Raw genomic sequence first — 110,125 nt, 5'->3', positions numbered from 1 at the left:
ATCTTTTTGGATAAAAGAATCGTCTATAAAAAAAATACAATGTATTGGTGACCAATACATTGTATTTTATATTACTGTCGGGGCGACAGGATTCGAACCTGCGACCGCCTGTTCCCAAAACAGGAGCGCTACCGGGCTGCGCTACACCCCGCTTGCAGTTCATTGTTGAATTGCGAGTGCAAAGGTAAGATATATTTTTTTATTCGCAAAATATTTTAAACAATTATTTCATAAAGTGCACACGAACGCATGAATCATAAGGAATTTTGCGCTTGTTAGCGTCATTAATGTGACAATTCTGAGAATGAACGTTCCCGACACATTGTTAGTTAATAGGACTCATACACTCTGCAATCAATCTCTGTAAACGAAAACAGGGAAAGCATGATCTACTTTCCCTGTTATTATTTAGGTGCAAAATTGCTACTTCTTGATGATACCTTGGTCCACAAACACCTTTTTCAACGCCTGAACACCCCGCTCTACTTGCTCTTCAGTATGCGTGGCCATCAACGCAAAACGAACCAATGTGTCTTGCGGCGCACAAGCTGGTGGTATCACTGGGTTGATGAACACACCGTTGTCAAAAGCCAACTTGGTCACCATAAAGGTCTTATCAATATCTCTCACATACAGCGGAATAATCGGACTTTCCGTTTCACCAATCTCAAAACCCTCTTCCTTAAAGCGTTTCAAGGCATAGCGAGTGACCTTCCAAAGATGCTCTATCCGCTCAGGTTCCTCCTGAATGATACGCAGGGCTTCGCGTGCAGCAGCCGTTGCGGCAGGCGTGTCAGACGCACTGAATATATAGGTGCGACAGGTATGGCGCAGATAGTTGATGGTGTCGCTGTCTGATGCGATGAAGCCACCAATGGAAGCCAAACTCTTTGAGAAGGTTCCCATGATGAGGTCAACCTCGTGGGTCAATCCAAAATGATCACAGACGCCACGACCTTGACGGCCAAAGACTCCCAATCCGTGCGCCTCATCAACCATGATGGAACAATTATACTTGCGTTTCAATTCAACAATAGCGGGCAAATTGGCCAAATCTCCTTCCATAGAGAATACTCCATCCACCACTATCAGCTTCACAGCATCGTAAGGAAGCTTTTGCAACAACCGCTCCAAGTCGGCCATGTCGTTGTGTTTATATCGCAGTTGTGTAGCGAACGACAAGCGACGTCCATCCACAATGCTGGCATGGTCACGGTCATCACAGAGGATGTAGTCGTTGCGACCCACCACCATAGCCAACACTCCTTGGTTGACAGAGAACCCCGTAGGGAAACACAGTGTTTCATCTTTTCCCACGAAGGTGGCCAATTCTTTCTCCAATTGTACATGCAGGTCAAGCGTTCCATTGAGGAATCGGCTTCCTGCACAGCCCGACCCATATTTGTCCAAGGCCGCCTTAGCCGCACTGATGACGCGCTCATCCCCTGTCAATCCCGTGTAAGCGTTAGAGCCAAACATCAACACTCGATGCCCGCCCATCTCTACTTCCGTTCCTTGTTTACTGGTTATTTCCCTGAAATATGGATACACGCCAGCATCCATGTATTTCTGAGGATCTCGATAATTCTTGTATCTTTCTTGTAATTGTCCCATTATATTTAAATAGGTGTCCTACCAAAATTGAATAACATAGGCTGCAAAGATATAAAATAAATAACATAAATTGTTCTTTTCGCAACTAAAAACATCAAATTTGAGTTTTTTATTAGATATAAATGGATATATTACTGGAATTGTTGTACATTTGCGAATCATGTTCGCATGAAGGAAAAAGTCTTTTGGAACAACAGCCTTAAAATAACAGACAACGCACAAGATGAAGAAGATAAGATTCATCATGAACCCCATATCGGGAATCAGTAACAAGGACGGCATACCCAAATTGATTGACACAACGCTCGACCATGAGCAGTTTGAGTACGAAATCATCACGACCAATCATGCTGGTCACGCCTCTGAATTGGCTACAGAAGCCAAAGAGTCACATGTAGACATTGTGGTAGCAGTGGGCGGTGACGGCACCATCAATGAGGTGGCGCGCGCCATTGTGCATTCAGACACGGCACTGGGCATCATCCCTTGCGGATCGGGTAATGGTCTGGCGCGCCACATGCTCATTCCCATGAGTATCAAGAAGTCCATCGAAATCATCAACAAATGCATCATCCACGAATTCGACTACGGCATCATCAACGGCTACCCCTTCTTCTGCACCTGCGGCATGGGATTCGATGCCTACGTCAGTCAGAAGTTCGCTGAGTGCGGAAAGCGTGGTCCCATCACTTATGTTCAGAAGGTGTTGGAAGAAGGACTCAAATACAAACCAGAGACTTACGAAATCACCACCGAGAATGGTGTGAGCAAATACAAGGCCTTTCTCATATCTTGCGCCAACGCATCGCAATATGGCAACAACGCTTTCATAGCACCACAGGCATCGATGAGTGACGGACTGATGGATGTAATCATCATGGAACCCTTCGACATCATCGAGGCTCCACAAATCAGCATCGACATGTTCAACAAAACGCTGGATAAAAATTCCAAGATTAAAACTTTCACTTCAAAGAAACTACACATACACCGCAGCAAGCCAGGGGTGATTCACTATGACGGCGATCCCGTGATGACGGGCAGGGACATTGATATCGAACTGGTGGAAAAAGGTATCAAAATCATCATCAACCCCGATGCCGACAGGAGTCAGCGAAAGCCCAATGCCATCCAGAGCGCCGCTGCCGAGCTGTTCAACGAAATCAACGTGGTGCGTGAAGACATCTCCAAACAGACGCGCCACATACAGGCCTTGAGCAGAGTATTGCAGAATAAACTAAAATTCTGATGGCTATATGCGGCCGCTACCACGGTCACATGGTCGTAATGTCATCTATCCAAAACGGCATCAACCCGCAGATTGATGCCGTTTTTGTTTCCAGTAGACAAAGTATGGCATGCGCCTTCTTTCCGTTACAGTCTTTCTTTACAAATAAAAATTGTGCATTAATTTCGCATACCATTCAGACATTTCTCCCGCATCGTCAAACAGTGTCAGCGTCTGTTCATCCAGCTTTTCGGGACGACGCTTCACCCATGCCATCAAACAGCGTTTAGGCGATTTGCGGGCTACCGTCTTTATCAAATGTTTCTTTCGAAGATAAAGTCCCGCAATCACCGCTGTTGCACTGAATTGATCAACCGATTCCACCGGCAACACCACACTCATTTCGCCCCCATTGGTAAGCAGTCGGTAGGCCGATTGACACAATGTTTTATAGGGAAGCGTGTCACTATGCCGAGCCATGGAACGCTTCGCATCCGGACTACGAAGACCTTCTACAAAGTAAGGTGGATTAGAAACAATACTGTCAAATTGTTTTACCGTTTCAAACCGCTGCAAAGCTACCTCCCGAACCCTTACCCTATCGGCAAATGGAGAAGCCTCAACATTGACTTCTGCCTGCCGACAGGCATCATGGTCTATCTCCAGAGCCTCAACAAAGGAAGCAGCATACCGCTGCGCCATCATCAAAGCAATCAGTCCGGTACCCGTCCCGACATCAAGAATGCGCCGACCACCCTTAGCCCAAGCACCCAGCAACACGCCATCCGTGCCCACCTTCATGGCGCACTGGTCTTGCCGGATGGTAAACTGTTTGAACTGAAACCACTCGTTACTCATGCTGCAAATTTACAAAAAAAAGATGAAAAAGAGAAGTTCTCGTGATTGGAAATCATCGTCGAATATTCAACAGCCCACCATTCTTATAACACACTGATTATCAACAATCTGCAGACATATTCCAAACTCATTGACTTTGGCGTCCAAACCCATTGACTTTGATGCCTAATCTCTTTGACTTTGGGCGGCAAACTCAATGCTATTGAAAAGTTCATGTTATGCGCTTGATTTAACACCCTCAAACTCATCATCAAATCAAGATGGTAAGGGCTACCGCTAACGACTTGGCATGATATTTGCCTTTTACCACATATTGTACATGAGTAATATAAAATGTGGCGGCGCAAAGGCCCTCATGTCAATAAAAAGTAGTAACTTTGCACACCGATAACGAAAAGACAAATATGAGTAAAAAGAACAATCCATCTATCCAGATGATTGCCGATTTCGAAGGAGACATCTCAAATCTCTTTCATGTAGAAACAGAAGGCGACGTGCCCATCTTGGCAACACGCAACATGGTGATGTTTCCCGGCGTGCTCTGCCCTATTCTCATTGGTCGCGAAAACAGCCTGAAACTGATTGAAAAAGCCAAGAAAGCCCCCAATACCATATTCGCCATATTCTGCCAAAGAGATGCAGATGTGGAAGAACCGCATCAAAAAGATTTGTACGCATACGGTGTATACGCCCGACTGGTGCGCGTGCTGGAAATGCCGGGACACGGACAGAACGTCACGGCCATCATTCAAGCGATGGGACGCTGCAAGTTGGAAAAGGTCACCAAGACCAAACCTTTCTTGCAGGGATTGACGACCATTGCCCCAGAGGTGCTGCCCGAGCCGAACGATGAGGAATACCAAACGGCCGCAGAGGACTTTCGCAAGCAAACCATCGAGTACATCAAAGAGAACGATGATATCGCCGACGAGGCACAATTTGCCTTGAACAATATTCAGAACAACATTCTGAGCATCAACTACATGTGCACCAACCTGCCCTTCACCAACGAGGACAAGATGAGCATGTTGGAGGCCAACTCGATGAACGAGCGCATCATGATTTCGCTGAAAGTGCTGAACAAGGAGATGCAGCTGCTTGAACTGAAGAAGCAGATTCGCACGAAAACGCGCGAAGATTTGGACGAACAGCAGCGCGAATACTTCCTGCAACAGCAAATCAAGAACATCAAAGAGGAACTGGGCAACGGCGAGGGTTCGCCCGAACGCCGTGATTTGGAAGCGAAAGCCAAGAAGAAAAAATGGACGACCGAGGTGCGGGACACCTTTTACAAAGAGCTGGAGAAGCTGGAGATGTACAATCCACAAAGTCCGGAGTACAGCGTACAGCTGAATTACCTGCAAACCATGGTCAACCTTCCCTGGGGAGAATACACGGCCGACAATCTCAACCTGCAGCGCGCCCAGCGCACTTTGGACCGTGACCACTATGGCATGGAAAAGGTGAAGGAGCGCATTCTGGAATACATGGCCGTGCTGCAATTGCGCGGTAACCTCAAGTCGCCCATCCTGTGTCTGTACGGACCACCGGGCGTGGGCAAGACCAGTCTGGGCAAGAGCATCGCCTCGGCCATGAAACGCAAGTATGTGCGTATCTCGTTAGGAGGCGTTCACGACGAATCGGAGATACGCGGACACCGCCGAACGTATATCGGTGCCATGCCCGGCCGTATCATTAAGAGCTTGCAGAAGGCGGGTTCTTCCAACCCAGTGTTCATCCTCGATGAGATCGACAAGGTGACGCAGAACACCATCAACGGCGACCCTTCCTCGGCATTGCTTGAGGTTTTGGATCCCGAACAGAACAACGCCTTCCACGACAACTACCTGGATGTAGACTATGACTTGTCGCATGTGATGTTCATCGCCACGGCCAACGACCTCAACACCATTCCTCGTCCCTTGCTGGATCGTATGGAGATTATCGAGGTGAGCGGCTACATCACAGAAGAAAAGATTGAGATAGCCAAGCGACATCTGGTGCCAAGGGAACTCAAGAACACCGGACTGGACACCAACGAGCCCAAAATCAAGTTCAACAAGACATCACTGGAGAAGATTATCGAGCAATATACCCGCGAAAGTGGCGTACGACAGCTGGAGAAGCAAGTGAACAAGGCACTGCGGAAGATGGCTTTCAACAAGGCCATGGACGGTGAGCTGACCTACACAGACATCACGCCCGAGAAGCTGGAGTCGCTGCTTGGTAAGCCGCCTTTCTACCGCGACATCTACCAGGGCAACGACTATGCCGGCGTGGTGACGGGCTTGGCTTGGACCAGTGTGGGCGGAGAAATTCTCTTCATCGAAACCTCGCTGAGCAAAGGAAAGGCCGGCAAGCTCACTTTGACGGGCAACCTGGGCGACGTAATGAAAGAGTCGGCCGTGATTGCGCTTGAATATGTCAAGGCGCATGTAGACGCTCTGGGCATCGACTACCGCTTGTTTGAGCAGTGGAACATACACATCCACGTGCCGGAAGGAGCCACACCGAAGGACGGTCCGTCGGCGGGAATCACCATCGCCACATCCATTGCCTCGGCGCTCACACAGCGCAAGGTGCGCAAAAACACGGCCATGACGGGTGAAATCACCCTCCGTGGAAAGGTTCTGCCCGTGGGTGGCATCAAGGAGAAGATACTGGCGGCCAAGCGCGCGGGTATCACCGACATCGTGATGTGCAAGGAGAACAAGAAAGATATTGATGAGATTCCGGAGAAATACCGCAAAGGTGTAGAATTTCACTATGTGGAAAACGTGCAGCAGGTATGGGACTTTGCCCTGACCAACGAGCGCGTGGAGCATCCTGTGGACCTGACTATCCAGGAAGTTCCCGACAAGACCGCCAGCGATCCGCACACCGTTCTGCTGTAAAGAGAGGGTAACATGACATTTGAACTGCAACATACAGACCCATCATCGGATGCACGGGCAGGCCTGATTACCACGGCGCACGGGCAGATTAAGACACCTATCTTCATGCCAGTGGGTACGGCCGGAACGGTAAAAGCGGTGCATTTCAGAGAATTGAAAGAGCAAATCAATGCGCAAATCATTCTGGGCAACACATATCACCTGTACCTTCGACCGGGACTGGACATACTGAAGGCCGCAGGAGGACTACACAAGTTCAATGGCTGGGATCGCCCCATCCTGACCGACTCGGGAGGGTTTCAAGTGTTCTCGCTCACCGGTATCCGCAAACTCCGTGAGGAAGGTTGCGAATTTAGGTCGCACATTGATGGCTCCAAGCATTTCTTTTCGCCCGAAAGCGTGATGGACACCGAGCGCATCATCGGCGCCGACATCATGATGGCGTTTGACGAATGCCCGCCCGGCGACTGTGACTACCAATACGCCAAGACAAGTTTGGCCATGACACACCGCTGGCTGGATCGCTGCATCAAGCGGTTCAACGAGACCCAACCGCTGTATGGTTACGACCAATGTCTGTTTCCCATCGTGCAGGGAGCTGCGTACAAGGATCTTCGGGAGGAATCGGCAAAGTACATTGCCGACAAGGGAGCTGACGGCAACGCTATCGGTGGCCTGGCCGTTGGCGAACCCACGGAGGTGATGTACGAGATGATTGAGGTAGTGAACGCCATTCTGCCCAAAGACAAGCCACGCTACCTCATGGGCGTGGGCACGCCACAGAACATCCTTGAAGGCATCGAGCGAGGCGTCGACATGTTCGACTGCGTGATGCCTACCCGCAACGGACGCAACGCCATGCTGTTTACCTACGAGGGCACCATGAACATGCGCAACAAGAAATGGGAAAACGATTTCACCCCCATTGACCCTAACGGATGCGACACCGACCAGCTTTGTACCAAGGCCTACCTGCACCATTTGTTCAAAGCACAGGAGTATTTGGCACTGCAGATAGCGTCCATCCACAATCTGGCTTTTTATCTTAGGTTGGTGACCGATGCGCGCCAGCACATCCAGCAAGGTGACTTCTGCACATGGAAGCGGGGCATCATCGAGCAGTTAGGACGAAGAATTTAAGACGAGATGAAGAGTTTCAAGACCCGCAGACAACACCGGCGACTGCTCAAGGCAGGCAGATGGATGAGACGGCACTTTGCATGGCTCATCACATGGATGGCATGGCTGGGCGGAAAACTGAGCTTTTTGCGCATTCTGAACCCAAACAAGTACATCCGAAGGATAGACTGGTACATCATCAGGAAATTCATTGGAACGTACATCTACTCTATCGCGCTGATTATTGCCATCGCCATCGTGTTCGACTTCAACGAGAACTTGTCAAAGTTTACCGAATACCATGCGCCGGCAAGAGCCATCATCTTCGACTATTATGCCAACTTCATCCCGTACTACTCCAACCTGTTCAGTCCGCTGTTTGTGTTCATTGCGGTGATCTTCTTCACCTCCAAACTGGCTGGCAACTCGGAGATTATCGCCATGTTGGCATCGGGTATCTCGTTCAAACGACTGATGCGGCCCTACATGCTCTCGTGCGTGCTCATCGCATCACTGTCTTATTACCTCAGTGCTTACGTGATTCCGCACGGCACCGTGATACGGCAGAACTTTGAGAGTCTGTACCGAAACAGCAAGAAACAAACGGCTGCCGACAACGTTCAGCTGCAAGTGGCCAAGGGGGTGATTGCCTACATCCAGCACTACGATGACAAGACCAAGCACGGATATGGCTTCTCACTGGACAAGTTTGAGAACAAGAAGCTGGTGAGCCACATGACGGCGATGGAGATTCAGTACGACACCATCGCCGACTCCAAGTATCACTGGAACGTCACCGGATGGAAGATCAGGCAGCTGAGGGGTCTGCGCGAGCACATCACCAGCGGAGCCGCCCTTGACACCCTCATCCAGATGGAGCCAACAGACTTGGTGTACTCTAAGGGACAGCAAGAGACGTTCACCAGCGCGGAGCTTAAAGACTACATCTCCAAGCAGGTGGACCGCGGATCGGGCAACGTAGTGCAGTATCAAGTGGAGTACCACAAGCGCATCGCCTCATCGTTTGCGTCGTTCATCCTCACCATCATCGGCCTGTCACTGTCGGCCAGGAAACGCAAAGGAGGCATGGGACTGTACCTCGGTCTGGGACTGGCACTGAGCTCTTTGTACATCATGCTGCAAACCGTTTCGGCCACCTTCGCCATCAACGCCAATGCACCTCCCATCTTGGCTGCGTGGATACCGAACATTATTTTTGCCATGGTGGCCTACTTCTGTTATCGCAAGGCACCGAATTGATGAGGGTAAAAGTGAGTGATCGATAACACGACATGAGCCCTTGGCACGGCGAATCTACACAAAGAAAATAACCGTCTTGCATTCACCAAGAATCATGTGAATGACAAAGGACAAATTGAAAATCAGAAAAAATGAAGTTTGAAGAATTAGAATTAAACAATAATGTATTAGACGCATTATACGACATGCGCTTTGACACTTGCACACCCGTACAAGAAAAGTGTATCCCCGAAATACTCAAAGGACGTGACGTGCTGGGTGTGGCACAGACCGGAACCGGAAAGACGGCGGCTTATTTGCTACCCATCATGAGCAAGATAGACAGTGGCAATTACCCAGAAGACGCCATCAACTGCCTCATCATGTCACCAACGCGCGAACTAGCCCAGCAAATAGACCAGGCCATGCAAGGCTTTGGCTATTATCTGCAAGGCGTAAGCAGCGTGGCCGTGTATGGCGGAAACGATGGAAACCGGTACGACCAGGAACTGAAGAGCCTCCGCATGGGTGCCGACGTGGTGATTGCAACGCCGGGTCGCTTCATCAGTCACATGAGTTTGGGCAACGTAGACCTGAGCAAAGTGAGCTTCTTCGTGTTGGATGAGGCCGACCGCATGCTGGACATGGGCTTTTCAGAAGATATCATGACCATTGCCAAGGGCTTGCCGAAAACATGCCAGACCATTATGTTCTCGGCAACAATGCCTGACAAGATTAACGAGCTGGCAAGGACATTGCTTAAAAATCCCGTTGAGGTGAAACTGGCGGTGAGCAAACCAGCCGAGAAAATCAAACAGACCGCATACGTATGTCACGAGACTCAGAAGCTGGGCATCATCAAGAATATCTTCAAACAAGGTGACTTGAAGCGCGTGATCATCTTCTGTGGAGCCAAACAAAAGGTGAAGCAAGTGAGCCAAGCGCTGCAACGCATGAAAATCAACTGTGGCGAGATGCACTCCGACTTGGACCAGGCTCAGCGCGACGAGGTGATGTTTCAATTCAAGAGTGGACAGATTGACGTGCTTGTAGCCACGGATATTTTGTCAAGAGGCATTGACATCGACGACATTGCCATGGTCATCAATTACGACGTACCTCACGACGCGGAAGACTATGTGCACCGCATTGGCCGTACAGCTCGTGCAGACCGTGACGGAGCAGCTATCACGCTGGTTAGCAAAGACGACATCTACTACTTCCAACAGATAGAAAAGTTCCTTGAAAAAGAGGTGGAAAAGGTTGAACTGCCTAAAGAACTGGGCGAGGCACCTGAGTATACAGCCGATGGAAAACCACAGCGCAAACGCGCCTCAGCGAAATCGGTTCGCAGGAAAGACCGTGACCAAACGGCTCACAAGCACAAGCCGCGCCGCAATAAAAACGAGCAACGCCCCAAGGAGGTGGATGCCAAAAGTGAGCAAACAAACGAAAAGCAAGCGCAAGAACGCAGTAAGACGTCAGAAAACCAGCCAGCAAAAAATCGCCAAAAGAGCAACAAGCGCAACAACAATAGTCGTAAACAGCAAAACAACACTGACGGAGCTGGAACACAACGCAACAAGCAACGCAATGACAAACGACAAGCGAGCGACAACAAAACAGGCGACAAACAGGTGCAATCGCAAGCCAATACGAAGAATAAGCGTCGCAGAAAACCAAACAACAACCGTAATACGCAGCGCGAAGACTCACACGAAGGAAGAAGAAAGTTTGAGCCGGCAAAGACCGAGAACAAACCCGAGAGCGGCCTGTCTGCCATCATCAGGAAACCACTGAAATGGCTCAAGTCGCTCGGAAAGAAATAACCGAATGGATGACACCCAAGAGATTCCATCCCTCAAACCATCTATTGTGACGAAGAACAGAGGATGATGAAGATGAGAGGAAAATGTATCAAGCAGACATTCTCCTCTCATTGTTTATCATCATTGATGGAAAAGGATTCGTTAGCTAACTTGTGTTCACCGCGCATTCCGCGTTATCGGAAACGTTTTGTTCAACTTTCTAAGTTGGTCGTCGCGCCAATGAGGCGACAAGCATTCGTTGGTTTGCAACATGTAGAGTAATCAAACCGAATATGTTAAATATATTGATTGAACAAAACTATTCACTTTATTATTTGTTTTAAACACTTAATTTACTTATATTTGCACAATAAAAAATAATACTATTAATATACCAAGGAAAAACAAAAGATTTTATTATATATTAAAACCAAGATAACTATATATATTAATAATATAACATTAATATATAAATATTTTTATTATCTTGAACAACTATTGCTAACGAATAAACAGTTAAAATTTAATCCTTAAATCAGATTATTAAAAATGAAAACAAACATTCTATTAAAAAACAAGAGATTACTTTCAGTAGGTATCATTTTGCTACTTGCAAGTACACTCACATCTTGCGCATCACCAGATCCTTCAAACAACAAGAATGACAGAAACATTAGTTTCAAAACCAAGCCATTTGAACGCGAAAAGAACGTATTTCACCATGCTGTACCTCAGCACATGGTCCTTATATATAGTGGTGGCGCTCATCGGCCTTTCCTATGGGATGCTGAACATTTTGACCCTTACCTGGCCGGCAAGGTTGATGGCAAAGAAAAGTGGCTATTCGATGGATTTTTATTTTTAGAAATATTGGACGGCCATGGGCGTGGATTTGCTTCCGGGTATCAGAAAAAAGCAGCGAGGAAAGAAGAATGGGAGAAGTTGTTGAGTGGCTATTTTAAGAAAGGTAATGCCATTGCGGCGTTGAACGAACAGGCAAAGGCAGTCAAAAAACGAATAGGAGCAAGCAAGGCAGGAAAACGGAAAGTAGTGTTGGTCATTCCAGAACCCATCCCTAACCAAACTGATTGGGGTGAGATTAATGGTAAGAAAATGGTCTTCACGGACCAAAACGATCGTTTGTCTGCGTGCAAGTGGTACATTGATCGCGCAGAGCAGTTGTTTAGGGACAGCCACTTAACCGAATTGGAATTGGTTGGGTTTTATTGGCTAGCTGAGGAGGCAACCAATACACGCCACCTGGTGAATCAAGTATCTGAATACCTTGACAAAAAAGGATATGACTTTTATTGGATACCTTACTTTTATGCTGATGGGTATAATGAATGGCAACACCTGGGATTCAACGTACCCTATTATCAGCCAAACTATTTCTTCGACGAAAAACACCCTTACAGTAGGTTACAAGAAACTTGTGACAGAGCGGCCAAATACGGCATGAACCTTGAAGTGGAGTTTGATGATAGAGCGTTGGCTTCCCAAAACAATTGGGGCTATCGTTTAAGAGACTATCTGGATGTATTTGAGAAAAATGGTGCGTTTAATTCTTTGAAAATCGCCTACTATCAAGGGAATGACACCTTTTACAAATTAGCCAAGTCGGATCAGCCAGCAGACCAAACGCTATATAAGCGACTGGTGAAACTCATTGCAAAGTAATTATCGATATCATGGCACAAGAGAATAGCATGTCTTGAGGATAATCGATTAAGAAAAGTGAAAATATCTTTGTACCTTATTTATATTTTATATTAGATACACTTAAATTTATTATCTATGGAAACAAACCGAACCTTCTTTTTGAAAAAAAGCGCCATGCACATGTTACGTGCACTGAGTTGCTTCTTGTTTCTGCTCTGTAGTATAGAAGCATCGGCCCAAACAACGGTCAGAGGTGTGGTAACCGACGCAAACGGCGAGTACCTCATCGGGGTCCAAGTACAGGAGAAAGGAGCGAAACAAGGTGTAAGTACAGATGCAAACGGAAAATTCAACATTGCTGTGTCCAATCGAAATGCTGTACTGACATTTCGCTATGTGGGATACAAAAACCATTCGGTAACTCTTAATGGCAAAACGAATGTTAACGTGATGCTTGAAGAGGATGCCAAAGCATTGGACGAAGTAGTTGTTGTAGGCTATGGTTCTCAGAAGAAACAACACGTGACAGGGTCTGTTGCACAAGTGAATGCGGATGAGATCTTAAAGGCACCATCAGGCAATGTATCAAGCATGCTTGTTGGACGAATGCCAGGGTTGGTGGCTACACAAAAGTCGGGACAACCTGGTGCAGATGGGTCCAACTTGCTAATTCGTGGCGTAAGCACACTGGGCACTGCAGCACCAATGGTCATTGTAGACGATGTTCAGCGAAGCTTTAACAATCTTGACCCAAACGAAATTGAAAGTATTACCATCCTGAAAGACGCATCTTCCGCAGCTGTCTACGGTATGCAAGCAGCTGGTGGCGTAATTCTCGTGAAAACCAAACGTGGCTCCATACAACGCCCTCGGATTACATATTCAGGGAAATTATTATACAGCCAGAACACCAATTACCCTAAATTCCTGAACGGTCCAGACTTTATCAAATGGTTTAACAAAGCACTTGAGATGGATGGCAAAGAACCTTTGTTCACAGAAGAGGTGTACAACAAGGTCTTGAATGGAGATCCGGAAGGCAAATACGCCAATACCGATTGGTTCTCTGAATTAATGAAGAACGGTGCCACCACAACCCATCACAACATATCCGTGAATGGTGGTAACGAGACAGCCAAGTATTTTGTTTCACTGGGCTACTTCGACCAAGGCGGCATCGTAGACAAGTTTTCTTTCAAAAGATATAACCTACGCTCTAATTTGGACATCTCATTAGGCATGGGATTCAAGTTAGGACTAGATTTAGGGGCTCGCCAAGAGCGGCGTAACTCAGGATTCTTCTCTATGACGAACCAGTCCTGGAATAACCCCATCAGTTTGGCTCAACGTATGATGCCTATTGTTCCTACGACTTATAAAGGCATGCCTACCGCAGCGAACATTAATTCAAGTGCCAAATATAATCCCATCGCTTTCAACAACCAAACAGGATACGACAATTCTGTCATGAACGCTCTTACGACGACGGCGACATTATCGTGGGACGTACCTTTTGTAAAAGGGTTGAATTTGAAGCTGAAAGCTTCTTACGACAAAGATTACACGACGTCTAAGTCGTGGGCTGAAATTGTTGAGCTGAACAGCTATGATCCTTTCACAGAGAAATATAGTGTCATTATCTGTGATCACGGAATAAACAAAGACGATGTGGCACGATTGCGTAACAGATCTTCGCAGGAGAGTCGACTAACATTACAGCCCTCCATCAGTTACCACCGCAGCTTTGATAAACATGATATTTCTGGCTTGTTACTGTATGAGCAGTCTTCTTATGAAACTGAAACATTCGGTGCGGGCGTACAAGGTTTTGACTTGACATCACTACATGAATTAAGTCTCGGTAAAGACATCATAGAGAAAAAAAAGGACAAGGCCATCTACGGTGGAAGTTATATCTTTAACCGAGCTGGATTTGTTGGCCGTATCAACTATGCATATAACGGCAAATACCTGCTTGAATTAGCTGCACGCTACGACGGATCTGTTCGCTTCCCAAAAGAAAACAGATGGGGCTTCTTCCCAGCAGCATCTTTTGGATGGAGAATGTCAGAGGAGTCATTCTTCGAACCGCTCAAGGGCTTTGTTGAGAACTTGAAGATTAGAGGCTCTGTAGGAGTGCTTGGTAATGACCGAATTGGTGACTTTAAGTACTTGAATCTCATGGTCCCAACTCCGCCTACGCTCTACGTTGGCGATAGAGAGTACATCTCTATTTACTCGAAAGGTAACGTAAACCGAAACATTACATGGGAGAAAACGGGAACCTACAATATTGGTTTCGACCTGTTGTTGAACAAGGGAATTTTTGGAATGGAATTTGACTATTTCTATAAACTTACAAACGATATTTTGATTTCCAGTGGTGGCATCTATCCTCCTTCATTGGGAGGCAACTTCCCCAGCATAATTAATGGTGGCAAAGTGAGCAACAGAGGCTTTGAGCTTGTGTTGACTCATCAAAACAACATTGATCAATTCCACTATAACCTCAGAGGTAATGTGAGTTGGTCAAGAAACAAAATTTTGCGAATGAACGAAAGCCCTAATCTTCCAGACTATCAAAGACGCACGGGAAGAAAAATGGGTGAGAAAATGGGATTTATCACTGAGGGTTTGTATCAAAATGAAGAGGATATCATCAACTCGCCTACACTGAGTCACTTAGGCAAAGGCCAAATCCGTCCTGGCGACATTCAATATAGAGACTTAAATCATGACGGGAAAATAAATAAGCTTCAGGACTATACGTTCATTGGTAACAGCAATCTCCCTGAACTGTTTTACGGTTTGAGCATTGGAGCGTCCTGGAAAGGATTCGACTTCTCCATGTTGTTCCAAGGAGCAGCCATTACAGATGTTTTCTTGAGCGGAGTATATGAAAATGGACACGTTGACGCTACTATTTTCACCCGACCATTCCACGGTTTGGGTAACTCACCCTATTTCTTGATTGAAAATAGTTGGACGCCAGAAAATCGTAATGCCGAATTTACCCGTTTGTCTACCAATGCTGCCGAAATGGGCAACTGCAACGGATGGGCTTCTGACTGGTGGATAAGAAATGGCAGTTATCTTCGACTGAAGAATATCCAATTAGGATATACGCTGAAAAACAGTTTCATTCACCGAATCGGCTTAGACAATATTCGTCTTACGCTCACAGGAGGAAACCTGTTTACATGGTCAGAATTGACGAAATACAACATTGACCCAGAGACTCCTGAAATAACCAATGGTTATTATCCCCAACAGCGTACATACGAGTTTGGCATCAATTTCACATTCTAATATATTATTCCAAGACTATGAAAACTATTAACAATATCTTGACAATCTTGGTATCCGTATTCATTTTATCTAGTTGCTCTGATTTTTTAGAACCTAAACCAAGATCACAATATACCGAGATGGATGCCTGGAGTTCCGTAGAAAACACCTATCTATATCTTAATGGCTTTTACAAGCCCATTTACGAATACGGACCTTATGGCGAAAAGTATGCAGGAGTAAGTCTTACTGACGGTTTTTCTGACATTCTTCGCTATAGTGCAAATGTCATGGGAGGCTCCGGAGGTGATGTCAACAAGGTGGTCTACACCGGAGGTATCAGTCCACAAGGCAATCCCCTAAGTGATTATACATACGAATATAACCGCATCAGGCGCATCAACGAATTTTTGTACGGATTAAAGACTTATGCAAAATACGGTGACCAGGAGAAATTAAAGATGGAGGCACAGGCACGTTTCTTTAGGGCATATCTTTATTTCATGTTGGTAAGAGGGCATGGCAGCGTTGTAATCCGCGACTACATTGACGGGCCCAATGAGGCATTCAAGGAAAGAAGTCCCGAATCCACATGCTGGGATTTCATTGAAAGCGACCTTGATTTTGCCGCAGAGAACTTGCCCGACATCTGGCCCAAAAAGGATTTAGGACGCATCACAAAGGGTGCTGTTTATGGATTCAAGTCGCGTGCCATGCTGTATGCCAAGCGCTGGGAGAAGGCTGCTGAAGCTGCTGCAAAAGTAGTGGCAAAAGAGGGAGATCTATATGACCTTATGCCGAATTATGCAGATGTATTTAACCAACCAGACTTTTGTAAGGAAACCGTTTTAGGCTATCGTTTCCATGGTCAGATAACGCATTTAGCGCTTTTTGATAAGCAATATAGTCCGAAAGGTGACTTCCCTGAATCTAACACGGATGGTAAGTGCCTGGCTGTTCCAACACAAGAGCTTGTAGATTCCTATCGAATGGCTGACGGAAGCAGTTTCAATTGGAACAACTCAACACATGCCGCCAACCCATATAAGAACAGGGAGCCTCGATTTTATGCTTCCATTCTATACAATGGTGCTACCTGGAAAGGAAGAACCATAGAAACGTTCGTGGGAGGAACTGATGGGTTTGAGGAATTTGGTATCAAGCCATACCCAAACACCACTACGACTGGCTACTATATACGCAAATTGCTTAATGAAAACGTCAAGGACATGACCGTCAAGGGCACTACCTGCTGGAACGAAGTACGCTATGCAGAAGTACTGTTGAACCAATCTGAAGCACTCAACGAGATGGGTAAGACCACTGAAGCTCTTATACCATTGAACAAAGTAAGAAGTAGGGCAAAGCTGCCTGCTGTTTCATCTACGGGTCAAGAGATTCTGCGGAACATTATTCGCGAAGAGCGGAAAATAGAACTTGCTTTTGAAGGCCAACGTTATTGGGACTTGAGACGCTGGAACATGGCACTTGACGTCTTAGGAGGAAAACGCATGCACGGCATGAAGATAACCAAGCAAACAGACGGAACCTTCAATTACCAGATAGTTGACTGCGATGGTAAAGATAGGCATTTTGAAGAAAGATATTATCAATTCCCAATACCGGCATCGGAAATCCAAAATAATCCGAAATGCAAGCAAATAGATAAATGGTAAACTTAATCAAGCAGAACAATGAAAACAATAGATAAAATTACGGTGTCAGTTCTTGGCCTACTGCTCATGTTTTCGTGCCAAGAAGCAGATACATTGGTACCCACAACGAGCAATGACATTAGTGGCATAACGATTATGCTACCAGATGGCACAAAATCAGATTTCACCGTTGCTCCGGATGCCAATAACATGATCAACCTCGAAATGGACGGAAGCATCAAGACTGACATGAAAAAAATCAGAATGTCAGTAAACGTTCCCAACAATGCAATTGTAGAATCAAGTATACCACTTGGGCAATACATGGATTTTACAAAACCTGTGAGCTTTGATGTTATTGCAGCCAATGGGGACAAGAAAACATATACAATTACTCTGAAAGTGGTTCCATCTCTCATCCAAGTAGATGAGCTGTGGAGAAAGACTGCATCTCAACTGAATTTCGTTAAGCACAATAACGGCGGCTTGGCCATCAGTGGAGATTATTTGGTCATTCACGAACGTACAAAGTTTGACTATTACAATCTGAAAGACGGAACAAAGGCAGGCACTTTGTCTATGGAGGGGGTTGACTGGAACACACTTACCCGCACCGTACCCTTGTTTATTGCAAACGACGATGCAGGAAACATTGTCTCAACCAACTTCTACACGTCCGGAGGCATACCTGAAGGAGGCACCAGCACGATACACATGTTTTGGTGGGAGGGTGTAAACGCCAAACCCAAACTGCTGTTTTCGTATGATGTTAACTTAGATGAATTTGCTGGAAACAAAGACGTAGGAAGAAAATTCTACGTCAGAGGCAACATCAAGGAGCATGCATTCTTGTACATGGGTGTTTCGTTCCAGAACGTTTTCCTCAGATGGGAAATCAAAAACGGGAAGCCAGTATCGCAACAACCTGAAAAGATACAATACGACCCAGGTTACCAAATGGGCATAATGCCTCAAATCGTGCCGATAGAGCTTGGTGAAAATAGCAACTATTTCATTTCACGCTACGATGAAGGAAAAGCAAAGGTGGCTATCACGTACATGAACGGCCATACCAACAAACCTCTTTATTCCTCGTCACATCATGTGCAAGGTATTTTCCACCAATGGCTTGGCGGAGGAACTGCATTCGATTACGTCGATTTGATGGGAGCAAAATACATGTTTTACATCGAAGGAAATACAGATAACTGGATGAGAGAGATTTATAATGTTCGGTCGGTGATAAAAGATCCTGCTGGTACCACCACCGAAACACAGAAGCTCGCACATACGCGCAAATGGAATGGATGGCTTGAGTTCCCGCTTGATCCCGCATTCGGTTCCAACGGCAACACCACAGCAGATGTCGTCACACAAATCGCACCCGACAAGAAGTCTGTCATCGTAGCCTTCCTCTATACAAACGGAGGCGTAATGGTGTGGAAAGTAAGTTTGATGTAGCAAACGTTTAAAAAGATTGGAGATGCTTCAACTAGCCCGTTGAAAATGCTTAGAAGAAGTAAAAAAGCATGGCAGTGCTTTCAAGTATATAGAAAACCTGCAAGTAAGTAATTACTGCCCTGCAAAAACATTCTCAACTGATTAGAAAAATCATTCCAAGCATCTCCCTTCGATTCCTGCTCAAGTTGAGCACACGATAAGTAAAAATCGGCTGTATGGTCTCAAGACCACACAGCCGATTTTCTTTAATCATTTGATGTTTGATTTGTTGCAAACCAACAACTAAACTTTTGCATTTTGTAAAGTAAGCATAATATTTCCAAGAAAACAAATAAGGCAAATTCCACTTGTATACATTTGTCAAATACACTCAAAAACTATTCCTCATACAGACAAACTCAAGATACTCCCCATAGAAATTTTTATTTGCTGACTCTATCTTTCTCAACAGTCAGCTTTTTGGATGCTTGCCATAACCAAGCAATTTCCTAAACACACAATGTTAGCAAGCAAAGCTAGTATTAGGGCTTCCTTACTATTTTTCTTTGAAATTTTATACGAAACACATTTGCAATATCTTCCATGTTATCTGTAATGATATTTTGTGATTCCCTTTCCCATACATAGAGAATTTCCAAAATACAAATCACTATTATTGGCGATTGTAGGAACGAAGCAGATATCGTACTTTTGCAAAACAAGAGACGAACATTTTTGATAAGAAAATTATGGCAAACAGACAAAGTAATTCCTATCAAGGGATGATGGAGCATTATGATGACCTGCTGACAGGACGAAAGTGGTGGTCAAGGCTATACATGCGATTGATTTGGAACCAGGACGCTAATCTCTTGGCTCGGAAAGTACTTGATTTTATACCGAACGACTTTCAAGGACGACTGCTTGACGTTCCTGTTGGCACCGCCGTTTTTACAGCGGAGAAGTATCGCCAGATGAAAGATGCCCAGATTGTTGGTTTAGACTATTCGGAAGAAATGATAGCAATTGCGGCGTTGCGAAAAGCAACGGAGAAGATAGCCAATTTGTCTTTGGAACAAGGAGATGTTGGAGAACTTCCCTATGCCAACGAATTCTTCGACTGCGTACTGTCAATGAACGGCTTTCAGGCTTTTCCAGATAAAGAGAAAGCCTTTGCCGAGATTTTCCGCGTACTGAAACCTGGTGGTTTCTTCTGCGGTTGCTTTTATGTCAAGGGTGAACGACGATTGGCTGATTTATTGGTTAAGAAAGTCATGGAAAGAAAAGGATTTTTCCACCCTCCATACGACACCTTCGCTGAAGCCGAAAGACGGCTTCGGGGTATGTATGGTGAAGACGCGCTAACTGAAACAATAGGCTCTGCCTGCTTGTTTAGATGTGTGAAGCCTCAAAAAGAAAGTGCAGAAAGCGAATTATATACCTCCAATAACATAAAATAATGAGTATAACAACTATTATTGATGAAGAAAATATCACAATTGTACAAGGAATCAACGGCATTATGCTGTATAAGGAAGAATGGATGAAGAAAGAAAACAAGGATAGACAGCTATTATTAGCACCAAAGCAATAGATAACAATGCAGAAAGCAAAATGAAAGACATGAGCTGCTGTTGATTCTTGTGTAAACTATTGGTGGCTATTATTATTTTGTGAGTCCGCATCGCCATTGCCCGTAATCGTGGATGTAGCAATACAAGTAATTCTCTTTGCTCATTGTATATGATGTCTGTCACAACGAAATTGCACGGAACACCAAGAACGTTCCGTGCAATTTCGTTGCTAAAGAGCCGTGTTGAGCTGTTGCTTTATCTGATTCGGTCAGCAGACCTTACCAATTTTTCATCGTGGATGATACCTCGGCGCGCCAATACTAATGCGATAATGGCAACCAAAGGTATACATGCTGCAAACTGAAGGTGGAAGGTATACTCATGACCAAAACCATTCAGCAGGGCGAATGCATAATAAACATACCATGCCAGACAGAAAACAATGCTCCATAAGCAAAGTTTAGCCTGCAAAAGTCGTTTGCGGTATAAAAAAACAGCACAGGCTTCCAAAGGGATAGTCACCACCAGCAGTGCGAAAAGAGGCCAGTTGCTAAAATTGACTCCACGATCGGGTACTACTGTCCCAAGGTTGTATATCAAAGTTGACAGCCCCATTCCTTGCGGTTCGAGCATGGCGACAGGCATGCACAGACATGCCACCGTCACTATTAGAGCCAAGAGCAGGTACAGCGTTTGCTTTCGTTGAATCATGCCTGTTCGTCGTTATTATCCAAAGAAGGATCACGGTAATAAACATTACCTTCTATAAATTCCTGTGTTGCCAGCAAAGTAGGTTTGGGCAACTTCTCGTAATAACGCGAAATTTCTATTTGTTCACGATTCTCAAACACCTCTTCCAAAGAGTCGTTGTAAGACGCGAACTCTGTCAATTTTTTATTCAAATCCTGTTTAATCTCTGCTGCAATCTGATTAGAACGCTTCGCAATGATTGCCACACTTTCATAGATGTTTCCCGTTTCTTCACACAAATCCATGATGTTGCGGGTAGTCGTGTTGACGGGTGCGTTTGACTTTTTGTAATCCATTTTTTATAAATCCTTATCTGTTGGGCATTGTCATCTTACCGGACAATGACTTATTCAAAATATATAGTTGATGATTTTACTCTCGTTGTATTGCAAGCATAAGAGGCAATATCCCCTTATGTTTTCTACGAGTTTGACTCTCCTGTCTTCGTAACCTCCTTGCATTTCTTGATAAACTTCTCCGCTAAGGTGCGTTGCTTCGAGTCGGGATACTCGTTGATGAATCCATAACACTCATCTTCTGCATCCTGGTAGCGTTCCAATCGCTTTTCCTCGACACTCTGTTCAGCCAGCTCAAACTTGCTCTTCATCACCAGCACGGCAAATTTCTCACGCAGGGATGAATAGGGATAATCCTTCAATGCATTCTCTGCTGTAATGATACATGCTTCGTAATTGTTGCCGCCGCTGGTGCAGTTGCCGAAATAAGGGCCAAGATCATAATACAACTGCGCTGAATACAATTCCTTCTTCACCAGCTTGTCTTGCAACTCAAAGAGCCTGTTCTGCGCGCTGTTTTTCAGTTTGGCATCTGGATAAAGATCCAAAAACTCCTGGAAAGAGGCGATGGCCGAAACTGTTTGCGACTGGTCCAAACGTGGCTCTGGCGTACACATGAATAGGCTTTCGCCCACATAGTAGCTCGCCAACTCAGCGTATTTCCCCTTCGGATAACTTTGCACATATCGCTTGAACGCTTGGGCAGCACTCTCATAGTCACCACTTTTGTACTGTGCCATAGCCAACATGTAAAGGCTTTCCTGCGCATTCTCGGTACCTTTCTGAACAACTATCAAATCGTTCAGCAAGGTAATGGCCCGAGTGTACTTACCTTTAAAAAAGCACTCCTTCGCATATTCATAGCGGTAGTTGCTGTCGGTCGACTTGTAAACCGCATTGAACTCATTGGCACAACTGCCGAATAACAATGCGAAGCATATAGTGGAAATGAAAAATAGTTTCTTCATCGACATAATCTTTGGTGTGCAAAAATACATATAATCCATCGATTTACAAAGTAAAGAGAATGCTTTTTCGCAAATAATTAACCTTTATAACGGATATTTTTGTACTTTTGCATGTCTGGGCAGCCATTTGCATGCATAGAGGCAATCCTTCAATAGATTCAGGATGAATTTCAAACTCACGTCAAAATACAAACCCACGGGCGACCAACCTGAAGCCATTCAGCAACTCACCGATGGCATTCATCGGGGTGATCCGGCGCAAGTGTTGCTCGGTGTGACCGGATCGGGCAAGACTTTCACGGTGGCCAACGTTATCAACAACGTACAAATGCCAACGCTGATTTTGAGTCATAACAAGACGCTGGCCGCCCAACTCTACGAAGAGATGAAGGGCTTTTTTCCAGAGAACGCGGTAGAGTATTATGTATCTTATTATGACTATTATCAACCCGAGGCTTATCTTCCTACAACCGACCTGTACATTGAGAAAGACTTGGCCATCAACGACGAGATAGACCGCCTGCGATTGAGTGCGGTAAGTGCTTTGTTATCAGGAAGAAAAGACGTTATCGTCGTGTCTTCCGTTTCGTGCATTTACGGCATGGGAGGTCCCTCGGCCATGACTAATAGCATCATTACGGTGAAGAAAGGCGAGCGATTAGATCGTAATGATTTTTTACGGAAGTTGGTGGAAGCGCTGTATGTCCGCAATGACATCGACCTGCAACGTGGCAATTTTCGCGTCAAGGGCGATACGGTAGACATTGCGATGGCCTACTCTAACAACATTCTTCGCATCACCTGGTGGGACGAAGAGATTGACAGCATCGAGGAAGTGGACAGCGTGACTTTCCACCGATTGGAAGAATTTGAGGAATATCACATCTACCCCGCCAATCTCTTCGTTACGACAAAAGAACAGACCGAACACGCCATCCGCGCCATTCAGGACGACTTGGTGAAGCAAATTGACTACTTCAACGACCTGGGTGACACCATCAAAGCACAACGCATCAAGGAACGTGTGGAATACGACATGGAGATGATCAAGGAATTGGGCCACTGCAGCGGCATTGAGAACTATTCGCGCTACTTTGACGGACGTGAAGCCGGACAGCGTCCTTATTGCCTTTTAGACTTCTTTCCAAAAGATTTTCTACTCGTTGTCGACGAGAGTCACGTCAGCGTGCCGCAAATCAGTGCCATGTACGGTGGCGACAGGGCCCGCAAGCAGAATCTCGTAGAGTACGGGTTCCGCCTGCCGGCGGCGTTTGACAATCGTCCACTGCGCTTTGAGGAGTTCCATGACATGCTCCACCAAACCATCTATGTTTCGGCCACCCCAGCCGATTATGAGCTGCAAGAGGCCGAAGGTGTCGTGGTGGAACAAATAATCCGCCCCACGGGACTACTCGATCCGGAGATTGATGTGCGTCCCAGCGAGAACCAAATTGATGACCTTTTGGACGAAATCCTGCAACGCACCGAACGCGGAGAACGTGTCCTGGTAACCACGCTGACCAAACGTATGGCCGAGGAACTGACCGAATACCTGCTGAACCATGACGTGCGTGCCAACTACATCCACAGCGACGTGGCCACACTCGACCGCGTCAAAATCATGAACGACCTGCGTGCTGGCGTTTTTGACGTTTTGGTTGGGGTCAACTTGCTGCGCGAGGGCCTGGACTTACCTGAGGTTTCGCTCGTGGCCATCCTTGATGCTGACAAGGAAGGGTTCCTGCGAAGTCACCGTAGTTTGACACAAACGGCAGGACGCGCCGCACGCAATGTCAACGGAAAGGTAATCATGTATGCCGACACCATCACCGAAAGCATGCAGCGCACCATCGACGAAACCACTCGCCGCCGCTCCATTCAGCTAAAATACAATGAGGAGCACCACATCACGCCACAGCAGATTATCAAAGAAATCAAGAACGCATTGCCCACCTCGAAAGAGGATGAGAAGGACCGACGTTATCCCACCCTTGCCGCCCAACAAGCGTATATGGAGGCAGAGAGTGGTGCCTTTGCTGCCGACCCGATTGTATTGCGAATGACGCGGGAACAACTTGAGAAGAGCATTGCCAACACTACTGCCTTGATGAAACAAGCAGCCAAGGACTTAGATTTCCTACAAGCCGCCCAGTACAGGGATGAAATCGTGAGGTTGCAGGCGATGTTGGAACAAAAATAACTTCACCTTTCAATGTTCAAGATTTACAGGACAGATGCTGAAACGTTACACATTATAATAAGCATATCGTCTTCTTTTTTTACCAAAAAATGCCCTAAAAACGGCACTAACAAACTTTCAATTTAGAAAAAATTGATAGGCAAACAGGATGTAAACTTGAGAATTTTCAGCAAGAAAAATCGGTTTACACCCTAAAAGCATGGTTTTTTCCCAACGAAAAGCATCCTTTTGGTGTCCAATCTGTATGGTATTGTGGGACAAAAGCATGCAAATTGCCCTCTAAATTCAATGATATTTGCCATAGGAAGATACGAACTTCCAGCTCACCCGACGCAAGATTCTCATTAATTATTAGCTATCAGCAACATATAAAAACAGCTAAATTTTGGCGTATTTACAACCAAAAGACTGGTTGATGGTAAATACGTGAAATATGAAGAGGTAGTTTGTCAAGAAAAATCATACGCGCATACCATTATCATATTACTTCCGCTTACAGACTGAAAGGATAATTTGTAACGGTAGTATCATTAATGTTGAAATCATTCCTTTCATTAATCTTCTCTAATTGTGCGTCATTTACACAGAAAATATATACATTTGTGAAATGAATCAATCAATCGGCTGACGAAAAAGTTTGGTACAGTCACCTTCTTAGTCATTTCTATGATGGGACACCCCCAGCCCGTCTTGGCTCTGAAGTAGCAGTTGGAAAAGGGTAAACAGGAGGTGAAGGCTGACAAGAACACTCACAGAGAGGCCAAGCATGTACAGCCAATGCAACATCAAAACGCTCACGACATGGCGGGCAGCTGTCAGTTTTTCTTCCGTAGTCAATATAAAAAGGAGGACACTTCATGGAATACAGTAAAGAAGACAAATTAGAATGGACGATGATTTTCATTCATGAGTTTGGCAAGCGGTTCGGCCTTACCATGAAAGAGGCTTTCGGCTATCTGAGTCGTTTCAAGGGTATTGACTTTATAGACAAGCACTATGGCTTTGTACATACGCAATCGTTTGAAAGTATGGTAGACGACATCGCCAGTCTGTGCAAAAGAATGGGAGGACAGTTAGGATGAGGCTCTATCATGGGACCAATGTACAATTCGACAATATTGATCTTAAGAAGTCGAAACCGAATAAAGATTTCGGACAAGGTTTCTACCTGTCTGACAACAGGTCACAGGCGGAAGAATTGGCAGATGCACGGGTTGCGTTGGTTGGCGGTGAACCCATCGTCATCGAATATGACTTTGATGAAAGATTATTGGAAAACGGAACGCTGAAAGTGAAGTGTTTTGAGGGTTATACAGAGGAATGGGCAAACTTTGTTCTCCTGAACAGAAACAGTGAGGTTGGGGCTGTCCACAATTATGATGTGGTGATTGGTCCCATCGCCAACGATCGCGTAGGACGCCAACTGTGGCGTTACCGTAATCAAGATATTGACATGCCTACACTGATTAGGAATCTGCAATATATGAAAGGCATCACCATGCAATATTTCTTTGGCACAGAGGAGGCCATCAAACACCTTATTAAACGATGAACGAAAAAGATGAAATGAAAAGCGACATGGTAAGGTGTCTTGCCAGTCTGCTGATGGAACAAAGGCCAAACCTAAGCATGGAGCAAGCTTTGAGTTTGGTGTTCAACTCAGAAACTTATCAAAAAGTGCTTGAAGATGAAACACGCCTGTATTATCAAAGCGCAAAATATGTGTTCTCATATTTGCAACAGGAATTAGAAACAGGCAAAATAGGATAAGGTAATTTATATTCTTCTAACTGTGAGAAAGTATAACTTGCAGCGGTTGTAGTGCAAGGAACAGATGCCTTCCTTTTTCGTTAATCTTCTCAAATTGTGCATCATTTACGCAGAAAATATATACATTTGTAGACCGAATCAACCGATTGAATTATGAGAAAGTTTGTCATCGCCATCCTCTTAGCCATGCCTTTGATAATGCAAGCACAGACTGTTTTGACGCCGGAGCAACAATTGGAAAAGGCCAAACAAGAAGCGCAGGCTGCCAAGAAAGCCGTCAAAGAGGCCAAGAAAGCAGCAAAACGAGCTGCTGCAGAGGCCAAGAAAGCTGCCAAAGACAAAGCTAAACAGGCCGAGAAAGCACGAATCGAAGCTGAAATAGAGCGTGCCAACAAGGAGACAGCTCGATACAAAATGGAAGCAGAGATGATTAAGAAGAAGGCAAGACAGACTGTTGAAGATGCGCAAAAAGCTGTTACAGGTACCTCATCGGGCTGGTCTATCCCAGACAACAGCGCGACCGAAGGCAATCAGAGAAGCAGCTCGCAACAGAAATCGGTTAGTTCAAAGGTCACTATGCCGAAGGCAGACAAATATGATTCCAAGTATTTGGAGGGAGGTGTACCGCAAGATGCCGATGGCAAAGTGGTCTTCACCCTCGATTTAAAGGCTCCTGGGAAAACGGCCAAGCAGATTTATGACATCACCTATCAATATCTTGATGAACTAACAAAAGGCGAAAATCAAATAAAAAGTCACATTGCGCTGGTCAATCAAGAACAAAACATCATCGCCGCCCGATACACAGAGTGGTTGGAATTCAGTAAGTCATTCCTGTCATTAGACCGGACAGAATTCGACTACACGCTGATTGCCAAGTGCACAGACAACCACTTGGAACTCACGTTGAGCCGCATACACTACGACTATGAGAAGGGACGGCCCACGCACCTGTCGGTCAGTGCAGACGAATGGATTACCGACGAGGTGGCTATCAACAAGAAAAAGAACAGTCTGCGTCCCCTGTCATCAAAGTTTCGCCGCAAGACCATCGACCGAAAAGATGAGATATTCAGTCAGATTTCCTATCGGCTACGCTGACAATCCATGCCTAGCTGAGCATCATCAGGCGGGCAGTAACACTGATAAAAACTATTTTTTCAAGCGATAACACGACATCTATATGAGTGCAAAATACCCAAGACGACAAAGAGGAACAGGCGAAACGCCACGCGATAGAATCTTTTGGATTCGCAACATACTCAACATCATCTTCATGATTGGTGCCGTGGTAGGCGTCATCTTCTATTTCTTTACACAAAAAGAAACGCTTGGAATCATCATCATCCTAACCGCCATGTTCTTCAAAATGGCCGAATGCAGCATTCGCATATTCCACAAATGACTCGATTTTTACTATCCATATTCCTTTTACTATCGTCCTTGACTATGGTTGCTCAGATAGACGACTATAATCAAATAGACCCCAGTGGTAACATCACGCGACGAGATGGCATGTCCAACGACTCGACTCATGAGAACAAAGAGATTCCGAAAGGGCTGAAGGTTTGGACGGTCAACGAACGTTTTGGGGACATCATTCCTGCCATTCCCGATACCTTGTCACACATGTATCCCAACAGCATCTTTACAACGGGCATGCGCGGTGAATACAATTCTACGGGCAATCTGGGGGCACCACGCATCAATAGGCTGTTCGTTGATCGCCAACGTGCTGATCAACAGTTTATCTTTACGCAACCTTATGACTATTTCATCGTTGCTCCGGGCGATTTTCATTTCACCAATACGCTGTCGCCCATCACCAACTTGACATACAATACGGCTGGAAACCGCACCAACGGGGAGGATCATTTCACGGCTAAGTTTGCCGTAAATGCGGGCAAGAAGTTAGGTTTGGGATTTAAATTCGATTATCTCTACGGACGTGGATATTATTCCAACCAAGCGTCTTCACATTTCAACTACACCCTGTACGGTTCTTATCTCGGCGAACGGTATCAAGCTCACCTGCTCTTCTCGACCAATCATCAGAAGAATACAGAGAATGGAGGTATTACAGATGACAAATTCATCACCAACCCAGAGAGCTTTGACGATAACTACCAAACATCAGAAATACCGACGGTATTGCAGCAGAACTGGAACCGTAACGATAATCAGCACGTTTTTTTCAGTCATAGATACAACGTTGGCTTCAATCGAAAAGTACCCATGACGGCTGAAGAGATTAAGGCAAAGAAGTTTGCCATGGAGGCGAAGAAAGAAAATGATGCGAAGAAAGCCAAACAAAAGGCCAGGAAACAGGCAAAGAAAGATGGCAGAACACTGAACGATGACGACCTGAAAGAAACAGAACCGCTGGCCGGCCGGCCTGATGACGCGGTCATTGCAGGCGTTGAGTCGACAACTCCTGCAGCGCAAGACAGCGGCCGTATTGTCGTGAACGGTCAGCAGGCAGCAGACAGTTTGTTGGCTAAACAAAAGAAAGAAAATGAGGATACGGCTTGGGTAAAGAACGAATATGTGCCCGTAACCAGCTTCATACACACACTGAAGTTCGACAATTACACCCGCATTTATCAAGCATACCAGACACCGGACAACTACTATGCCAATACATACAAGATGGATGAATGGCTAAAAGGTGACTCCATTTATGACAACACCAAGCACTACCGTGTACACAACACGTTTGCACTATCGCTCTTGGAAGGGTTTAACAAATGGGCCAAATCGGGATTGAAAGCTTTTGTCAGTCATGAACTGCGGCATTTCACGCTCCCCGACACAGTGGGAACGGCGACTTACAATGAAAACTCCGTATACGTCGGCGGGCAATTGAGCAAGACACAAGGCAAAACTTTCCACTACGAAGTGACCGGTGAGGTGGGGGTTGCAGGGCGAGATGCAGGCAAGATAGACATCAACGCCACCGCCGACCTCAACTTCAAGCTGTTTGGTGACACCGTACAGTTGGCAGCGAGTGGGTTCTTTCATCGCTATCAACCCACCTTTTACTACCGTCATTATCACGGACGTCATTTCCTTTGGGACAATGATGACTTGAGCAACACCACACACACGCGTATTCAAGGCTTGTTGAGCTATGCCAAGACCAAGACTTCACTACGCATTGCCGTGGACGAATTGACCAACTATACCTACCTGGCGCAAGCCTATACCATCAACAATCAGTATCAGCGGATTGGCACACAGGTTGGTGTTCGGCAAAGCAGTGAAGCCATTAACGTGCTGACAGCCTCACTATCGCAGGATGTAGCATGGGGACCTTTGCACTGGGAATCGGTCATTACCTTTCAAAACTCTTCCAGTCAAACGGCGTTGCCATTACCGAAACTCAACATTTACTCCAATCTTTTTTTCCGATTGAAGATAGCCAAAGTACTGAAATGTGATGTGGGTGCCGACGTACGCTACTTCACCAAGTACTATGCACCTGACTATAGTCCGGCCTTAGGTCAGTTTGTTGTGCAGGAAAATACCAACCGCATTGAGATAGGCAACTACCCTATCGTGAACGCGTACGCGAACTTCCACTTACAACAAACACGCTTCTTCGTGATGTACAGTCATGCCAATGCGGGCAGTGGCACAAAGGCAAGTTTCCTCGTTCCTCACTATCCGCTCAACGGCAGCATCATCCGCTTTGGGTTGAGCTGGAACTTCTTCAATTAAATAAGTAGCCCGAGAGAAACCAGAACACCATAAACAAAGATGTTCCGCCCTGTCTCGCCTAGGATTTGATTCAGCGCCTTACCTTGTTTGATACGCATGCGACGGTAAGTACGCGTATGCAAAACCAAATAAATCATCGGGAAGATGAAGGCCCAAAGATGCCCATTGAACAAATACACAATACCCAACAGGCATCCCAACCATCCCAGCATGAGATAAACTTTGCGTGATAAGGATTCACCCATCCTTACTACCAAGGTCATCTTATGCGCCCGCCGGTCGTTCTCCAAATCACGATAGTTGTTGACAATCAACAAGGTATCAATGATGACGCCACAGGCCAGCGAACTCAACACCACTTCCCAAGTAACGTGATTCATCGTTGACGGCATCGCCAAATAGTAGGTTACACAAACAGGAATAAGGCCAAAAAAGAGAAGAACCAGGAGATCACCCAGTCCGAGATAAGACAGATGCGTGGTGTAGAGAAAACAAAACAACACACATAGAAGTCCAACCCAAACCATTTCGACACCGCCATAGCAAACCAAAGGCAGTCCAACCACACAAGCCAGCAAGGTTGTTACGACAATACCTACGCGCATGGCTTGCGGAGAAATCCACCCTTGCGCACAAGCACGGCGTGGTCCCAGTCGGGTTTCATCATCATTTCCACGCTTGAAATCAAGATAGTCGTTGATAAAATTGGCATCTATCTGCATGATGAAAGCAAAGAGGAAACACAGCAATACCGGCACTATGCGAACGTTCCAGTCGGTCTTCGCCAGCGCCAATGCCGTGGCAATCATCACGGGAACAGCCGAACCCGACAATGTTTTGGGACGCATGGCCAAGAGCCAAGCTTGAAGAGAGTTGCGTTGAACACGAGGTGCATGCATACAAATTGTTTTTCGTTGAATATTCTTGAGATTGGTTTGCAAAAATAAACAATTATTCTTACATTTGCAATAAACTCCCATAAGCATGATAGAAAACAATGTAAACCTTGATTTAATGGCTTTCATCGAGCAAAACATCCTCCCGAAATACAACGAGTTTGGCCTTTCGCATGGATTGGGGCATGTGCAGCATGTCATAAGCGGAAGCCTCGAGCTGGCCAAAAGGATGGGGGCAGATGTAAACATGGCATACACCGTAGCGGCCTATCACGACATCGGCATGTCTGGACCGAGAGCCATTCATCACCTCACTGGAGGAAAAATTCTTGCTGCTGACGCGCGATTGAAGCGATGGTTCTCACCTGAACAGATACGCATCATGCGCGAAGCCGTTGAAGATCACCGTGCCAGCGCATCCCATTCGCCACGCAGCATTTATGGAAAGATTGTGGCCGAGGCTGACAGAGACCTCGAACCAGAGCATGTTTTTCGCCGCGCGGTACAGTTTGGTTTGGAAAACGAGCCGGGAAAGAGCCGCGAAGAACAGTGGCGTCGCTTTCTGGCTCACCTGCAAGAAAAATATTCCAACACAGGCTACATCAAGCTTTGGATACCCAACTCGCCTAACGAAAAGCACCTGAAAGCCATCCGCAGCATCATAGAGAATCCAGAAAAACTAAGACAGCAATTCGACAATCTCTATGATGAGGAAACGGGCAACCAGCACACCTGCTGACTTGTCTTCCCCAAAAGCTCACGAACTTTTTTCACATAGCCATGCTTTTGGCAGCCAATTGCATTGACTTTACCGCCCAAAAGCATGGCTATTGGACTGTAAAGTCAATGAGTTTGCAAACGATTGTCAATGAGATAATTACGGAACATCTGTCGATAGGATTCTGAGAAAGGGGCAGACGTGCCGGATGAAGCCTATCCATCCAAAACAAAACTATTATTCGCGGAAGTTCAAAACACGTCTGTAGGGATGCGACGAATCACGTCCCTACAGGCCACCCCCTATCCGAACGGTGGCCCGCCATGGGTAGGCAGGCTGTCCTTACAACAGGCCAGCCTTCTTCAACAGCGGCATGACGGTCTCGGCATGGAGCCGCTTCTTCTTTTCTACAGAACGGTATTCGTCGAGCAGGGGCTGATGATCGTTGAGCAAAACCGCCATGAGCTTCTCGTCAACTATCAAGGCTTTCTTGTTGCCAGGCGTGATGACGTAGCACACATTCTGGCTGGCTACTTTCTTGGAGGCGGCAGCCGTGGCCAACGCACCAATGAGCCCGAACATTCCACCAATGGTAGCGCGACTGCTCATTTCATGCACATTGAGGTAGGTGAGCAGCAGATGGCCGTCGCTCATCTGGAAGGCTCGGGCATATCCGTTGCCGAAAGCACATCCACGATCCTTGTACGGACGGGTGTTCAGCAAGAGCGTGTCGCCATACATAATGGCGAAAGCATCCTTCTTGAGCAGCTTCTTTACCTGCTTGTCGTGCGAGTCGAACCTGAAATCGTTTCCGCCCCACCACATCTGCTGGTTGCGCGTCTTGGTGATCACAGTCACGCTGTCGGCAGTTTTCCATTCGCCTGCGGCCAATTCCTCGTTATTGTTGCAGTATTTAATGCTCACACACTTGTGCGTATGTTCTTTTTCTACCTGTTCCGACTCATTCTGTGCATGAACTGGAACGAAAGAGGCCGTGGCCAGCAACAGGCTCATAGCTACGGCGGCAGTGCTTGTTTGAATCTTTTTCATATCTAACTGAGATTAATAGTGTTTGTCCTTGTTTCCGTCAGAATGTGACAACAATGCAAGCGGTTAAAACAAATAAGCCAGGCCGATGCCTAACTGATAGTGGTTGAATCCAAACTGACCTTCCCATCCGGCGGGCTTACGATAGATGGAAGTAAGCTGCCTGAGGTCGGCTCCGATGCCCCAATGGCGTGACAACTTATAGGTGCAACCAAGAATGGAAAGAAGTCCAAGCCCGTTTTCCTGGTCCCGCTGTTCCAGATCATTGCGGGCAAAGCCCATGCCTACCGCTCCTTCCCATCGCCAGCCTTTGTCGGTTGTCCATGTGGCGACAAAGCTACCTCCCACGAAGAGCACATTGCAGTTGGGCTTACTAAAGTGGTTTTTGCTGGCATGAATGCCAAAGCCCAGCCCATTGTCCCACAAATGCTCATAGTCAAGGCTCAGCGTTGCGACTGAGCTTGAATTGTAAGTTTCTCTCACATCCTCGAACTTGGATGTCATGATGCCAAGCCCGTAATTCAGTCGAATCATGTTTGGCAGCGCCTCTGTGCGGTCTGGTTTCACAGCAGTATCAACAGGCTGCTGGGCACTCACGAAGATTGCAAAGAGACTGCAGAAGGCCCATAAAAGTGTTCGCTTCATATTTGTTAGCTTTAAATTGATGTACAAAGATAACAAAAATCCAAATTTTACAAAAAAAACAGCTTTTTTGTTCTATTTGTTTATCGACAAAAGTTGCTTTTCTTCACAGACCTTACTGACATTTTTTGCAGAGTGCTAAGCCGAATCACGGGTCAACTCGCCCTTATTGTCCATCATGTCGTGACGCGACCTTGACTTGGTGACCATCCAAACGCCCACAAACACCATGAGAACAGCAAGGCCATGCGTCCATTTGAAGATGCCCATTCCCGTGAGTACCGTCACGACAACGGCCACAATGGGCTGCACATAGTTGTAGGAACTGACCACCGTTGGGCGCAACACGCGTTGGGCAGAGATGACGAGGATGTATCCGACAAACGTACCAAAGAAAACAACATAGGCGGTTTCCAACCAGGTTTTAGTAGAAACAGCCGCCCAAGGAATATCCATGACTTCACGGAAAGAAAACGGCCAGATGAGACAGGTGGCCCATAGAAACATCCATTTGTTGACGGTAAAGACCGAATACCGCTTCACCAACTTGTTGAATGTGGATAAATAAAAAGCATAAGACAGCTGCGCCCCCATGACCATCAGGTCGCCGCGAATGTCACCAACCTTGGCATCGCCTGCGGTCATACTGGTTAATATCAAAATCAGCGCACCGCAACATCCTATCAACACGCCCATTGCCTTTTTACCCGTGATGGGTTCTTTCAAAATGAGTGCCGCCAACACCATGGCAAATATGGGCATAGAGGTTGTCACGATGCTGGCATTGATGGGAGAAGTGTAGCTTAAGCCGATGGTAAAACAACATTGATTGCAGACCAATCCGAAAACGGCGGCACCAATAAACCACAATACATCTCGTAGAGGTACATGCTCGCGCTTGACAAAAAGCGAACTCACCCAAAACAAAATGGCTCCGCCCAGCACTCTAAACGAAACCATACTCACGCCATTCACCCCATTTAGCATGGCATCTTTACCGATAGGAGCCATGAGTCCCCAGATGGCACAGGCCGAAAACATGCTCAGGTGAGCCAGCAAAGGGGCACGATTAAAATGCTTGGTAGGAATATGTTCGTGAACTATAGAATCCATATTTTGTTCCATCACAATGAAAATGAGTTTTAAAAGAAGTGGGGAGAAATGAAAAAGAAGCCTTATGGAATGATTTTAAACCGAACTCTAAAGGCTTTTTTATGTTCATCCCAGTTGGTTCCCAACAGTTCGAACCGTCCTATTTGTGAGGTTGAACGCACATGTTTTCCGATACACGGACAAGCGTCGTAATCGCCAATGCGGCAAATGCGAATCGCTTCGGAAGCATCGGCAGGCAGGCGGTCTAAGCAGATTCCTTCGGGAAGATGTTGCCTGTCAACCACTTCAAACGTCACGGGCAAATCTTGTTGTATCAACTCGTTCATACGAGTTTCAATATCTTTCTCGTCACGTTTGTCTGGTTTACGATCGAGAACAAACGTCATCTTACTTTTCTTTCGCTCAATGTGTGCATTGTTTGAACGCTCACATCCAAACATTCTATGCATCAATTGATTGAGTAAATGCTCTGCAGTATGGGCCGGTGGGAATGACACTTCCCGCTCTTGAATTACCAACACAATCTTGTTATTTTATGAAAAGACAAAGATAGCCATAAATGTAGAAACGAACAAAAGAACCCTAAACGAAAACTCCCCATCCTCTGTCATTTGACGAGAATGGGGAGTTTTCGAGTAGGTTAGAGCTGAAAAATCAGACTTCATGACGTATTATTTCATAAATTTTACTGCCATAGCCCATCACCTGTGTTACAAAAGGCCGACCAACTTGCCACGCTACGGTTTGTTCTTTGTTGGTCATCAAGTCAATGGCTCTGCAATTACCTTGCGACATTTGTAAATAGTTGAAGGCATGTTCTGGAATGTTGACGTGCACTGTTTGCTGATTGGGCGAGAAATTCACGACAATCAACAAGAGTTGCTCTGCCGATTTACGCAAGAAAACATACTGCTCATCAGGGTTGAACAATGCCGAGTGCTGACTGTTGGCATACATCAAGTCGAAGAACTGTCCTTGCGCAATGGCTGGCTGATGACACAATTGCAGTATTTTCTGATACACTTCTGAAAGCCGTTGGCTGCGCTTGTCCATTTTTTCTCTTTGATAATATCCTTCAATGATAGACTTCATTGCCCAGTAGTCGAATATGGTCGTTCTGCCGTCAAGTCCGCTGAATCCCTCTGCATCCATGCCTCGCTCGCCAAACTCCTGTCCGGCATACACCATGACAGGATTGGTGTGCAGCCATGCGCATACCATGAAAGCCGGCAAGGCACGTTCGGCACTGCCACAAAAGAAGTCGCTGGCGATACGTTGTTCGTCGTGGTTTTCCAAGAAATAGAGCATCTTTGGCAAGATATCATCCACGGATTGCCATTGGCGGGTAATGTGATGGGCTGGACGCTTGCCACATACGATGTCGCGCAAACAGTCGTACATGCCCACCTTATCATATAAGTAATCAAATCCCGAAGCGATATACGCCCGATAAAGGGTGGGATTGTACACTTCGCCAACGACAATGACATGAGGATAGGTAGCCTTGAGCTTACCAATAGCGTACTGCCAAAAAGCCGTTGGCACCATCTCTGCCATGTCACAACGGAAGCCGTCCACTCCCTTGGAAGCCCAAAACAGCAAGATGTCTGTCATCTGTCGCCACGTGTCGGGCATGGGGTCGAAATGTTCACTGCGTCCACCAGCATCGGTATAATCAATGCCATAGTTCAGCTTGACGGTTTCGTACCAATCGTTAGCTGAAGGCGAAGCATTAAAACAATCGTTACCCGTGCATTTGGCAGGATATTCACGATAAGGTTCGCTGGCATCCTTGCACAAATCAATGGCAGGTTTAAAAGGATAGCCTGGGCAATAATAAAAATTGTTGTGAATGTCAAAGTGCTTGTTTACATCATCGTTCTCCCCCAAGTCTCTCACTCCCTGAGGTTTACAAATGGAGTGGTACTGCCGAGCCACATGATTGGGGACGAAATCAACAATCACTTTCATGCCTGCCTTGTGCGTACGCTTCACCAAAGCATCGAACTCGTCCATACGCTTCGGCACATACACGGCAAGATCGGGGTCGACATCATAATAATCGGTAATAGCGTATGGCGATCCAGCCTTTCCCTTCACAATGGCTGGATGTTGACGAGGGATGCCGTAGGTAGAGTAATCGGTTGTCGTTGCATGGCGAACAATACCCGTGAACCACACATGCGTGAACCCCATGTCGTGAATACGATTGAGCACGGTCGTGGTGATGTCGTTCATCTTCCCCACTCCATTCTCTTCCAGCGTTCCATGGGGTGTGCGGGTCATGTTTTGATTGCCAAAAAGGCGAGTAAAGATTTGATAGATTTGCATGTAATCTTTCCTTATTTCTCCCTGTGAGGAGAGTTGTTCATCGATAATGTTAACGTTGTTGAGAGGTAAGAATTGAGCTTTGTCATCCAGCCAACAAGGCAAGATGACAAAGCTCAATACAGTTTAGATACTTCGTTCGTTTAGATGCCGTGCACTGTCACTTCCTTGCTGATGCGTCCTATCATGCCCTGCAAAGCCTTGCCAGGTCCACATTCGGTAAAGTCGGTGGCACCATCGGCAATCATGTTCTGTACCGTTGTTGTCCAACGAACGCTACTGGTCAGTTGGGCAATAAGGTTTGCCTTAATCTTGGCTGCATCGGTATAAGGTTTCCCATCCACATTCTGGTACACAGGACATTGAGGTGTATTCACCGTGGTAGCCTCTATCGCCTTTTGCAACTCGTCTTTGGCAGGCTGCATCAATGGCGAGTGGAATGCACCTCCCACCTTCAATGGCAACGCACGCTTGGCTCCCGCAGCTTTTAGTTTTTCACAAGCCTCCTCAATACCTTCCTTATCTCCAGAGATAACCAATTGTCCAGGACAGTTATAATTAGCTGGAATGACTACTTTTCCTTCTTTGCTCACCTCTTGACATATCTCTTCTACCTTTTCATCTGGCAAACCAATAATGGCTGCCATGGTTCCCGGTGCTACCTCACAAGCCTTCTGCATTGCCATGGCACGAGCATAAACTAATTTGAGACCGTCTTCAAAACTCAACGCACCAGCTGCCACCAATGCAGAAAACTCGCCCAAAGAATGACCTGCCACCATATCGGGCTTGAACGCATCGCCCATACAGAGTGCAGAAATGACACTATGCAAGAATACGGCAGGCTGTGTCACCTTGGTTTCCTTGAGTTGCTCATCGGTACCAGCAAACATGATGTCGGTGATGCGATAGCCCAACACCTCGTTGGCTTTATCGAACAACTCTTTAGCTGTTTGGTTATTTTCATAAAGTTCTTTTCCCATTCCTACGAACTGGGATCCCTGACCGGGAAATACAAATGCTTTCATACTTGTTTTTTTGTTTGATTAAATCTGATGTAAGCAGATGCGCCAAGCTAATGGCGGTCTACAAATTTTCTAATACTCATAAAGAAACAACCTGCCTCAATGTGAGACATGACTGCAATTCGTTTTAATATTTTATAGGGCATGCGTTGGTGATTCAACCTTCGCACAATGTAATAAAAACCTACCGTATTGAACACACCTATCATGATTACTACCAGCAGTTGGACAGTGGCAGAAGCACCTAACTGATAAGAGATAAACCAACACAACACATTAAAGGCATTGAGTGCCAATACCGACACGGTTGTACCGATATGCGAAAAACCTATCTCTATGAACAAATGGTGAAGATGCGACTTGTCTGGATGGAATGGAGAGCCTCCCCTCAACATGCGTAGAAACATGACACGCAAAGTGTCGAAAACTGGAATGGACAGAGCAGAAAGCGTAAAAGCCACCACCCCCATGTTAGGATAATTATAGGCCACCATGGATTTGGTTTCCAAAATATGAAAAACAAAAATACTCATGAGAGTGCCCAGCATGAGCGTTCCACTGTCGCCAATAAACATCTTTGACGTTTTGCCGAAAACGTTGTGCAGGAAAAAAGGAAGCAAGGAAGCCACACATATCCAAGCCAGCACGGTCATCGACCCGTAACCCGATGTCATGAAGGCATAACCGAAGAGGGCGCAAACGAACATGCAAAATCCAGAAGAAAGTCCGTCTACACCATCAATCAAGTTAATTGAATTGATGATACCGACACCCACAAACGAAGAAAGCGCAATGCCAACATATTCGTTCAGCTGGTGTATGCCAAAGGCGCCATGAAAGTCGTCAATAAATTTGTGCTCGGTAGATATCAAAAACAAGATTACACAGAACTCGACTATCAGTCTTAACCATGCGCTCAATCCTATGAGATCATCCAACGTGCCTAAATACATCATCACCGTAATGGTAACAAAAGCAGGAAAGAAAATATAACTGTCAAAGACTGCACTCGTCAAGCCCACCCCCAACACAACTCCCCAAAAGACAGCAATGCCGCCCAATACGGGAACAGGTGCTTTCTGCAGCTTGCGAGCATCGGGATTGTCAACCATTCCTTTTTGTTTGGCAAGTTTAACTATTAAAGGATGAATCCAAGTCACCAACGCAAATGCACTGATAAAAGGAATGACAATGCCTAAAAGAAGAAACTTCAAATTCATAATGCTCTCTACTTAAAATCTTGTTCGCTTGATGCCACTTTTCAAATAACCTGGAATGTTGTATATGGTCTCGTGAGGAAACATGAAGAAGTTACGCAGAATTTTACTCATATTTCCAGTAAAAGCCTTGCATCGGCGCACATAATAATTCTTGGATTTACTTTTTGTGCGTACATCGTGATAACCAAAGTTTCCCGAGTCCAACACATAACGCAGCACCTGTTTGCCCATGTCCGCATACCGCTCGTTATAAAGTGGCATCTTGTCTTTGGGGTATCCCAAGAAGTCAACAGCCATGGCGGCAAACACGTTCCAAATTTTCTCTATGCCCAAATACGTTACGTCATGCGCCAACTGTTCTTGGTCAATATCCGCATGATTTGCATAAAGCAGGCGCATCCAGTCGGCTATCTGCCTCAAACCTATTCCGCCACCAAAATAATGTCTTGTCAAGTGTACAAAGACAAAGACAAGATCTAACCGCAAGGGAGGCAGCACAGCAAAGCCTCCTCCAATACAGACCTTTCTTTCCTTCTCCTCACGAAACATTGCATCACACCAAGCGGGGAACCGACGTTCCAAGGTTTTATTCACATACGCATTGATGCGACCATGCAGCTCCACCACTACATGGCGATACTGAAAAACAGCCTCCATTGTATCGGTGGTGAGAGGCTCTATCATTTTCATTTTTTGTTGACACAACTTGTAAGCATCGGATATCTGTTGCGTATCGGGAATATATAGGTCGACATCTCCCGACTGTCTTGAAAGTGGATCACGATAGTTTTGTGCCACCCCTTGTCCTTTCAGCAAGACAGGCACGACACCAATATCTTCCAGCAAGTGATATATCTCGGGGATGGCAGCATTCATCATTTCGTTGTTTTTCCTGATGGTGAGCACATACGTTATCAGCTTCATCTTCAATGGCTGTGGCATCTCTGTCTCTCTCAATAGCGAAATACCATCAGACACATTGCCTACAACAGCTTGTTTCTCTGCCATGCCCAGCACGGCTTTCCAGTCTATATGCTTACCTACAAGAACGTCTTTGTGGGCAATCTCTCCCCACACTCCTGCCTTGTACAGTTCAAGGAAAACTCTTTCTGTATCCGTAAATGTCGTCATTTGCAATTCTTATTTTGCACAAGCTGCAGATACAAGGCGTGATATGCCTCGTACAAACTCACAGAAGAGAACTGCTCGCATGCCTTTTGTTTGGCACGAAGCGGCTTGTCTTCATCCTTTTCTGCTTGCAGGATTTTCTGTACCAAATCATCCGAGCGTCCTGATTGATAATAGGTAATCTCATCATCCGCATATTTTTCTTTCATCCCTCGAATGTCTGCACATACTATCTTCTTTCCATACATGGCTGCTTCTGTCAGTGACAGGCAAAAGCCCTCGCTCAAACTTGTCTGCACATACACATCCATAAGTGGCATGTATCGATGTCCTTCGGGAACAAAACCCATGAACATTACCCTTTGGGAAATGCCCAATTCTGCACATCGCTGTTGAAGAGGCAAGCGCAAGTTTCCTTCGCCAATCACCAACAGTCGAAACCTGTCTGGCAACTGCGCAAGGGCTTGTATCAACTGTTCCACTCCCTTTATCTTCACCAAAGAGGCACATGTACCTATGAGCGTGTGACCTGCCTTGAATTGCTGCACTTGTTCTTCTTCCTTAACGGACAGCCTACCCTGTGGCTTATCTATGCCATTGTAGCAACGAGCCAGTTTCTGTGCGTTCACCCAGCGTGAATAATAACCAACGGCATCATCGCTGAGCACCACTACCTTATCCAACGTCCTGACAGAAGCCAAGAACAACAGACTGAAAAGAGAGCCTCCGACATTTCCAAATATGTACCGAAACTCCTCCCATATATAACAATGTACCGTGGTTACAAATTTTGTTTTCTTGCCAAACCACGGCTTGTAAAAGGTAAGATACAAATTGGGACGTATGCCATGGGCATGCACAATATCGTAGTGGGCAAAGTTGATGGGGCGGTATCCGTCTACCTTCTCCGTGGGAAAAGGAAGTTCAAAGATGTTCTCGTCAAAGTAAAACACCTTGCACTCATGACCATGCGCAACCATTTGCTTCGCCAGTTGCATGACCACAGACACTGGACCTGCGTGCCTCAGCGCAGAAACCACATAAGCTATCTTCACCTCTTGATAACGCAGAAATGCTTTTTTAATTGTACAGCCATCCGAGCAATATGCGGATGTTGGCACGTAGCCATGTCTACTACCGTTACGCCTTTATAACTATTGAGCGTGTGTATGCGCGACGGCTGGCCGGTTGTGGGCGATGAAAGTCGGCATACCTCATGAAATGCGAGTCTGCCTGTCTCATCTTTTGTTACCTGTTGTATGACAATGCCCTGCCCATAATAGAGCTTTCCGTCTTGTGCGGGTCGATATAGCTTACCATCACATTCAAAAAACGCTCCTGCATTGCGAGCCGTCTTGTCTGCAAAAACGTATGACTCATGTCGTACCTCCTCTCCTTGGGCATTATAAACAAACGTATGCAATACAGGATTGTCATACGGCAAGTAAGTTCCCAACAGCATCTCCTCCCCAAGCACATCCGTAAGGACGGCATCCGCCAGAGGTTGTGTCGACACTACTTTCTCTTTACGGCAACTGTACGTCTTCTGATCAAACTCATACAACGTAAGTCCTTCGCCAAAAAGATTCTCGGGCATGATGTACACTTTGTCATTCCTGCGAACGATGCAAGGAAAGCTGAGATGCCGTGCCACATCCAAGACAGGCGTGAGCTTCTTCAGTTCGAGTGTGTTGCGCTCCACTGTCAACAACGATATGCGACCACGTCTCAAGTGTATGTCATAATCCTCTGCCAAAAGCAAGATTTCTTCATCCGTCACCTCCAACACAAAAGGGTCGGCAAACCAACGGTCAGTGTACGAATGCCGAAGCATACGAACGGAGAAAGATGCACCATGCACCAACTCCTCCAACGACTTGTCGGGAAATCCAATGTTCCATTGTTTCTCCCTGACAACATGGTTGTATATACGTTCCAAAAGCATTCGTAGAAGCGAGTGTTAAGTGAAGAACCAGCCTTTTAGCTTTATTTTCGCAGAAAGCGTTGATACACCCAGGTTCTCACATTGTTGGGCAGGAGGAACTGTACGGTGCCACGCACCATATCATTGTATATCATTTTGGGAAGGGATATGAGTCCGTGTTGCCACATCCACTTGTTCAGGGCAAGCACATCCTTGTAATACGCCATACCACCTCTTCGTGCAAATTGGTCTCTGCCCGAACGCACATTCACCACAATGTCGGGAATGTTGCGAAACTTGCATCCAGCCTCAATCATGCGCGCCCAAAGAAAATAATCTTCTTGCTTGAAATCCTGCTGATAATTGCCGGCACGCAGCAGTTCACTTTTCTTCATGACAACCGTAACATGATTCACACCACACCGCGATTGCATAAACCGCTTGATACCCCTGTCGTCCAAAGGCAATATACGCTTGCTTACCACATGCTCGGGCGAGTCGACAAATTCGGTTATCATCCCCCCTACTACCGCCAACTCATGGTCTTCCTCAAAACATCTCATCTGCTTCTCAAAACGGTCGGGCAACGAAATGTCATCGCTGTCCATGCGGGCAAGATAATCATACTGTGCCTTTTCCACGGCAATGCGCAACGCTCCACCCAATCCTCTGTTCTTGTCCTGATAATAAGCATGCAAGTCCGCAAACCGAGTTTTCGTATTATCCACCACATCTATTAATTCTTGTGGTACAGGACCATCGGCTATCAGCACAATCTCGTCTGGCACCTGCGTTTGATGAATGATGCTGTCCAAAGCCACCTGCAAATATTCAGGGTTGTCGTTCTTATAAATCGACATGATGACAGAAAACTTCAACTTACTCATGCTCTTTTATTTTTTTAGTCCCAGCGTTCATCATTATCTACCAAAAACAAATCCTAACCGCATTGCATACAATGCCTTTGAGATATACACACAAAGGATAGCTATCATCATGGACAACAAAGGACTTATTAAATACTCCAACGCCACTAAGTTATTTTCTATCATATAATTGCCAAACATTTTAAGATTGAAAGGCATTATCAAGAAATAATGGATTACATAAATCTGCAATGTGTTCGTCCCTATCAAAGTTCCAGTCCACTTCAGCACACTTTTTACCCTTGAAGTCTTACCCTTGTATTGTTGTTCTAACCAAACAAACAAAAACAAGAAAAATAAGCACAAAGGAAAGCCAACTAAATCCGTACACAATTTTAACAATATTTCATTACCCCCCCCTATTTTATTAAGGGTTATTAACGAAATAATACTCAATATTGCAAACACAGGTATCAGTTTATTGACGTGCCAATGCTGCCATTCCTTGTTTTTCAAAATTACACCTAATGAAAAGAAAGGCCACAAAGCCCACAAATGATCGGTGGATAAGGTGGTACCCACCTCAGTACGCCTGAAATAGAAATGAAGTACCATCAGCAATACTTGCACCACGACAGCTCCGCCAATGAAAGGCTGGTGTAATTTTCGTATCACATGCAACAGCACAAAGTAAAGAGGTAATACCCACAAGAACCAATAACCCGCCTTTGCCTCATTAATCATGAAATATATGGCATTGCCACTCCCCATGGTATAAGTAAACAGCAGTCCAAACACAAAGAAAGGAATCAGCAACTTCATTTTCTTCGCCAATGAAAATTGCTGTACATTTGTTACAAGTCCACTGAGCAGCATGAACAAAGGCATGTGGAACAAACCCACAAATGTCGCTAAACTACTGGGATTGGGTTCAATATTCCAGCCATAATAACAATAAAACGGCAAGTGACCTGTTATCACTGCAAGTATGGCAAATGCCTTGAGCGCATCAATAGAAAAAATACGTGTCTTCTCCATGAGAGATTATCTATCTATTCGAGTTTCGGAAAATGTTTTTATTAAAAGGTACAACCAAAGTTTGTTTATTTAAGAATGATTTATCTTCAAAATACGCTCACAAAACAGAGTATATAATATTGGCGATATGATATATTTGAGACTCATAAATACTGAATTATCTTTACAAAGTGCCTCTCATAACTCGCATAAAAACAACCAATGGCAAAGTTGGTCGCAAATACGCGAGATATGAGCAATGTTTGTAATTTACTGTTATTGAGTATGTTAAAACAAAATCATCTCTTTTCATTCCTAATTTTATCATTTTTTTGCGGCTAAAGCATTGAGATAAGCCTGCAAGTTGCATGCTTTAATGTGGTTATTACATGTAAATAACACCTCTAATGCGTGTTTTCAAGGGCGTTAAATCAATACTTCATCTTGAAAAGACATTTATTTTGTTAAAATCAGCCCATTTTTGTGTATCGTTTGCCTATTGATTTTTTCTATTTTGAAGATTTTCAACGGCCGTTTTTTGGTAAAATTACAGGACAAAAATATTATTTTGAATGTGCTTTCGTTGGCCTTTATCACCCCATATTATAGCCATAAGCAACGTAAAAAAAATAGTTGTTAATCAGTATATATCTGAAGATATTTTTGATAAAAAACAGAAGGCGAATAATCATCCACAAAGCGCTGATGGAGATTTGAGCCTAACACGTTTGACTTTACGGCGCGTTCAATACTGTTTGCGAGTTCTTCTGCATTGGGCATGCTAAACTTAACCACCTGTTCGTCAGAAAAGCACTCTTCCACAATGGGCAATCGCGATGCTACGACTTTTGTCTGATAAACGGCAGCCTCAAGCAATGATAAGGGGAAACCTTCACTTCTACTTGGTAATGCATAAATATCATAATAAGGTAGGTATCTATATGCGTTGGGTCTGTTACCTGCAAAATAAACCCTATCAGATAATTTATAGATCTCTACCATCTTCTTAAAATTTTCTTTTTCCTTACCGTCTCCAGCTATGAAAAGTTTGTACTTTGTGGGCAACAGTCTCATCGCTTGCAACATCACATCAATTCCCTTTCGGATGAGTAGCACACAGTTCATACCAATCAAGATAGAATTTTGCCCTTTGAAATTCAACAGTTCCCTTTTCTCTTTCTCTGTCAGGTCTGCCTTCACATCAAGGTCACGCGTATTGTAAACGTATGTCAATTTTTCTCTTCTAATCCACTTGCTATAATATTGCATGGCATCTTGACTGAGAGTAACAACTTTATCGTGTTTTTTTACCGAGAGGAGAAACAACAATCCGAGCAGAAATCCTTGTATGGCACCATACAAATCTTTAAAGTCTTGGAAGGCATAACAATGCAGCGTCGCTACGCATTTTGCTTTACAGTTGCATGGTTTATGTCTCAGAACATAAAGATTTGCTTTCAATCCATGCGTATGAATGACATCCCATGCGTTGAAATCTATACCCTTCCCTTGAACCTTTCTGGTCTCACAAGGATAATCCAAGGGATGTGGTGTATCCTTAAAATAGTAAACACAGCATTGATGTCCATGCGCCGTCATCTGCTTTACCAGATCCAGCACTACATTATTGACACCGGTTTGACCAAGATGGTTAATGATATAAGAGAAGAACATAAGATATAAAAAGATAGATTTATCTGAAATGTGACATCTAATCTAATTTTTTTATGAATTTAGCAGGAACACCACCATATAATGCATTCGGAATAGATAAACTTTTATTCACAACGCTACCAGCGGCAATTACACAGTTCTTTGGTATATGTACACCACCGACAACAACACAATTTGCAGCTATCCATACTCCATCGTCAATGAGAACTGGGCCACCTGTATGAGAACGATATCTTTGCTGTGCATTTTCTGAATAATTCCTTAAATCTAAGCCTCCCGTAAGAATCTGTGTGTTTCGTGATAATGTAACATTATTACCAATGGTAATGCCTCCATGACATTGCAGGAAGACATGATCGTTAATAGAAACGTTATGCCCGATAGTTAAGTGATCTATAACTTGAATCTCGGGAAGACCATCAAGCTGAATTGACTTGCCCCAAAGTTTACGATGAAATAACAGATAAATTTTTAACTCTATTCTTTTATATAGTGGTGCCATACTCAGTTCTCCATTTATTATTGATATAATCAACATTCTTTGTGTTTTGTAAAGCTTTAGCAGGATTTCCTACCGCAACCGCACCTTCTGGTATATCCTTTGTTACAATAGCTCCAGCACCAATAGTAACATCTGCCCCAATCTTTACATCTTCAATCAAACAACAAGACGGCCCGATATAGACATTATCACCAATCATGGCTGCTTTTCCTTCGTTAGAACCAATAGTTGTAAACTGGCTTAGATTAACATTATTACCAATGATAGCCGTATGATTTATAATGATGCCTGAAGGATGTCCTAAATAAAGCCCATATCCTATTTTTGTTGAAGAAGGTATCAGTAATGAGTACTTAAACATGTAATGGCGATGTAGAATTTTTGCAATGATATAGAGCGGATTGCGTCTTTTAAGAGCAGATATTCGATGCCAAAATAAGAATGCAAAACTTGGTTCAATAAGCGTCTTACAAAACATAACGAACCAAGAGGCTTTTCTACCCATAAAGCGATAATAGTCACTTTGAACTAAAATGCGTACATCCTTATAAGAAGAAGGTATTGGTATATTTGACCCTATCTCTTTTACAAATTCATATTGCATAGTAACAATTGTGAAGTGATTTTTATGTGTTGTCTATCCCATAAAATCAGCAATACCAAATATATCTGATTTTGCACACCAATAGTAACATTGGACATTATCTTCCTATTTTCTTTTGAAACGTAATATTAAAGAAAAGAAAGGTAATTGCCAGGTAGGGATGATTGAGATCAATGTTTCATAAAGTTCTGCTCGTGGGGCAAAGACTTTGAATCTATCAAGTTTTCTTATTAAACGACGGTACATCACATAAACATTCCATTTTGCGAATAAGCGAGTTTTTGGGCTATTTATATGATATTCACTTAGCATTTTAAACATTTTGACATAACCATAAAATTCATGCAATACTTTCTCTGAATATTTTTCGTTTGACTTATATGTATTACTTCCTATTCTATCTACCAAATAATAGTACAATGGTTCTGTCGTAAACGATACCTTTCCCTGAATATTACATAAAAACAAAATTGAAAAAACCCCATCCTCGCACAGCCATTGACTTTCATCGAATCGGAGATTGTTTTCTTTAATTATAGAAGAACGATAAAGCTTTCCCCATGCAAATCCTGGCCATAAATATTTAGGATGGAAAACCCATAATATAGCCTCATTTTTTGAAATCACACCAGAAACGGTACTCTGAAGTGAAGTAATTGTATTACCATCTTGATCTCTACTCTCCCACCCACCAATTACTTGATCAATATCTTCAGTTGTCAAAGATAAGAGCGATTCTATATAACCAAAAGAAACAGTGTCGTCTGGATCAAGAAATGTCATCCATTCTCCCTGAGCTAATTCTATTCCTTTATTGCGAGCAGAACTTAACCCACCATTATCTTTATGAAATACCTTAATCCGGGATTCCATTTTTGCCCATTTATCGCATATTTCCCCTGAATTATCAGTACTACCATCATCTATAACAATTACCTCAATATTTTCATACGTCTGATTCATCATACAAGTAAAAAATGTATCTAAATAATCACTAACATTGTATGCTGGAACTATGACTGATACTATACCTTTTGTTAACATGTCAATACCATTTTTGTTATTAATTGATGCGCAAAAAATCTAAGCAACTTGAAAGAAGCAGATATATTTACTTAAAAATACCAATGTTTTTTCTTACCCAGAATAAAGAATTATAAACCCAATTGGGATTTAGCTGATCAATACCATATAATAACATACCAGGTATGAAACACTCAAAACAAATAAATTTAGGAACTTTTTTAAAAATATCTTTCATCTTTTCTTTGGAGTAAAGACAAAATCTGAAATAATTTATTCCAGTTTTAAATATTTCTCTTCTTACAGGATAGCCTTCCTTTTGCTTCCTCACTAAAATATTCACACTCTGTGAGTAAGTCAATAATGTCCCTTCAGGATTCTGAGAAAAAACACGCACTAAGTTAGATGTAATGCTCGCTTCATTATATTCACGAATATATATGGCTTTTGGTATATAAAGCGCATCATATTCCTCTGCTATATTCTGTTGCATTACCGATTCTAAGCAGAACTTCTCTCCTTCAATCTCTGGCATTGGATATTGAAGCAAGACTTCTCTTTTAACAACCTCGATGCGGTCTCCTCTCCCTTTATCCAATATTCTGTAATCAATAAAATTACTTCTTTTAGGCTCAGTATAGGGATGGGTTCCGACAATCTTTCCATTAGAATATTTGGTAAGGAAAGCCACAGAGCATAATTGATCATCGCTATCAAGAAGCTGTGTATATTGGATGACACTTTCAATAGCATCCTCAACCAAATAATCATCTGGATCTAAACGAAATATCAGCTTTCCTTCTGCTAATCTTACACCAAGATTATAAGTGCGATTAAGTCCTTCGTTCTGCTTATTTGTAAATCGAATAGGAAATTTATCTGTCTGAAAGCCATTGATTACCTCTAATGTATTATCAGTACTTCCATCATTGATTAAGACCCACTCAAAATCAAAACTGGTCTGGTTTAATAAACTCTCAAATGTTCTTTTTATCGTCTTACCTTTGTTGTAAGCAGGAGTCAAAACGGTTATGGTTGGCACATTATTCATATTTCATTACTTTCTAATTATCTGATAGAATTGTCAGCAGGTGTTCCCATTTGTCAATAATCTTGTTTAAAGAAAAGCGTTTACTCGCCTCTATTGAATGTTGCTGAACTGATAGGCGATAATCTTCATCTGAAATCAGTTGATCCATACCTCGTGCTAACAACACTGCATCTTCGGGTTCACAGGTGATACCTTCAGATTCATCTGTAATTATATCTTTCTGCCTGCCTTTATAATCAGCAGCTACACAAGCGCAACCTTGGCTCATGGCTTCTATTAAAACGAGTCCAAAGCCCTCATACCGGCTACTCAGTACGAAGATGGCTGAACTTTTATAGATTTCATCAATATTCTTTTGGAACCCAATTAATTGAAACTGATTCTCTATTTGATGCTTCTTAGCTAACCTTTGTATAAATTGCTTACTCGTATCTGTTCCCGAACCTGCAATTTTCAATGTCCAATCTGGGTGGCGATGGGCTATTTGTCCCCATGCTTCAATAAGCAAGTCGAATCCTTTTACATACCAGCTATCTAACCGCCCAGCGGCTAATATAACCTTGTCTTTTTGCGGAACCTCTACGACTGGAGCAAGTCCCAAAGGATTGGGCATTACATAAACATTCTTAAGCCTTTTACCTATAATCTTTTTATCGGCATGGGTCAACACTGTAACACACCGATAGAGCTTATTAAGATAAAACTTATGGAAATATTCAAATGAAGACATCGGTGCACTCTTTGGGTGTTCGAAAGCATCATGAACAGTACTGATGACTGGAACATTTAATCCTATTGTAGCTATACGCGCCTTTAAAGAACATGCCCACATAATGCCAATGACTACCTCAGGCTTTTCTTTCTTCCATGTATTGCGCAAATTATGAATGGAGTTCCTCCATTTTGCCAACCCAGAATATTGTTTTGTGTATAGATTGGATAAGGTTACACGTTCATCTATCGGATAAGTAACCTGATCATAAAGATCAGCCCACAATGTAACCTGATGACCTCTCTGTGCTAATCCATTAGCGAGCATAACTCCCACTCTTTCGGCTCCACCGAAACATAGGCGTGTACAAACAACTACTACTTTCATAAATTAAAAGAATCCTGCAGCCCCGTTAGTCATCATCATTGCCGCCCAATATTTACTATAAAAGAAATAACTCAAAATGACGACTAAACTTGTAAAATATATTTTTCGTTGTACTCCAGAGAAAGTCAATGCTAATGCAGACAAAATAAATATCTCAAACGTAGCAAAAATGGTAGATGTTCTCCCTGAAAGTGCAGTATAATTACAAAAGAATATCAAGAATAAGGTAGAATAAAAATATCCAGTTCTAAATATATTATAATAGGGTGTTAGACGAGTAAGTTGCTTCTCTCTAAATGTAAAAAGTAACAAAACAGCTATTTGAAAATAGATCATGGGATTGGCGAATCCTAACGCCAGCTCAACGTATCCACCCTCGGTATAAGTCTTAATTTGAAGGTCCTCACTCCAATCTGATAACAGGACAGATATTGATGGGGCAAAAATTGCTGCAAGGGGAAATGCAATTAAGATGCCCGTGACAATATGCCAATGCTTCAAATTCAACATACAAAAAAAGTAAAGTGGAATTGCCAATGAAGCAGAATGGTGGAACTGATACGCCAGTAATACCACAAGCATGTATTTCCACATTTTCTTTTCATAGATATATTTTGTTGCTATGACAATTAAAAGAATAGCCAAGGAAGAACGCATCTGGGTAAAATCTCTATTTAATAGGAAACGCGCAATATAATCACAAAAGCCGATAAGTGGCAATAAACAATATTTATCTAAACACTTATACAGTAAATACATAGAAAGTCCACCCATTACTAAAAAATAAAAGGTGGAGTTAAAGTAAATTGTTTTTATGACTGATGCCAAATAGAAGTAACCGAGTTCAGCATAAGCAAGCGACTGTGTGTCCCAGGAAAACTCATTTAAGTAAGGAGCTCCATTAAATGCAAATAAATAGGCATCCTCATCAGGCCACCCTTTCCTAAAGCCTATCAAAACAGCTATCACAACTGCTCCAATCTTAAGCACTTTGTCTTGCTTTGTATATGGTTTATTGCAAAGGCTGACACAATAAATATAAAAAATAACAAAGGTAGCTATATAAAGCATATTATTTTCGAACTAAATTATGATTAATCTGAAGTAAGAAATCAAAGAGTCTTACACAAAATTGATATCCTCCCCTACAAGAAATATAAATTAAAAGCTTTTCTATCCAATTTGACTTCGATTCTTTGACATAAGAAACATAGGCTATAAATATTTCTTTAAACATCTTTGACGAAAACAAATGTCTGCCACCGAAGAAGGCTTTGGACACAATCATATATGACTTCATAGAATAAACTTGCTGCCTAATATTTGTATCTTTCAACAATTGATTAAATAATGACCTTATTAAAATATCCTCACTTAACGAAGCTTCTGTATATTTTAAAGATAATGATTTTTTTGAATCATCACGCTGATAATGATAAAAGGCCTTTGGTAAATAGGCAACTTTTAGATTATTCAATAATAGTGAAGCGATCACATATTGATCTTCACAAAAAGATATATTCAAAGGGAAGTGGACTTTATTCCGTATATAACAGCTGTGTTTGATTAATTTATTGCAAGTTGAACCGTGCAGCTTAAAAAATATATCTTCTAAAACTACTGACGCATCTAATGCTGAGGGTTCTTGCTTGATATATTTTTGTCCTTTATATGAATTTTCATAGAAATCACAAATCACCATATCTGCATCATGCCTTTTGGCACACCTATAAAGTTCTTGTAACATCTCTGGTTCTACCCAATCATCAGGATCCACATGTATGGAATACTCACCTCTTGCACGTTCTATACCGCATTGTCGTGCGGCAGAAACACCCTTGTTGCATTGATGAACAACCTTTACCCGCCTGTCCTTGCGTACATATTCATCACAAATATATCCTGAATTATCAGTACTCCCGTCATCTATCAGGATAACCTCAAACTCGGTAAGAGTCTGACCTAACACACTATCCAAAGCCTTACATAGTGTTTTCTCTGCCTGATATATAGGAATAATAACAGAGACGAGAGGGGTTGTTAATTGATCCATTTGTCAATAAATTCAATTGAATGTGACCTATAAGTCTTCAACTTTTCAAAAACACTTTCATAGTTTGTTATTTTATGAGGAATTCCTATTTGAGGTTTTGTAAGACTGATAATTCTACTCTCTAAACCTAATTTAGTTAATAAATTATTTGTCCGACTATCTTGATCCCCATTGATACAATAGAAATCTTTCTTGAACAAAATTGAAAAAACTTGAAGATGAAAAGAACCTCCACAGACGTATTTGGCATTTTTTACTAAATTAAGAAATTCACAAGGTCCAACTGCGGGAAAATTCTTAATGTTAGCAAATTTCCGCAAATCATGAGGATAATATGCCCGTTCTGTATAAACAGGTATACTTAGTTTCTCAGCCAAATTATTTACTATAGCAAAATACTCTTTAGGCAAACCCACAGGAGTATAAAAAAATATATACTCCCCTTTTATCAAAGGTTCATCTTGTATAAGTTTTTCATACTCATGAGCTGACAGCAATAGTGTTGGATCACATACGACATCAACATCTGAAGCTATATTATTGTCCTGCAAGAATTTCCTTGCTCGTTCTTCCCTCACAGAAATTGCTTTAAAACCTTTTAGAAAGTTCCGAATTACATCAACGTTATTATTCTCTGGCGTTTGCCCAAACGAAGGTCCATAAGCCACCTTTTCGACACTGCTTGGCAAGAAACCTGCAAAATAAGCCTCACCTGAATCTGATGCATTGCTATTCCATATTTGATCACTGCCTACAACAACAATGTCATAATTAAAATGTGCCTGTTGCAACTCATCTATAGAATTATATTCAGAAGAGGAGACACGAAGATTATTTGAAAGAAATTCATCAAATAGATACCATTTTTTTGATAGCTCTTTGATAGATGATGGGTAAAGCAACAATCTCTTTAAACTAGATAATAAAGAATATTTTGAGTGAACGTCAAATGGTTTATAATAAATTTGCTTTTGAAAATGAGACCTATAATTTATAAATTCTACATCATGCCCTTTCATATGAAGGAATGTTTGCAGAGCATACGCCTGAAGCATTGAGCCATAATTAAATGACGCATGAAATGTTATGATTCCTATTTTTGACATTTGTTTTTAATAAAATTAAAAATACCTCTACAAAAACACTTTAACACGAAAACATGACTCAATCCATATGAAGAAGAATTAGTCAGCCAAAACCTTGTCTGTTTTAAGGGATTAATAGAAATACCATACACAATATCTCTTGCAATCATTTGTTGAAAATGTTCGTCTAATTCGCTCCTTAATAAACAAAGAATTTTTCTATCTTCTTCATTATCTGGAACCTTACTAAAAAAGTTCTCAAACCATTTTCGTTGTAGCGTTAGAGCCCGAACCTTTCCTGCTATGTTATCAACTTTTCTACTTATACTGTATCTATTAGTTCTATATTGAAAGCCCACCTGACGAGTATTTGCGATTCCTGCTTTTTCACCACCTTGATATGCTGATATGGCATCCGATCCCCAAGCAAACGGTAAATCATAAAAGCCACCACGTTTCCTTAAAGCGTCAGCGCGATAACAATAATTACCTATAAGCATACTTCCTCCGTGCCAACGGTTATAAATCATTTCATAGACCGTTTCACGTTCGGGACGGGTATCATAAACAACATAAGGTTGCGAATGTTCATCGATTAATTCTGTTCTGGAATAATAAACATCCAACATGGGATATTTTTCAATCAACTCAAAAAGATCACTCAGACAGTTAGGTCCTAATCGATCGTCGTCACCCATACAAATAACATATTCACCATGAGCATATTCCAAACATTTGTTCCAATTTTCAACCACATGCTCTGCCCCAAATCCTACTTCGTTTTTAAAATATCTCAGTCTCTTATCATCAAACTTGCAAAGAATGCTATCAATATCTTCTGGTGAATTATCATTAACAACTATTATCTCAAAATCATCGAACGTTTGGGCAATAATACTTTCAATACATTCCTGCAAATAAGCTGCTTTAAATGCTGGTATAGTTACGCTAAATTTCATCTATTTTTGTAAGTCTATCATTTTACTGACAAGCATAACATCTTGATTTCCAATTTTCACAAACGAAAAAGGATAACAACCTTGGTCTTTTTTGTATTGCTCTACCTTCAACTTATCACGCTTTATTGCCATTCTTAATTCATCAAATTTTACAGATTCATCAATACGTTTTGCATAGAAATCTAATTCATCCAAAGTATGCCATTGTCTGTATTTATTTGTATTTCTAACAAAGTCTTGTACAAATTCAATTGGAAGGAAAATCGCATTTTTTCTTTTAAAAGCATGTGCGATTGCTTTATTTGCCCAAAAATCAGAATTATAAGAAACATCACTCATTCCGCCAGGAGTTGAAACGACAAAACGCAGCAAATGTCTGTTAAAATTAGTCTTCTGTGTTATTATGTATTGAGTATTTGGATTCTGTAACTGCAATAATTCCTCTTGGTAATTGTTATAATTATTTCTACATATATGGATAACAAGTGCTGACAACAAGAAACAAATGCACCCAAGAGACCATGTTATATATTTTTTTATAGGATACCTTATTGTTAATTTCAGTATAAGAATCAAAGAAAATAATTCAATGCCAAAGCGAGACCTGGCACTTGTATTCTTTACTAAAACAAGAAAGACAAAAGAAACCAAGATAGCAACTACCAAAACTATATTTTCATACAAGAACTCCCTTAATAACAGTTTCTTTGAACATACTAAGATTATAAGAAAAATAATAAGTAAAGGCAGCAATCGCAAATTCACCATGCTTTGCAACGTGGTGAAGTAATCCGAAAAAACCGAGACATTCGTACCAATGGCACTAACACCTCTATTAATTGTGCCAGGGGCGAAAACAAGGAAGATGACACCCAAATAAAATCCACTAAGAAGCCATAATTTATTAGGAGTTAATTCATGCCGTAAAAAAAATATATAATAAACAAAATATCCAACTCCCAAACCTAAAACTATACATTCGTGGGTCCAACCACATACTAAACCTAAAATAAACAAACCTATGTAATCTAAACTATTTTTTCGTTTGCTTGTGAAAGAATCCATGCAAGAAACAAAAATAAGACAAAAAAAGCCAGACCACAAATAGTTGAAACTACCTGACATCCACAAGAAACATCTTTTAAAATCAGGAAAAAAAAGAAATATCAGTGAAGAAGAAAGTATAAAAAAATGAGTTTTTTGAGTGTCTGTTAGTTTTCTTTCAATAGGCGATACCAATTTTAAGAGAAAGAAAAGGAAAGCCAGAAAGATAATTGTATTCCCTATGTTGAATAATCCTTTCCCAAAAACTCCACTAAATGTCTGTAGACAGAAATGTGGAATAAATCTTCCATTTTGGATATACCAATGATTATATTGGCTTTCTAAAATATCTGCAAGATTGCCTATAGGCGTATATGAATCATAAGGTGATTGTTGAAAAATATATTTATAAGCCCAATCGTCCCCAGTTTCTGGTGTAAGGATATTGAGTAACAAGAAAATAACACCTATAATAAAGGCTATTATGTAAAATTTATTTCTCATATTCATTAACTATATAAACTGGTCGTTTTTTTGATTCAGTAAAAATTTTTCCAAGATATGCTCCAATAACACCTAAAATAATCAATTGTAGCCCAGAAAAGAAAAGTATTAGTATCACCAATGTGGGGTAGCCCTGAACAACCTCACCTAAAATGATTGTCTTCATAAAAACAAAAACAGAATATATAAAAGCAATTAGTGACACTAAGAATCCTAAATATGCTGACCATCTTAAGGGTGCTACGGTAAAAGAAGATATACCATTAAAAGCCAATTTAAGCAACTTTTTATAACTCATATGGCTATTCCCAGCAATTCTTTCTTTGGTCTCAAACTCAACATAGGTCTTCTTAAAACCTATCCATGCAAACATACCTTTTGTATACCTTTCAGATTCTCTCAATTCTTTTAACGCTTCAATACACTTACGGTCCAATAGCCTGAAGTCACCAACATTCTGTAGAATGTTATACTCAACACTCTTTTGTATTAATTTGTAAAAAAATGATGTCAGCATTTTTCGTAACAGAGGTTCATTACCTCGTGTTATGCGCTTACCATAAACATCCTGATACCCCTCTTCCCATTTCTCCAACATGGAAACAATTACTAATGGCGGATGCTGTAAATCTGCATCAATGATAACAAGACTATCTCCTGTAGCATAATCAAAACCTGCCAACATGGCATTTTCTTTACCGAAGTTTCTAGACAGACTTACATAACAAATCCTACGGTCACTCTTTCGTAAATCTTTCATTACGGTCAGAGTTGTATCAGTACTTCCATCGTCAATCATAAGTATTTCCCATTCATACTTACTGCAGACATTCATTAAATTTTCTAATGCACAATATAAATGAGGTAATGATTGTGCTTCATTATAACAAGGTATAAGAATTGTTACTTTTTTCATTTATTTTTAGTCTTAAATACGTATCTCACTAAAAGAAAATTAATGGGTATAACTATACAATATACAGGCACAGGTGCCCATGCCTTACTCATTCCACATCGAATAAATACATTAAGCAAAATCATTTGTAAAAAGTAATTCACAATATGCGCATTACTGAAACCTATGCCACGTCTAAAAGTCACCTTTTTCTTAAATGTAAAATAGGATGTTAAAAACAAATTACAAATAAAACTGATAGCATATCCAATTGTATACGAAATGTTAATATTAACCCAATGTTGAAGAATCCAATATATCCCATAATGAATAACAGTTGCTAATATGCCAACAATTCCATATCTAACAACTTCAAAAAACAACTGTCTATTGATTCTGTTTATATGCATTAATATAAATATCGTTAAATATACGAAACAGGGGTTTCTCTATAAATATGGTTCTAATTCTGTCTATTAAAGAACCTATAGAGAAAATTATAAGTACAGAAAATATCGCATGTAAAAATAAAGTATCAGAGTAATACTGCTCAGGAGTTTTAAGAAGGTCATTCCATATAAAATGTCTCATTGCATCGCCACTTGTATGAATTAAGAAAACACCAAATACAGTAGCTGCTATTTTATTAATCGATTTATTGTATCCTATGTTTATGTTCTTAAAGAAACAAAACAATAAAACAGACATCGTTACAGCGAATACTTTATTAGAATCGCTTACAAAATAATAAATATCCCATTGAATAATTTGATGTTTCTGTAATCCAAAATAAAACATTGCCAAAATACTGGCTACAACCAACAGGTAGTTTATCACTAAAATAACAACTACTTTCTTTTGATTAGTCATCCACTCCTGGGGATATAATCGTATCCAACTACCAATCAAATAAACTGTTATATACCACCCAAGATATTCGTACACATGCGTAACTAAGAAAGTAGGAATAAGTGTAAAAATTATAAGAAGAATAATCAAAAGGACAGAATGCTGCTTCTTTGTCATCTGATTAATACACATATTAATATATGGTATTAATAAATAAAGAGCTATGAAACTTCCTGTAAATCCATGCCCTATATCTCTTGGCAATATCAACACAGACTTAGATAATTCAATAAAGTTAAAGTTGGTCACACCACATAATGATAAGACCAAATAAATACCTATACTATAAAACTCTACTTCTAAAACAAGCTTCAAAAATTTAAACCACAAAAAAGACTGCCTGCACATGAAGTAGCCAGTAATCAAAATGAAACAATTGATACCACATTTACCTCCCCAACCCCATAATTCCAAAAATATTGTATTTGCAGAAATTTCATCGTATCTGAACAAATCTGTAATCCCACTGTTTACAACATAATGGTGAGATATAATCATCAACATCAAGAATATGCGAAACAATTCAATATTAGAATCTCTCTTTTTGATAGCCATAAAATATGAATGTTTTTCCCTAAATCTGAATCACCTTCTATATATTACATTTCTAAACTCTAAAACTTCATCCTTTGCCAACAGCAATGCTCCAAAAGCATAGGAAATGACTCCTATTAAAATACCAATTAACAAGTTGATGAAATTATTGTCAAATAATCTCACTGAATAGAAAACTATTCCAGCCATAAGGAACGAATTTAAGAGTATTGGTAAAAGGTCTTTCAGTTGTACTACAAAACCTACATTTATCATTTTCCCTGTATAATATGTATTAATGAAAAGACTTATCAGAGAAGAAATTACTGATGCCAAACACATTCCTATCACACCAAATGAAATTGCACAGAACAAAACCACAACAGTAATGAACCTCTTAATTATATCTATTTTTAGGAAAATATCAGTACGACCTTTTACCTGAAGAAGATTGAGATTTATCGCATGAATAGGATACCACATCATACCAAAACAGATAATCTGTAAGTAAATGATAGACTGTGACCATTTAGCTGTCAACAATACTAAAATTAAAGGCTTTGCAACAGCGGCTAACCCAACCATTAAGGGGAAAATAATAAAAGCGGTCATTTTGAGAAGTTTTCTATAATTGGCAGACAATCTCTCTTCGTCATCTTGAATCTGACTCAAGACAGGGAAAGTTACACGCTGGATAACACCTGTAAGAGTTTCAGACGGCAGCTTAGCTAAAGTTTCTGCACGAGTATAAAATCCAAGACTTGAAGCTGAAAAGAATTTACCTATTAGTATAGGATATAGATTTCTAAAGATAACATCAAGAATACCTGTTGTCAACAACTTAGATCCGAAACCAAATAAATACTTAAACGATTTATACGAAAAAACAAGAGTTGGATACCAATCTGTCATCAGCCAAAACAAAAGTGCGGATATTAAACTTGCTAATATGTGCATACCTACCAAAGCCCAAACGCCATACCCACAATACGCAAGAAATATACCAAATGCTCCAGATATCACATTAGAAATAAGACTTATTTTTGTAGTTTTCTTAAAATCAACCTTTTTATTGATAAGGGTTATCTGCACAATAACAAAAGCGTTAATTATCATACAAACTGCCTCTACGCGAAGAAGCGAAGATAATATAGGTCTATGATAGAATGATGCTATCAATGGCGCAAGAAAAAACAGAACCAAATAAAAAAATAATGAAACGACAACATTAAATATAAACGCTGTGGAACAATCGTGATGCGTCATGTCCTGCTTACGAATCAATGCATTTCCAAAACCGCTATCAATAAAAGAACGAGAAATGGCCAAAAACACATTTATCATTGCCAAAAGACCGTAATCATCTGGCGATAACAACCTTGCTAAAATAATACCAATAATAAAAGAAACTCCTAAATTAGAGAAATTATCAACAACACTCCAAAGAAGTCCTTTTATTGTCTTTTGTTTTAATTCTGAAGCCATTAATAAAACTTTGAAATGATGTGTAATTTCTTTAACACTCTAACTATAAAATGCTCTATTGAACAGGGAATCTGGTATAAACGCAAATAAGGAAAATCTGTATATAGTTTATGCAAATTTGATTTATCAAATAAAAAGCCCTTCACTATATTGTACTCAATGATTCTATTTCTTCTCCATGAACGTTTGGCGCCTTTACCCTTCAAAAAACATTGCGCAAAATAAAGCCTCACTTGCGAAAGTTTTTTATTAACTTCGCTTTTATGCGAAGTTATCAAACTTCCTGGAGTCCGTCTATAATTTCCCATAATCTCTGGAAAATATTTTATTTTACTATGAATAGACGCAGCAAGAAATAATCCATAATCGTAAAAAGGAACAGGATTGTTGATATATGTATTTGTCATTCGTACGTCTGAACGAAAACAGACCGTCAAGGTCATAATAAAGTTTCGATAAATCAGCTGATGAAAAATATCTCCACTTTTAGAGTGTTTTCTAAGAAATTCATAATAAGGCCGAACAATAGGAACACTGTTCTCATTTACATTATTGAATCCAGTATAGACTAAGTTTACTTCTGGATGACTCTCTAAATAATCTACCTGTTTTTGAAGTTTTAAGGGGTCTGTCCAATAATCATCACCTTCACAAATAGCAATATATTTAGCATCCGTACCACGAACAGCATCCAACATAATTCTGGAAAGACTTTCATCATGTTTCGAATATTGATTTTGTGTTTCATAAATAGCATGTATAATATTAGGATAACGCTGTTCATATTCCCTTAAAATTGATGCTGAGTTATCTGTTGACGCATCATCGTGTACGATAGCGACAAAACGAAAGTTTGTCTTTTGCATGATAAACCCTTCAAGACATTGCCTTATATATGGCTCATGATTAAAAACCATACACTCAATGGCAACCACTATACGATTATGTTCTTTCATCCTTATACCAACAAAAATTCAAAATTTTACATATAAGAGGTTTCAAAAGTCTTCTTTGCATTGCGCATTTCTTCAAAAACTTGGTTGGAAACACAAGGGAATGCAAATTCCTGATTTGTTTTTTCATTCATTACCATGCACGATATTATTTTATCTCCTTCAAAATAAGCAAGCACAGAATTCTCTTTCCACATCTTGTCAGGAGTACCTCCCCCAAACCCTGTACGTCCCTTTGTTTCTATATGCCGCATAAAATCTATAAACATCTGCTTACCTAAATTAAAATCTTTTAGAGAGAAAACATGCCTTGTTATTGCACCAATCTTGTGATCTGATTGATAAATCAGATATGTACTTCTATCATTATTCGTAATACTTTCTGTTATTTGATTGGAAGCCATTTTCTTTTCCACTATCCACGGCTCATCAGTGGTTTTTTGTAAAGAGAAGAAGATTTTGTTCACTTTGTTTGCATAAAAAATAAACTCCAGAAAAAGACTCATTTTTGTCTTTTAGTGACTGCACACTTTGAAATGTGTTAAGTGCTACTTTGATAATCGCTGCCAAATAGTCTATTCCTGAACTTAAATATGTCAATACTTACGAAATATAATCTCCGCCACCCCTTGGATTGACTTCAATTACAAATATCTCACTCCCTGCATATTTCATCTCTATATGAGAGGCACCATTTGTAAATCCTATTACGGTTAAAATAGCAGGTACAATCTTTTTTATTCTATAACTTAAGTCTTTAGGCAAATCTGCAGGTTGATGATGCCCTGTCTCTACAAAATGAGGTGGCAAAGCGTCCTTATCTGTTATCTGTACAATTTCATGTTGCCCATGAAATGAGATGGTTTCTACCGAAATTTCCTTTCCCTCAACAAACTCTTCAATCAAGATATCATTGCAATCTACTTTTTTTGCATAATCAATAGCCTTGCAAAAATTCTTCGGGGAATCAACATAAGTTATGCCACATTTTGCACTTCCTACACATGGTTTTACTACACATGGATAAATTTGCAAGTTATTTCCTTGATATTTGTAATAACGGGGCTGGTTCAGTCCTTCTACTTTATCAAGACATCGCCTTATGTAATACTTATCCCGCAAGGAATGAAAAACATGATAGGGAGTGCCATTCAACCCCAAAATATCTGAAACCTTGGCTTGAACCTCTGCAGTCATGTCCGATCCGTTTGACACAACTCCTTGTATACCTTGTTCTCTACAAATACCGATGATACGCTCTGTATCGAAAATATCGATAGGATAGAAATGGTCTACGATTGTTTTACATACGGCATCCTTATCCCAAGCAAAACAAAAAGTTTCCATTCCCAACTCTCTCGCCTTTAAGCACAACGAATATTGATCTTTTGAGGCTCCTATAACAGCTAATTTCATACTAATTCAAAACTTGATAACATTTCCCTAATTTGTTCTGGAGTATTAAACATCATGATATCTATCATTGAAAGTCCACCCACAAACTCACCACTTAACTGCTTGTATTTCGTGATTGTAGGTTCCAAAAAAAATAAATTCAAACCTTTTTCATGAAATTTTTGTTTTTCGTAGAGTTCTTTTCCGCCAATTGCATTAATATATGTATCAGCTTTTAACTCTTTACAAATTGCTAAGATTTTATCTTGACCTTTCAAAAAATTATCTTTGTCTAATTTGGATGACAAAATAAGCTCTGTTTTTATTTCTAAATAGTCAACAACCTTCTTAATACTATTGGCAACGAACAAAGCAAGGTTATCTTTTGGATACGCATAAATTTCATGAAGCAAGGCATTTACTTGTTTAAAATACGGTGCCTTAGAATACGCCATTATTATAGTTTTATCAAACTTTTCGAAATCGTCAGCAATCGCTACTTCATTAATCAGTTTATTTTGACTTGCATTGTGCAAAGAGATGGTAAATAACTTTTTATTGCCATTCACTAAAATATTATTACGATTAATCCAACCCTTTTTTATGTAATTGACATCATCAAAAATCACATATTTATCTACAGCTTTTATTAACTGCCAATACCCTATGTAAGGCATAAAATAAGGCTGCATAATTCCCAATTTCATTTTCTTCCCTGTTAAATATATCACAAATAGAGAAATATTAAGTAGATATTATATTAGTTATTTAAATAAGGTTGTCAGCAATTGACTATATTTACAAATTCTAATAATATCCTGTTAATATTCAATCAACTATCTTACTTCAAAATTTTATGATTTCTTTCAAATCATTTTAATCACCTGAATGACCTTATTACACTCTTCTTGAGTCAAAGCGTGATGCATGGGCAGACATATTACGGTATTGGCCAATTTAATAGCTTCTGGTAAATTATCCATCCGCGCACTCTCTAAAGCACGATAAGTAGAAAAGGTACTTATTAGTGGATAGAAATAGCGACGTCCTAATATATTGTGTACTTTTAATTTGTTATATAGTTCATCACGTGTCATACCATACTGTTGTGCATTAACAAAAATAGGGAAATAAGAATAGTTGTGCTTCACGCCTGGCATGTCATTCCAAAATGTTATTCCTGGTACATCTCGTAAGGCATCACGATAAGTAAGGGCAACCTTCTTTCTCGCATTAATGGCATCATCAACCTGTTGAAGATTAAGTAATCCATACGCTGAACGTATTTCATCCATCTTGCTATTGATTCCTGGAGCAACAACTTCTGTTTCTCCTGCAAAGCCAAAGTTTTTGAGATAATCAATCCGTTTTTTCATCTTTTCATCGTGCATCACTAAAGCTCCTCCTTCAACAGTGTTAAAAACTTTAGTGGCATGAAAACTTAACGTACTCATATCGCCAGCATTCAGAATACTCTTTCCGTTTACTTCCACTCCAAAAGCATGAGCAGCATCATAGATAACACGCAGTCCATACTTGTCTGCTATCATCTGAATGTCATCAACATTGCAAGGCTTTCCATAGACATGAACAGGTAAAATTGCTGTTGTTCGCGGAGTTATGGCTGCCTCTATTTTATTTGGGTCAAGATTACCTGTATAAGGATCTACATCTACAAACACAGGCTTGATACCATTCCACCACAAAGCATGAGTGGTAGCTACAAAGCTATACGGAGTTGTAATTACCTCTCCAGTAATATGTAATGCCTGTAATGCGGTTATTAGCGGTAAAGTACCATTGGTAAATAAACTAATATATGGTACTTTTAGATACTCACACAACGCTGCTTCGAGTTTCTTATGAAAAGAGCCGTTGTTGGTTATCCACTTACTGTCCCAGATTTCCTTTAACAATCCATGAAAATCATCAAGGTCTGGGAGCAGCGGTGACGTGACGGTAATTATATTTTTATCCATATTATAGTACTGTAATTTCTTAAGATAGAGAGTATTATATTATAAACTGATAAAAGCATTTACAACACCCTTACCACGGCGCAAACCCTTCAGGTTCAACCGCTTCTACTAATGCTTTAGCCGCTTCCAAATCAAAGTCTTTGGGATCGTCGACCTCTCCGTTTTCTTTCATGTCTTCATATCCCCACAGTCCGCCACAATCTTCTTTAGGACATACTCCTTTGCCAGCGGTGCACCCTGGCTATGTTCAGCATACGACGGCATGGCCTGTCTACGAAACTATACAAATCATGAGGCTACAAATCGAATACCAATTCGGATTATGACAACTTTTCTATTATTTCTTTATTGATAGCCGTTTGGAATCAATGAAGCCTTTCTTTATCTAATTTGAGAAAATCACTCAATATCGTCAAAGTCATCTTCGTCCAGGAACATAAATCCTTTGGCACAGGCATTATGAGCATCATCTTCTTCGGTGCTGCCGATGATATTGACATTATTCTCTTTATTGATTTGCTTCACTGAGGAGGCAGATAAAAGAGTGCATGCAGCCTTATCCAAATGAATGATAGTCAATTTAGGTGCCGTGTATTGTTTCATGATTATTAGAGAATGAGTTAGTAAATAGGGGTTGTCTTGCTCCTCACCTTTTTATTATTTTCTTCCCACCCATCACATACACACCTGCTGGCAAGTGAAGGATGTCTGTTCCTACTTCTACGCCTTGCAAATTGTAAATGGGCTGGTTGCGTGTTGAAGGATGTGAGTGCAGCGATTGTATTCCATTCACAGTTTCACTGCCACAATCAATAGCATAAGTAATCTGCTTTGCAGAAGAACTACTTTGTTCGTTTATTTTGAAGTAGGCCCGCATGCCATACATTTGACTCACCTCTTCAGATTTAGGTTTTGCAAGATTGCCATTAGCCAACAAGAACATATCGGAGCCATCAACTTTTAAGTTGACTGGGTCGAATGTGCCGACGAAAGCATATTGCCCTGTTTCATCTTGAACTGTCTGCGGTTTCACATCTTGATAAACTACGTTTGAGAAGATAGGATTTTCGACCTTGTCCGCAGGCTTGATGAGATAAGGAACACCAGCTTCAATCGCATCAGCATCCTTAAACTTCAACACGTTTTCAACCTTCTTATCAAACTCTCGCAATGCCCAATTCTTTCCCATTGCCTCTGTTAACGCTTCCTTGCTCACATCGAACGGCAAACAGATGGTGTTCCAATGGTCTGATGCAAACGTGCGCTGCACTTGATATGAATAAGTCTTTCCAGATTTGATGTGTTGGGTTTGTAGTTTTTGCTGATCGGATAAAACGGAAGCAACTTCTATAAAATATAAATATAGAGCTCCTTCTTCATATTTTTTTGCTTTCATTTCAACCTTAAGAGTTCCACTATTTATTTTACTCTCCGTAATATAAAAATTACTTAAGTCCCTTTTTCGATTATCTCCCTCTTTTGTAATATTACATGTATTAATAAAATTGCCTTTATCCGAATTGAGGGTCATACTAACTGTGTAAACTCCTCGTTTATCTGCTATATTGGTGGACACTCTTACTAAATCCACATCCTTAAACGGTGTTGTAGTTTCTAAACGAATAAGTTGAGACGCATCGTTTCCTGTACCCACATGCAAGCAATCCACTTCATTTTTTTTATTAACAAGTTTCCCGTCAACTGTCAATTTCCATTGATGGTTATAACGTTTATCGGTAGGCTCAAATGTTGTCTGAGTTTGTTTTTTGCCATATTTATACTCGCAATTTTTGAACAACTCTTTAAAATAAAACCTTTGTGCATGAGTTTCTACCGTCCGAAGAAATAACAGCATAAAACATAATAGCCAAAAATTTACATACGTTTTCATGAATATGAATTAAATTGGAAGTGTTTCTCTGTTTTAAGTTGATAAACGAATCAGTCTCGCTTAAAGATATCCCTTGTATAAACCTTCTCTTCCACATCATCCAACCCACTGTCGTAGCGATTGGCAACAATGGCTTGGGACTCTTGCTTGAATTGAGTGAGGTTGTTCACTACCCTACTGCCAAAGAAAGTGGTGCCGTCTTTGAGCGTAGGCTCGTATACAATAACCTCGGCACCTTTAGCCTTGATTCGCTTCATCACACCCTGTATACTGCTCTGTCTAAAGTTGTCACTGTTGCTCTTCATCGTGAGGCGATAGATACCAATCACACATTTTTTCTCTTTGGATGTATCAAAGGCTCCGCCATTGAAATAATCGTAATAACCAGCTTTGTGTAAGACACGGTCGGCAATGAAGTCCTTGCGCGTGCGGTTGCTCTGCACGATGGCCTCAATCAGGTTTTCGGGAACATCCTCATAGTTGGCCAAAAGTTGTTTGGTGTCTTTAGGCAGACAGTAGCCACCGTAACCAAACGAGGGATTGTTGTAGAACGAGCCTATGCGTGGGTCAAGTCCTACTCCTTGGATGATATCCTTGGTGGAGAGGTTTTTCATCTCGGCGTATGTATCCAATTCATTGAAGAAGCTGACACGAAGTGCCAAATAAGTATTGGCAAACAGTTTCACAGCCTCAGCCTCGGTGGTTCCCATGAACAGCGTGTCGATATTTTCTTTCATTGCGCCTTGCTGAAGCAACGAGGCAAAAGCGTGTGCTGCCTGCTCTAACTTTTCATTCCCCGCTGGCCGGCCAATGATGATTCTGCTGGGATAGAGATTATCATAGAGAGCCTTGCTCTCACGCAAAAACTCTGGGGCAAAGAGGATGTTTCCACAATTGTATTTCTCACTGACACTCTCCGTATATCCCACGGGCACCGTACTCTTGATAACCATGATGGCATGAGGATTTACCTTCATCACCAACTCGATGACCTCTTCCACATGCGAGGTGTCGAAGAAGTTCTTCACAGGGTCGTAATTGGTTGGCGTGGCAATCACCACAAAGTCAGCCTGCTTATACGATGTCTCGCCATCAAGGGTTGCTTGCAGGTCAAGTTGTTTCTCGGCAAAGAACTTTTCTATGTATTCATCGCTGATGGGAGATTCCCGCCGGTTAATCTTGTCAACCTTCTCTTGCACCACATCCACAGCCAACACATGGTGGTGCTGACTGAGCAACGTGGCGATGCTTAAGCCTACATAGCCCGTACCCGCTACGGCGATGGTTAACTGCTTGTTAACTTCATTCATCCTATTCGGTGTAATTCTCAATTAAAATTAAAACGACTGTCCGTCACGTAGATGAGACCTATATATATAATAGGTGTAATCTTTATTGTTTACACCTTTATCCTTGCAGCGACTGCCTGTACCAATCGTATAACTTCTGCACGCCCTGCTCTATTTCCACATTGTGCGTCCAGCCTAAAGAATGTAGCTTAGAAACATCGATGAGTTTGCGCGGAGTACCGTCGGGTTTGCTTTCATCCCACACAACGGTTCCCGTAAAGCCAACAGTTCGTACAATAAGTTCGGAGAGTTGCTTGATGGTCAGTTCCTTTCCCGTACCTATGTTGATATGACAGTTGCGTATCTCGCCAAGTGAGGGAATGGCACCGCCACGCCCCTCGCTATTGTTGCGGTTTACCTCACCATCGGTAGCAGTGCCGTAAAACACGCTCGAATACTTGTCTATGCCGATAATATCCTTGAAATCCACATGAAGGAGGATGTGTACCGAAGCATCTGCCATATCCTCACTCCAAAGGAACTCGCGCAGTGGCGAGCCTGTTCCCCAAAGTGTTACCTTGTTGTCTTCTATGCCATAAAACTTCAATGCTTGCAAAATTCGTTCTTTACTACACTCGCCATCAACATTGTCTTTTCCTATCTGCTCAGCCAAGGCTTTTACTGGATTGATGGGACGCTTGTTCATGTCCACCCGAATGGCTTCCCAATTATCCTCATGAATCAGTTTTGCCAAATATATTTTGCGCATCATGGCAGGCATCACATGACTGTTCTCCAAGTGGAAGTTGTCGTTGGGGCCATATAGATTGGTGGGCATCACTGCAATATAGTTCGTGCCATATTGCAGGTTATAGCTCTCGCACATCTTCAGTCCGGCAATTTTGGCAATGGCATATTCCTCGTTGGTGTACTCTAAAGGCGAAGTAAGCAGCACGTCCTCTTTCATGGGTTGTGGCGCATTCTTTGGATAGATGCAGGTGGAACCCAAGAAGAGTAACTTTTTCACACCATATTTATAAGCTGATGAAATCACGTTGCATTGCATCATCATGTTCTGCATGATGAAATCGGCTCGGTACAGACTGTTCGCCATGATGCCTCCCACAAAGGCAGCGGCCAACACCACCGCATCAGGACGTTCTTTCTTGAAAAAGTTATCAACAGCTTGCTGATTGGTTAAATCTAACTCGCTATGGCTGCGCCCTATCAGCTTGCTGTACCCTCTTGCTTCAAGATTCTTCCAGATGGCAGAACCCACTAAGCCGTGATGCCCTGCGATATATATTTTAGATGTTTTTGATAATGCCATGATGAATGAATAGGATTTTAAGATTTTCTAGGAATTTTAGGAACACTAGGCATACTAGGAAAACTAGGTAATCTAAGAAAACTAGATAATCTAGAAAGAAAAAGCTGTTTACCTTATTATTTCACATGCTTCAAATCATACTCCGTCATCTTCTTGACCAGTTCTTCAAAGCTGGTTTGGCGGGGATTCCACCCAAGTTTCTCTTTCGCCTTCGAGGGATCACCGAGCAACTGTTCGACGTCAGCGGGGCGGAAGTACTTGGGGTCTACCTCAACAAGCACCTTACCGGTAGCCTTGTCAATACCCTTCTCGTTCATCCCCTTGTCCTTCCACTCAAGCTCGATGCCAGCATGATGAAAAGCCAAGGTGGCAAAATCGCGTACACTATAATATTCACCCGTGGCAATGACGAAGTCATCAGGCTGCTCTTGCTGCAACATCAGCCACATACACTGCACATAATCGGGCGCATAGCCCCAGTCACGGCGAGCATCTAAGTTACCCAGATACAGTTTGTCCTGCAACCCATGCGCTATACGTGCAGCTGCCAAGGTAATCTTGCGAGTCACGAAATTCTCGCCCCTCCGCTCACTCTCGTGGTTGAACAAAATGCCGTTGCAGCAATACATGCCATAACTTTCGCGATAATTCTTCATAATCCAAAAGCCATACAACTTGGCCACGGCATAGGGAGAACGTGGGTAAAATGGCGTTGTTTCCTTCTGTGGAACTTCTTGTACCTTGCCAAACAGCTCTGACGTGCTGGCCTGATAAATGCGACAACTCTTTTCTAATCCACAAATTCGCACCGCCTCCAGCAATCGAAGCACACCAATAGCATCGGTGTCGGCCGTGTATTCTGGCACGTCGAAACTCACTTTCACATGACTCTGCGCCGCCAGGTTGTATATTTCTGTAGGATGAATCTCGCCTATGATTCTAATCAATGACGAAGAGTCAGTCATGTCGGCCCAGTGCAGGTTCACCAAGCGGTCTTTCTTCATGTCGCGCACCCACTCGTCCAAATACAAGTGTTCGATACGTCCCGTATTGAACGACGAACTGCGACGCAGCAGTCCGTGCACTTCATATCCTTTATCAATGAGGAATTCGGCCAAATAACTGCCGTCCTGCCCGGTGATACCGGTGATTAAAGCTACTTTTGAACTTGTCATAATCTATTCATATTTTAATCAAACATGCTAAGCTCCTTGTCTACAATCGGTGCCATGTCGTAATATTTATATTCTGCCAAACGCCCACCAAAGATGACGTTTTTCTCCTTGTCAGCCACCGCCTTGTAGCGGGCATACAGTTCGCTGTTGTGACTGTCGTTCACGAGAGCGCCATACCGATGCACATGGATGCCCTCCAGGCGTTAGCAATAAAGATTGCCACCCAGGTGAGGCCGCTTATCTATCACCAGACACTTCTTGCCTCGCCGGGTTGCCAAGTGGGCGAACATACAGCCAAAGAGCCCTGCGCCAACAATGAGAAAATCATATTTTTGCGTGCTCAATGCCACCATTACTAACTGAAAGGGAGAAGAATGAGATAGGATGTTAAATCGATTTGTCGCACGATACGCAGTGACGACAGCAGGGATTCATCAGAAATTTTATATAGAAGGGATGAATAGGTACACATCGCCTAAAAAAGATTTGAATGCTCTATGAAGCATAGAACGGAAAAGGATAAAACATCTTCTCCTTACCCATCTGGCCGACAGGCAAGCGCGTTTGCACTTCTCCGTTTCTCGTCTCCACCGTAGAGCAACTGAATTACTCGCAGAGCACTCAAAACATAGCGTATCTAGTTCAACATGCAAAGTTAAATATTTTTCTTCAATACTGCAATTTTTACATCTGTTATTGTAGGCATGAAAATCAGAAAGCAAAATACTTCGGGCCATCATTCAACACCCGTAGCCCAGTCCATTTACCTTATTTTCACCGCGTCTATAGAGCGTCTTTTCCAAACTCATTGACTTTACCCCCTAAACCCATTGACTTTGACCTCCAAACTCATTGACTTTGCACGCCAAACTCATTGACTTTGAAATGGTAGAAAAACAAGGAAAATACAGCAAAACAAAAAGAAAAAAGTCCAAAATATTTGCTATCCTATCGAATTGTCCTATCTTTGTATCTCGAACTACAAATCCATCTCAAACAGATGCATAAGAAACAACTCACGAAAGAGAATCTACGAATCGTCTTCATGGGCACCCCGGAGTTTGCCGTAGGTTCGCTCCGCGCACTCGTGGAGGGAGGTTACAACGTTGTGGCCGTGGTCACACAACCCGACAAGCCCGTAGGTCGACATCACGACACATTACAGGCATCCGAGGTGAAGAAGTACGCCTTGGCGCAAGGGTTACCCGTTTTGCAGCCCCAGAAGATGAAAGACCCCGCCTTTGTGGAGCAGTTGGCTGGCTATAAAGCCGACCTTCAGGTGGTTGTGGCCTTTCGCATGCTGCCCGAGGTGGTGTGGGCCATGCCCCCACTGGGCACCTTTAACGTGCATGCGGCGCTCTTACCTCAGTATCGGGGGGCCGCACCCATCAACTGGGCCGTCATCAACGGCGAGACAACCACCGGGGTCACTACGTTCTTCCTGGACCATCAAATCGACACCGGGCGCATTATCCTGCAAAAAACGATGCCGATTCCAGACGATGCCGACGTGGAGTATGTCTACAATCACCTCATGGTGCTGGGGGCACAACTATGCCTCGAGACCATTGACCAATTGATTGAGAACGGCGGAGAGATTCCATCGACACCGCAAGAACACTATGCGGCGGACGAAGCCGAACTGCATCCGGCACCGAAAATCTTCAAGGAGACGTGCCAAATCAATTGGCATCAGCCGGCTAAACGGGTGTACGATTTCATCCGCGGACTAAGTCCGTATCCGGCAGCATGGACCCTCGCCACTGATGGCAACGGCAAACAACAGACACTTAAGATTTACAAATCAAGCAAAACGAACCTTGCGGCTGATGAGACACCGGGTACGATGTGGGTGGAAAACAAGAAACTGTATTTTGCAACCGAAGACAACTGGCTTGAAATCACTGAGCTGCAAATCGCTGGCAAGAAACGCATGAGCGCGAAAGACTTCCTAAATGGGTGGAGAGAATAAAGCCAATTAGTACAATAAACCTAATTGGCCCAATTGGGCTTATTGGCTTAATTAGCCTAATAAACAGTAACCAGATAAACTTAAAAATTTACAAAACTAAAAAACTCACGAACTCAAAATGACCATACAAGAAGACATCAAGAACGCCATAGAGGTGATGAAACAGGGTGGCGTGATACTTTATCCCACCGATACCGTGTGGGGAATAGGTTGCGACGCGACCAACGCCGACGCTGTGGCCAAAGTGTATAAAATCAAGAAGCGCGACGATTCGAAGGCACTCATCTGTCTGGTCGATTCCGATGCACGTCTGCAACGATATGTGAGGCAGGTGCCCAATGTGGCTTGGGATTTGCTGGACGTGGCCGTGAAGCCAACAACCATCATTCTGGATGGTGCCATCAATCTGGCTCCCAACCTGATTGCAGAAGACGGAAGCATCGCCCTGCGCATCACCAAAGAACCCTTTTCGCATGAGCTGTGCTACCGCTTTCAGAAAGCTCTGGTAAGTACCAGCGCCAATATTAGCGGTGAACCGGCAGCAGCCAACTATGGTGACATCAGTCAGGAGATACTTGATGCGGTAGACTATGTATGCCATTCGCGCAGACAGGAGCACAAACCCCACACGCCCAGCAGCATCATCAAGCTGGCAGAAGATGGAGAAGTAACCATCATCAGAAAATAACAAATACGCTCTTGACATTTTTCGCCACGGCCACCCCACACGCTTTTCATGAGACAGGCGACAACAGGATAAACAATGCAACTCACAATCAACATAAACAAGCTTCACAAGTGGAGACTGACACATCTGACCAATCGTCAGATGACGACCATCCTGGCCTTCTTCATCGGTATTTTCGCCTCGGTAGCTGCCTATGTGTTGCACTTCATCATCAGACAGATTCAACATTTACTTACGGCTGGTTTCGATGCTACTACCTACAACTGGCTGTACCTGCTGTTCCCCGTTATCGGCATTTACATCACATCGCTCTTCGTGAGATATGTGGTGAAAGACAATATCTCGCACGGCATCACGCAGGTGCTGTATGCCATATCGACCAAGCAGTCAAGGCTGAAGGCGCACAACTGTTGGACATCGGTCATCTCATCGGCCATCACCATCGGCTTTGGTGGGTCGGTAGGTGCCGAGGCTCCCATCGTGCTGACGGGGTCGGCCATAGGCAGTAACCTCGGACAGTTGTTCAAGATGGACAACAAGACGTTAATGTTGCTCGTGGGTTGTGGCGCATCCGCCGCCATCGCAGGCATCTTTAAAGCGCCGATAGCCGGCCTGGTGTTCACGCTGGAGGTGCTCATGGTAGACCTCAGCATGGCCTCTCTGCTGCCTATCCTCACTTCTACGGTCACGGCAACCGTCTTCACCTACATCTTCGAGGGCAACCGCTCGCTGTTCAATTTTACGCTGGACAGCGCCTGGAACATCGACCGCATACCGGCAAGTATCCTGCTTGGATTGTTCTGCGGCATGGTAAGCCTGTACTTCATCCGCATGATGAGCAAATGCGAAGGGGTGTTCGAACAGCTCAAAGACTATCCATTCGCTAAACTTTTCTTAGGAGCCATCCTGCTGAGTTCACTGATATTCTTCTTTCCTTCACTATATGGTGAGGGCTACAATTCGCTGAATATCTTGCTCAATGGAAACACGGAAGGCGATTGGAACGCTGTAATGAACAACTCGTTGTTCGCAGGCAGTTCGGGCTTGCTGGTCATCTACATCGCTTTGGTGTTGCTCACCAAAATCTTTGCCACATCGGCTACCAACGGAGCGGGTGGCGTAGGAGGAACCTTTGCGCCATCCCTGTTCGTCGGAGGGTTCGGCGGTTTTCTCTTTGCGCGTGTGTGGAACATGAATCAGGTGGGAACCTACATCCCCGAAAAGAACTTCACCCTGCTGGGAATGGCTGGGGTGATGGCTGGTGTGATGCATGCCCCACTGACCGGTGTGTTCCTCATTGCCGAACTCACGGGCGGCTATTCGCTGTTCTTACCGCTCATCATGGTGAGCATTGTATCGGTGATGGTCATCAGTATCTTCGAGCCCCACAGCATTTATGCCATGCGTCTGGCACGCCAAGGTAGGCTGCTCACCCATCATACAGACAGGTCAATCCTAACGCTCATGAGCCTGGATAGCGTGATTGACCACGACTATACAACCGTTGACCCAGACATGCCATTAGGGAAGTTGGTGAGTGTGATTAGCAGGAGTCATACCAGTTTCATCCCCGTTGTCAACACCGCTGGTGTCTTGATGGGCATCATTGACATTAACAAGATTAGGCATGTGATGTTCAGAACCGAACTATATCAACGCTTCACCGTGCAGCAAATCTTAATACCCCCAAAGGCTACACTGGGTATCAAAGACTCGATGGAAGAGGTGATGGAGAAGTTTGACAAGACCAATGCCAACTATCTGCCGGTGGTTGACGTGAACGGACAGCTCACGGGCTTTGTGGAGCGCACGCGACTGTATTCCATGTACCGCAAGACGGTGGCCGACTTCTCGGCAGAGTGATTGAAAGTAAATGGCAAACACGAAAGTGGATGGTTTCTCCATGCATCATGTTTGCCACAATTTTACAGCAGCGTTGCGCCTGTGATTCACGCCAACGACGCTGAAAATGAAGGTTGCTCGTTGGGGTAACCCTATTTGTTTACCCTGACAACCTTTGTGGGTTTCTGTTCTTTGTTGCGCCTGTTGGTCACGGTGACCACCGCTTGCGCCAGGTTGAGAAAGGCCTGTCCCGTCATCGTATCAGTGTGAACTGCCGACGGTTCGCCACCATCACCATTCTCACAGATGCTCTGCACGATGGGAATCTGCGCCAACAACGGCAGCTTCATCTCGTCTGCCAGCTGCTTGCAGCCATCCTTTCCAAAAATGAAATATTTATTCTCTGGCAGTTCAGCGGGTGTGAACCAAGCCATATTTTCCACCAATCCGAGAATCGGCACGTTTACCTTGTCGTTCTGGTACATATCAATGCCCTTCCTAGCATCAGCCAAAGCCACCTTCTGCGGCGTGCTCACGATGACAGCTCCCGTGATAGCGAGCGTCTGGAGCAATGTTAAATGAATGTCACTTGTACCTGGTGGCGTGTCCAGGATGAAGTAATCCAGCTCGCCCCAATCAGCATCGGCGATCAATTGTTTTAGCGCATTCGACGCCATACTGCCTCGCCAGAGCGTTGCGGTCTGAGGATTGACAAAGAAACCCACGCTCAACAACTTCACACCATATTTCTCTATCGGCACAATGAGTTGTCTGCCCTCTTTCTCGATGGCGTAAACTCGCTCGTTTTCCACACCGAACATCTTGGGCATGGATGGTCCGAAGATGTCAGCATCCAATAATCCTACCTTGTAACCCAGCTGCGCCAAGGCAATAGCCAGATTGGAAGAGATGGTCGACTTGCCCACTCCACCCTTGCCTGAACTTACGGCAATGATATTCTTCACTTGCGGAAGTAATTTGTCTACCTCTGGTCTTGGTGCGGTCTTGAACTCGGTTTTGATGTTCACCTCAACCTCTTTTCCCACATGGAAGTGGATGGCAGCCTCGGCAGCCTTGATCGTTGACCGCAGAAAAGGATCGGTTTCGCGGGGAAATATCAAGGTAAACTCAACCTTCATCCCATCGATTCGGATGTCGTCTGCCAGCATGTCGCTCTCAATAAGATTCTTCTTGGTTCCTGGATACATCACCGTTGCCAGTGCCTCAGTAATCAGTTTTGGATATAAAGTCATTTTCTTATGTTTTGTATTTAGTGTTGTCATCCCTTCTTTTTGAAGCGATTATTCAATTGATTGATTACAGGTTCATGCCCTGTCGATAAGTCATTGTTTTGCCGGGAGCCGACAATGACGGTGCAATGTCTTGCGGATGTGTGGCCCATTTCTTATTCGGTTTGGTCGACATTACGAACTGTATGTGAGCTCCTTCTTTCAAATCGGTCCATTTCAAGTAGGATTTAGTGTAGGGTTTCCCATTGAAAAACACTTTATTAACATACACTGCTTTCTTACTCCAGCCCTTGGTTGTGACCACAATCTTCTTCCCATTGCTCATCGTTAGCGTGACACCGGGCAAAGCAGGCGAACCTATATTGTAGTATCCGCTTGAGGGTGCCACCGGATAAAAGCCTATACTGTTAAAAATGTACCATGCAGACATCTGTCCACAGTCATCATTTCCCGAGAGCGAACCAGGCTCATCGCCATAGAAGCGGTCAACAACTTCCCTGACAATCTTCTGTCCTTTCCAACCTTCGCCCAAGTAATTGTACAGATAAGCCACATGATGACAAGGTTCATTGCCATGCCAATAGGCACCTATTCGTCCCTGAATGTCATGCGCACCAGGTATATCATCCGGCAAATCGTAAGTAAACAACGAATCCAAACGCTCACGGAACTTGTCTTTTCCCATGAGATTCATCAGCCCTTGGACATCCTGTGGAACCGTCCAATGATACTGCACGGTGAAACCTTCGGTGATATCACCCCATCCATTGACTGACCCTGGTCCCTGATAAGCGATGGGTGAGAAAGGCGATCGCCATGCTCCACTGGCGTCTTTGCCACGCATATACTTGGTTTGGTGGCCGAAAAGATTCTGATAGCTCAATGCCCTGTTCAGGAAATAGGTATATTCTTTGGTCTTTCCCAGCTTCTTTGCGGCCTGCGCAATGGCATAATCATCGAATGCATACTCCAGTGTTTTGGAGACAGATTCATTCTCTTTGTCGAATGGCACATAGCCTTTGGATCGATAGTCGGGCAACCCATCGTAGTTAGGGTTCATAGCTGTTCGCACCATCGCCTCGAAAGCTCGCTCGTAGTCAAAGCCTTTCACCTCCTTGCAAATCATGTCTGCCAGCACCGCAGCGGCGTGATAGCCAATCATACACCAAGTTTCGTTACTGCCAAACGACCAAAATGGCAACATTTTCTCCACGCTTTTGTCATAATGAGCCAGCATCGAATTGGCGATATCGGCCTGAATGTCGTGATGAATCAGGTTCATCAAAGGGTGCCAGGCCCGATAAGTGTCCCAAAGAGAGAACTCGGTTCGGTTAGTAAACCCATGCGCCTGCTCGATGTTCTTGTCCAAACCGCTGAACCTACCGTCAGCATCATCATACGTAAATGGGCATAATGCAGCATGATAAGCCGAGGTATAGAAGGTGCGTTTCTGTTGTTCGCTTCCGATAATCTCGTACTTTGACAGTTCTTTCTGCCACTTTTGTTCGGCCAACTGCTTGAGGCTGTCAAAAGTATGGCCTTGTAATTCCTGCATATTCAGCTTGGCACCATCGGTCGAAGTGGAAGAAATACTGGTCTTTACCGTTACCACAGCATTATCATGTGTATTGAATGTTGCCGTGAACAGGATGTTGGGTCCCCACGCTTCACGATTACTTCTAAAACGACTTGTGTTGTAAATAACCGGCTTTTTATCTTGATAAATCACGAAATGACGGAACGGATGCGAGAATTCGGCTCTAAAATAGATGTGCCTCTCGGACCCCCATCCCTTGACAAGTTTATATCCTGTAATGGTATGATCGTCTTCAACGCGGATGTTCGACCACACACATTTCTGCCAAAGCGTATGGTTCAAATCAATCAGCACAAAGGCTGAATCGGTCTTCGGATAAGTAAATCGGAAAATACCACTACGTTCTCCTGCCGTCATCTCAGCCTTGACACCATAATCTTTCAAGTTCACATAGTAATAACCTGGTGTCGCCTGCTCGTCATTATGCGAAAAACGACTGCGATAACCACTGTCCGGTGCCACATCACTACCTGGATCAAGCCGTATTTTACCTGTGCCTGGCATGAAGAGAAAGTCACCCATGTCTGGGATTCCCGTACCACTGAGGTGTGTCAACGAGAATCCTTGGATGGAGTTTCGGTTCCATTTATAACCCGAAGCGCAGTCGTAAAAATGTTCATCCGTATCGGGACTGATTTGAATACCCCCGAAAGGAATCTGCGCACCAGGGTAAACATTACCATAACCATCGGTGCCCACAAAAGGATTAACATAAGCGATGGCTGGCTTATCCATTTGCTTCGATCGTTTTTGCGATGCACACACAGCCACACTCTGCATGGCTACGAACAGGGAAAGAATGATATATTTGATTTTCATATCTGCCTACATATTTATTTCCCGCCACCCTTCAACGGGCAGGAGATGCTGTTGATATCGATTTAATTGGATTTGATATCGCCAATGGTAACCTGATATTCGTGCCAAAGGGCATCAACACCATACTTCTTGCCCAGTGCATATTTCACGGCACCATCCCAAGACCATGGCACAACCTCCAGGGTTGAACGATTCATCTTACGAATAAAATCCTTATCCTTATGGTCCTTCACCCAGTTCAGAAAGTAGCCCGTGGTGCGATAGCCATCCATATAATTTCCACCTTTCGGTCGATCTTGCTCACCATGGAACCCACCATTAGCCACACGAACGGCATCGGCCATACCCTCAATGAACGACCATACCACCTTATTATCACCGTAACCACCAATGCCTTGCGGCTCTAATTGAAAGGCATGCGTCAACTCGTGCAACAATACGCCGCGTGTTTCAAAAAGAACCTTCGCCGTGTCATTGTTGGAAAACGAACGTTTGATGTGTCGTGTGCTATAAAAGATATCCACGAATCCATTCCCACCACTCTTGGCAGAGATTCCCTTATCGTCGCGAATAATATACTGCAAACGCTTACAAGCAGGGATGCTGTCAGATGGTTTGAAATACAACGTGCTCATCACGGTGGCCGTTACCTGACGGATGTACGCATCGGGATTGGGTATGATGGCATGATAAATGTGCGATCCCTCGCTACCTTTGTCTTGATCTTCAAAATCTATTCTGCCCAAATGGGTGTTCCATTGGTCGTCTGTATAACGGGACACGCCTGCCATTTTCTTTGATATTCCACACGAGATGAGCAGCATTCCACTCATCATAGCAGCCGCCATTACCCATACGTTCTTCTTCATAATCGTTTAGTTTCTTAATGCTGATTGATGTTGAACTTTAATTTCCATTGGTCATTGAATACGGCTTGTCCGTCTTTGCCAATCCTCTTTTCTTATTAGGTTTGCTCCCCATGTCAAATTCCAATACGCCTCCCTTCAGCAAGTCGGCATGGGTGATGTACAGTTTGGTGTACGGTTTGCCATTCAGTCTTACCCGTTGAACATACCGATTACGGTCGTTCACCTTCGGAGCCTTAACAATCAAGGTCTTACCCGTAGGCATCGTTACCTTCATATAGGGCAGGTAAGGAGCCCCCAGCACATATTCATCGGTCCCTGGGCATACAGGATAAAAGCCCATGGATGAGAAGATGTACCAGGCCGACATCTGTCCACAGTCGTCGTTGCCGCCCAATCCGCGCACTTCGTTGCGATACATCTTGTTCATGATGGTGCGAAGCCACTCTTGTGTCTTCCAAGGTGCCGAGGTCCAGGCATACAGATAAGGAATGTGATGACTGGGTTCGTTGCCATGAACGTATCCACCAACCAAACATTCTGCCGTCACATCCTCATTGTGTTCATAGTACTTGGCCGGCAAATCCATTGCAAACAAACGGTTGAGCTTTACCAAGAATTGTTTTTCTCCGCCTAACTTGTTCATCAGTCCATACACATCCTGTGGCGCATGGAATGAGAAATTCCACGAATTACCTTCGATGAAACCTTCATTTGAGGTCTGATACGGATCCAAATCCTTCTTAAAAGTGCCGTCTGTATAGCGAGGACTAGCAAAACCAATCGTCGTGTCGAACGTGTTGCGATAGTATAAAGCACGTTTGGCATACTCGGCAGCGACATCTTCTCGCCCAGCTTTCTTGGCTGCCGCATAGATAGCCCAGTCGTCATACGCATATTCCAGCGTGTTCGAGGCCGCCGTTGCGTCACGCTCGTAGGGTACATAGCCTTTTTGCATGTATTCGCCAATGCCCGCAAAATAGTGACATGTAGCCGTGGAGGTCATGGCCTTGAGAGCGGCATCATAGTCGATGTCGGCTCCTTTCACCATGGCATCGGCAAGAACAGACACAGCGTGATAGCCTGTCATGCACCATCCTTCGTTGCCCATGAGGCTCCAAATGGGCAGCATCTTATGCACACTCTGCTGCTGATGAGCCAACATAGACTTCACCATATTGGTGTTTCGTTCGGGCTTCAGCAGGTTGAGCAGCGGATGCAGGGCGCGATAAGTATCCCAAAGCGAGAAAATAGTATAGTTGTCAAAGTCGTGAGCCACATGAATATTGCCGTCCAAACCACGGTATTGCCTGTCAACATCCATGTAAACAGACGGGTTGATCATGGTATGGTAAAGCGACGTGTAAAGCATGGCCTTATGGTCTTCGGGTCCCTCACATTCGATGACATCCAGCTCGCGTTCCCATTGGTCGTGCGTTTCCTTGCTGATTTGCTCGAAACTCTTACCCGCAGCCTCAGCACGGAGGTTTTTTAGTGCGCCTTCCGTACTCACTGCTGACAGAGCTACCTTGATTTCAAGAACCTGAGAAACCTGGTTGTCAAAGTTAAAATAGGCCACCACATCCCTTCCTGCTATCTCCGGAAAGTTGTGGTACAGGTCAAACTTTCGCCAGAATCCCACGTATTTGGGACGTTTCATGTCACGATAGCCATAGCTCTTGATAGGCTTACTCAGCGAAATGGCGAAATAAGTATAATTGCACCGCGCCCATCCGTTGGTGAGCCTGTAACCCGTTATCAGCGTATCGTTTTCCACTCGCATGCTGCTCCACAACACCTTGCCGTCGTAGTTGTAGATACCATGCAACAAATCGAGTATGATGCGACTGTCCGCTCCCTTTGGAAACGTGTAGCGGTGAACACCCACTCGTGGGGTAGCGGTGAGCTGTGCCTTGACACCATAATCATCCAACATCACTTCGTAATATCCGGCTGTGGCCTTTTCGTTGGCGTGTGAATAGCGTGACCGATAGCCATTCTCCGGATGCGTGGCCGTGCCGGGATTCAACTTCAGTGCCCCTGTCTGCGGCATAATCATCACGTCGCCCAAATCACTGTGTCCCGTACCGCTCAAATGTGTATGACTAAATCCCACAATGGTAGGGTCATCATATTGATAACCAGCGCAGTAAGCATATACTTTCCCTTGATATTTTCCATCAACATTATGCGGAATGGTATCGGTTTCGGGACTCAACTGAACCACACCAAATGGCGCACAGGCACCTGGAAAGGTGTGTCCCATGCCGGCTGTGCCAATCATGGGGTTGACATACGATGTCAACGAACGCTTGTTCTGCGCCTGCATAAGCAAGCTGCCAAGCATGAGAAGTGCCATCAACGGCAACACTGTTTTTTTCATCTGATTTAGTTTTTGATGGGTTTACTTACCGGTAGCCTTGCCACTGCGCTTGCTACGGTGGTAGCTGCGATAGTCGTCGAGGGGTATTTCCACGTCGGGTTCTTCCAACTGGCCTTCATGCGGCAGTCGAAATTTGATGTACTTAATGTTCAACCCCCGCTCCATCCACATGCTTTCATAATACGTCTGGATGGACAAGATGCGCCGGGTGGCCTCATCAACGTCAGCGGTGTGATACAAGTCGGCTGTCTTTTGGAGCAACGGCAGCTGGTTTTTCTCCACCATGAGCGACGTGTAAGTGAACAAAAAGTTGGAGTCGGTCTTGAGATGCACCACCCCACCGTCCACCAAGAAGCGGCGATAGCGGTTCATGAAATAGGTGCTGGAGAGGCGTTTTCGAACATTCTTCATCTGCGGATCAGAGAAAGTTAGCCATATTTCCCGCACCTCATCCTGGGCAAAAAAGCGGTCGATCATCTCGATGTTCGTACGCAGAAAAGCCACGTTGTCCAACCCTTCCGCCAAAGCCTGCTTGGCACCTGTCCACATGCGCGCGCCTTTGATGTCAACGCCGATGAAGTTCACGTCGGGGAAAAGCCTGGCCAGCCCCACGGTATACTCGCCCTTGCCGCATCCAAGTTCCAGCACAATGGGATGGTTGTTCTTGAAATAACCGTCGCACCAGTGGCCTTTCATGTCGAAAGGAACGTTCTCAAGCACGGAAAAGGGATATTGAAAGACATTCTTGAATGTCTCCATCTCAGCGAATTTCTCTAATTTTCCTTTGCCCATAAAGTGTTTTTTGTGTTTGCAAAGATAATCAATTATTTAATTTCAGCCAAACGCACATAGGCTTTAATCGGCCGAAATATCATCCCTTCTCGCGCACGTTTCGTCATCTTCGATTCTCATCTTTGAAACATACGCAAAAGACACAAAGGTATCTTTGTAACTAATTGATTTTCTGAAACTATCGTTTGAGCTTCCAAAGTCAATGAGTTTGGAGGTCAAAGTCAATGGGATTACAAGACAAAGTCAATGGGTTTGGAGGGTAAAGTCAATGAGATTGAACATGACTTTCATAACACATCATATTTGTGTGATGAAAAACCAACAGTTATGAATATAAAGGGGCGACTTTCATGCCGCCCCGAAACAGAAAAGAGCGACAACAATGCCGCTCTTCTATATTATCCACTATTACTCTATTACCACGGTAGTCCAGCCATGAATATCTGGCTCTGTGCCATATTGTACGCCACGCAACTTGTTGTACAGCTTTGTGGAGATGGGTCCGGGCTTATCACCAAAGTCATAACGTTTGCCCGTGTCGAGGTCGTCGATGTAGCTGATGGGACTGATGACAGCAGCTGTTCCGCAGGCTCCGGCCTCCTCAAATGTTTCCAACTCCTCTTCGGGAATAGGGCGATGTTCCACCTTCAATCCCATGTCTTCGGCCAACTGCATGAGGCTCTTGTTGGTGATGGAAGGCAGGATGCTGGTCGACTTTGGCGTGATATACGTGTTGTTCTTAATGCCAAAGAAGTTTGCAGCCCCACATTCGTCGATGTATTTCTTCTCCTTGGCATCAAGATAAAACTCACTGGCGTACCCTTTTTCGTGGGCGATGCTGTGTGCGTAGAGCGATGCGGCATAGTTACCGCCCACCTTGTACTTACCCGTTCCCAAAGGAGCCGAGCGGTCGTAGCCGCGCATGATGACGTATGGGTTGCTGGAAAATCCGCCTTTGAAATAAGGTCCCACAGGGGTGACAAAGATGATGAATGCGTATTCGCGCGCCGCACTCACACCCACCTGCGCCGAAGTGCCAATGAGCAGCGGACGAATGTAAAGCGTAGCTCCGCTCTCGTATGGTGGTATGTACGCCTGGTTGAGCCTCACCACCATCTTAACCATCTCTTCAAAACGCTCGGTAGGCAGCTCAGGCATCACGATACCGCGGCAAGTACTCTGCAAACGAGCCGCATTCTCGTTTATTCTGAATACGCGTATCTTCCCATCCGGACAGCGATAGGCCTTTAAACCCTCGAAAGCCTCTTGTCCATAGTGCAGGCAAGCGGCAGCCATGTGCATGTTGAGGTACTCATCGGAGCAGACTTCTATCTCGCCCCATTGACCGTCACGATAGTAGCAACGCACGTTATAGTCGGTCTTCACATAACCGAAGGACAGGTTAGCCCAATCAATATTTTTCATCATCTTATCTGTTTAAAAGGTTTATAATCACATCATGTGTTTCGCAAAAATAGGCAAAATATCGCGCATGCACAATGATTATACCATATTTTTTGCAGTGCTGAACACACTTAATCCTCTTCCAAAATCTTCTTAATGTCAGCATCTACCTTTGTCAGGCGCGCCTTACAAAGTTTGATGAGCTTTTGAGCGTTCTTCAGTTCGGTGGTCAATTCGTCGATATCAAGTTCCTCGTTTTCCATCCGCTGCACAATGTTTTCCAGCTGGCGAACAGCTTCTTCATAGTTTATTTCTTTGGTCATATTATTTAATGATTGATTTGAATGTTCCATTCTCCACGCGTGTTTCTATCTCGTCGCCCGTCTTCAACTCGCCGGCATGGCGCACCGCGCGTCCTTGGTGCAGCGTGATGCTGTAGCCACGGCTTAGCAGCAGTTGGGGATCCAGCGACTTGCATCGCTGTTGAAGCATGTCCAAGCGATGCCTTTCCGTCACGATTTTGCGCTCAGCCATCGGTTTCAAACTGTTTGAAAGTACCTGGACGTGATGCTGAGCATTAGAGATTTTGCGGGAAGCCCTGGCGGTGAGCTGCAAAAAATATTGTTGCAAACGCTCTTCCTGCCGCACTCTGACATGCGAGAAAAGTACCGGTATTTTGCTGGATACGCGCACAAATCGATTCTTCTGCTGTTCCATGCAGTGCCTCACGATTTGCACCATCTCACTTTGCGCATCGTTTATCCGAGCCAAGGTGTCAGCCAGGTTATCGATGAGATACGCCGCCGCAGCCGTAGGAGTTTTGACTCGCTGAAACGAAACCATGTCCAACACGCTCTCATCGCGCTCGTGCCCTATTCCAGTGATGATGGGCAAGGGGAAATTGGCTACATTCTCGGCCAGCGAAAGAGTGTCAAAGCCACTCAAATCGCTTGTCGCACCACCGCCACGGATGATGACCACCACGTCAAAGTCATCGACTTGCGCATTGATGTGGTTCAAGGCTTCGATGACGCTGGGTTCCACTCGTTCGCCTTGCATGACGGCAGGAAAGAGTTGAACCTCAAAGTTGAACCCCTGTTCGCAATCTTTCAACTGCCGCGAAAAGTCGCCATAGCCAGCCGCCTGCTCACTGGAAATGACGGCGATGCGGCGTGCGAACATGGATAAGTGCAAGTCTTTTTGCAAGTCGAACACCCCTTCAGCTTTCAATCGAGCGATGATTTCCAACCGCTTGCGGGCCATGTCGCCCATGGTGTACACGGGGTCGATGTCGGTAACAATCCAAGAAAAGCCGTAAGCCTCGTGGAAATTGGCGTACACCTTCAGTAACACTTTCATGCCAGCGCGCAGCACTTGTCCGGTGGTGCGTTCAAAATAAGGCCGCATGAGCATCCACTTGTTCTTCCAACATTTGGCCGATGCCTTGGCTACGGGCGTGTTGGTTCGCTCATCTTTCTGCACCAGCTCCATGTAACAGTGCCCACGTACTTCGCGCACCTCAGACAATTCGGCCTCCACCCAATATTCATCGGGCATGGCGGATTGGATTGTTTCACTCACCAGTTCGTTGAGTTCGTAAAGCGTTAATTTGTGTTCCAATTGCTTTGTCATTTCACTACAAAAATACAATTTTATTTTGAAAGGCGATGTATGACAATAAAAATGAACTTGCAGATAACTCCGATGGCTAGGTTTCTTAAATGAACTTACTGCTGGAGATACAAGAGAAACTAACCAGCAATGATGTAGAGAAAAATCATTATATTTAGGTATTGCCTTAACGATTAGGAGCTGTTAACTTTGCAAAATCACATGATACATGCAAAGCATGCCATTGAGCGAAAAAAGATTTAATAACTAATTTATATATCATCTTGAAAATGAAAAATTTAAGAAAAAAACTTTTAGTATTAACATTCATATTGACAACAGTAGGTAGCATGCAAGCCAAAAATGCGTTAATTGTAATAGCGCATGGTTCGCCTATGCCCAGTTGGCGTAAACCGGTCTTGGACTTAGAACCAATCGTACGGCAAAAATTAGCAACTCATCCCGTAAAAGGCATCGACTATATGCGTGTGGCACTCATGGAATATACAGAACCTTCGGTAGCCAATGTAGTAAAGGATTGTTTGAAACAAGGAGCCGATACTATCTTCGCTTTACCTTTGTTCATAGCCCCATCAAGTCACACGGAAGAAGATTTACCTAACATTCTCGGCATGAAGTATAATAGATATGTACGCGAAGAGTTGGCAGAGGAAAATACCGAGATGGTTCATACCAATGTTCCTATCGTCATGGGACCAACATTCTATTATAGCTACGTGTTAGAAAAGTCGATGTTACAACGAATAAAAGCGATGTCGAAAGATGAGGCTAACGAAGCCGTAGTATTTCTTGCACATGGCGACCCAGAACGTATTGGATTTTGGAACATGATGTTAGGACATGTACAAAAATACATTAAAGACAACAGCAAGATAACTTATACTGATGCGCGACAGATAGAGATGGGACATGACTTTGCGAATGAGTTGCTTCCCATGCTCAAGCGCGCCTCACAACACAAGAAGCGAATCTTGGTACAGGGCATTTATCTTACTTCAGACGTAAAACGTATGGCAGATAGGCACAAAATGCAGGAAAAACAAGCGGAGCTGACTCAAAAGGGCGTCGAGATTGTATACGGTGACGAGGGCATATTGCCCGCATCGCAAGATTTGGTTGCCGACTGGGTCATCGAAGAGACTACGCACTGGCTTCAACACAAGGAATGATGATGAAAGAGATTTGGAGTGCCTGCGCACGGCTCACGATTCGGCGCTTGAGACACGTCATCCAACAGCATAGGCACGGACGGCGCGTGGCTCTCTTCATGCTTGCGGGCATGCTGAGCGCGCTCGCCCCTACCGCTGCGTCAGCACAAGAGAGCAAGGTGTTTGGATATGTAACCAACGCGCAGAACGAGCCTTTGATAGGCGTGACGGTGAGAGTGAACGGCACGAAGCATGCGACGGTGACAGATGCCGACGGGCGTTATCGACTCAGCATACCCAAGCGCGCGGGGATTAGCCTGGAATTCACATATGTAGGCTATGCCACACAACATGTGAAGTGTAAACAAAACGCGCGACTGGACGTGAAAATGAAAGAGAACGTCAACCACATCGGAGAGGTGGTGATACGCGCAAAGAGCAACATCAACGCCATCGACCTGCGCGCAAAGTCTGGAGTTGTAGCCAACGTTGACATGCAACAGCTGAAAGACAAGCCCATGATAGACATGGGACTGGCCCTGCAAGGAATGGTGCCGGGGCTGATGGTGGCCAACACGGGTGAGCTGGGCAAGGCTCCAGAGATACGCATCCGCGGCAATTCGTCGTTCAGAAAGGGAAACACGGCCAACGAACCGCTGTATGTACTTGACGGTCAAATCATCTCGGCAGAGACTTTTTACAATCTTCCCCCACAGGACATCGCGGGCATCAAGGTGTTGAAAAACGCCGCGGCGTGCGCACTGTATGGCATAAAGGCCGCCAACGGCGTGTTGGAAATCACCTCACAACGAGGCTATTCGGGCAAGCCTACCATCTCGTACAGCACCAACATCGGCGTTACGGGACGCGGGAAACGAGGGGTAGCCCTGATGCGCACTGATGAGAAGCTGCGCTTTGAGCACCTGTTGGAAAACCCGGCGGCGCCCGGATACCGATACAGTGAAGACTATTTCAACAAGTACGAAAGCGGCAACCCCGACAAGGCACGGCTGATAGCAGAGGGTAAAGTTCTTCTCGACAAATTGAGCAAAGTGGACACCGACTGGTTTGACGAACTCATCAAGACGAACGTTTACCAGCGCCACACCTTAAGTCTGAAGGGCGGAAACGACATAACCACATATTACATATCCGCCAATTACGCTCTCCAAGGAGGCAGAATGGAGGGAAACGACAAACGGCGATACAGCCTGCACCTCAGTCTGGATCAGCGGATAGGGAGCATAGGCTATCTCATGCTGGGTGTAAACGGCGGATATGCCAAGACCAACACGCCCACGGGAACCACGTTCGACCCCACGTCGCTGGTGTACAACCTTAACCCTTATGAAACAAAAAAAGGAAAACTGTATTCGTATCCCAACCAGACGTTCAAGGATTTGCTGCATCAATACAAGCAGGATGACACGGAAAAAGACGCGGGAGCCACGGCCAACTTCACCCTCACTCCGCTGGACGGCTTGACCTTAGCGTACATCACGGGCATAGACTTGAGCTTCTCCACCTATCACCGCTTCGTACCAGCGTCCTCCTATTCGGAGCAAAAGAGCGGCTTCCCCGAAATGAGACTCGGAGTCTACAGCCGTTCCAAAAATGCGACCGTGAATTTCTCCAGTAATTTCCGCGCCACATATAGCAAGTCACTGGCCGAAACGCACGATTTGACTCTCAGCGCCAACATGGACTATTACTTCTACGACTACGACGCCGTGGGCATCACGGGCTATGGCGTAGGAAACATTGACGCGCCCTCGGCTATCAACCACTCGCTGCACGGCATGCGACAGCCAGAGGTAAGAAATCCGCGCGACCGCAACGCACAGTTGGGCATTGGCTTGGTAGCCGGCTACAGCTACAAGGACATTTACGACTTGTATGCCACTTACAAAGCTGATGCGTCATCCATCCTGCCCGCAGACAAGCGGTGGAGCGTGGCATGGGCGACAGGCATCGGATGGACACCATCACGCTACGAGTGGCTGAAAGACAACAAAATCCTCACGTCGCTCAACCTCAAGGCGTCGTATGGCGTAACGTCCAACCTCAACGGAGTGTCGGTGTCGCAGACCACCGGCACGTTCATGTTCGACAACAGCGGATACGACGAGGTTAGAATGCTTGACTTGGTGATGCTGTACAACAAGGAGTTGAGGCCAGAGCGAAACACATCAACAGACTTCGGGATGAGTTTTGAACTTTGGAAGCGTTTCACCATCGACGTCAACTGGTACAACCGCCGCACGGATCAAGCGCTGCTTGACGTGCCCATCGCGTCAAGCTCGGGATACACCATGATGAAACGCAACGTGGGAGTGCTGGACAACACAGGATGCGAGGTCAGCATGAACATGCGTCTGTTGGACCACTTCGACTATCGCTTGTCGCTGTCAGCCTCCCTATCCTACAACCGCAACAAGGTGATCGACCTGTACGATGGCGACCGACTTTACATGAGCGAGGACGACATCCTGCCGGCTTACGAGGTGGGAAAGTCGTATGACATGCTTTACGGCCTGCACTCGCTGGGCATCAACCCGCTGACCGGCTATCCCGTCTTCCTCACGCCAGACGGGAAAGAGAAACAGGCAAAGGAAAAATTGTACAAAAGAGACTTCATGGCATTGGGCCATCTCACACCGCCTTACAATGGAGCACTGAACATCAGCGCGCAATATAAATCATTGGATTTCGACATCTCGTTTTATTACACGATTGGAGGTGTCAGGCAATTTGACTATCAGTACGTCCGCAACCGAGACAACTCAAACAAGAACGCCATCGCGGGATTAGTGAAAAATATGTGGTTCAAAAAGGGTGACGAGAACAAGATTTACAACACGCCCTTTTACTCTGACGTCATCGCGCAAGACAACATAGCCCTGTATGCCAACTCGCGTACCATCGGAAAGAGTGACATGCTGAAGCTTTCCATGATTTCACTGAGATACCATCTGCCGGGAAACATGCTGCGGCGTTATGTTCCCTTCATTCATTTCGCATCCTTGGGAGTGCAGGGCAGCAACCTGCACACATGGACATCGTACAGCGAGTCCGACCCGGAAAGCGGAAAACTCTCGGGAACTCTACAACCTGTCTTTACCTTCTGCCTCAACTTAACGTTTTAAGACTATGAAAAAGTTACTGTTTTCGCAATCACACAGGTTGCTGCCGCTTATTTTTTGGACATTCACCCTGCAATCGTGCTCGCTCGACATCCCGCCGATGGACATGTTCTCAGACCCAGACGCCATCACAGACATACCCAACGCCAGGTCGTTTCTGGCTTCCGCTTACCGGGCGTATCCTAACGATGAGTTGGAATTCTCCCTGCTTGGCAATGATTTCTGCCCCACTCCTCTGTCTGTATTGAACATCGGTCTTCTCAATCTCTATGGGTGGAGACCCAAGGAAATAAAGCAGCTGGCATCGCAAGAGTGGCTGTCCTACTACTATGTCATCGCTCAATGCGACGCTTTGGAAGAACGTTTGCCCGGAGTGGTGACAGAAAAACCCGCGGAAAAAGACGAGCTGCGGAGCATAAGGATACAGTCAAAGGTGTTGGAGGCTCTGTGCTACATGCAGCTTCTCAAGATATTCGCACCCACATGTGACGCGCGTTCCGATAAGCTGGGGGTGGTGATAAAAACACGGTTGGGCGTGGAAAACCATCAACGGTCAACCGTTTCCGACTGCGTGAAACATATAGAGGGACTGCTACAGGAAGCACTTTCCACGAGTTATAAAACCAAAAGCAAGGCTTGGCTGTCACAAACCGCCGCAACATACTTATTGGCCGACCTGGAGCTATACAGCGGACAATATGACAAGGCGGTCCGCCACGCACAGCAGATACTCAACTCCATGCCCACAACCTCCGAGCAATATGAGCAGGATTACGCTGCCTTGTGGACGGAAGTGCAATGCCCCGACCGCATCTTCGCACTGCAAGTGGATGTTCCTTTATACGACAAAATAGAATACGGGCCCAAGGATGGCGATTTCTTCGCACTGAATCCCGCCTTTTATTTCAGCACCACCGACCGGCGCTATGCGTATGCCGCATACCCATTCAAGGTCAAGAGCGACTCTTTACAGTTGCTGGGTAAATACAACAAGGTGATGAAGGAGAAGAAAATCGCACCTTATCTGAATGTTTTCAGACGCGCCGGAGCGTTGTACATCGCTGCCGAATCGTATGCCAGGACAGGAAACGAAGATAAAGCCCGCCAGCTTGTAAATGGTTATAGGGCGCAGACAGGCAACGAACCATTGAGCGACGACATCAAGGGCGACGCACTGTTGGACAGCATCCTGACAGACAAATACAAGGAATTCACGGGAGAGGGAACCAACTTCTTCGACCTAAAACGCACTCGCCGAAAACCTCTTCCACGGCTCAGCGCCAGAAAAGGAGTAACAATCCGCATCGCAAAAAACGATTACCGCTGGACATTCCCCGTCCCTAAATCAGAATACAGGTTTAACGGCAAGGCCCAACAAAACAGCGGTTGGTATATGATAAGAGAGGAAGATAATTCATCTAATTAATACAGGAGAAAATAAATATGAAGAATTTTAAGTTTTTATGCGTCGCAATGTTGACGCTGTTGCTCGCATCCGCCTGCAACGAGAAAGAAGAGGAGCAAATGACCAACCAGCTCAGTCTCAGCATCGAGGGACAGTCCGAGATGGCAGAAAACGACAAAGAAGTGATCAACGTCAAGGCTGCGCTGTCCTTCACACCCAAAAAAGATGTCACGGTTGAGCTGAACCTGACCGGAAACGACGGCGACGTGGTGAAGCTTTCTGAGAGCAAACTCGTGTTCAAGGCGGGCGAGAAGGTCAAGAATATAACGGTGACATCCAACGACAAGCACTTGGTAAAGGGACAACGCGCCATGACGTTGAGCGTTCTCAGCACATCCGACGCCAACGTGAAAGCCTTGGAACCCGTATCGTTCGTAATCAAACAAGACAGCGACATTCCACAACTCACGGCGAAACAGCAGCAGCTCATCAAAGGATACAAGGATAAATTCGGCATCGACTTGATGCGGTTCCTCGGCAAATTAAAAGTGAGAGCGGAAGTGGTGTATTGCAATGACGACAAGGCTGAATGGTTTGGAGGAAAGGACAAAGACGTGTTCGAGGGCTATACCATCATCACGCTGAGTGACAAGGCCACAGCCAACAAGCCCATTTTGAAGATGACAGAGAACGCGATGGGGCTCAATTCGTTCTTTTACAATCTGCTGCTGCGCAAGACTCTTGAGGACAAAGTCTATTTCTGCGACCAGCCATACGGCCAGGCGGTATCAAAAGTGCTCAAATTCGATCGCAAAAAAGAATACTTCAAAACCGCGCTCGACGACATCGTGCTGAAACCAACCAAAGGTACTATCAACTATCTGGCAATGGCAAAAGACTTGTATGACACGCCGATAAAGACCGTACCTTTCATCTTCGAGTTCTCCGCATGGAACAAATTGCAAGAAATAGCCAAGAAAGGAAACGTTACGGTTGAGGTGAAAACATCAGCCGACGAAAAGCCTTTCAATGTCACCATCACGGATGACGTCTTAATTGCAGGCGGCTCCATCGATCCGAACCGTTGGTTCTGCAGGAGTACGCTGATAAAAGACGATTACGGAAAAGATCCTTCAAACTGGTTCATGCCCACCGCTAAATTTGACTTGAAGAAAGGAACCATGAGTTTTGACTTCCCTTATGATTTTGACGAAGCCAGTGACTACATGCAATTTCACGTGACATACTTCTTATAATATCAAGCTGTTAAGGCCAATGCGCATGCTGAACAGCCACGTCACCGTTCACCGATGGATTTGCCTGTTGGTAATGGTTTTATCATTCGTGCAACCCGCTGAGGTTAAGAGCAAAACGCTCTTAACCTTACCTGCACGAATGATGGAAGGCGTTTTGGATAATGGCATGCGATACATCCTCATGCCTGGCGAAACCTCTTCGCACAACTTGGAGATGCGACTCGTCATGCGCGTTGGCTCCCTGCAAGAGACTCAGCGCCAAAGAGGATGTGCACATTTTTTGGAGCATCTAGCGTTTGAGGGAACTAAACATTTTCCCAATCGCACTATGATACAGGCTTTCGAGGCGCAAGGAATGAAATATGGGCGAGATATCAATGCGTTTACAGGATTCGATCGTACCATTTATTCTTTATCTCTACCGATCACCAGTGCCCAACAACGTTCTGAAATACTGCAATTAGCACTTCATTCGGCAAGCGATTGGCTTGGTGCTATTGATATATCAACATCTCATGTTGAAAATGAGAAAGGCACCATTATAGAAGAACTTCGCAGTTATACCCTGCCTGATGATTTTTATACGCTAAAAATAGGAACAGGAAGATATTCTAAGCGTATGCCTTTGGGTTCAGAACAAGAAATTAAAGCTGTAACGCCTAAAGCATTACTGCAATATTACAACAAATGGTACAAACCTCATAATGCAACTATTATCATTGTTGGAGATGTAGACGTTAAAGAGGCTAAACATTTGATATCAACAACATTGGGACATCTTCCATACACTAACAAGCAAACTCCACCTCCCACCTATCCTTTAACTTACAGCAAAGGCATCAACTATATGGTGTTAACCGATAGTTTACAAACCACTCAAAAAATTGATTGGATAATTCCACATGTCATGCCTTTTACCACCAACCTGCACAACATGCTTGAACGTAAACGCATGGCAATTGTGTGTTCTTTACTCAACAACAGATTAAAGGAAAGCGGAACAAGGTGCGAAGTCTATGACTCGTGGTATTTAGCAAATAAAAATCACTTTACATTCTCATTTTCATCAACGCATAACAGTACATTGCTACAATCCATAAGAGCTGCCTCAGCAGAATGTAGACGTATTGTCAAGCAAGGTATCTGCTCCATAGAACTTCAACATCTCATCAAAAAGCAACAAGAAAAAATTATTATTGAGAAAAAAGACAAAACAGCTACTGAGATTTGCGATGATCTAATCGATTATGTTATTTTTGGGGAAAGACGAATTTACTCTAATCAAGAAGCCAACCAACTGAAAGTGCTATTAAGTAAAACTACGAGCAAAGATATCGTAAAGCGTTTAAGCTTCCTGTTGAAACAAATGCGAAAATCAAGCCTAATAGCTTACAATAGTCATAGTGACAACTCATTGTCCAAGCAAGCAATCATACAAGCATGGCAACAAGGGCAACGGCAAAACATGGAAAGATACACATTCCATCCACTTCATCCAAGTTCTCCAAGTGCTGCCATACAACGCCCCGAATGGGATCTGAAAACGTACAAGATTGCAAAAGGAGCAATAACAAAGCAAAACTATCATGAAAAGTTGGGCGTAACCGATATAAAACTGTCCAATGGAATACGCTTATTGCTCAAACCTACCAACACCGCCGACTCTACCATTTACAGCGCATGGATAGGACGTGGCGGAATGGCAGACCTTACAACTCTACAACAAAAGCGCTACTACGATGCTATTGCTTATGTGGATCTGGGTGGCATACAAGGATTGCCAAACGACACGCTGTCTGACATCATGATGCAAAAATCACTCTCAATGGCTTTGGGAGTAGACCAATATTGGCATCAATTATTAGCTTCTGGACCAGTTTGCAATAGTTCTTCATTATTTCGTTTGATCAGAGAAAAAATAATGCATCCAGGTTTAGATTATCCACTATTCGAAAATCTGAAACAATCAGAAATAGCAAATAATGGAAAAGAGACCTTGTTACAGCGCATGATGAAACGAGATATTAACCGACTCATAGATATTTGCATTGATTCATTGGTTGGAAACGGAAGAGATAAAACTTTTTTAATGAATAAAACAGATTGGCAACAGCTTAATTTAGATACGTTGGCAACCTACTATAAGCGTACATTTGGGGATTTGCGCAATACTACAATCATCCTAACAGGGGGATTTGATTTGACAAAAATGATACCGCAAGCTGTCGCTATCTTTTCTGAAATGCCTCAACAAGATGCCATGCCTTTGGACAATCGACCTATAAGCTTACCACACAATGAGGTGCGAAAAGTATTCATTGACAATGATAGTCATCAAAAGGGAACACTCTATATGGTACTTCCCTTCAACTATCATCCTGGGTTGAGAACGTCTCTCTGCATGAAACTAATGCGTGACTTGTTGCAAGAGTGCGTTATCGATATCCTGCGAGAAAAGCTTCACATCGTATATTCACCTTACGTCGACCTATTTTACGATGGATACCCACAACAACGAGCATATTTACAACTTACCATTGATGCAGAAAAAAACAATCTGGAAAAGGTTGAACAAACTCTCTGCAACATCGTCACACAATTTCGAGACACTGCAGTAAGCACAGCTAATCTTGACAAAATGAAGCGATCGTTTTTGGTAGCTAAGCAGCAAGCTCTATCCAACGACACACCCATAGAGTGGAAAAATGCACTCACATTATTGATTAAAAATGATGAGAGCATTGCTGACTTCAATCATTACGAATCTATCTTACAACAAATCACAGCACAGGAAATACAACAAATGTTTAAGCAACATATCAAATTAAACAAACGAATAGTACTAATAAATACAGATGAAACAAACAAATAAATTTCTATCCCTTCTACTTGTTATAGTTGCAGCAGGATCCATGTTCGCAAATGCGCAACAGAAAACCTATGATGCGTATCGATTATACGACAACAATGGCAAAGCTATCGATTATCAACAAATGGTGCGACAACTATCAAAGGCAGACGTCGTATTTTTAGGCGAGATACATAATTGTGCCATTACTCACTGGTTAGAGTTACGCATTCTGCAATCACTCTATTTGGTACATGGAAACAATATGGCATTAGGCATGGAGATGTTCGAAGCCGACAATCAACTCATTCTTAATGAACATCTGCAAGGACTTATTTTCTCTGACAGATTCGAAGAAGAGGCGCGTATATGGCCCAATTATGTTACCGACTATGCACCAATTGTCAACTTCGCTCGTGAAAATAAGATACCAACTGTGGCAACAAATGTGCCAAGAAGATATGCGGCAATGGTTAAAGAACACGGGTTAGCATTCATTGATTCACTTTCTAAAGAAGCTAAGGAGTATTTTCCTCCATTACCCATTCCCTACGAACCAAACCCACAAGCCGAACAAGGATTTGCCATGATGAGAATGTTGGGTGGTGGAAAATCAAATAAAGATAACAGCCACCTTTCTGAAGCACAGGCACTCAAAGATGCAACAATGGCATGGCATATCGCACAAACCTCCACTCCTAAGATGTTGCATATAAATGGAAATATGCACACTGATGGCAACAATGGTATTATCACCTACCTAAGGAAATATGCCCCCAAGAAAAAAATAATTACTCTACGTACTGTGCGACAAGAAGATATTACATTTTTAGATGATACATACAAGGGATTAGCAGATTATTACCTTTGTGTGCCGGAGGATATGACAAATACATATTAGGCGTAATGGACATTTGGTAGGCTGGAAATTACCAGCCTACCATTTGTCCATTACAAACATCTGGAGCTTTTTCAGCCTACCAAATGTCCATTACGCCTAATTTTTTACATGATATCTATCGCCCTAACTGCTACGGCTTTGAAATGAAAGGACAACAGGTGGTTAGTTTTATCTTCATATTAATGTCTAAAGTATAGAATCTTTTCGTACTTTTGCAATGATAATAAGGAGATGTTCATGGATAATAAAGCAGCAACATTAGAATTAGGTACTAAACCTGTAGGGGCACTACTGATGCAATACGCCATGCCAGCCGTGATTGCAATGACGGCATCCTCATTGTACAACATGATTGACCGTATCTTTATTGGTCAAGTAGTAGGTCCTATGGCTATTTCAGGATTAGCTATTACCTTCCCGTTCATGAACTTGTCTGCCGCCTTTGGTGCTGCTATTGGTGTGGGATCGTCTACTGCTATTTCTGTGAAGTTGGGACAGAAGGACTACGATATTGCCGAGAATGTATTGGGAAACTCTGTTACATTAAATATTATTATAGGACTTGCCTTCGGAATTATCTGTTTACTCTTTTTAGATCCCATTATCCTGTTTTTCGGAGCCAGTGAAAATACCTTGCCTTATGCACGAGACTATATGGAAGTTATCTTGATTGGTAACATCATATCTCACATGTATTTTGGTATGAACAACGTGCTGCGAGCTGCCAGCAAGCCCAACCAAGCCATGTACGCCACCATGTTTACGGTGGTCATGAACGCTATTTTGGACGCAATCTTCATTCTTTGGTGGGGCTGGGGTATTCGAGGAGCCGCTTTTGCGACGATTATTTCACAAGCCATCGCATTGGTTTGGCAGCTCAAGTTGTTTAGCAACCCCAATGAGTTGTTACATCTAAAAAGAGGTATCTATCGCCTCAAAGCGGATTTGGTGAAAAATATCATCGGCATTGGCATCTCTCCTTTCCTGATGAACGCTTGCGCTTGTATCATTGTTATCTTCATGAACAATCAGTTTGTGCGCTATGGAGGTGACATGGCAGTAGGAGCTTATGGCATCGCCAATAGTATCGGCGTGGTTTTCATCATGTTCGTCATGGGCATCAATCAAGGAATGCAGCCTATTGCTGGCTACAATTACGGTGCTATGCAGTTGGATCGGGTGATGAGGGTTTTAGAGTTATCCATTATAGCTGCCACGGTTATCATGACCGTTGGTTGGGCTATCGCCATGTTTATACCTTACTATTGTGTGCGTCTCTTTACAAACGACCCGACACTCATTGAGATGTCTATCAAGGGTACACGCATTGACCTGCTGATGTTCCCTGTTGTCGGGGCACAGATGGTGATTACCAACTTCTTTCAATGTATCGGAAAAGTAAAAATTAGCATTTTCCTGTCTTTATCCAGACAGTTACTTTTCTTATTACCTCTGCTGGCTATCTTACCTCCCATGTTTGGAATAGATGGCGTATGGAGCGCTTTGCCTGCATCAGACCTTGTGGCGGTGATTGTAGCGGTAATAATGATGACGATTTATATGAAGAAATTCAAAATACAACATAAAGAATCTACCAATGGAAAACAAGGACAAACTGATTATTAATATTGGGCGCCAAGTGGGCAGTGGTGGACACATTATCGCCAAACTGCTTGCCGATGAGTTTGAATGTCAGTTTTATGACAAAGAGATACTCAATTTGGCTGCTAAAGAAAGTGGGTTCAGTGAGAAGTTTTTTGAGCAGAATGATGAACAACGAGGCTTCATTCAAACCTTGTTCAGCATGCACGCGCCTCTCATCAGTGACAATAATTTTTACAATAATAAATTCTCACAAGATGGCTTGTTTCAGTTTCAAAGCGAAGCGATTACTAAGGCTGCCGATGAAGGCAGTTGTGTTTTTGTGGGACGAGCCGCCGACTATGTGCTGCGAACTTATCCAAACGTCGTAAACATCTTCATCACTGCCAACATGAAAGACCGCATCAAATTAGTTTGTCAGCGATTAGGCTGTGATGAAAAGGATGCAAAGAAGTTGATTATCGACAAAGAAAGTGAACGCGCTTCTTATTACAATTACTACACTGGAAAGAAGTGGGGACACAGTTGTAGCTACGACCTCTGCATCAACTCAAGCTACATGGGATTGGAGAAAACAGCAAAATTCATAGGAGACTATATTCGCGTGCGGTTCGGATATAACTCCAAAGAAAGGTAAGGCGTAAATGAAAAGAATTGGTATCATCAGTGACACGCACGCCTATTGGGACGACAAGTACGAGAAGTATTTTGCCGAATGTGACGAGATATGGCATGCTGGTGACATTGGCTCATTGGAAGTGGCACAAAAATTGGCTGCCATCAAGCCGTTAAGGGCTGTTTGTGGCAACTGTGACGGTGGTGACTTGCGACGAATGTACCGTGACAAACTGCGTTTCAAGTGCGAAGATGTGGATGTATTGCTGACGCATATCGGCGGCTATCCTGGCAATTACGCCCCACAAATACGCAGCTTGCTTTTTGCTTCGCCACCTCAATTGTTCGTTTGTGGACACTCGCATATCCTAAAAGTGCAATACGACAAAACACTCAACTTGCTACACATCAATCCCGGTGCGGCAGGCTTACAAGGTTGGCACCGTGAAAGAACGCTGATAAGATTAACCATAGAAGGCAATAAATTCACCGATTGTGAAGTTATTACATTAAGTGATAAAAACCATCATCCATAGCACATAGATGAAAAAAGTACATACCTATTTATTTCACTTTATTGTACTGACAGGCGTGTATTATGGTATACGACTCCTGTTCGATTGGGGTAGTGAATATCATTGGCAAAATTTGATGATTGGGAGTGCCTCGTTTGGATTTATCATGATGTTGTTCAACATCTATTCCGACTATAGAGAACAGAAAAAACGAAAGGAAAAGAATCAGGAATATTTGGAAACTTACGACAAAGTGGTTAAAGACAAAGATGATAAAAAACAAAAAGAAATATGAAAACATACTTAGTGACAGGAGCCGCAGGCTTCATCGGAGCCAACTTCATCAAGTATTTGCTTGACAAAAAGTACAAGAACGAAGACATCAAAGTGATTATACTGGATGCACTGACCTACGCAGGCAATCTGGGTACTATCAAGAATGACATTGACAACAAACGTTGTTTCTTCGTGAAAGGCGACATCAGAGACAGGGCTTTGGCAGACAAGTTGTTTGCTGAACACGATATAGACTTTGTCGTAAACTTTGCTGCTGAGAGTCATGTGGACCGCAGTATCGAGGACCCACAATTGTTTCTTTCTGTGAATATACTTGGTACTCAAAACCTCATGGATGCTGCCCGAAGGGCTTGGGTCACGGGCAAAGATGCACAAGGTTATCCCACTTGGAAAGCCGGCAAGCGCTATCATCAGGTTTCTACCGACGAGGTATATGGCTCATTGGGCGCAGAAGGATACTTTACAGAACAAACTCCGCTGTGTCCGCACAGTCCCTATAGCGCGTCAAAGACCAGTGCCGACATGATTGTCATGGCTTATCGCGACACCTACCGCATGCCCGTGAGCATCACGCGATGCTCTAACAACTACGGTCCTTATCACTTTCCAGAGAAGCTGATACCGCTCATTATCAAAAATATCCTTGAGGGTAAGCAACTTCCTGTATACGGCAAGGGCGACAATGTGCGCGACTGGCTCTATGTAGAAGACCACTGCAAAGCCATTGATATGGTGGTGCGAGAGGGTAAAGAAGGCGAGGTGTACAATGTAGGTGGGCATAACGAGATGAAAAACATCGACATTGTGAAGCTCACCATCAAGACCATTCACGACATGATGCAGCAGGATAAAGACCTGAGAAAGGTGCTGAAGAAGCAAGAGGTGGATGAACAAGGCAACATTAAGATTGATTGGATTAACGACAACTTGATTACTTTTGTTGCTGATAGATTGGGACACGACCAGCGTTACGCCATTGATCCTACAAAGATAAAGAACGATTTGGGATGGTATCCTGAAACCATGTTTGCCGATGGAATCGTGAAAACCATCAAGTGGAACCTACAACATCAGGATTGGATCAACGAGGTAACCTCTGGCGACTACCAAAAATACTACGAACAAATGTACGGTAACCGATAAGAAAAACGAGCAATTGGAAGCGAAAATCATTGACTTAGATAAGATCGTTGACCCCAGAGGAAACCTGACCGTTGCCGAAGGTTGCAAGGATGTACCCTTTGATGTGAAGCGGGTGTACTGGGTATACGACGTGCCAGCAGGCGAAAGTCGTGGCGGGCATGCTCACAAACGGTGCAAAGAGTTTTTAATTGCATTGAGTGGCAGCTTCCATGTAACGCTCGACAACGGCAAGGAAAAGACTTCTATACTGCTGAACCACCCTTATCAAGGCCTGTTTGTCGATACTGATACATGGCGGACGTTAGATGACTTCTCGTCGGGAGCCGTGTGCTTGGTATTGGCATCTGAGCCTTTCGACGAAGAAGATTACATTCGCAATTATCATTCGTTCATGGAATATATCAAGAACAAACCTGATGTTTGAGATAAAACGATATGCACCATCAGACAAGGAGCGTTGGAACAGCTATGTGAGGGAGGCAAAAAATGCCACCTTTCTGCTTGACAGAGCCTATATGGACTATCATCAAGATAGGTTTGCGGATGCTTCACTGCTCTTTTACAAAGAAGACAGGTTGTATGCGTTGTTGCCTGCCCACACCTTAAACGACACCTTATATACACACTTAGGATTGACATACGGCGGTCTTGTCATGGACGATCGGGTGACAGCTTCCGACACGTTGTGCCTTTTCGAGGAACTGAACACATATCTTCGCACACAGCACATCAAGCGAGTGGTGTACCGTCCCACACCTTCTATCTATCACCTGATACCTGCCGAAGAGGATTTGTACGCACTCTTCAAAGTCTGCAACGCCCAATTAGTGGCACGCAACATTTCTTCCGCCATTGATTTGGCACATCCCCTGAAGTGGAGTAGAGACCGAAAATACGGCATTAACCGATGTGCGAGAAATGGCATAGAGATAAAACAGTGTACAGATTTTGCCGCTTTTTGGCAAGTGTTGGATGACAATTTAATGAATAAATACGGTGCGAAACCCGTTCACAGCTTGCAGGAAATAGAGCTGTTGCACCACCGTTTCCCCCATCACATCCAGTTGTATGTGGCATGCAAAGATAACATGGTGTTAGGAGGAACCGTACTTTATCTCACACCCAACGTGGTGCATACGCAATACATCTCGGCATCGCCCGAAGGAAAGCAACTGCGTGTCATCGATGGGCTGTTCCATTTCTTACTCCATCAATCGTGGGACGAACGACAATATTTTGATTTTGGCACGTCTACGCTGCAAGATGGGCACCTGCTCAACGCCTCACTCATCCATCAAAAAGAGGGATTTGGCGGTCGTGCTATATGTTATGACACTTATCAATGGGAGGTATGATACCCTATTTATCTTTACAACGAGTAACCAATGAACACCTGACGGAGATACAACAAGCTGTCAATAAGGTCATTGAGAGTGGTTGGTATCTGCAAGGACAGGCGGTACAAACGTTTGAAAAACAGTATGCCGACTACATTGGCACCCGGCATTGTGTGAGTTGCGCCAACGGACTGGATGCGCTCACACTCATTCTCAAAGCCTATATCGAACTGGGAGTGATGCAGGCTGGCGATGAAATTATCGTGCCTGCCAACACCTACATCGCCACCATCCTATCGATTACGGCCAACCATCTGGTACCCATACTGGTGGAACCACGCATAGACACCCTTGAAATTGACGACAACTTGATAGAGCAGGCTATCACCGATCGCACTCGTGGCATCATGCTGGTACACCTCTATGGACGTTGTGCGTACACAGAAAAGATAGGTCAACTCTGTGAAAAACATCGCCTGAAACTGCTGGAAGACAACGCACAGGCACACGGTTGCCTGTACAGTGAGGGGCACCGCACTGGTTCGTTGGGCGATGCAGCCGCACACAGCTTTTATCCCAGTAAGAACTTGGGCGCACTGGGCGATGCCGGAGCCGTGACAACCTCTGACGCTAAACTGGCCAACGTTATCAGATCCCTGGGCAATTACGGCTCATCACGAAAATATGTCTTTGACTATAAAGGGAGAAACAGCAGAATGGACGAGCTGCAAGCTGCCGTATTGAGCGTAAAACTCAAGTATCTGGATGAGGAAAACGCAAGAAGACAAGAGATAGCCCACTACTATCTCACGCACATTCACAACGCAGAAATCACGCTTCCTTCACACGATTCAACCGGAAACGTGTGGCATGTGTTCCCCGTACTGACCCAACATCCAGACGAACTGCAAGGACACTTAAGCCGCATGGGCATCCAAACCAACATTCACTATCCCATACCTCCACACAAACAGCAGGCATATAAAGAGTGGAACGACCGCTCCTACCCTATTTCCGAAAAGATTCATCACCACGAAGTGAGCATTCCGTTGAACCAAACGCTCACAAATGATGAGGTAAAAACCATTGTCAACGCACTGAACACATATCACTTGAAAAAATAATGGATTGTCCCAAGGCCGCCAATTGACACGGGTTAGAACCAATGATCGAATCAATCATACCACCAAACTTAACTACCCGCAATAAACATAGAACGTGCATTCCCGCTAATTTTTATGCTATAATAACAAAACACTTTGTCATATCATAAAATAATTGTATTTTTACAGACCAATTGTAAAACGATATGAAAAAAGGTTTTTTGGCACTTTTTCTTGTAGCCTTTGCTGCTACCACCTGTTGGGGGCAACGCACTTTTAAGCCCAAATTCGAACGCCAGCCATGGGATACCTACGTGGGAGTAAAAGGTGGCGTCATCTATTCTAATCTGACAGCTTTGCATGGTGAAGCCAAAATCACTGGGATGGGAGGAATATATACCGAAGCCTTCCTTACCAAATCGTTTGCCATCCAAACCGAGTTGACCTTTTCTCATCATGGCAGCCACAATGCCATCTCTTTAGCTTCACCAGAGGCAGGGGCCACATTCGACTATCGATTGAACTATATCAATACCGACTTTATATTCAAGCAATACATCGCTGACAGACTGGGACTATACGCCGGTATCCATACAGCATACGCCGTCACGATGAAATGCAACGGAAAAAGCATCAAAAAAGAATTATACAAGGGTGACTTTACCATTCCCGTGGGTGCCTGCTTCGTATGGCACAACGTGAGTTTGGATGCCCGTTACCAATATCCTTTCAGAAAACTTGCCAAGACTGACAAAGCAAAGGCTATTATGGGAAACAGCAGAAACTCCTCCATCATACTCACGCTTGGCTACAGGTTCAGGGTTTTCTGATGACAATTGTCAAGCGTTGCCTGATTGCCTGCACGCACACACCTATTCTTCTAAGCGCAAACGAGGCAAGGAAAGATGATACCTTACAGCCAAAAATCGGATGACACACACCACCAAGAAGGAAGAAACCACCGTGATACTCACATCCACGTCTAAACTGATGAGGATCCAATAGAGAATGCCGCCTACGATACTGGCCATGGCATAAATTTCTTTTTGAAAAATGATGGGTACATTATTGAGCAACACATCACGTATCACGCCTCCTGCCGAACCCGTCATGCACCCCATGATGATGGCTACCCAAAAGGGAAAATCATAAGCCAATGACTTCTGGATGCCGGCAATGGTAAACAGGGCCAAGCCCAATGTGTCGAATACAAACCAGGTGTTGTCCAACCGCTTCAAAAACTTTGAAAAAACAATGACGAACAGTTGAGCCAATACTGTACAAATGATGTAAATGCTCGACGTCATCCAAAATGGCGTTACCCCAATCATGACATCACGAATGGTTCCGCCACCGATGGCAACGGCGATACCACATACAAAACCACCGAACCAATCAAAATTCTTGGCTGCAGCGTGTCGAATGCCAGATATCGCAAAAGCAAACGTCCCAACAAACTCTATACCCTGCTGTATAGAGTGGACTATTTCCGGATTTTGATAGAACATATTCTTTTAAAACGCACTTAGATGCGATTTTTATTATACTCATCAAAAAGGATTGCAGCAATCTCTTGCGCACCCATCAACAGTTCACTACGTTTTGTGCAGCCCCTTTCAGGAAGCACTTCACGTTGTCCAAGGCAATGTTCATCAGTCTGCTGCGCGCTTCGATGGTAGCCCATGCAATATGAGGAGTGATGAAGGCATTGGGTTGTTTCAGCAATGGATTGTCGGCAGCGGGTGGTTCCGAGCACATCACATCAGCTCCGTAAGCAGCCAACTGGCCACTTTCCAAGGCTGCGGCAACATCAGCTTCGTTGACCAAAGGGCCTCTTCCGGTATTGATCAAGATGGCACCATGCTTCATTTTGCGTAAGTTATCAGCATTAATGAGTTCACGCGTGCGCTCTGACAAAGGGCAATGTAAAGACAGAATGTCACTCACCGAGAACAAGCCGTCAAGGGTTGTCTTCTGGATGCCCGATGGAAGATCAACCGAATTTTTACTGGTATAGGCATATACCTCCATGCCAAACTCACGAGCGATGCGTGCGACCTTCATCCCGATGTTACCCAATCCGACAATTCCCATCGTCTTTCCGGCCAATTCAAGCAAAGGCGTGTCCCAGTAACAGAAATCACTGCGCTTTGACCACTGCCCCTCGCGTGTCTGCTGGGCATAGTGTTCAACCCGGTTCGTGATGGTAAAAATGCTGGCAAATACCATCTGAGCCACACTATATGTACTATACGATGGAATGTTGCACACTGTCACACCATGTTCTTGGGCAGCCTTCACATCGATGTGATTGAAGCCTGTTGCCAACACGCCAATATATTTCAGCTTGGGTAATTGCGCAATGATGTCGGCCTTCATGGACACCTTGTTCACCAAAACAATCTGCGCATCCTTCGCACGTTCTACAACTTCTTCGGCCTTCGTACGTTCGTAAACGGTGAGACGACCCAGCTCTTTGAATCCATCCCACGACAAATCACCGGGATTGGCACAATGACCGTCCAGAACAACAATGTTGACAGTGGGGTTCTTCTCGTTTGTTTCCATAAACATTCTCCTTTCTATGATTCATTTTGCGACGTGGAAGTCTCGTCATAACGCGATCCCCAGCACTGACGCATCCATTGATATAATCTTTCTTCAGCCGCACTATGCTGCGCATGCCACATACGCCTGTTCTTCACAGCATCAGGCAGATATTGTTGTTCGACAAAGTGTCCGGGATAATCATGACTGTACAGATAGCCGTCATGGTAGCCCAATTGCTTCATCAACTGTGTGGGCGCATTGCGCAAGTGCAGGGGAACCGGTAAATTACCCGTTTCCTTGACCAACGCCAGTGCGGCATCGATTCCCAAATAACTGGAATTGCTCTTCGGACTGGCAGCCAAATACACAGCCGCTTCGGCCAGCGGTATCCGTCCTTCGGGCCATCCCAACTTCATGACAGCGTCAAAAGCAGCATTGGCCAGCAATAGCGCATTGGGATTGGCCAGTCCCACATCTTCGGCCGCACTGATGACCAGTCGGCGGGCAATGAATTGTGGATCCTCGCCACCTTCTATCATCCTCGCCATCCAATAGAGCGCCGCATCAGGGTCGCTGCCGCGGATGCTCTTGATGAAGGCCGAAATGATGTCATAATGCATGTCGCCACCTTTGTCGTAAGCTAGTGGGTTTTGTTGCAGCTGAGTTTCAACCAGTTCGTCGGTAATGACCACCTCTTCGGTGGCAGAAGCACCAATCACCAAATCCAAGATATTGAGTAATTTACGGGCATCGCCCCCACTATATCGCAAAATGGCACCCGTTTCTTGCAACGTGATGTGACGCTGTTTGAGTTCTATGTCCTCATGGATGGCGCGACGAAGCAGTTCCAACAGGTCTTCTTTTTCCAAAGACTTGAGCACATACAACTGACACCGCGACAATAAGGGGCGGATGACCTCAAAAGAGGGGTTCTCCGTCGTGGCACCGATGAGCGTGACAATGCCTTTTTCGACCGCTCCCAACAGCGAGTCTTGCTGCGACTTGCTGAACCGGTGAATCTCGTCGATGAACAAAATAGGCGAAGCCGAATTGAAAAAACTGCTGTTCTTGGCCCGTTCAATCACCTCGCGTACATCTTTTACCCCGCTGGTGACGGCACTTAACGTATAGAACGGCGTTTGCAACATGTTGGCAATGAGGTGAGCCAAGGTGGTTTTTCCCACGCCCGGAGGCCCCCACAAGATGAAAGAAGAAATCCTGCCAGCCTCAATCATCTTGCGCAACACGGCACCCTCTCCTACCAAGTGCTGCTGCCCCACATATTCGTCGAGCGTACGAGGACGCATTCTTTCTGCTAAAGGTTCACTCATAATTCATTGTCAACAGACACACATGCTCGAAAATCGTCTTTGGACTGCACATTCAAAGAGCTCTGTGTACATGCAAAGATAATAAAAGTTTCTTGAATCACTGGTGTGCATGGTATTTTTTTACAACTATCCTATCCGCTCTAAGGGCGAATCTATGTGGGAGGAACGAATGGCTGCTTGCGCTGGTACGTCATCGCACTATCCACCTGTCACGGTGTGGTTATTTGTCCGAATAAATGACAAAAAAAGAGCACTTGTAAATTTGTAAAATAGAAAAAAATAATAGGTAAATGAGGTGCATCACACCCTCATTGGAGAACGGAAAATGCCCTGTCTGCACGAACGCATTTAGTTAAGCGGTCAAAAAGCATGCTTTTGCAACATAATAAGCATGTAATTGGACACGAAGAGCATAGCAATAACAGCGTTAAAAGCATCCTTTTACCAGGAAAAGTTAAGGAAAATAGGCGTCACGAAGTTGCATGAAACACAGAACAACTTGTACAACAACAAGATACGTTCTTTGCTGCTGCTTGCGAAATTTGAAAAAATTGGAAGGTTGGTGGAGAATATGCGAAGGATAAAGAGTGGTTTGTCAAGGAAAATGTTTCATCATTTTTGGATGTTTGCTTGCCGATATACTGTGTACAAGTGAGGTTGCTATGATGGGTAATCTATATTTCTATCGCCCCTATACGCATGTTCTTGCTGACAGAAAAAGGATATCGACATACTGGATTTGTATCTTCTTCATAACCCACAAAGTTTGTAATCCCCATGCGGGATTAACACGTTTTTTAGTTTACCTCAAATATTTGCAAAAAAGTTTGTCAATTAAGAATTAAGTATTTATTTTTGCAGCCAAACAAACAGGATAAGACAACACAGTTCTTTGACTGCTACAATCAGCCAACAAATGGATAAACGGCATCTCATAGAAATGGGCACTGGTATCCAAATTGTGGACGTTATTTGCGCAAGCGCATTGCAATTCAATCAAAGATAAATGACCACTAAAAAAATATGAAACAAAAAAACGCTTTATCCCTCAAGACATTGACCAAGAGTAGTGTTTGGGAATTACAGGAAAATGATGTTTTCAGGCTATGGGAAGCGGCTCAGAAAGATGCTGACCTCAAGGATAACATGCGTCATTATCTTGACATTATTAAAAGTGCTTTCGAGACCGAGGAAATCAAAGTTGACAAACCTGAAGTAATCAAGAAATACGAAGAACGAGGCTTTAAGGTGGGTAAACTGCGTACTGACGACGCCTCAAAGCAAAAATGGGCTGTTAAGAAGAAGCCCATCTTACGCGTAACCGACCTTACATACGAGAACATCCGCCACATATCGGCATCAAAACTCATTGAAGTGCTTGACAGAAACTTTGGTGGTGGCTGGGACTCGCTGTCGCAGAGCATTAAAGACATCATTGAAAGTGGCTTTGACATCAGTACGACAACGCTTCCGCAAAACAGACTTCACAACCCTTGTGGCATGTATGAAAAGAAGGTCAACGATGGATTTGAAGTGCTTGAAATTCCAAAAGGATCATGGGTTGAGGCCATTTTTGCAAAGGAAAAGCCAAAAACGGAACTCACTAAAAACAAGCTTTCCAGAGGAAAAGCCACGCTTGATGAAGACTTTAACGAGGAGGATGAAGATTTGCAAGAATTGGAAAACGCAGATGACGGGAAAGACGATGACGACTCTTACGATGACGACAAACTGACGGAAGAAAGCTATCGTACCACTTTCGACACTAATCCGGAAGATTTAGACTTAGAGGCCGCAGATGTTTCGGATGAAGACGAATACTAATGCTGAAAAATCCATATAGACAACAAGGATATATAAATGAGGTAACTGAACAAAAGCCCCGCTAAACATCCCGCGCTTGCACAAGTATTTTACTCTCGGGCGCAACCTACGAGCGTGTGGAAGCACCAGCGAAGAAAGCGGCAAAAAACAAGCCGTCAGATGGCACCTTGGAGGAGAATCCGCAAAATAATTACTTGGCTGAGATGGGCGAAGTCTGTCACAGCGATTGTTGAAAAGAAACAGCAGTTTAGCTATGAGTGTTGAAAACATATTAAGTAGGATTTTAGAAGTCGAACACGGATTTCAACATATCCTTGACGGAGCTGATGAAATCCTTTCGACATACTCAAAGGAACAATGTTTTGAAGTTGCACTCATGTTGTTCGAACATGAAGCCTATCAAGCTCGAATGTTGTCAACAACGATATTGGGCAGATTGGCAACAGAAGATAATAACGCACTTCGTTTTCTGAAAGAGCGAACAAGCACCGACGAGAATTGGCGTGTGCAGGAAATGCTTGCAAAGGCTTTCGATGAAGTCTGCAAACACAGAGGATATGATGTTTCTTTAGCTCTCATTGAAGAATGGCTAAATGATAACAATCCGAATGTTATTCGTGCGGTAACGGAGGGATTGAGGATTTGGACAAGTCGCCCATTCTTCAAAGAGAACCCACCAGTTGCTATTGCGTTAATAAGTAAACACAAGGCACACGAAAGCGAATATCTTCGCAAATCCGTAGGAAATGCCCTGAGAGACATAAGCAAGAAGCATCCCGAATTGATACGGCAAGAAGTTGAGCAGTGGGATTTATCCAATTCTCGAATTATGTTCACTTACAAACTTGCAGCGAAGTTGCTGAAGTGAAGAGTCACAATGAAAAACCAATTCCTTTTTTCGAGCAAAGCTCTTAACAACTTTTCTTCACGACTTCATCACTTCGCCACGATTGAGTTGTGCACGCAAGAGACACACTTGCTTTTACAGAGGCATTCCAAAGAAGGTGCGTCCCATTGTACAAAATTAATTCCAACACTTGCTCACTTTTTCAAACGCAGGGTTAATTCGGTAATGAGAGGGGGAACTATATCTTTTTCTGTTCATCGAAGTTGTAAAAAAACTGCAAAATGAACCTCTCGTCAAGTTCGTGCTATTCAGAATTGAAAGCTATATGCCTATCCCCAATGAATTTCTATTGAGCCAGCATTAGGAATCAGTACACTAATAAACTCTATAGGCTACTCATTCTCAAAAAGAGTGATTTCGAGGGTTTTAAGGATAATCAAATCATAGAATATCAACATAAAATAACTGCTAAACTAATAAAAAGTTGGGATTCAGAACACGACTTGAAACCTTTTACTTAAATTTGCAAACGTAGATGCATTTTGAATTTAAATCTACTCATCTTCAAAAGAAATTTAGATAATTAGCATCCAAAGTAATGGCTACCTTAACAAACAACAGATCAAATAGACAAGCGAGCATAATAGGTTATGTCATCCTATCACTCATATTGTCTTTTTCGACCAACCACATCAATGCCCAATCATCATTCGATGAAAGATATGGATGTCTCAATGTTGTCAACACAACTGTCACCAAAGGAACAGGTGAGTACGGAGACAACACCTTTAGCATGAACTACCAACACGAAAGGTTCATCAACGAACAATGGAGTATCGGAGGTGGCATTGGCTACAATTATCATCACCAATACAGATTGGCGATTGTGCCGGTATTCGCCAGCAGTACATTCTTTTGCACCAATACACGATGTGCACCCTTCGTCAACGTCCGGGTGGGTTCCTATGGGGTCATAAGGAAGGACAACATAGATACAAACACGAAATATTCTACAACTCTCAAAAACACAGATTTCAATCTGTTGATGTCGCCAAGCATCGGCATAAAACTCCACTTATCATCCCACATCGGACTCATGACCTCAATCACGAATGAGAATATCCTTCTTAAGGTCTACAATAACAAGCAAAAAGCATACACTAACGAGATTATCAGTAGCTTAGGCATAAACATCGGATTATTCTTTCAAATCAAAGGTTGGTAATGGCTAATTCAAAGATACAGCCGATGAATCAAGTAAATATTGTATAGGATCATTATGCCAATTAGTCTAATTGGCATAATATCAAAAAAAGCCTCCAAGACAATTCAGTCCTGAAGGCTTCTGTTTGAAAAAAGGCGGCTACCTACTCTCCCGCATTGCATTGCAGTACCATCGGCGCAAGCAGGCTTAACTTCTCTGTTCGGAATGGGAAGAGGTGGAACCCTGCCGCCATAACCACCTGATAAGGGGATGACGTATCGATACAAGCGAATCTAAAGTCATGATTCAATCACAACCGGTAAAACTCAAAGCGCCCAGCTGAAAGAATGGGCCTTGCGGAAAGAAAGTTG

General features: G+C 43.8%; 93 protein-coding genes, 1 tRNA gene, 1 rRNA gene and 3 pseudogenes. 40 read left to right on the top strand and 58 right to left on the bottom strand.

What is annotated here, in order from left to right; genetic code table 11:
- Positions 1-77: 77 nt before the first annotated feature.
- Together HMPREF1254_RS05120 and spt are read right to left on the bottom strand one after the other, a co-directional pair.
- Positions 78-151 (bottom strand) — tRNA-Pro (locus HMPREF1254_RS05120).
- A gap of 272 nt (positions 152-423) precedes the next feature.
- Positions 424-1,614 (bottom strand): serine palmitoyltransferase, encoded by a 1,191-nt coding sequence (gene spt / locus HMPREF1254_RS05115; protein WP_023057529.1) that lies wholly within the window; start codon positions 1,612-1,614, stop codon positions 424-426.
- A 223-nt stretch (positions 1,615-1,837) separates the two neighbouring features.
- On the opposite strand from spt, the gene HMPREF1254_RS05110 reads away from it, so the two are divergent.
- A complete protein-coding gene (locus tag HMPREF1254_RS05110; RefSeq protein WP_023057515.1) occupies positions 1,838-2,863 on the top strand; it encodes a diacylglycerol/lipid kinase family protein in 1,026 nt (341 codons plus the stop codon).
- Between the two features lie 138 nt (positions 2,864-3,001).
- On the opposite strand, the gene HMPREF1254_RS05105 is transcribed toward HMPREF1254_RS05110, so the two are convergent.
- Positions 3,002-3,700, bottom strand: a complete 699-nt coding sequence (locus tag HMPREF1254_RS05105) for a tRNA1(Val) (adenine(37)-N6)-methyltransferase (RefSeq protein ID WP_023057600.1) — start codon at positions 3,698-3,700, stop codon at positions 3,002-3,004.
- A gap of 404 nt (positions 3,701-4,104) precedes the next feature.
- Between HMPREF1254_RS05105 and lon the strand changes: the two genes are divergently transcribed.
- The 10 genes from lon to HMPREF1254_RS12410 all read left to right on the top strand — a co-directional run bounded on the left by lon (position 4,105) and on the right by HMPREF1254_RS12410 (position 20,399).
- Positions 4,105-6,594 (top strand): endopeptidase La, encoded by a 2,490-nt coding sequence (gene lon, locus HMPREF1254_RS05100; protein ID WP_023057588.1) that lies wholly within the window; start codon positions 4,105-4,107, stop codon positions 6,592-6,594.
- A gap of 12 nt (positions 6,595-6,606) precedes the next feature.
- A complete protein-coding gene (gene tgt / locus HMPREF1254_RS05095; RefSeq protein WP_023057510.1) occupies positions 6,607-7,734 on the top strand; it encodes a tRNA guanosine(34) transglycosylase Tgt in 1,128 nt (375 codons plus the stop codon).
- 6 nt (positions 7,735-7,740) lie between these two features.
- A complete protein-coding gene (locus HMPREF1254_RS05090; protein WP_023057587.1) occupies positions 7,741-8,973 on the top strand; it encodes an LptF/LptG family permease in 1,233 nt (410 codons plus the stop codon).
- A gap of 131 nt (positions 8,974-9,104) precedes the next feature.
- Positions 9,105-10,781 (top strand): DEAD/DEAH box helicase, encoded by a 1,677-nt coding sequence (locus HMPREF1254_RS05085; protein WP_023057560.1) that lies wholly within the window; start codon positions 9,105-9,107, stop codon positions 10,779-10,781.
- Between the two features lie 717 nt (positions 10,782-11,498).
- Positions 11,499-12,440, top strand: coding sequence for a DUF4855 domain-containing protein (locus tag HMPREF1254_RS05080; protein WP_231385806.1), 942 nt, complete (start codon positions 11,499-11,501; stop codon positions 12,438-12,440).
- Between the two features lie 162 nt (positions 12,441-12,602).
- Positions 12,603-15,731, top strand: a complete 3,129-nt coding sequence (locus HMPREF1254_RS05075; protein WP_231385805.1) for a SusC/RagA family TonB-linked outer membrane protein — start codon at positions 12,603-12,605, stop codon at positions 15,729-15,731.
- A gap of 17 nt (positions 15,732-15,748) precedes the next feature.
- Positions 15,749-17,386: a RagB/SusD family nutrient uptake outer membrane protein gene (locus tag HMPREF1254_RS05070; RefSeq protein ID WP_023057577.1), complete on the top strand. Its 1,638-nt coding sequence runs from the start codon at positions 15,749-15,751 to the stop codon at positions 17,384-17,386.
- An 18-nt stretch (positions 17,387-17,404) separates the two neighbouring features.
- Complete coding sequence (locus HMPREF1254_RS05065; protein WP_023057528.1) at positions 17,405-18,826, top strand: DUF5018 domain-containing protein; 1,422 nt, start codon at positions 17,405-17,407, stop codon at positions 18,824-18,826.
- Positions 18,827-19,554: 728 nt separating this feature from the next.
- Complete coding sequence (locus HMPREF1254_RS05060) at positions 19,555-20,265, top strand: class I SAM-dependent methyltransferase (protein WP_036879300.1); 711 nt, start codon at positions 19,555-19,557, stop codon at positions 20,263-20,265.
- Positions 20,265-20,399: a hypothetical protein gene (locus HMPREF1254_RS12410; RefSeq protein ID WP_255325133.1), complete on the top strand. Its 135-nt coding sequence runs from the start codon at positions 20,265-20,267 to the stop codon at positions 20,397-20,399. Before HMPREF1254_RS05060 ends, HMPREF1254_RS12410 begins: the two co-directional genes overlap by 1 nt.
- A 235-nt stretch (positions 20,400-20,634) precedes the next feature.
- On the opposite strand, the gene HMPREF1254_RS05055 is transcribed toward HMPREF1254_RS12410, so the two are convergent.
- From HMPREF1254_RS05055 to HMPREF1254_RS05045, 3 genes are all read right to left on the bottom strand, one after another.
- Positions 20,635-21,090, bottom strand: a complete 456-nt coding sequence (locus HMPREF1254_RS05055) for a DUF4293 domain-containing protein (protein WP_023057550.1) — start codon at positions 21,088-21,090, stop codon at positions 20,635-20,637.
- A complete protein-coding gene (locus HMPREF1254_RS05050; RefSeq protein ID WP_023057540.1) occupies positions 21,087-21,425 on the bottom strand; it encodes a DNA-directed RNA polymerase subunit omega in 339 nt (112 codons plus the stop codon). The genes HMPREF1254_RS05055 and HMPREF1254_RS05050 overlap by 4 nt, the downstream gene beginning before the upstream one ends.
- Before the next feature lie 125 nt (positions 21,426-21,550).
- Complete coding sequence (locus HMPREF1254_RS05045) at positions 21,551-22,393, bottom strand: outer membrane protein assembly factor BamD (protein WP_036879303.1); 843 nt, start codon at positions 22,391-22,393, stop codon at positions 21,551-21,553.
- Positions 22,394-22,556: 163 nt separating this feature from the next.
- On the opposite strand from HMPREF1254_RS05045, the gene uvrB reads away from it, so the two are divergent.
- The 7 genes from uvrB to HMPREF1254_RS05010 all read left to right on the top strand — a co-directional run bounded on the left by uvrB (position 22,557) and on the right by HMPREF1254_RS05010 (position 30,083).
- Positions 22,557-24,593: an excinuclease ABC subunit UvrB gene (gene uvrB, locus HMPREF1254_RS05040; RefSeq protein WP_023057582.1), complete on the top strand. Its 2,037-nt coding sequence runs from the start codon at positions 22,557-22,559 to the stop codon at positions 24,591-24,593.
- Positions 24,594-25,450: 857 nt separating this feature from the next.
- On the top strand, positions 25,451-25,675 hold the full coding sequence (locus HMPREF1254_RS05035) for a DUF3791 domain-containing protein (RefSeq protein ID WP_023057586.1): 225 nt from the start codon (positions 25,451-25,453) through the stop codon (positions 25,673-25,675).
- The gene (locus HMPREF1254_RS05030; protein WP_023057516.1) at positions 25,672-26,145 is read left to right on the top strand and encodes a DUF3990 domain-containing protein; all 474 of its coding nucleotides are present in this window, start codon (positions 25,672-25,674) and stop codon (positions 26,143-26,145) included. The genes HMPREF1254_RS05035 and HMPREF1254_RS05030 overlap by 4 nt, the downstream gene beginning before the upstream one ends.
- Entirely contained in the window at positions 26,142-26,363 is a 222-nt protein-coding gene (locus HMPREF1254_RS05025; protein ID WP_023057595.1) for a hypothetical protein, read from the top strand. Before HMPREF1254_RS05030 ends, HMPREF1254_RS05025 begins: the two co-directional genes overlap by 4 nt.
- A 153-nt stretch (positions 26,364-26,516) precedes the next feature.
- Positions 26,517-27,464: a DUF4468 domain-containing protein gene (locus tag HMPREF1254_RS05020; RefSeq protein ID WP_023057591.1), complete on the top strand. Its 948-nt coding sequence runs from the start codon at positions 26,517-26,519 to the stop codon at positions 27,462-27,464.
- A gap of 82 nt (positions 27,465-27,546) precedes the next feature.
- A complete protein-coding gene (locus tag HMPREF1254_RS05015) occupies positions 27,547-27,768 on the top strand; it encodes a hypothetical protein (RefSeq protein ID WP_004349897.1) in 222 nt (73 codons plus the stop codon).
- Positions 27,765-30,083, top strand: coding sequence for a putative porin (locus HMPREF1254_RS05010; RefSeq protein ID WP_036879306.1), 2,319 nt, complete (start codon positions 27,765-27,767; stop codon positions 30,081-30,083). Before HMPREF1254_RS05015 ends, HMPREF1254_RS05010 begins: the two co-directional genes overlap by 4 nt.
- On the opposite strand, the gene menA is transcribed toward HMPREF1254_RS05010, so the two are convergent.
- Positions 30,080-30,982, bottom strand: coding sequence for a 1,4-dihydroxy-2-naphthoate octaprenyltransferase (gene menA / locus HMPREF1254_RS05005; RefSeq protein WP_023057552.1), 903 nt, complete (start codon positions 30,980-30,982; stop codon positions 30,080-30,082). The two genes, HMPREF1254_RS05010 and menA, sit on opposite strands and share 4 nt — an antisense overlap.
- Before the next feature lie 85 nt (positions 30,983-31,067).
- Between menA and HMPREF1254_RS05000 the strand changes: the two genes are divergently transcribed.
- Complete coding sequence (locus tag HMPREF1254_RS05000) at positions 31,068-31,718, top strand: HD domain-containing protein (RefSeq protein ID WP_023057581.1); 651 nt, start codon at positions 31,068-31,070, stop codon at positions 31,716-31,718.
- A gap of 321 nt (positions 31,719-32,039) precedes the next feature.
- Here the strand turns inward: HMPREF1254_RS05000 and HMPREF1254_RS04995 are convergent, their stop codons facing one another.
- From HMPREF1254_RS04995 to HMPREF1254_RS11700, 39 genes and pseudogenes are all read right to left on the bottom strand, one after another.
- Positions 32,040-32,747, bottom strand: coding sequence for a DUF6563 family protein (locus HMPREF1254_RS04995; protein WP_036879309.1), 708 nt, complete (start codon positions 32,745-32,747; stop codon positions 32,040-32,042).
- Between the two features lie 63 nt (positions 32,748-32,810).
- Complete coding sequence (locus HMPREF1254_RS04990; protein WP_023057584.1) at positions 32,811-33,389, bottom strand: hypothetical protein; 579 nt, start codon at positions 33,387-33,389, stop codon at positions 32,811-32,813.
- 135 nt (positions 33,390-33,524) lie between these two features.
- Positions 33,525-34,499 carry a DMT family transporter gene (locus HMPREF1254_RS04985; RefSeq protein WP_051331283.1) on the bottom strand — a complete coding sequence of 325 codons (975 nt, stop codon included), beginning with the start codon at positions 34,497-34,499 and terminating at the stop codon, positions 33,525-33,527.
- Positions 34,500-34,561: 62 nt separating this feature from the next.
- A pseudogene (locus HMPREF1254_RS04975) lies at positions 34,562-36,830 on the bottom strand (alpha-amylase family glycosyl hydrolase).
- Positions 36,831-36,970: 140 nt separating this feature from the next.
- A complete protein-coding gene (gene fabD / locus HMPREF1254_RS04970; protein ID WP_023057519.1) occupies positions 36,971-37,855 on the bottom strand; it encodes an ACP S-malonyltransferase in 885 nt (294 codons plus the stop codon).
- A 47-nt stretch (positions 37,856-37,902) separates the two neighbouring features.
- On the bottom strand, positions 37,903-39,072 hold the full coding sequence (locus HMPREF1254_RS04965; protein WP_023057555.1) for a glycosyltransferase family 4 protein: 1,170 nt from the start codon (positions 39,070-39,072) through the stop codon (positions 37,903-37,905).
- A 12-nt stretch (positions 39,073-39,084) separates the two neighbouring features.
- Positions 39,085-40,203, bottom strand: a complete 1,119-nt coding sequence (locus HMPREF1254_RS04960; RefSeq protein ID WP_023057526.1) for a nucleotidyltransferase domain-containing protein — start codon at positions 40,201-40,203, stop codon at positions 39,085-39,087.
- The gene (locus tag HMPREF1254_RS04955) at positions 40,200-41,255 is read right to left on the bottom strand and encodes a glycosyltransferase family 4 protein (RefSeq protein WP_036879314.1); all 1,056 of its coding nucleotides are present in this window, start codon (positions 41,253-41,255) and stop codon (positions 40,200-40,202) included. The genes HMPREF1254_RS04960 and HMPREF1254_RS04955 overlap by 4 nt, the downstream gene beginning before the upstream one ends.
- Positions 41,252-42,139, bottom strand: coding sequence for a glucosamine inositolphosphorylceramide transferase family protein (locus HMPREF1254_RS04950; protein WP_155945423.1), 888 nt, complete (start codon positions 42,137-42,139; stop codon positions 41,252-41,254). The genes HMPREF1254_RS04955 and HMPREF1254_RS04950 overlap by 4 nt, the downstream gene beginning before the upstream one ends.
- A gap of 47 nt (positions 42,140-42,186) precedes the next feature.
- Complete coding sequence (locus HMPREF1254_RS04940) at positions 42,187-43,011, bottom strand: glycosyltransferase (protein WP_023057543.1); 825 nt, start codon at positions 43,009-43,011, stop codon at positions 42,187-42,189.
- Between the two features lie 33 nt (positions 43,012-43,044).
- Complete coding sequence (locus tag HMPREF1254_RS04935) at positions 43,045-44,028, bottom strand: acyltransferase family protein (RefSeq protein ID WP_023057553.1); 984 nt, start codon at positions 44,026-44,028, stop codon at positions 43,045-43,047.
- A gap of 615 nt (positions 44,029-44,643) precedes the next feature.
- Positions 44,644-45,681 carry a glycosyltransferase family 4 protein gene (locus tag HMPREF1254_RS04930; protein ID WP_023057594.1) on the bottom strand — a complete coding sequence of 346 codons (1,038 nt, stop codon included), beginning with the start codon at positions 45,679-45,681 and terminating at the stop codon, positions 44,644-44,646.
- Between the two features lie 37 nt (positions 45,682-45,718).
- Positions 45,719-46,183: an acyltransferase gene (locus tag HMPREF1254_RS04925; protein WP_051331280.1), complete on the bottom strand. Its 465-nt coding sequence runs from the start codon at positions 46,181-46,183 to the stop codon at positions 45,719-45,721.
- Entirely contained in the window at positions 46,167-46,787 is a 621-nt protein-coding gene (locus HMPREF1254_RS04920) for a serine acetyltransferase (RefSeq protein ID WP_023057579.1), read from the bottom strand. Before HMPREF1254_RS04920 ends, HMPREF1254_RS04925 begins: the two co-directional genes overlap by 17 nt.
- Positions 46,788-46,892: 105 nt before the next feature.
- On the bottom strand, positions 46,893-47,831 hold the full coding sequence (locus HMPREF1254_RS04915) for a glycosyltransferase (protein WP_023057533.1): 939 nt from the start codon (positions 47,829-47,831) through the stop codon (positions 46,893-46,895).
- A gap of 67 nt (positions 47,832-47,898) precedes the next feature.
- Complete coding sequence (locus tag HMPREF1254_RS04910; RefSeq protein WP_023057572.1) at positions 47,899-48,861, bottom strand: glycosyltransferase family 2 protein; 963 nt, start codon at positions 48,859-48,861, stop codon at positions 47,899-47,901.
- Between the two features lie 13 nt (positions 48,862-48,874).
- The gene (locus tag HMPREF1254_RS04905) at positions 48,875-49,960 is read right to left on the bottom strand and encodes a glycosyltransferase family 4 protein (RefSeq protein ID WP_023057598.1); all 1,086 of its coding nucleotides are present in this window, start codon (positions 49,958-49,960) and stop codon (positions 48,875-48,877) included.
- 3 nt (positions 49,961-49,963) lie between these two features.
- Positions 49,964-51,031 (bottom strand): EpsG family protein, encoded by a 1,068-nt coding sequence (locus tag HMPREF1254_RS04900; RefSeq protein WP_023057507.1) that lies wholly within the window; start codon positions 51,029-51,031, stop codon positions 49,964-49,966.
- A gap of 1 nt (position 51,032) precedes the next feature.
- Entirely contained in the window at positions 51,033-52,013 is a 981-nt protein-coding gene (locus HMPREF1254_RS04895) for a glycosyltransferase family 2 protein (protein WP_023057546.1), read from the bottom strand.
- Positions 52,001-53,119 (bottom strand): polysaccharide pyruvyl transferase family protein, encoded by a 1,119-nt coding sequence (locus HMPREF1254_RS04890; RefSeq protein WP_023057532.1) that lies wholly within the window; start codon positions 53,117-53,119, stop codon positions 52,001-52,003. Before HMPREF1254_RS04890 ends, HMPREF1254_RS04895 begins: the two co-directional genes overlap by 13 nt.
- Positions 53,107-54,057 (bottom strand): glycosyltransferase family 2 protein, encoded by a 951-nt coding sequence (locus HMPREF1254_RS04885; protein WP_023057554.1) that lies wholly within the window; start codon positions 54,055-54,057, stop codon positions 53,107-53,109. The genes HMPREF1254_RS04890 and HMPREF1254_RS04885 overlap by 13 nt, the downstream gene beginning before the upstream one ends.
- Positions 54,058-55,605, bottom strand: a complete 1,548-nt coding sequence (locus HMPREF1254_RS04880; protein ID WP_023057556.1) for a DUF6056 family protein — start codon at positions 55,603-55,605, stop codon at positions 54,058-54,060. It lies immediately after the preceding gene.
- Complete coding sequence (locus tag HMPREF1254_RS04875; protein WP_023057509.1) at positions 55,595-56,521, bottom strand: glycosyltransferase family 2 protein; 927 nt, start codon at positions 56,519-56,521, stop codon at positions 55,595-55,597. Before HMPREF1254_RS04875 ends, HMPREF1254_RS04880 begins: the two co-directional genes overlap by 11 nt.
- Positions 56,518-56,910, bottom strand: a complete 393-nt coding sequence (locus tag HMPREF1254_RS04870) for a GtrA family protein (protein WP_036879324.1) — start codon at positions 56,908-56,910, stop codon at positions 56,518-56,520. Before HMPREF1254_RS04870 ends, HMPREF1254_RS04875 begins: the two co-directional genes overlap by 4 nt.
- Positions 56,888-57,964 carry an acyltransferase family protein gene (locus tag HMPREF1254_RS04865; RefSeq protein WP_023057544.1) on the bottom strand — a complete coding sequence of 359 codons (1,077 nt, stop codon included), beginning with the start codon at positions 57,962-57,964 and terminating at the stop codon, positions 56,888-56,890. Before HMPREF1254_RS04865 ends, HMPREF1254_RS04870 begins: the two co-directional genes overlap by 23 nt.
- Positions 57,965-57,994: 30 nt before the next feature.
- Positions 57,995-59,428, bottom strand: coding sequence for a lipopolysaccharide biosynthesis protein (locus tag HMPREF1254_RS04860; protein WP_023057536.1), 1,434 nt, complete (start codon positions 59,426-59,428; stop codon positions 57,995-57,997).
- Complete coding sequence (locus HMPREF1254_RS04855; protein ID WP_023057517.1) at positions 59,428-60,384, bottom strand: glycosyltransferase; 957 nt, start codon at positions 60,382-60,384, stop codon at positions 59,428-59,430. Before HMPREF1254_RS04855 ends, HMPREF1254_RS04860 begins: the two co-directional genes overlap by 1 nt.
- A 26-nt stretch (positions 60,385-60,410) precedes the next feature.
- On the bottom strand, positions 60,411-60,848 hold the full coding sequence (locus HMPREF1254_RS11450; protein ID WP_156099566.1) for a hypothetical protein: 438 nt from the start codon (positions 60,846-60,848) through the stop codon (positions 60,411-60,413).
- 136 nt (positions 60,849-60,984) lie between these two features.
- A complete protein-coding gene (locus tag HMPREF1254_RS04850) occupies positions 60,985-61,797 on the bottom strand; it encodes an ATP-grasp domain-containing protein (RefSeq protein WP_023057563.1) in 813 nt (270 codons plus the stop codon).
- Positions 61,794-62,483, bottom strand: a complete 690-nt coding sequence (locus HMPREF1254_RS04845) for a WbqC family protein (RefSeq protein ID WP_023057569.1) — start codon at positions 62,481-62,483, stop codon at positions 61,794-61,796. Before HMPREF1254_RS04845 ends, HMPREF1254_RS04850 begins: the two co-directional genes overlap by 4 nt.
- 159 nt (positions 62,484-62,642) lie before the next feature.
- Positions 62,643-63,755 carry a DegT/DnrJ/EryC1/StrS family aminotransferase gene (locus HMPREF1254_RS04840; RefSeq protein WP_023057565.1) on the bottom strand — a complete coding sequence of 371 codons (1,113 nt, stop codon included), beginning with the start codon at positions 63,753-63,755 and terminating at the stop codon, positions 62,643-62,645.
- 70 nt (positions 63,756-63,825) lie between these two features.
- Positions 63,826-63,984: pseudogene (locus tag HMPREF1254_RS11710) on the bottom strand (IS1096 element passenger TnpR family protein); the annotation flags it as partial.
- Between the two features lie 170 nt (positions 63,985-64,154).
- Positions 64,155-64,358, bottom strand: a complete 204-nt coding sequence (locus HMPREF1254_RS04835; protein WP_023057562.1) for a hypothetical protein — start codon at positions 64,356-64,358, stop codon at positions 64,155-64,157.
- Between the two features lie 43 nt (positions 64,359-64,401).
- On the bottom strand, positions 64,402-65,646 hold the full coding sequence (locus tag HMPREF1254_RS04830; protein WP_023057530.1) for a hypothetical protein: 1,245 nt from the start codon (positions 65,644-65,646) through the stop codon (positions 64,402-64,404).
- Between the two features lie 50 nt (positions 65,647-65,696).
- The gene (locus HMPREF1254_RS04825; protein ID WP_023057547.1) at positions 65,697-66,956 is read right to left on the bottom strand and encodes a nucleotide sugar dehydrogenase; all 1,260 of its coding nucleotides are present in this window, start codon (positions 66,954-66,956) and stop codon (positions 65,697-65,699) included.
- A gap of 97 nt (positions 66,957-67,053) precedes the next feature.
- Positions 67,054-68,265, bottom strand: coding sequence for a GDP-L-fucose synthase family protein (locus tag HMPREF1254_RS04820; RefSeq protein ID WP_023057524.1), 1,212 nt, complete (start codon positions 68,263-68,265; stop codon positions 67,054-67,056).
- A 116-nt stretch (positions 68,266-68,381) separates the two neighbouring features.
- The gene (gene gmd / locus HMPREF1254_RS04815) at positions 68,382-69,440 is read right to left on the bottom strand and encodes a GDP-mannose 4,6-dehydratase (RefSeq protein WP_023057537.1); all 1,059 of its coding nucleotides are present in this window, start codon (positions 69,438-69,440) and stop codon (positions 68,382-68,384) included.
- A 14-nt stretch (positions 69,441-69,454) separates the two neighbouring features.
- Positions 69,455-69,625: a UDP-galactopyranose mutase gene (locus tag HMPREF1254_RS11705; RefSeq protein WP_196806290.1), complete on the bottom strand. Its 171-nt coding sequence runs from the start codon at positions 69,623-69,625 to the stop codon at positions 69,455-69,457.
- A 21-nt stretch (positions 69,626-69,646) separates the two neighbouring features.
- Positions 69,647-69,793: pseudogene (locus tag HMPREF1254_RS11700) on the bottom strand (NAD(P)-binding protein); the annotation flags it as partial.
- A gap of 647 nt (positions 69,794-70,440) precedes the next feature.
- Between HMPREF1254_RS11700 and fmt the strand changes: the two are divergent.
- The 3 genes from fmt (at position 70,441) to HMPREF1254_RS04795 (ending at position 73,963) form a co-directional block, all read left to right on the top strand.
- Positions 70,441-71,412: a methionyl-tRNA formyltransferase gene (fmt, locus tag HMPREF1254_RS04805; RefSeq protein WP_036891059.1), complete on the top strand. Its 972-nt coding sequence runs from the start codon at positions 70,441-70,443 to the stop codon at positions 71,410-71,412.
- A 118-nt stretch (positions 71,413-71,530) separates the two neighbouring features.
- Complete coding sequence (locus HMPREF1254_RS04800; RefSeq protein WP_023057511.1) at positions 71,531-72,100, top strand: L-threonylcarbamoyladenylate synthase; 570 nt, start codon at positions 71,531-71,533, stop codon at positions 72,098-72,100.
- Between the two features lie 75 nt (positions 72,101-72,175).
- On the top strand, positions 72,176-73,963 hold the full coding sequence (locus tag HMPREF1254_RS04795; RefSeq protein ID WP_023057571.1) for a chloride channel protein: 1,788 nt from the start codon (positions 72,176-72,178) through the stop codon (positions 73,961-73,963).
- Between the two features lie 131 nt (positions 73,964-74,094).
- Here HMPREF1254_RS04795 and HMPREF1254_RS04790 read toward each other — a convergent pair whose 3' ends face one another.
- The 8 genes from HMPREF1254_RS04790 to xseA all read right to left on the bottom strand — a co-directional run bounded on the left by HMPREF1254_RS04790 (position 74,095) and on the right by xseA (position 84,685).
- The gene (locus HMPREF1254_RS04790) at positions 74,095-75,195 is read right to left on the bottom strand and encodes an Mrp/NBP35 family ATP-binding protein (protein ID WP_023057576.1); all 1,101 of its coding nucleotides are present in this window, start codon (positions 75,193-75,195) and stop codon (positions 74,095-74,097) included.
- Positions 75,196-75,259: 64 nt separating this feature from the next.
- Positions 75,260-77,608 carry a GH92 family glycosyl hydrolase gene (locus HMPREF1254_RS04785; protein WP_023057535.1) on the bottom strand — a complete coding sequence of 783 codons (2,349 nt, stop codon included), beginning with the start codon at positions 77,606-77,608 and terminating at the stop codon, positions 75,260-75,262.
- A gap of 62 nt (positions 77,609-77,670) precedes the next feature.
- Positions 77,671-78,477: a basic secretory protein-like protein gene (locus tag HMPREF1254_RS04780; protein ID WP_023057534.1), complete on the bottom strand. Its 807-nt coding sequence runs from the start codon at positions 78,475-78,477 to the stop codon at positions 77,671-77,673.
- 37 nt (positions 78,478-78,514) lie between these two features.
- A complete protein-coding gene (locus tag HMPREF1254_RS04775) occupies positions 78,515-80,857 on the bottom strand; it encodes a GH92 family glycosyl hydrolase (RefSeq protein ID WP_023057593.1) in 2,343 nt (780 codons plus the stop codon).
- A gap of 21 nt (positions 80,858-80,878) precedes the next feature.
- On the bottom strand, positions 80,879-81,649 hold the full coding sequence (gene trmB, locus HMPREF1254_RS04770) for a tRNA (guanosine(46)-N7)-methyltransferase TrmB (protein WP_023057564.1): 771 nt from the start codon (positions 81,647-81,649) through the stop codon (positions 80,879-80,881).
- A 408-nt stretch (positions 81,650-82,057) separates the two neighbouring features.
- The gene (locus HMPREF1254_RS04765) at positions 82,058-83,074 is read right to left on the bottom strand and encodes a branched-chain amino acid aminotransferase (protein WP_036891069.1); all 1,017 of its coding nucleotides are present in this window, start codon (positions 83,072-83,074) and stop codon (positions 82,058-82,060) included.
- 110 nt (positions 83,075-83,184) lie between these two features.
- Positions 83,185-83,376, bottom strand: a complete 192-nt coding sequence (gene xseB / locus HMPREF1254_RS04760) for an exodeoxyribonuclease VII small subunit (RefSeq protein ID WP_004349828.1) — start codon at positions 83,374-83,376, stop codon at positions 83,185-83,187.
- 1 nt (position 83,377) lies between these two features.
- Positions 83,378-84,685, bottom strand: coding sequence for an exodeoxyribonuclease VII large subunit (gene xseA / locus HMPREF1254_RS04755; protein WP_023057559.1), 1,308 nt, complete (start codon positions 84,683-84,685; stop codon positions 83,378-83,380).
- Between the two features lie 269 nt (positions 84,686-84,954).
- On the opposite strand from xseA, the gene HMPREF1254_RS04750 reads away from it, so the two are divergent.
- The 15 genes from HMPREF1254_RS04750 to HMPREF1254_RS04680 all read left to right on the top strand — a co-directional run bounded on the left by HMPREF1254_RS04750 (position 84,955) and on the right by HMPREF1254_RS04680 (position 102,828).
- Positions 84,955-85,854, top strand: a complete 900-nt coding sequence (locus tag HMPREF1254_RS04750) for a sirohydrochlorin chelatase (RefSeq protein WP_023057566.1) — start codon at positions 84,955-84,957, stop codon at positions 85,852-85,854.
- Positions 85,855-85,952: 98 nt separating this feature from the next.
- The gene (locus tag HMPREF1254_RS04745; RefSeq protein WP_036891066.1) at positions 85,953-88,979 is read left to right on the top strand and encodes a SusC/RagA family TonB-linked outer membrane protein; all 3,027 of its coding nucleotides are present in this window, start codon (positions 85,953-85,955) and stop codon (positions 88,977-88,979) included.
- Between the two features lie 4 nt (positions 88,980-88,983).
- Positions 88,984-90,402 (top strand): RagB/SusD family nutrient uptake outer membrane protein, encoded by a 1,419-nt coding sequence (locus HMPREF1254_RS04740; protein WP_036891058.1) that lies wholly within the window; start codon positions 88,984-88,986, stop codon positions 90,400-90,402.
- A gap of 17 nt (positions 90,403-90,419) precedes the next feature.
- On the top strand, positions 90,420-91,637 hold the full coding sequence (locus HMPREF1254_RS04735; protein ID WP_036891057.1) for a DUF4929 family protein: 1,218 nt from the start codon (positions 90,420-90,422) through the stop codon (positions 91,635-91,637).
- Between the two features lie 19 nt (positions 91,638-91,656).
- Positions 91,657-94,509: a M16 family metallopeptidase gene (locus HMPREF1254_RS04730; protein ID WP_023057538.1), complete on the top strand. Its 2,853-nt coding sequence runs from the start codon at positions 91,657-91,659 to the stop codon at positions 94,507-94,509.
- Positions 94,493-95,386, top strand: coding sequence for a ChaN family lipoprotein (locus HMPREF1254_RS04725; RefSeq protein ID WP_036879359.1), 894 nt, complete (start codon positions 94,493-94,495; stop codon positions 95,384-95,386). Before HMPREF1254_RS04730 ends, HMPREF1254_RS04725 begins: the two co-directional genes overlap by 17 nt.
- A gap of 237 nt (positions 95,387-95,623) precedes the next feature.
- Positions 95,624-97,012 carry an MATE family efflux transporter gene (locus tag HMPREF1254_RS04720; RefSeq protein ID WP_036879408.1) on the top strand — a complete coding sequence of 463 codons (1,389 nt, stop codon included), beginning with the start codon at positions 95,624-95,626 and terminating at the stop codon, positions 97,010-97,012.
- On the top strand, positions 96,984-97,625 hold the full coding sequence (locus tag HMPREF1254_RS04715; protein ID WP_023057570.1) for a cytidylate kinase-like family protein: 642 nt from the start codon (positions 96,984-96,986) through the stop codon (positions 97,623-97,625). The genes HMPREF1254_RS04720 and HMPREF1254_RS04715 overlap by 29 nt, the downstream gene beginning before the upstream one ends.
- Positions 97,626-97,632: 7 nt before the next feature.
- Positions 97,633-98,139, top strand: coding sequence for a metallophosphoesterase family protein (locus tag HMPREF1254_RS04710; RefSeq protein ID WP_004349809.1), 507 nt, complete (start codon positions 97,633-97,635; stop codon positions 98,137-98,139).
- Between the two features lie 7 nt (positions 98,140-98,146).
- Entirely contained in the window at positions 98,147-98,413 is a 267-nt protein-coding gene (locus HMPREF1254_RS04705; protein ID WP_023057520.1) for a hypothetical protein, read from the top strand.
- On the top strand, positions 98,410-99,558 hold the full coding sequence (gene rfbB, locus HMPREF1254_RS04700; RefSeq protein ID WP_023057568.1) for a dTDP-glucose 4,6-dehydratase: 1,149 nt from the start codon (positions 98,410-98,412) through the stop codon (positions 99,556-99,558). The genes HMPREF1254_RS04705 and rfbB overlap by 4 nt, the downstream gene beginning before the upstream one ends.
- A 13-nt stretch (positions 99,559-99,571) precedes the next feature.
- Positions 99,572-99,982, top strand: coding sequence for a sugar 3,4-ketoisomerase (locus HMPREF1254_RS04695; protein WP_023057548.1), 411 nt, complete (start codon positions 99,572-99,574; stop codon positions 99,980-99,982).
- Complete coding sequence (locus HMPREF1254_RS04690; RefSeq protein WP_023057590.1) at positions 99,975-100,913, top strand: GNAT family N-acetyltransferase; 939 nt, start codon at positions 99,975-99,977, stop codon at positions 100,911-100,913. Before HMPREF1254_RS04695 ends, HMPREF1254_RS04690 begins: the two co-directional genes overlap by 8 nt.
- Positions 100,910-102,019 (top strand): DegT/DnrJ/EryC1/StrS family aminotransferase, encoded by a 1,110-nt coding sequence (locus tag HMPREF1254_RS04685; protein ID WP_023057589.1) that lies wholly within the window; start codon positions 100,910-100,912, stop codon positions 102,017-102,019. Before HMPREF1254_RS04690 ends, HMPREF1254_RS04685 begins: the two co-directional genes overlap by 4 nt.
- A gap of 185 nt (positions 102,020-102,204) precedes the next feature.
- Positions 102,205-102,828: an outer membrane beta-barrel protein gene (locus HMPREF1254_RS04680; protein WP_023057585.1), complete on the top strand. Its 624-nt coding sequence runs from the start codon at positions 102,205-102,207 to the stop codon at positions 102,826-102,828.
- Positions 102,829-102,870: 42 nt separating this feature from the next.
- Here the strand turns inward: HMPREF1254_RS04680 and HMPREF1254_RS04675 are convergent, their stop codons facing one another.
- The 3 genes from HMPREF1254_RS04675 to HMPREF1254_RS04665 all read right to left on the bottom strand — a co-directional run bounded on the left by HMPREF1254_RS04675 (position 102,871) and on the right by HMPREF1254_RS04665 (position 105,879).
- Positions 102,871-103,506 carry a trimeric intracellular cation channel family protein gene (locus HMPREF1254_RS04675; protein WP_023057596.1) on the bottom strand — a complete coding sequence of 212 codons (636 nt, stop codon included), beginning with the start codon at positions 103,504-103,506 and terminating at the stop codon, positions 102,871-102,873.
- 76 nt (positions 103,507-103,582) lie between these two features.
- Positions 103,583-104,572: a D-2-hydroxyacid dehydrogenase gene (locus HMPREF1254_RS04670; protein ID WP_023057512.1), complete on the bottom strand. Its 990-nt coding sequence runs from the start codon at positions 104,570-104,572 to the stop codon at positions 103,583-103,585.
- Between the two features lie 8 nt (positions 104,573-104,580).
- On the bottom strand, positions 104,581-105,879 hold the full coding sequence (locus HMPREF1254_RS04665) for a replication-associated recombination protein A (RefSeq protein ID WP_023057578.1): 1,299 nt from the start codon (positions 105,877-105,879) through the stop codon (positions 104,581-104,583).
- A gap of 1,023 nt (positions 105,880-106,902) precedes the next feature.
- On the opposite strand from HMPREF1254_RS04665, the gene HMPREF1254_RS04655 reads away from it, so the two are divergent.
- The 3 genes from HMPREF1254_RS04655 to HMPREF1254_RS04645 all read left to right on the top strand — a co-directional run bounded on the left by HMPREF1254_RS04655 (position 106,903) and on the right by HMPREF1254_RS04645 (position 109,775).
- Positions 106,903-107,703, top strand: coding sequence for a hypothetical protein (locus tag HMPREF1254_RS04655; protein WP_023057551.1), 801 nt, complete (start codon positions 106,903-106,905; stop codon positions 107,701-107,703).
- Positions 107,704-107,932: 229 nt separating this feature from the next.
- Positions 107,933-108,571 (top strand): DUF2920 family protein, encoded by a 639-nt coding sequence (locus tag HMPREF1254_RS04650; protein WP_326480570.1) that lies wholly within the window; start codon positions 107,933-107,935, stop codon positions 108,569-108,571.
- Positions 108,572-109,148: 577 nt separating this feature from the next.
- On the top strand, positions 109,149-109,775 hold the full coding sequence (locus HMPREF1254_RS04645; protein WP_155945422.1) for a hypothetical protein: 627 nt from the start codon (positions 109,149-109,151) through the stop codon (positions 109,773-109,775).
- A gap of 129 nt (positions 109,776-109,904) precedes the next feature.
- Here the strand turns inward: HMPREF1254_RS04645 and rrf are convergent.
- Positions 109,905-110,017 (bottom strand): 5S ribosomal RNA (gene rrf, locus HMPREF1254_RS04640).
- Between the last annotated feature and the right edge of the window lie 108 nt (positions 110,018-110,125).

The sequence above is a fragment of the Prevotella sp. BV3P1 genome, from assembly GCF_000479005.1.
Taxonomy (GTDB): Bacteria; Bacteroidota; Bacteroidia; order Bacteroidales; family Bacteroidaceae; genus Prevotella.
The sequence above is the reverse complement of the archived record's forward strand: the minus strand, read 5'-3'. Positions and strand labels throughout refer to the sequence as shown.

Bases quoted from the DNA above. Each gene is read 5' to 3' on its own strand.
- spt (WP_023057529.1), bottom strand. From the start codon at position 1,614: ATGGGACAATTACAAGAAAGATACAAGAATTATCGAGATCCTCAGAAA.
- HMPREF1254_RS05110 (WP_023057515.1), top strand. From the start codon at position 1,838: ATGAAGAAGATAAGATTCATCATGAACCCCATATCGGGAATCAGTAAC.
- HMPREF1254_RS05105 (WP_023057600.1), bottom strand. From the start codon at position 3,700: ATGAGTAACGAGTGGTTTCAGTTCAAACAGTTTACCATCCGGCAAGAC.
- lon (WP_023057588.1), top strand. From the start codon at position 4,105: ATGAGTAAAAAGAACAATCCATCTATCCAGATGATTGCCGATTTCGAA.
- tgt (WP_023057510.1), top strand. From the start codon at position 6,607: ATGACATTTGAACTGCAACATACAGACCCATCATCGGATGCACGGGCA.
- HMPREF1254_RS05090 (WP_023057587.1), top strand. From the start codon at position 7,741: ATGAAGAGTTTCAAGACCCGCAGACAACACCGGCGACTGCTCAAGGCA.
- HMPREF1254_RS05085 (WP_023057560.1), top strand. From the start codon at position 9,105: ATGAAGTTTGAAGAATTAGAATTAAACAATAATGTATTAGACGCATTA.
- HMPREF1254_RS05080 (WP_231385806.1), top strand. From the start codon at position 11,499: ATGGTCCTTATATATAGTGGTGGCGCTCATCGGCCTTTCCTATGGGAT.
- HMPREF1254_RS05075 (WP_231385805.1), top strand. From the start codon at position 12,603: ATGTTACGTGCACTGAGTTGCTTCTTGTTTCTGCTCTGTAGTATAGAA.
- HMPREF1254_RS05070 (WP_023057577.1), top strand. From the start codon at position 15,749: ATGAAAACTATTAACAATATCTTGACAATCTTGGTATCCGTATTCATT.
- HMPREF1254_RS05065 (WP_023057528.1), top strand. From the start codon at position 17,405: ATGAAAACAATAGATAAAATTACGGTGTCAGTTCTTGGCCTACTGCTC.
- HMPREF1254_RS05060 (WP_036879300.1), top strand. From the start codon at position 19,555: ATGGCAAACAGACAAAGTAATTCCTATCAAGGGATGATGGAGCATTAT.
- HMPREF1254_RS12410 (WP_255325133.1), top strand. From the start codon at position 20,265: ATGAGTATAACAACTATTATTGATGAAGAAAATATCACAATTGTACAA.
- HMPREF1254_RS05055 (WP_023057550.1), bottom strand. From the start codon at position 21,090: ATGATTCAACGAAAGCAAACGCTGTACCTGCTCTTGGCTCTAATAGTG.
- HMPREF1254_RS05050 (WP_023057540.1), bottom strand. From the start codon at position 21,425: ATGGATTACAAAAAGTCAAACGCACCCGTCAACACGACTACCCGCAAC.
- HMPREF1254_RS05045 (WP_036879303.1), bottom strand. From the start codon at position 22,393: ATGAAGAAACTATTTTTCATTTCCACTATATGCTTCGCATTGTTATTC.
- uvrB (WP_023057582.1), top strand. From the start codon at position 22,557: ATGAATTTCAAACTCACGTCAAAATACAAACCCACGGGCGACCAACCT.
- HMPREF1254_RS05035 (WP_023057586.1), top strand. From the start codon at position 25,451: ATGGAATACAGTAAAGAAGACAAATTAGAATGGACGATGATTTTCATT.
- HMPREF1254_RS05030 (WP_023057516.1), top strand. From the start codon at position 25,672: ATGAGGCTCTATCATGGGACCAATGTACAATTCGACAATATTGATCTT.
- HMPREF1254_RS05025 (WP_023057595.1), top strand. From the start codon at position 26,142: ATGAACGAAAAAGATGAAATGAAAAGCGACATGGTAAGGTGTCTTGCC.
- HMPREF1254_RS05020 (WP_023057591.1), top strand. From the start codon at position 26,517: ATGAGAAAGTTTGTCATCGCCATCCTCTTAGCCATGCCTTTGATAATG.
- HMPREF1254_RS05015 (WP_004349897.1), top strand. From the start codon at position 27,547: ATGAGTGCAAAATACCCAAGACGACAAAGAGGAACAGGCGAAACGCCA.
- HMPREF1254_RS05010 (WP_036879306.1), top strand. From the start codon at position 27,765: ATGACTCGATTTTTACTATCCATATTCCTTTTACTATCGTCCTTGACT.
- menA (WP_023057552.1), bottom strand. From the start codon at position 30,982: ATGCATGCACCTCGTGTTCAACGCAACTCTCTTCAAGCTTGGCTCTTG.
- HMPREF1254_RS05000 (WP_023057581.1), top strand. From the start codon at position 31,068: ATGATAGAAAACAATGTAAACCTTGATTTAATGGCTTTCATCGAGCAA.
- HMPREF1254_RS04995 (WP_036879309.1), bottom strand. From the start codon at position 32,747: ATGAAAAAGATTCAAACAAGCACTGCCGCCGTAGCTATGAGCCTGTTG.
- HMPREF1254_RS04990 (WP_023057584.1), bottom strand. From the start codon at position 33,389: ATGAAGCGAACACTTTTATGGGCCTTCTGCAGTCTCTTTGCAATCTTC.
- HMPREF1254_RS04985 (WP_051331283.1), bottom strand. From the start codon at position 34,499: ATGGATTCTATAGTTCACGAACATATTCCTACCAAGCATTTTAATCGT.
- fabD (WP_023057519.1), bottom strand. From the start codon at position 37,855: ATGAAAGCATTTGTATTTCCCGGTCAGGGATCCCAGTTCGTAGGAATG.
- HMPREF1254_RS04965 (WP_023057555.1), bottom strand. From the start codon at position 39,072: ATGAATTTGAAGTTTCTTCTTTTAGGCATTGTCATTCCTTTTATCAGT.
- HMPREF1254_RS04960 (WP_023057526.1), bottom strand. From the start codon at position 40,203: ATGACGACATTTACGGATACAGAAAGAGTTTTCCTTGAACTGTACAAG.
- HMPREF1254_RS04940 (WP_023057543.1), bottom strand. From the start codon at position 43,011: ATGAGTAAGTTGAAGTTTTCTGTCATCATGTCGATTTATAAGAACGAC.
- HMPREF1254_RS04935 (WP_023057553.1), bottom strand. From the start codon at position 44,028: ATGGAGAAGACACGTATTTTTTCTATTGATGCGCTCAAGGCATTTGCC.
- HMPREF1254_RS04930 (WP_023057594.1), bottom strand. From the start codon at position 45,681: ATGTTCTTCTCTTATATCATTAACCATCTTGGTCAAACCGGTGTCAAT.
- HMPREF1254_RS04925 (WP_051331280.1), bottom strand. From the start codon at position 46,183: ATGGCACCACTATATAAAAGAATAGAGTTAAAAATTTATCTGTTATTT.
- HMPREF1254_RS04920 (WP_023057579.1), bottom strand. From the start codon at position 46,787: ATGCAATATGAATTTGTAAAAGAGATAGGGTCAAATATACCAATACCT.
- HMPREF1254_RS04915 (WP_023057533.1), bottom strand. From the start codon at position 47,831: ATGTTAACAAAAGGTATAGTATCAGTCATAGTTCCAGCATACAATGTT.
- HMPREF1254_RS04910 (WP_023057572.1), bottom strand. From the start codon at position 48,861: ATGAATAATGTGCCAACCATAACCGTTTTGACTCCTGCTTACAACAAA.
- HMPREF1254_RS04905 (WP_023057598.1), bottom strand. From the start codon at position 49,960: ATGAAAGTAGTAGTTGTTTGTACACGCCTATGTTTCGGTGGAGCCGAA.
- HMPREF1254_RS04900 (WP_023057507.1), bottom strand. From the start codon at position 51,031: ATGCTTTATATAGCTACCTTTGTTATTTTTTATATTTATTGTGTCAGC.
- HMPREF1254_RS04895 (WP_023057546.1), bottom strand. From the start codon at position 52,013: ATGGATCAATTAACAACCCCTCTCGTCTCTGTTATTATTCCTATATAT.
- HMPREF1254_RS04890 (WP_023057532.1), bottom strand. From the start codon at position 53,119: ATGTCAAAAATAGGAATCATAACATTTCATGCGTCATTTAATTATGGC.
- HMPREF1254_RS04885 (WP_023057554.1), bottom strand. From the start codon at position 54,057: ATGAAATTTAGCGTAACTATACCAGCATTTAAAGCAGCTTATTTGCAG.
- HMPREF1254_RS04880 (WP_023057556.1), bottom strand. From the start codon at position 55,605: ATGAGAAATAAATTTTACATAATAGCCTTTATTATAGGTGTTATTTTC.
- HMPREF1254_RS04875 (WP_023057509.1), bottom strand. From the start codon at position 56,521: ATGAAAAAAGTAACAATTCTTATACCTTGTTATAATGAAGCACAATCA.
- HMPREF1254_RS04870 (WP_036879324.1), bottom strand. From the start codon at position 56,910: ATGCATATAAACAGAATCAATAGACAGTTGTTTTTTGAAGTTGTTAGA.
- HMPREF1254_RS04865 (WP_023057544.1), bottom strand. From the start codon at position 57,964: ATGGCTATCAAAAAGAGAGATTCTAATATTGAATTGTTTCGCATATTC.
- HMPREF1254_RS04860 (WP_023057536.1), bottom strand. From the start codon at position 59,428: ATGGCTTCAGAATTAAAACAAAAGACAATAAAAGGACTTCTTTGGAGT.
- HMPREF1254_RS04855 (WP_023057517.1), bottom strand. From the start codon at position 60,384: ATGAAAGAACATAATCGTATAGTGGTTGCCATTGAGTGTATGGTTTTT.
- HMPREF1254_RS04850 (WP_023057563.1), bottom strand. From the start codon at position 61,797: ATGAAATTAGCTGTTATAGGAGCCTCAAAAGATCAATATTCGTTGTGC.
- HMPREF1254_RS04845 (WP_023057569.1), bottom strand. From the start codon at position 62,483: ATGAAATTGGGAATTATGCAGCCTTATTTTATGCCTTACATAGGGTAT.
- HMPREF1254_RS04840 (WP_023057565.1), bottom strand. From the start codon at position 63,755: ATGGATAAAAATATAATTACCGTCACGTCACCGCTGCTCCCAGACCTT.
- HMPREF1254_RS04835 (WP_023057562.1), bottom strand. From the start codon at position 64,358: ATGAAACAATACACGGCACCTAAATTGACTATCATTCATTTGGATAAG.
- HMPREF1254_RS04830 (WP_023057530.1), bottom strand. From the start codon at position 65,646: ATGAAAACGTATGTAAATTTTTGGCTATTATGTTTTATGCTGTTATTT.
- HMPREF1254_RS04825 (WP_023057547.1), bottom strand. From the start codon at position 66,956: ATGAATGAAGTTAACAAGCAGTTAACCATCGCCGTAGCGGGTACGGGC.
- HMPREF1254_RS04820 (WP_023057524.1), bottom strand. From the start codon at position 68,265: ATGGCATTATCAAAAACATCTAAAATATATATCGCAGGGCATCACGGC.
- gmd (WP_023057537.1), bottom strand. From the start codon at position 69,440: ATGACAAGTTCAAAAGTAGCTTTAATCACCGGTATCACCGGGCAGGAC.
- fmt (WP_036891059.1), top strand. From the start codon at position 70,441: ATGCATAAGAAACAACTCACGAAAGAGAATCTACGAATCGTCTTCATG.
- HMPREF1254_RS04800 (WP_023057511.1), top strand. From the start codon at position 71,531: ATGACCATACAAGAAGACATCAAGAACGCCATAGAGGTGATGAAACAG.
- HMPREF1254_RS04795 (WP_023057571.1), top strand. From the start codon at position 72,176: ATGCAACTCACAATCAACATAAACAAGCTTCACAAGTGGAGACTGACA.
- HMPREF1254_RS04790 (WP_023057576.1), bottom strand. From the start codon at position 75,195: ATGACTTTATATCCAAAACTGATTACTGAGGCACTGGCAACGGTGATG.
- HMPREF1254_RS04785 (WP_023057535.1), bottom strand. From the start codon at position 77,608: ATGAAAATCAAATATATCATTCTTTCCCTGTTCGTAGCCATGCAGAGT.
- HMPREF1254_RS04780 (WP_023057534.1), bottom strand. From the start codon at position 78,477: ATGAAGAAGAACGTATGGGTAATGGCGGCTGCTATGATGAGTGGAATG.
- HMPREF1254_RS04775 (WP_023057593.1), bottom strand. From the start codon at position 80,857: ATGAAAAAAACAGTGTTGCCGTTGATGGCACTTCTCATGCTTGGCAGC.
- trmB (WP_023057564.1), bottom strand. From the start codon at position 81,649: ATGGGCAAAGGAAAATTAGAGAAATTCGCTGAGATGGAGACATTCAAG.
- HMPREF1254_RS04765 (WP_036891069.1), bottom strand. From the start codon at position 83,074: ATGAAAAATATTGATTGGGCTAACCTGTCCTTCGGTTATGTGAAGACC.
- xseB (WP_004349828.1), bottom strand. From the start codon at position 83,376: ATGACCAAAGAAATAAACTATGAAGAAGCTGTTCGCCAGCTGGAAAAC.
- xseA (WP_023057559.1), bottom strand. From the start codon at position 84,685: ATGACAAAGCAATTGGAACACAAATTAACGCTTTACGAACTCAACGAA.
- HMPREF1254_RS04750 (WP_023057566.1), top strand. From the start codon at position 84,955: ATGAAAAATTTAAGAAAAAAACTTTTAGTATTAACATTCATATTGACA.
- HMPREF1254_RS04745 (WP_036891066.1), top strand. From the start codon at position 85,953: ATGCTTGCGGGCATGCTGAGCGCGCTCGCCCCTACCGCTGCGTCAGCA.
- HMPREF1254_RS04740 (WP_036891058.1), top strand. From the start codon at position 88,984: ATGAAAAAGTTACTGTTTTCGCAATCACACAGGTTGCTGCCGCTTATT.
- HMPREF1254_RS04735 (WP_036891057.1), top strand. From the start codon at position 90,420: ATGAAGAATTTTAAGTTTTTATGCGTCGCAATGTTGACGCTGTTGCTC.
- HMPREF1254_RS04730 (WP_023057538.1), top strand. From the start codon at position 91,657: ATGCGCATGCTGAACAGCCACGTCACCGTTCACCGATGGATTTGCCTG.
- HMPREF1254_RS04725 (WP_036879359.1), top strand. From the start codon at position 94,493: ATGAAACAAACAAATAAATTTCTATCCCTTCTACTTGTTATAGTTGCA.
- HMPREF1254_RS04720 (WP_036879408.1), top strand. From the start codon at position 95,624: ATGGATAATAAAGCAGCAACATTAGAATTAGGTACTAAACCTGTAGGG.
- HMPREF1254_RS04715 (WP_023057570.1), top strand. From the start codon at position 96,984: ATGGAAAACAAGGACAAACTGATTATTAATATTGGGCGCCAAGTGGGC.
- HMPREF1254_RS04710 (WP_004349809.1), top strand. From the start codon at position 97,633: ATGAAAAGAATTGGTATCATCAGTGACACGCACGCCTATTGGGACGAC.
- HMPREF1254_RS04705 (WP_023057520.1), top strand. From the start codon at position 98,147: ATGAAAAAAGTACATACCTATTTATTTCACTTTATTGTACTGACAGGC.
- rfbB (WP_023057568.1), top strand. From the start codon at position 98,410: ATGAAAACATACTTAGTGACAGGAGCCGCAGGCTTCATCGGAGCCAAC.
- HMPREF1254_RS04690 (WP_023057590.1), top strand. From the start codon at position 99,975: ATGTTTGAGATAAAACGATATGCACCATCAGACAAGGAGCGTTGGAAC.
- HMPREF1254_RS04685 (WP_023057589.1), top strand. From the start codon at position 100,910: ATGATACCCTATTTATCTTTACAACGAGTAACCAATGAACACCTGACG.
- HMPREF1254_RS04680 (WP_023057585.1), top strand. From the start codon at position 102,205: ATGAAAAAAGGTTTTTTGGCACTTTTTCTTGTAGCCTTTGCTGCTACC.
- HMPREF1254_RS04675 (WP_023057596.1), bottom strand. From the start codon at position 103,506: ATGTTCTATCAAAATCCGGAAATAGTCCACTCTATACAGCAGGGTATA.
- HMPREF1254_RS04670 (WP_023057512.1), bottom strand. From the start codon at position 104,572: ATGTTTATGGAAACAAACGAGAAGAACCCCACTGTCAACATTGTTGTT.
- HMPREF1254_RS04665 (WP_023057578.1), bottom strand. From the start codon at position 105,879: ATGAGTGAACCTTTAGCAGAAAGAATGCGTCCTCGTACGCTCGACGAA.
- HMPREF1254_RS04655 (WP_023057551.1), top strand. From the start codon at position 106,903: ATGAAACAAAAAAACGCTTTATCCCTCAAGACATTGACCAAGAGTAGT.
- HMPREF1254_RS04645 (WP_155945422.1), top strand. From the start codon at position 109,149: ATGGCTACCTTAACAAACAACAGATCAAATAGACAAGCGAGCATAATA.